This window comes from Streptomyces sp. MUSC 14 (assembly GCF_001866675.1).
Lineage (GTDB): Bacteria > Actinomycetota > Actinomycetes > Streptomycetales > Streptomycetaceae > Streptomyces.
Window position 1 is genome coordinate 278,148 of record NZ_MLYN01000007.1, and the last position, 114,285, is coordinate 392,432.

Genomic DNA, 114,285 nt, shown 5'->3' on the forward strand with positions numbered 1-114,285 from the left:
GAGGCGATCCAGACCCCGCTCACCGGTGTCCTGGACGGCATCGGCAAGGTGCTGCGCGCCTGCCCGCCCGACCTGGTGGCCGACCTCGCCGACCGCGGGATCACGATGGTCGGCGGCTCGGCACTGCTGCCGGGCTTCGACGAGATGCTGCGCGAGGCCACCGGGATGCCGGTGCACATCGCCGAGCGGCCCGACATCTGCGCGGCCCAGGGGCTCGGCGAGATGCTGGAAGGCCGGATCGAACCACTGGTCCTGAACCCGCTGGCCGCCTGAACCACACCACCACCCGAAGCAGCGGCACGCCCCGCCGTACGGCGCGGTCACCGGTCACCGGTCACGGGTCGTGAAGCGCCGATCGTCAAGCACGGGTCGTGAAGCACCGGTCGCCAGGCACGGATCGTCAAGCACGGGTCGTGAAGCACGGGTCATCAGGCGCCGGTCGTGAAGCGCCAGTCGTCAGGCACCGGTCACCGGGCACGGGTCGTGAAGCACCGGTCGCCAGGCACGGTCGTCAGGCACGGGTCGTGAAGCACCGGTCGCCAGGCACGGTCGTCAGGCACCGGTCATCAGACACGGGTCGTGAGGCACGGTCGCCAGGCACCGGTCGTCAAACGCCAGTCGTCAGGCACGGATCGTGAGGCACGGTCGTCAGACACCGGCCGTCAAGCACGGGTCGTCAAGCACCGGTCGTCAAGCGCCAGTCGTCAGACACCGGTCATCAGACACGGGTCGTCAGGCACGGTCGTCAGACAGGAGTCGTCAAACACCGACCGTCAAGCACGGGTCGTGAAGCACCGGTCGTCAGGCACGGGTCGTCAAGCACCGGTCGCCAGGCACGGATCGTGAGGCACGGGTCGTGAGGCAGGCCGTGAAGCACCGACCGTCACGCGCCGGTCCTCGGGCACAGGTCCTCGGGCACGCGTCGTCAGGCACAGGTCCCCGGTCCCCGGCCCTCGGCCACCGGCCGTCAAGCACGCCTCGTCAGGCACAGATCCTCGGCCACCGATCACCGATCACCGGTCCTGGCCAGCAGCAGCACCGCGAGCGCCCCGACCCCCGCCAGCAGGTACCCGGCCCCGGTGAGCCCGCCCAGTGTGCCCAGCACCGCGACGCCCAGGGCGGATCCGGCCTGCCGGATCCCGTTCAGCGCGCCCTGGCTCGTCGCCGCGTACTCCGGCGGCGCCGCGACGGCCACCGCGGCGGCGGCACCCGGGATGGACAGCGTGCCGGCCGCGGCGAGCGCCAGCTCGGCGGCGACGATCAGCGCCAGCGGCGGATGGTGCCCAGCCGCGCAGGCCAGCAGCGCGCCGGCGGCGACCGTGGCGGACATGCCGGTCAGCAGCACGGGACGGGGGCCGTAGCGGGCCACGAGCCGCCCGGTGAAGAACGGCATCACGCACACCGGGAACGCCATGGGCAGCGCGGCCAGTCCGGCCCGCAGCGGGGTCAGGTCGTAGGTGTGCTGGAGCCACACCGCGAGCAGGTACATCCCGCCGAAGTAGGCGAAGCACGACACCGCGGCGGCGACCATCGCGGCCCGCACCCGCGCCAGCGCGAGCAGCGCGGGCGGCAGCACCGGGACGGCGGCCCGGCGCTCCACGACGACGACGGCGCCGAAGCAGACGAGCGCGGCGGCGAGCGGCAGCAGGGCGCGCGGCGCGCCCCAGCCCTCGATCCCGGCCTCGACCAGCCCGAAGGTGAGCAGCCCGAGCCCGGCGGTGGACAGCAGCAGACCCGTCCGGTCCAGGGCGCGCGCGGCCCCGACCGGCGGCGCGGGCAGCCGGCGGGCGAGGAGCAGTGCGGCGAGGGCGAGGGGCGGGTTGACGAGGAACACCAGCCGCCAGCCGCCGAGTTCGACCAGGCCGCCGCCGAGCACGGGGCCGGCCGCGGCGCCGAGTCCGCTGAGCGCGGCCCAGGCGCCGATGGCGCGGGTGCGGCGGCCGGGGTCGGGATACAGGTGGATGAGCAGCGCCAGGGAGGCGGGCACCAGCCCGGCCCCCGCGGCCCCGAGCAGCGCGCGCCCGGCGATCAGGCTGCCCGCGCCGGGCGCGAGCGCGCACGTCACGGACAGTGCGGCGAACAGCCCGAGGGCCGCGGCGTAGACCCGCCGGGCGCCCCAGCGGTCGGCGAAGACCCCGCCGGCCAGCAGCAGCCCGGCGAAGACGACGGTGTAGGCGTCCACGGTCCACGGCAGTGCGGCGGCGCCCGGTCGCAGCGAGGTCTGGATGTCGGGTACGGCGACGTTGAGGATCGAGGTGTCCAGCAGGACGAGCAGGTTCCCGGTGGCGATCCCGGCGAAGGCGAGCCGGGCGGCGCGGCGGGGGGCGCGGCGGGGGGCGGTGGTGGCCGGTGCGGACGGTCCGGCTGATCTGGACATGGGTTCGGCTGTGGTCATGCGGGCAGCGTGTCCCCAGGCGGGCCGATCCTGTGACACCGCAAGTCCGATAGCCCCATCGGAAAGTCCGATGACAACACCCTGGGAGTGCGGGCCCGGCCACGACGGCGCCGCACGGCGCCCCACGGATACCCTTCCCCCGTGGACTCCCGCTACCTCCGCGCCTTCGTCGCCGTCGTCGAGCACGGCGGCATCTCCGCGGCCGCTCAGGCCCTGGGCTACGCCCAGTCGAGCGTGAGCGCCCAACTCAAGCGGCTGGAAGCCGACTTGGGGGTGAGCGTACTGGTGCGGGCGGGCACGGGCGCGGTGCTCACCGAGGCCGGCGGCCGGCTGCTGCCGTACGCGCGCGAGGCGCTGGAGCTGGAGGAGCGGATGCGCCGCGCGGCCCGCGGCGACCGGCCCCGGCTCCGGATCGGCACGCAGGAGTCGCTGGCCCACGCATGGCTGCCCGAGGTGCTGGCCGCGCTGGAGTACGGCGCGGGCGGCGCGGACACCGGCCCGGACGCGGGTGCGGACGTCGTGCTGACGGTGGCGTCACGCGGCACGCTGGAACGGGCCTTCGGCGCGGGCGAGTTGGACCTGGTCTTCGAGTACGACAACGGCGTCCGCTCGGTGCGCCCGCACGCGGTCGTGGGGCACGACCGCACGTTCCTGGTGGCGGCGCCGAGCCATCCGCTGGCCCGGCAGGAGACGGTGACGCCGGAGCAGCTGCTGCCCCACGAGTTCCTGGTGGCCGAACCCGGCTGCACCTCGGAGATGCTGGTGGACCGTGTCGGCGCCGACCTGCTGACGGGCGCCCAACAGACGCTGCTCCAGGGTTCGATGGCCGCTCTGCTGCGCCTTCTCGGCCATGGGCACGGCATCACCCTGCTGCCCGAGCTGACGGTCGCCCGGGAGCTGCGGGAGGGCGAACTGGTCGCGCTGGCGCTGACCGAGCCGCTGCGCCCGGTCAGCATCGTCGCCCAGTGGCACCCCCGGCTGGGCGCGGCCGAGCGCACCGTGCACACCCTGCTCGACCTGGCCCGCCGCGCGGACCCTCTGCCCGAGGTGACCCGGACGGCCCACGCGTCCTGAACCGCCGCCGGTCCGCCCGCCGTCAGTACGGCAGGATCCGCCCGGACGGGGTCCTGCGGTCGATCTCCTGCTCGCGGCGTGGGGCGGCAGGACGCCGGCTGACACGTACCCGGATACGACTGTCCATGACGCCTCCTCAGGTCCGTACGACTCGGCAGTGGATGCCGGTAGGAGGTGCGTGCCCATGACACCGGCGCTTCAAGCCTGAACCGGCCAACTCGTCGCCCGGCCTCGACCACTGCTCGGGTCTGACGGTCGTTCCCCGACGAAGTCGACTTCCGGAGTGAGCCGCACCCCCGTTCTGCGCAGGGCCTGTTCCTGGACGATGTCGATGGCCCGGGTGAATTCGGCTGCGCTCGCCCCTTCGTCGGCGACCAGGGTGTAGTGCAGCGACGAGATGCGTACGCCCTCGACGATCGGGGCGCCGAGTTCGAAGCCGGCCTGGCGGATGAGCCAGCTGGCGCTGACCCGGGTCGAGCCATCGGGGAACTCGTTGACCGGCGCGTTGCGGGCGCGCAGGCGCTCCGCCTGGACCGGGGTGATCTCGGGACTGAGGAACACACTGCCGACCGACCGCCGGTCGGTGTCACAGCAGCCCAGCACCATGCCCTTGCTCCTGCGGACGACGAGCACCGCCCCGGCGGCCTCGGACAGGGGGACCCGGCTGCCCACCGGGACATCGAGTTCCGTGGCGACCAGGCGATAGGTGACGGGGGCGCTCAACTCCGAGCGCCGCAGGCCGAAGACCAGCTTCAGCAGGGTCCAGCGACGGGAGCCCTTGAAGACGCTGGTGCGGTGGCCCAGCCCGCAGGCCGCCGCCTCCATGGTGACGCTGCGCCCCAACGCCCAGTCCCAGGCGGTCACTTCGACCAGGGTGTCGGAGATCTCCTGTCCGTAGGCGCCGACGTTCTGGACCGGCGTGGCGCCCGTCGTCCCGGGGATGCCCACGAGCATCTCCATACCGCTCAGGCCCTCGTCGATGGTGGTGGCGACGAGGTCGACGAGCGGATGACCGGCCTGGACCTCGATCAGCGTACGGCCGTCGGCGGTCTCTCCCGCCCACCGCACGCCCCGGGTGTTCATCCGCATCACGGCGGACGCGCAGCCCAGGTCGCTGACCAGGACATTGCTGCCGGCCCCCAGGCATACCGGTTCGTCGTCATAGGTGCCGGCGAGCTCGACGAAGGAGGGGAAGTCCGCCGCATCGTGCAGATCGACGAAGGCCGCTGCCGGGCCTCCGATGCCCAGTGTCGTCATCGGGGCGAGCGGTGCGCCGTGGGTGACTCGCATGTCCGTGGTGTTCTCCTTGGTGCCGGGGTACGACGGGCAACTCGTGGCCGGGTCCCGGCTCCCGGCCGACTCTGTCAGCTTGCCGACACCTGGGGACGGGCGCTCAGGAGATCGCCTGCCCGCTGCACGACGTCGCGTGCCGCCCGGTTGTCGTAGCGCTGGAACCTGTGCCGGAGGGCCGTCAGGCGAGTCCGGGCGCGCCCGGAGGTGGCCTGTCCGGCGAGGGACAGGGCGTCATGGGCGGCTTCCGCCGCGCCGTCCACGACGTGCCGGGACAGCCGGGCCTCGGCCAGTGAGGTGTGGTGCAGCAGCCGGTTCAGCGGCTGGCTCTCCCCGAGCAGTTCGATGCCGTGTGCCAGATGCTGCTCCGCCTGGTGGGGGCGGCCCAGTTCCAGCCAGGCCCGGCCGGCGTCGGCCACCATGACGGCCGGGGTCAGCCAGTAGGCCCAGGGGGCGTCGGCCGGCGGCTCACCGTGCCGGCTGAGCTCGGCCGCCGCGTCCATGGCCAGCCGGCAGCCGGTCTCGTCGCCGAGACTCGCATGGGCCCGTGCCTCACGGGTGGCCAGCAACGCCGCGCCGATGCCCATGTCCTCCACAGCCGAACCCTTGCGTGCGATGCGGATCAGACGCAGCGCCTCCTCGCCCCGGCCTTCCCATGTGGCGTGGTAGCTCATGCAGGAAATGATGTACGCGGCCAGGGCACGGTCGCCCGCAGTGTGCGTGGCGTGCAACGCGGTCACGAAACAGCTCCGGCTGCGCCTGGTCATCCCCAGGTCCGCGGCCAGCCATCCGGCGAGCTGGCCCAGCTCGGCGATGCCGCGGTGCAGCCGTACGCCGGTCTCCGCGTCGTAACAGCACTCCGTGGCCAGTCTTCTGGCCCATTGGAAGTCCTGGAGCGCCCACTCCAGCACCAGCGGAGTGCCGCGGAAGGCGTCGTCCAGCGCGCGCAGCTGACGGATCCTGGTGGTCAGCAGGTCGACGGCGACGGCGGGGAGTTCGTCGCCGTGAAGCCGCGAGGGCGCGTCTGCTTCGCCGGCCACCAGCCAGTCCACCGCGGCGGCGATCAGGTCGGGCCCGGGCTCCGCAGCGCCGCTCGTGCCCGGGGCCCGGAAGCCGGTGGCCTGCGCCGCCGGATCCTGGGCCGCCGTGAAGTGCTGAGGCCACAGCGCTTCGACGGTGATGGGTTCGCGGAGCCGATCGGACAGGATCTGCGCGACCAGGTAGGGGAGCCGGCGCCGGGGGCGTGCGCCCTTGAGCCAGTTGTAGGGGGCCTTGCTGCTGATGGTTCCGGTGCCGTACTTCTTGTTGATCTCGTTGGCCAGCTGCTCCGGCGACCACGCCAATCGCATCAGGCACGTAGCCAGCAGTGACTTCTCGTTCATCGGGGAACCTCGACCTCCCCTGCTAGCACTTCCCTGGCCGCATGGCACGAAATCTGTGACGGCGAACACATCTCTTGCGGAGTGTGTGCAGGTGCCCATCATGTGCGATGAAGCAGCCCGGCGTGGAGATGCGGGCCGTCCGGGGCCGTCGTACGCAGCACGTACCGGTAGAGGAGTACGCCCACGGCCAGCACCGCGACCGCGAACAGGAAGGGCGCATGGAACGTTCCGGTCGCCTGGGCCAGCCACCCGGTGAACATCACCCCGAAGCCGGTGGCCGCCGTGTTGGCGAAGTTCATCAGGCCGCTGACCGCCCCCACGGTGCCGGGTGCCGCCAGCAGGCCCGGCAGGCTCCACGCCACAGGGGCCGCGATGGCCAGCCCGGAGAGTGAGATCGACATCCAGCACACGGCCTCGGCCGCCGAATCGGCGGTCCCGGACGCCCCGATCGTGGCGCCGAGCGTCAGTCCCGCGGTCAGCACGTTCCTGCGGATCCGCATCGGGTCATGGCCCCGGCGCACCAGCCGGTCCACCAGCCAGCCGCCGACCGCGAGTTCGGCCACGGTCGCCACCGCCCAGGGGATCATCGAGTAGATGCCGGAGTTGAGCAGCCGGAGGCCGAACTCCCGCTGGAAGAACTCGGGCATCCAGGTGACCACCACGTTGATCGTGTAGCCGTAGCAGGCGAAGGCGAGGGCCACGACCCAGTTCCTTCCGGTGCACAGCACGGAGCGGAGCTGCCCGGCATGCCCCCGGTCGGTGTCCCGCGCCCCGCCGTCGAGGATGAACTCCCGTTCGCTGTCGCGCAGCAGGGGATGCTCGGACGGGTCCCGGTAGCCCCACCACCACAGAGCCGAGAACACCAGGCTGAGTGCCGCGCTGAACAGGAACCCGGCCCGCCAGCCCCACTCACTCATCACGAACGCCAGCACCGGGAACGCCACCATGTTGGCGAACTTGGTGGCGCCGTCGAACACCGCCGTCGCCATGCCGCGTTCGCCGAGCGGAAACCACGCGGCGGTCGCCTTGGACGCGGAGACCATGGCCGGCCCCTCGGCCACGCCCAGCAGCAGACGTGCCGCGACGAGAGGACCGAGTCCGCCGGCGACCGCGGTCAGCAGGCTGGCGACGGCCCACAGGGCGGACCCGATGCGGGTGAGCCAGGAGACGCCGAAGATGTCCACCAGGGCGCCGGCCGGCAGCTGGACCAGACAGTACGACCACGTGAACGCGGCGAGCACGACGCCGAGTCGACTCAGATCGAGGCCGAATTCATGAGCCAGGGGCGAACTGGCCACGGATAAGGCCGTCCGGTCGACGAAGTTGACGACTATTCCTCCGGCGAGCAGCCCGCCGATGGCCCAGCGGGTGCGTCCAGGGTGCTTCACAGAAGTGGGTCGCCTTTCACGAAAGGGGGGCCGCACGCGTGCGGTGCCGAACTGACCAGACTGACCAAGCTGACCCGCGTGATCACTTCATGCGGCATCACCGGTGTGGTGCAGTGAGATCCACCGTATGCCGCCTGCGGGGAGGAACCGCCCGTGCCCGACGTGTTCACCGGCGGTACAGCGCATCCCGACGACGGACAAGAGGCACCGCTGCGAAACGGAATGGGTGCCCGTGCGGTCACGTCCTGTCGTCGCGATCGTCGTCCACCGGCCCATGAGCCGGTACCCCTCACATCCCGTCCGCGCACTCGCGTGTCCGGGCGGGGCCTTCCATCGTTCCTTGTCATCGATGATGTGCACTTCTGGAGGCATTGATGTCCGAAATATCGGATCAAGGACAGGTGTCGAGCTTTGACATCGAGATAGATTCCCTGCTGCCGGCCGATTCGCCGCGCTTCACCCTCGACCACGCACATGTACGAGCACTGGCGGAAAGCGAGGCGGAGTTCCCGCCGATACTGGTGCACAGGGCGACATTACGTGTCATCGACGGCATGCACCGGTTGCGGGCCACGGCACTGCGCAACCGACGCACCATCAGCGCGCGCTGGTTCGAGGGGGACGAGCAGGCTGCCTTCCTGCGCGCCGTGGAGTGCAACATGCGCCACGGACTTCCGCTCTCGCGCGACGAACGGAAGCAGGCCGCGCTGCGGATCTTACGCACGCATCCCGACCGGTCCGACCGGAGCATCGCCGAGATGACCGGCTGGAACGCCACCGGAGTGGGGGCGTTGCGTCGCGACACAGCCGACCCGGGTGCACGGCCGGAGACACGCGTCGGCCGTGACGGCCGGGTCCGGCCGTCGAACACCGCCGAGGGACGCCGCATGGCCGCGGAGGTGATCAGCCGGAACCCGGAGGCCTCGCTGCGGGAGATTGCACGGCAGGCCGGGATCTCGGTGGGAACCGCACGGGATGTACGCCGGCGACTGGCCGAGGGCCAGGAGGCGATTCCGGCCGGCCGGTGCTCGGGCGGACCCGCAGGCACCACGCCGGCAAGCACGGACGAAGACCGTACGAGGCTGGGACGCGCACCCGATCTCGCCCATCGCATCACCCTCTTCGACGGTCTCCGCAACGATCCCTCACTGCGGCTCAACGAGAACGGAAGGCTCGTCCTGCACCGCCTGCGCACGCAACTGCGGACCACCGAAGAATGGAAGCGCCTCGCCCCCACCGTCCCCCTGCACGGGCGGAACGCCGTGGCGGACATCCTGTCCGCCTGTGCGAACGACCTCAGGGAAATGGCCCGGGAACTGCGTTGCACCGAGGATTCGCTGGCCGGCTAGCCCCGCCCGTACACGGTGTCGCGCCGGACCCGCCCCTGAGCGAAGGCGGAGACCCCGTAGGAGACGGCGGTGACGACGAGACGGCGGCCGACCCGCCACCTCCCCTCGAACGCGTGGAGCGGTCGCCCCTCGTCGTCGTGTCCGGTCCGCAGCAGGCGGGCACGGAACGTCTGCCGGTACGGCTCCAGAACCACCTCCGCCTCGCGGAAGTCCAGCCAGGTCCGGGTGAGGGGGAACCAGGTCTTGTACACGGATTCCTTGGCGCTGAAGAACAGCCGGTCCCAGTGCAGAGCGGGATGGGCCTGGCGCAACGCCTCCAGGTGGTCCCGCTCGCGCGGTGAGGCGATGCGGCCGAGAAGGCCCGGCGGCAGGGGCATATGGGGTTCAGCGTCGATGCCCAGAGCCGCGATGTCGATCCGCCGGGACACGACGGCGGCCCGATAGCCGTCGCAGTGGGTCATCGAGCCCACCACCCCCTCCGGCCACGTCGGCGCACCCCGCTTCCCCGGGATCATCGGTCCGGCCGGTCGGCCGAGGGCGGTGAGGGCGACGCGGGCACAGTGACGCACGGTGGCGAACTCCCTGCGTCTGCGCTCGATCGCGCCACTCAACGCGGCGGCCTCCTCCGGAAAGAGCCAGGCGTCGGGGACATCACCGAACGCCTCAGCGCTCAAGGCCGCCCGGGGCAGGAGCCCTGTCAGGAGGGTGGTGTTCATCGCTTCGCCTCCGACGGCTTCGCGCCCACGGGCTCGGCGAGCTGTGTGTGCTTCGGCCCCTCGGTCCACTCCTCGGCCCGCTCTCGCAGATCCGCGTCGATCATCCGGCTCGGATAGGACCGGCGCAACAGCGGTGCGGTCATGGCGGTGGTGACGAGGGCCATGACCACCATCAGTGAGTACAAGTCCGTGTCGAGCAGCCCCAGTTGCAGGCCGACACCGAGGATGATCAGTTCGGTGAGGCCGCGGGTGTTCATGAGGATGCTCAGCGTCACGGCTGATCGCTCGGCCTGACCGGCGACGCGTGCTCCCAGGTAGGCGCCCCCGAACTTGCCACCGACCGCCACGAGGAGGATCAGACCCAGTTCGCCGAGTCCGTCGCCCCCCACGGCGGTCAGGTCCACCTTCAGCCCTGCCACCGCGAAGTACGTCGGCAGCAGCATCCAGGTGATCGTCTCGAACCGGCCCTTGATCGCCACGCGCAGCCTTTCCGTTCCGTGGCGTGGCACGATCGCGCCGGCAAGGAACGCACCGAAGATGAAGTGCAGACCGAACCACTCGGTCAGCGCGCCGGAGACAAGCAGCAGTGCCGTCAGGACGCCGAGCGATCCGGCTCCGATCCCCTCCTCCCCAGCCCCACGTCCGAGGTCTTCCCGGCCTCGCACCGGAGCGGCCAAGAGCCGGCCGAGCAGCGGCCGTACCACCCCCACCATGGCCAGGGCATACGGCACGACCAGCAGAACCCGCCAGGAATTCTGGCTTCCGGTGAAGGTGAGTACGGCCGCGAGCAAGAGCCAGGCGATCACATCCCCGACGGCCGCGCTCGCCATCGCCAGCGCGCCGACCCGGGTGTGCTGGATGCCCCGGTCGGTGAGGATGCGGGCCAGCACCGGGAACGCCGTGATGGACATGGCCGCGCCGATGAACAGCAGGAAGCCGGGCCGGTGTCCGACCGCGTGGTCGTTCCACAGGTACAGCGCGAGCAGGACACCGAGTCCGAACGCGCAGACGATCGACCCGACGGCCACCCCGGCCGCGGCACGCCCGTTCCCGCGCAGCATCCGGTAGTCGAGTTCGAGGCCGACGAGGAACATGAAGAGCGCGACCCCGAGGTTGCCGAGCGTGGTGAGCATGGGCCGGACGTCCAGGGGTAAGAGCGTTTCCGACAGGGCGCCGTGAAACAGGGTCGGACCGAGCAGGATGCCGGCGAGGAACTCGCCGACGACCGCCGGCTGGCCGCACCGCCGCGCGAGACGCCCGAGCGCATGCGCAAGCACGAGTATCAAGGCCGAACCGACCATGATCATGGCTGTTTGGTGGGTGGTCATGAGCACTCCTCAAGGGGTGACTATTCGTTAGACACGGCGATCCGGGCGTTGCTATGTTGGGAAACATGTCCAGTCCTGAGGCGGAAAGAAGCCGGCCACCGGTGATCCGGTGGCTGATCGCGTAACTCTCTGACGCCCCTGCCTTCTTCGGCGTAGCAGCCGAGCAGCGCGTCGCGCATCCGCCACGGATCAACCGCATCGCGGGACAGCGCCCGGAGGTCTCTCCCGGCCGTCTCCCACGCAGCGCATGGCCCTTCTGCCCATGCGTTGCGTCCTCCTGATCTGCGATGTAGTTGGAGCTTCTTCATGCCTTTCGCCATCTACGTTCTAGGGCTGGCCGTCTTCGCCCAGGGAACGTCGGAATTCATGCTGTCCGGTCTGGTGCCGGACATCGCCGCCGATCTCGGTGTGTCCATTCCTGCCGTCGGCTCGCTCACCTCGGCCTTCGCCGTCGGCATGATCGTCGGCGCGCCACTGGTCGCGATGCTGAGCTTGCGCTGGCCGCGCCGCCGGGCACTGCTCGCCTTCCTCATCACCTTCCTTCTCGCGCACGTCGTCGGCGCCCTCACCGACAGCTTCGAGATCCTTCTCGTCACACGGGTGATTGCCGCGCTGGCCAACGCCGGCTTCCTCGCAGTCGGCCTCGCGACCGCGGCGAGCATGGCCGGTCCGCAGGCCAAAGGCCGGGCGACGTCGGTACTGCTGAGCGGCGTGACCCTCGCCTGCGTCGCCGGTGTGCCGCTCGGCGCCGTACTGAGTGAGTTCTGGGGCTGGCGCTCGGCGTTCTGGGGCGTCGCGCTCATCTCCGCGCCCGCCGTCTTCGCGATCCTGCGGTCCGTGCCGGCGACACCCGTCGACCCCGACGCTCCGAGCGTCCGCCACGAGTTGCGGGCGCTGCGCACGCCTCGGCTGGTTCTGACGCTGGTGCTCGGTGCGCTGGTCAACGGAGCGACGTTCTGCTCGTTCACGTACCTCACACCCGTCATCACGCATGTCACGGGTCTGAGCACCGGGTGGGTGCCCGCCACGCTGGCGCTGTTCGGCATCGGATCCTTCGTCGGGGTCAACGTGGGCGGCCGACTCGCGGACAGCCGGCCCGGCCAGGTGCTGGCGGTCGGTGGCGTGGCGCTGCTGGCGGGCTGGCTGGTGTTCGCCCTCACCGCCGGCAGCACGGCCGTGGCCCTGGTCCTCGTGTTCGTCCAGGGGGTGCTCTCGTTCGGGGTGGGCTCCACCCTGATCGCGCAGTCCCTCTACACGGCCTCGGACGCTCCCACACTGGCCGGCGGCTTCGCCACCGCCGCGATGAACGTAGGAGCGGCTGCCGGTCCGGCCCTGGGCGGTGTCGCCCTGAGCGCGGACTTCGGCTTCCGTGCGCCCCTGGTGGTGAGCGCCGCGCTCGTGGCCGCCGCGATGGTGCTCGGCGGCGTGGCCCGGGCGGTCGGCAGTGGCAGCGGCGCCACGAGCCGTCCGGCGGAGCGTCCGCTGGAGGCCCGTTCGTAACCGTGGTGCGTGGCTCCCGGTGGCCCGTCCTCCGCGCAGGGGGACGGGCCACCAGCCCTGACCGCGGACGGCGCTAAGCGCTCCGCTGGACGTGCCGCACTGTGCCGTCGGTCATCTGCGGGCCCGTCGTGGCTGGTCACGCCCACGCGGCGGAGCCGCATACCGATGGAGCCCCGCGCCCCTTCGGGGCGCCGCCGAACCGCACCGGACTTCGCCGGACCCGCTTAGAGCAGCGCGAGGAAATGGGAGACCATCTCCGCCGACTGCTCAGGGTTCAGACGCGGGTCGCAGGTGGACCGGTAGTCCGTGAACCGCGGCTCCTCCTCGCGCTCCGACACACACTCCGTGACCGGGTCCGGGGTCATCTCCAGGTGGAGGCCGGCAGGCCACTGCCCCTGTTCCTGCAGCACACGGGTGAATGAGGTGATCTCGGACCGCATCGGTTCCATCAACCTGGTCTTGTGCCCGGACAATCGCACACCGTTGCCGTGCATGGGGTCGCAGAGCCAGACGACCGGTGCGCCATGGCGGGCCACCGCGTCGACGACGCGTGGCAGGAGCCGGTCCACGTCCTTCGCACCGAAGCGGACGATGAAGGTCAGTCGCCCGGGTACGCGCTCCGGGTTCAGCGTCCGGCTCAGGGCTACGGCGTCCTCGGGCGACACCGTCGGCCCCAGCTTCACTCCGACGGGGTTGTGTACGGCCTGCGCGAGAGCGACGTGGGCGCCGTCGGGCCGGCGCGTCCGCTCGCCGATCCAGCCGAAGTGGGCGGATCCGCTGTACGCACCACGCGCGCCTTCCCGCACCAGGGGCCGTTCATAGGGCAGGAGCAGCAGTTCGTGCGAGGTGTACACCCGTTCCAGGATCGGCCGTCCCGACCAGGAGCGGCGGAGCTCGTCGAGGACGAGCCGCGAGCATTCGTATGCGGTGAGGAGCCGACGTGGTTCCGGGGTCCGCGCAACCGGGTCGAACTCTGGGTCGTTCACGGCATCGCCGCAGTAGCTGGGCATCTGACGGCCCGAGTCCTCCGCCTCGAACGGCGAGGACCGCGGTTTGCCGTACTGGCCGGCGATCCTGCTGACGGCCACGGTGGGCGAGCGGCTGCCCGCCCGCATGATCGCGGCGAGCCCCTGCAGGTTGTCCACCTTCTGCCGGACCAGTTCCGGTACGGCCTCGTGGAAGCGCTCGGCGCAGTCACCGCCCTGGATGAGGAGAGCCGAGCCGCGAGCGACCAGTTCCATCCCGCGCATCAGGTCGACGACCTCGTCCTCGCTGGTGAGTGCGGGCAGTGCGGCCAGCTCCCGTTCCACGTCGTCGAGGGCTGCCTCGTCCGGCCAGTACGGCTGCTGCGCCGCCGGCCGCCGGGCCAGGGAGGTGTGCGTCGTGGTCGCGTGCATCATGGTCTCCCTCATCGTCGGTCGCCGACTTCCCGGTCCATCACCGCATCCTCGACGCGGCACATCTCGGCGATGATCGCGTCGTAGAGGTTCACCAGGAACGTCTCGTCGAGGCCGTGGTCGACCGCGTAGCGCGCAGCCCGCTCTTTGACCAGGTGGACGCGGCCGGGCTGCATCATCGGCACGCCGTGCCGGGACTTGTACCGGGCGATGCGCACGCCGCAGCCGATGCGGCGGCGCAGGGTGTCCAGGAGCGTCCCGTCGAGGAGGTCGAGCTCCGCGCGCAGCCGGTGCAACTCGTCCTGCTCAGTCATCGGTCTGTCTCGCCTTCGTCGTTCGTGTGGTGGATGGTGCGGAACAGCTCATGGCATCGGTCCTGGTAGGGACCGAGCTCGGGGCTCATGAGCCGTCGGAGCTCCCCGAAGGCCGCGTCGAGACCCTCGACTCTCCGATGGCCACCGTCGCTGTCACCGAGGCCGTCACCGTCGGCGTCACCGATGAGTGAGTCGAAGGCGCGCAGTGCGTCGGCGAGCGCGCGGCGCGCGGTGGCTGCGTGGGGATTGGACCGCTGGATGTCCCCGTACACATCGGCGCTGCCGCCGAGCACCCGGGCCAGCAGGGTGAGCAGCGTGAGATGGGGTGGCGGTGCTGTCGCCGTCAGTGTGCGAACGTCCACTCCCAGACGGGCGAGGGCGAGGCCGAACGACACGATCACGGCGTGGGTCAAGGCCTGGGTGGTGGCGGCGGTCCGGTCGTGTTCCTCCGCCGTGAGCCGGACGGGCCGGCCGTTCCGACGTTCGATCAGCCGCAGGAGGGCGGTCACTCCGGGCCCGTCCCGGGTGATCACGGCGGCGACGGGCCGGCCGGCCATGCCGGCGGCCGGAGCGAACATGGGGTTGAGACCGACATGCTCGATGCCGGGAGCCCGGGTCGCGAGTTCCTCGGCCATGGCCGTCCTGACGGACAGCGTGTCCGCGAGCAGCGCGCCCGGTCGCATGAGCCGGGTCACCGGCGCGACGGCCTTGAGGGCCACCGCCTCGTGGACGGCGAGTACGACGAGGTCCGCGCCGGCGACGGCTGCGGACAGCTCCGGCCCGGGAGCGGTGATGTCGGCCACGAGGCAGGAGGTGCGTTCCTCGGGAGGCGGCGCGATGTCCACGACGAGCGTCTGGCTGCCCGCCTCCCGAAGCAGGTCGGCGAACATGCCGCCCACCGCTCCGCACCCGCCGACGACGATGCTGCGCCCGAAGCCGCTCATCACGCACCCCCTGGGGTGGTGCCGTCGAGGGCGGACAGCATGGCGCGCGCCTTCACCACGGTCTCGGTGAACTCCTCCTCCTGGTCGGAGAGGGCCACGATCGCCCCGCCGACGCCGAACTCCGCCCGGCCCCCGGCGAGCACGATGGTGCGGATGACGATGCTGAGGTCGGCGGCGCCGCTCAGGGAGAACCAGCCCAGTGCGCCGGAGTAGACGCCCCGGGGTCCTTCCTCCAGCCGGTCGATGATTTCCATGGTGCGTTTCTTGGGCGCACCGGTCATGGAGCCACCGGGGAAGGCCGCGCGTACGCAGGCGGCGGCGCTCGTACCGGGCCGCAGCCTGCCTCGGATCGTCGACACCAGCTGGTGCACGGGCGCGTAGGTCTCCACCTCGAAGAGACGGGGTACGTGGACCGAGCCGATCGCGCAGACGCTGTTGAGGTCGTTGCGCACCAGGTCGACGATCATCAGGTTCTCGGCCCGGTCCTTCTCCCGGCCGGCCAGGTCCGCCCGGAGCCGCTCGTCCTCCTCCGCCGTGCCGCCCCGGGGCCGGGTCCCCTTGATGGGCTTGGACTCGACACCGCCGTCCGCGCCGATCGTGAGGAACCGCTCGGGCGAGGCGCTGAGCACCGAGAGCTCCGGGAATTCGAGCAGAGCGCCGTAGGGGACCGGGCTGATCGCGCGCAGCGCGGAGTAGAGCGGCAGGGCCGTCGCCTCCGTCGGTGCCGTGACCATGTTGGTCAGGCAGATCTCGTACGATTCGCCGGTGCGTATTTCCTCGAGGCACTCGTCAATGCGCTTGAGGTACGCGTCCTTGTCGTGGCGGGCCTGCACGGCGGGCCCGAAGTCCGCCGGTGTCTCGGCGGTACCGAATGCCGGGGCGTGAGTGCGCTGTGCAGGGATGCGGTCGGCGAGTTCGGTGAGGCGGTCGGCCATGTCCCGCAGCCAGGCCCGCGCCCCGTTGTCCTCGCCCCGGCGGTCGAGGGCCAGGAGGTAGCAGCAGCCGTCCTGGTGGTCGAGCGCGATCAGCCGGTCGGTGAAGAGGAGTGCGGCGTCCGGGTGCGGGGATCGGTGGGTCGGTTCGCCGATGGTCTCCGCCTTCAGCTCGTAGCCGAGATAGCCGACGTAGCCGAGGTTGAATTCGAACGGCAGACCGGGCGGTGTGGGAATGCGCCGACGGTCGAGCTGCTCCTCCAGGTAGGTGAAGAAGGACTGCTGGGTCCGCGTCGTCCTGCCGTCGGAGTGACGCACCGACACCACACGGTCGGCGACCCGGTAGGTGACGTACTCGGCGAGCGGGCCGCGGTCGTCGCCGAGGAACGAGAAACGTGTGGCGCCCGGGAGGACGGCACTGCTGTCCAGCCAGAATGCGGTGCCGGTGGGGGAAAGGCAGGTCCGGCGAGCCTCCTCGGCGTCCGGCAGCACGTCGACGCGCCGCACGTGCACCTCGTAGGGGGCGGCCCGTTCGCTCCGCCGTGCGCGGTGGTGGGCGAGGGCCAGGTCGCGGAAGTTGGCCAGGATCTCCCGGCCGAAGTGGCTGCCGATCGACTCCGGATGGAACTGGACGCCCCAGAGGGGCTTCTCGCGGTGCCGCAGCCCCATGACGACACCGTCGTCGCTCCAGGCGAGGGGCTCCAACTCGTCGGGGAGGTCGTCGGCGGCCAGGGAGTGGTAGCGGACGGCGGCGAACGGGGAGGGCAGGCCTGTGAAGATGTCCTCGCCGGTGTGCCGTACCTCCGAGACGCGGCCGTGCATCGGCTCCGGTGCGAGCCCGACGGCTGCACCGAAGAGCTGGGCGATGCCCTGGTGGCCGAGGCAGACGCCGAGGACGGGCAGACCGCTGTCCGTGATCGCCTGTCGGCTGATCCCGAAGTCCCTGGGCCGGTCTGGGCTGCCGGGCCCCGGCGACACGACGATCGCGTCGAAGTCCTCGACGGACAGCCGCGACCAGTCGGCGTCGTTGGGCACGACGACGGGCGGCTGACCGGTCGCCTCGCCGATGTACTGGAACAGGTTGTAGGTGAATGAGTCGTAGTTGTCGATCAGGAGCGTGCGCATGGTGGGGCACCTTGTCTCGAGGGCTCATCGGGGAGCGCGTCGAAGGCCGGCTCACGGGTCGCGGGGCCGCGGCGGGGCAACACGCTCACAGGCGCAGCGTCCGCCGCAGGTGCAGCCGCTCGGCGGTCGCGCCCTTGTCCCGCACGTGCCGCACCAGAAGGTCGCTGTCCACGATGGCGGGATGGTTCTCGTCGTAGTCGATGGCCATCACGACGCCCATCCACGGTTCGAGCCCCATCGCGTAGACGTAGACCTCGTCGGGCCGCAGCGCATCGACGATCTCCTTCGCCTGGGGGAAGTTGGAACCGTTGAGCCGGCGGCTCTGGTCGGTGCGCCGGTCCAGCGGCTCGCCGTACAGCGGGCCGTAGATCCAGCTGGCCGCCGCGCCGATGCTTTCCATGCCGATGAAGACCGTGTCGACCCGGCCGATCAGCTCGGTCACCTTTGCGTACATCGTCGGCGAGATGTTCGTGGAGTCGGCGGCGAACAGTACCGAGTGCTCCCCGAACCGGATCAGCCAGCCTGTCTTGCTGCGGATGCGCAGGTCGCCGTGTTCCCCGAGGAAGGGCAGCGCGACGACTTCGGCGGAGCCGCAGCGCAGTGTCTCCAGGTCGTCGACCTCGACGACGTCGGTGAAGCCCAGCCGCCGCAGGATGCCGCCGAGTCCGGGGTCCACCAGGCTGGCGTTGGAGGACTTGGGGATCAGGACCCTGCCCACCCGGTGCCGGATGCGGAGCAGGGTCTCGAACAGCATGTGGTCCTGATGGTTGTGGGTGATGAGCAGATGGTCGATGCGCTCCGGCAGATCGGCGAAGGTGAACCGGTTCTCCGCCCCTCCGGGGTAGCCGCTGTAGCTCAGCACCGGGTCCACCAGGAAGGTCGTGCCTCGGTAGCGGGCGAACACGCAGGCGTGGCCCACGTATTCGAGCACGTCGTCGTCGCCCGGGGTCGCGGCCGGTTCCGGGCCGGGTGCCCGGACGGGTTCGAAGTACGAGGTGAACAGCGCGGCCCGCTCGCCGGTGAGCCCGAACCGTGCCGCAAGAGCAGCGAGTTCGGCCTCGGTGAGTCCGCCTCGGAAGACCGTGTCGAGCAGCGGGGAGTTCAGGGGAACGTCGACGAGCAGGTGCTCCGGGGTGTACTCCAGCACCGGTGTCGTGAGTGCGAACTCGCGGGCGTCCTGTTCGACCGGGCCGAACCGCACCTGCTGCCATGACTCGTCGTAGTACTCGGACGCGTACATCAGCGGTTCGATGAAGCGGTAGTCGGGTGTGCGGTTGTCCCTGCCGTAGAAGACCTCCACGCGTCCGGCGAGCGCCGGTGGCAGCACCTGGTAGACGGGGTCGAGGGACTCGCCCTGGTGGCGGGGGAGGATGTCCTCCTCCAACGTGCGTATCGCATCGAAGAGTTCTCCGAGCCGCTGCCGCCACGGAGCCGTGTCCCGGTACCAGGCCGCGATCGCATCGCGGTGCTCGTGCGCGTGGATCCAGGGGCCGCCGTGCATCCGGCGCTGCCGGACGGCCGCCGCGTGGACCTGCGGGTCCTTGAGGTAGCTCTCGACGATGGGGGTGAACCGGTTGCGTACGAAGCGGGCGAGGGTCTGCGGCGGCAGCAGGTACGACCAGCCGTACCAGCCGGCGATCACCGGCTCGACCGCGATGTTCTGACGTAACGAGTAGCGCATGCCGGCAACAGCTCCGTTCCTGTCAGCGCGGCGACGACGCGTGGGCGGCGCCGGTCGGGGCCTCGGTCCGGGGCGCCGTCGGCGGTGTGCCGAGCAGACGGCCGAGGATGTCGTGGTCGGCCTCACGGTGGGGTGTGCGCCACCCGGGGCCGCTCAGCGCGGCCTGCATGGCGGACAGGAGCGGCGGGTGGACCTCTCCGGCGTCCCGCACCCGCTCGAACCACTCGGCCGGCGCCAGGACATCGGACTCCGAGAGGCCGGCGTGGTGGAGGAGTTCGCCGAGCGCGTACGTGCGGTGGACGACGACCGCAGAGCCGGAACCGACGCCCTCGGTCGTGCCCGCGTCCGCGTCGAGGCCCCTGAGGAGGGTCTCGGTCAGGGGGGCGACGTCGCAGACGGGCACGTAGCCGTCCAGGCGGGGCATCGCGCGCAGCCGGCGCGCCGTCTCGATCAGGCCGGTGAACCAGTCGTCCTTGAGGTAGCCGTGGTCCTCGGGCCGGTGGCCGTACACCAGGCCGGGCCGGTAGTGGGAGACGACGCATCCCACCTCCGCGAGGGTGTTCACGTACTCCTCGCTGATCAGCTTCGACCGGGAATAGGGGTCGCCCACGGCCTCCAGCGCCGCCGCCGACAGGGGAGCGAAGCGTTCTCCGGCCGAGGCGGCCGAGAGGAAGACGAAGGAACGGGCGCCGAAGGCGGCTGCGGCACGGACGACCAGCGTCGTGTTGCGTACGCTGCCGTTCATGTGGCTGTCCAGCGGCAGCAGGTGGTTGACGTGGTAGCCGCAGTGCACCACACCGTCGAGGGCGGGGCCGCGCCTTCGGTCCACCCACTGTTCCAGTTCCTCGTATCCGATCGCCCGTATGCGGGTGTAGGCGGCGATGTCCCGCCCGAACCTCGTGCGGTGCTCGCTCAGCACCCGGTCGGGATCGCCGGTGCTGACGACGAGGACGGGGCGTCCGACGGACAACAGCCGGTCCAGGACATGCCCTCCGATGAAGCCGGAGGCGCCGGTGAGGAGCACGGCCGGGCCGCCGTCCTCGGCCCATGACGCCGTCTCCCGACGGAGGAGCGGCAACTCGGCCCGCAGCCCGGCCCGTTCGGTCTCCACCCGGCCCAGAAGCCCCTCGGCGGCGGACTCCCCCGGCGCAACGGCCTCTCCACGCAGGTGGCGCAGGAAGGCGGCCGGGGTGAAGTCGTAGTCCATCGCGGCGAACGCGGCCTCGACGGCTTCCTCACCGTACGTCTCGGAGAGTTTGACCTGGATCTGGATCATGGCCAGGGAGCTGCCGCCCGCATCGAAGATCGACGTGTCCGGGTCGAGCTCGCGGCCCAGAACGGCGGCTACGACGTCGAGTACGTGCCGCATCTCCGACGCGTCCGCGGCCAGGGCGTCGGACGGCGCTGCGAGCCGCTCCCGCAGGGCGTTCCGGTCCACCTTTCCGCCTGCGGTCAGCGGAAGCACGTCGGCCAACATGATCCGGTCAGGCGCTTCCCAGACGGGCACCAGGCTTCTGATCCGGCCCATCAGCGACTCCTCCGTGTCGTCGCTGTCGGCGGTCGTGGCCAACAGGATCGTGTCGTCCTGCCGTATGAGCGCCACATCGCGGTTCAGATGGTGGGAGAGAGTGGACTCGACGTGGGCGAGGTTGACACGGTGGCCCAGCCGCTTGATCTGCTCGTCGATTCGCCCGATATACGACAGCTCGCCGCCGTCGGTGAGGGTGACGACGTCGCCAGTGGCGTAGGCGGGGGTGCCGTCGACTGTTCCGAACGCCTTGTTCTCGTCCGGGTGCCCGCCGGCGTAGCCGAGTGCCACACCGTCACCGACGATGACGAGTTCGCCGGTTCCGGCCGTGGCGTGGTCGCCGGTGTCGGCATCGCGTACGAACGCCCGGAAGCCGTCGAGGGGGGTGCCTATGGACGGCGTGAACTCCGTCAGCTCGGCGAGGGAGAAGCAGACCGTGGCTTCCGTCGGGCCGTAGGCGTTGAATACGCGGCTGTACCGGGCCGCCTCGTGGAACTCGCTCTCGCCCAGGGCCTCGCCGCAGAACTCGACCTTGCGGATGCGGCGACGTGCCGCCTCGTCGAGCCGTGCGTAGACGGACGGCGAGAGCATGGCGAGGTCACAGCCATGGGCGGCCAGGTGCCGCGAGACCGACCCCAACCACGACGCCTGATCCCGCACGGGTACGACGAGGGTCGCGCCCGCGTACAGGGCCCCGAGGATCTCGCTGATGGAAGCGTCGAAGGAGAGCGAGGCGAAGTGCAGGACGTCGTCGTCCGGCGTGATGTCGAGGAGTCGCTGCAGGGAGCGGCACAGGTTGAGCAGGCCGCCGTGCCCGACGTCGACGAGTTTGGGATCACCGGTCGATCCGGAGGTGAAGATGGAGTACGCGACGCGGGAATGCTGCGGCGCCGCGGGCGCGGCTGCCGTGTTGTCCGCCGGCACCGGGTCGGTGGGCCAGCCCACGTCACCAGCGTGCAGGGCACGGACCCCCGCCTTCTCGGCCCGGACGAGCGTCTCGCGGTCGAAGCAGACGACGAGCCCCGCATCCGCCGCGCGGACGAACCCCTCGAACCGGTCGGCGGGCAGGCCGGGGTTCATGGGGGTGTGGACGGCGTGGCTGCGCATCGCCGCAAGGGCCCAGACGACAGCCTCCGCCGTGTGTTCCCCCGCTACCAGGACCCGGCGGCCGACGGCGCACTCGCGGTCGATCCGGCCGGCGAGCGCACTCGTGGTCCGGCCGAGTTCCTCGTATGTCCAGGTGCGCCCGGTTGTCCGTAGCGCGGTGCGCTCGTGATGGCGCCGGAAGAGGTCAGTCAGCAGGTCCGAGAGTTCCACCGCTTGCTCCAATTCGCTGCTTCAGCCGGTCGATGACGTCGGCCGCGGTCCGGGGGGAGAGGAATCCGCGCTTGTGCTGCATCCGCAAGAGCGGCGGGCCCGGCCACGACCGGTCGGCGAGGAATTTGAGATCCTCGAAGACGCGCGCGCTGCGCACGGGTATCCAGCGCCACAGGGTCGGCTCCGGGCGCATGAACGTGGTGTCGGAGACGACGACGCGGGGCATCCGGCCGCTCGTGAACGCCGTGGCGAAGGCGGTGAGGTCGGACATCGTGAACCGGCCGAGCGACTCGTGGAACCGCCGGGTCTCAGCGAAATACGCGGGGGTGTACTCCGCGGCCGACGCGCCCCGCACGACGAGCGGCTTGATCTCGACGAAGCAGCCGCCCTTCGTCGCGAACTCCCAGCGGGAGAAGGGGTACTGGAGTACCAGTCCGCCGCCGACGGAGGGGAGCAGGGCGGCGGTGACCGCGCTGAGCAGTTCGTCGAACGTGACGCCTTCGCGCAGCGGGAGCCATTGCTCCGCCGAGGCGGAGATCGTCGGGATGCCCTTGCGGCCCGGTACCGGCAGGTCGCCGAGGGCCTGGGTGACCTGCGTGGGATCAGCGGCGGGCAGGCGGGCGTACTGCTCGACGGTCGCCTCGTGGCGGCGGTAGCGGGCGCCGATCCGGGCCGACGAGACCTCGCCCCGCAGGTGGGCTCTGATGTGCCGGAGCAGGTCGACCACGTCGGGCAGGTCGACGATCAGATGGCTGAACTTGACGAAGACGACGTACTCACCGTTCACGTGGGGCCAGTACGCCAGGTGCACCGCTTCAGCGATCCGCAAGGGATGGGTGTTGTGGTAGTCGGTGACCAGCTCCGCCAACTCGTCGATGCCGCCGTCGACCGGTCCCGGCTGCGGGGCGAGGGTGACGACCACGTCCTCCTCCGCCACGTCGAGCAGGTGCGTGAGCGCCTGGGCGAGCCCGAGCCGACGGACGAAGTCCTGCCACGCGCCGGGGTCCTCGACCTGCCCGGCGTCGACGGTTCCGATGAACGCCGTGCAGGGGTTGACGTCGCAGTCCAGGCCGAGGTCGGCGAGGAAGCTGTAGATGTCGCGTACGGCGACGGCGGCGGGGCGCAGGCCAGCCCGGGGTGCCGTCTCGCGGGCGCTCGCGGTCATCGGGCCACCGTCGTGCCCCAGTCGAACTCGACCTGATCGAGGACGTCCATCTCCGTCAGAAGGCGGTGGATCCCCGAGTGGTCCTGCACGAGGTGGGTGCCGGTCTGGGCTTCGCGCACCTCGGCGGCGGCCTTCTCCCAGCCCTGGACACCCTCGAACGCGGCGATGGTCTCCCAGGTCGTGAAGTCGGGAGCCACGAACGCTTCGAGACCTGCGACGACCTTCTCCAGCAAGAACCGGCGGCGGTCAGCCGGCAGCGCCTCGTACACCTGCTTCATCATCTCGCCGGAGATCGAGGCGTGGCAGTATTCGTCGCGGTTGTGCAGTTTCACCGTGGTGGAATTGACGACCTGGATCTCTTTGTCGTCGGCCAGGAGATCCAGGAAGGCGTTGATCGAGATCTCGGCGACCGTCGCGAAACCGAGCGTGGTGAGGTTCCGTTCCCACTGCTCTTCGCACCGGTCCAGATGGGCCTTGTGAATCGCTGTGATGCGCGGGTCCGGCAGCACCCGGTCGGAGAAGTCTCCCCGGCGCATCCGCCGCGTCACCGCGCTGCCGTTGATGTGCATCAGCGTGTGGTACTGCTCGTCGACCATGGCCTGCGCGACGGCCAGCTCCAGCTGCTGGCCCCCGAGTCCGGGGTACGCGCCGCCGATGACCAGCTCGAAGGCCGGATTCGCGATCCGCTGCTCGACCAGCACCGTGGTCCGGTTGTAGGCGACCCAGCCCCAGCTCAGCAGCCGCGAGCGGGTCTCGTCGGAGAGGCGCTCCCAGATCGGATGGGACCGGAAGGGGATCATGTCCTCGCGGAAATCGGGGCGGTCGAGGTCGTAAAGGGCGTAGAGGTCGGGTTCCTCGCGCTTGACGGCCGCTCGCCGGTGCCAGTTTCCGACGAGCCGGTCGATGACCGCGTTCTCCGCGGGGTCGTTCGGATCGAACGCCGGTAATCCGGCGATCTGGACACGCCCGTCACTGTGCCCGTCATCGCTGTATTTCTCGTCCGTGTGGTCGCGCATAGCCCACCCCTTCCTTCTCTTCCCGCTGCGGGCGCTGCCCTTTCCGGGTCCGGCGGCTTCGAATTCTGTGGACATCGCCCGCCGCTCGCAAGGGTGTACAGATCGCCGCCCTGTGCAACTGAAGGAACGGGACAGTTGCACACCCGCCTGAGGTCACCGTCGGCCTGTACCGGATGAACGGCCTTGCGGGTGCCCGGAGCATGTGGAATAAACATCCAAGCGTCGGACCGGCTCACCTGCCGGCCGACGCGCCCCGATCTGTTCTGTCTGTTGTGCTGGACGGAGGCCCGATTATGACGGAGCGAATCCAGAACATCGTCGTGATGGCGCTCGACGAGATCAACCGGACGCGCGAGGAGAAGATTTCCACCGACCATGTGCTCGACTTATGCCTCTATGGTGACGCCGGCGTCTTCGAGTCGATGTACCTGGTGGCCTTTCTCTCGGCGGTCGAGGAGAGTCTCGAAGACGAATTCGGCGTGGAGGTGTCGCTCACCTCCGAGAAGGCCGTGTCCCGCCGGGTGAGTCCGTTCAGCAGCGTCCGCAGGCTGATCGGCTTCATCGAGGAGGAGCTAGAGCTCGTCGGTGCCCACGGTTAGCGCAGGTCACCCGTCTTATGATCCTCATGATCACTGGCACTCGGACCGGGATCGGCAAGGCCCTCGCGGAGCACTTCCTGGAGACCGGCCATGACGTCATCGGGTGCAGCAGGAGACCTGCGGGCATCGACCATCCGCGCTACCGGCACCATCAGGTGGATCTCGCGGACCTGGGCCAGACGAAAAAGATGTTCCGGAGCGTCCGGCAGGACTACGGAAAGCTCGACGCTTTGGTCAACAATGCCGGCACGTCGTCGATGAACCACTTCATGACAACGCCGGACGAGGTTTCCCGAAAGATCTTCGACATCAACTTCTTCGCCGTGCTGAACTGTTGCCGGGAAGCGGTCAAATTACTGCGCAAGACGACGGAGCCGAGTTCCGCGATCCTGAACGTCTCCACAGTCGCGGTGCCGTGGGCGCTCGAAGGACAACTTGCCTATTCAGCCAGCAAGGGCGCCGTCGAACAACTCGTCCGCGTGATGAGCAAGGAACTGGCCGCATTTGACATCAGGGTCAACGGAATCGGACTTCCGCCGGTTCACACCGTACTGACGAGAACCGTTCCCCGACCGAAGATCGACGAACTGATCACACGTCAGGCGATATCTCGCCAGTGCACGACGGCCGACATCATCGGTCCGGTCGAGTTCCTCATCGGCAGACAGTCGGGGTTCATCACGGGCGAGACGCTCTTCCTTGGGGGTGTGCACTGAATGCGCGACGAACTGGTGCGGAGGTTCGAGGACTTCGGCACACGGACGGCGCTCTTCGACCGGGGAACCGTCGTCACCTACGCGGACCTCCTGGGCCGTATCCGCGACACGCGGGAACAGCTGTCGCGCCATGGTGTGGCGCCGCGCGAAACCGTGATCGTGCACGGCGACTACTCGCTGGACTCGGTGGCGGCGCTGTTCGCGCTCTTCCTCGACAGGAACGTGGTCGTGCCAGTGGTGACCCTCACCGACAACACGCTCGACACTCTTGTCGAGCACTGCCGGCCGGGCCATCTGGTCAGGGCGACCGATGCGGGAATCGAGATCCAGGCTCTCGGGCGACAGGACGGAGATGCCGGGCCCGGCGCAGGCACGGACACCGGCACCACAGTCGTGCACGGCCGGCTCGGCAACGCGGACGCCGCCGGGCTCGTCCTGCTCAGCAGCGGCAGCACCGGTGCGCCGAAGGTCATCCTCCACAGTCTCGACGCCCTCGTCGGCGAGAAGCTGGAGAAGCGGCCCCGCCGTCGGCCGAACGCCCTCAACATCCTCATGGTGCTGATGTTCGATCACATCGGTGGCATCAACTCGCTGCTCAGCACTCTCCTTGTCGGCGGCACTGCGGTACTCCCCCGCAATCGCACCCCCGACGAGATCTGCGCGCTGATCGAACGCCACCGGATCCTCGTCCTGCCCACGAGCCCGACCTTCCTCAACCTGATCATGGTGGGCGACTATCACCGCACGTACGACCTCAGCAGTCTGCGCCTGATCACGTACGGCACCGAGCCGATGTCCGAGCAACTGCTGCAGCGGGTCAACAGAACCTTTTCGGGGGTGCGGCTGCTCCAGACCTTCGGGACGAGCGAGACCGGTATCGCCGGCACCACGAGCGAGTCGTCGAGCAGTACGTACTTCAGGATCGCCGACGGCAGCGTGGAGTACCGGGTCGTCGACGGTGAACTCCAGCTCAGAAGCCGGACCCAGTTCCTCGGCTATCTGAACTACGACGACGACTCGCTGACCGGGGACGGCTGGTTCAGGACCGGGGACCTGGTCGAGGAGGGCGCAGACGGATACCTCCGGATCAAGGGCCGCGCCAAGGAGGTCATCAACGTCGGCGGCGAGAAACTCCTCCCGCTCGAACTCGAGTCCGTCCTGCTGACCAGTCCCCTCGTCGAGGACTGCGTCGTGTACGGGAAGCCGAACGCCATCACCGGCCAGTCCGTGTGCGTGGACATCAAGCCGAGGGGCGAGCTCACCCGCGCGACCCTTCGCACGCACGTGGCGGAGTTCCTGGCCGACAAGGTCGAACCGTTCAAGATGCCCTCGAAGATCAACGTGGTCGAAACGATCGCGGTGTCGGATCGCCTGAAGAAGGTGCGGTCCCGGCCGGGCGGCGACACGGAGTGAGGATCCCCCTCCCTCGCGACCCCCGGTCTTCCTCCCTTCCGCGCTCCGTGACCGCACCGGCGCGGAGTCGCATCAGCCTGTTCCCGTCCCAAGGAGAATGTGATGGCACGATCGAAGGTGGCGATCATCGGCGGAGGGCCGGCCGGCAGTGTCGCGGGCCTCACCCTGCACAAACTCGGCCATGACGTCACGATCTACGAACGGTCCCGCTTCCCCCGCTACCGGATCGGCGAGTCCCTGCTCCCCGGGACGATGTCGATCCTCAACCGCCTCGGCCTCCAGGAGAGGATCGACGCGCAGAACTACGTGAAGAAGCCCTCGGCGACCTTTCTCTGGGGCCAGGACCAAGCCCCCTGGACCTTCTCGTTCGCGGCCCCCAAGGTCACGCCCTGGGTCTTCGACCACGCCGTCCAGGTGAAGCGCGAGGAGTTCGACGAGCTCCTGCTCGACGAGGCCCGCAGCCGCGGGATAGCCGTCCATCAGGAATCCCCCGTCACCGACGTGGACCTGTCTCACCCCGACCGCGTGGTCCTGACGGTCCGTCAGGACAATGGGGACGCGGTGACAGTCGAGAGTGACTTCGTCATCGACGCGGGTGGGTCTGGCGGCCCGCTCGCCCGCAAGCTGGGCGTGCGCCGATACGACGAGTTCTACCGGAACTTCGCGGTCTGGTCGTACTTCCGGCTGAAGGACCCCTTCCAGGGAGACCTGAAGGGCACCACGTACTCGATCACGTTCGAAGACGGCTGGGTCTGGATGATCCCGGTGAAGGACGACCTGTACAGCGTCGGACTGGTCGTGGACCGCTCCAAGGCCGCCGAGGTCCGGGAGCGGGGCGCCGACGAGTTCTACCGGACCACCCTCGCGAAGTGCGTCCAGGCGATGGACATCCTCGGCGGCGCGAAGCAGGTCGACGAGGTTCGTATCGTGCACGACTGGTCGTACGACACCGAGGTGTTCTCCGCCGACCGCTTCTTCCTCTGCGGTGACGCCGCCTGCTTCACCGATCCGCTGTTCTCACAGGGTGTGCACCTGGCCTCACAGTCGGCCGTGTCCGCTGCCGCAGCCATCGACCGCATCACCCAGCACGGGGACGAGCGGGACGCGGTGCACGCCTGGTACAACCGGACGTACCGCGATGCCTACGAGCAGTACCACCAGTTCCTCGCCTCCTTCTACACCTTCGCCTCCTTCACCGAGCCCGACTCCGAGTTCTGGAGGAAGCGGCGGATCACCGAGTCCGACGACGAACGGCTGAGCCGAAAGCAGTGGTTCGAGAACCTGGTGAGCAACGACACGGAGGCTCCCGGAGGGACCGTGGCATCGTTCCGCGACCGGGCGTCCACCATGATCTCCATCGGCCGGCACCAGCGTCCCGGGCTCAGCGACGAGTTCAGCGAGGCGGAACTCAATGCGGCGCGGGTGCGCTGGATCAGCGACCTCACCAAACGGCTGAACAGCATCAGCCGCTTCCGCTGGACCGGCGGCAAGGCGGTCCTCAAGCCGCACTACCGGGTCGAACCGATCGGCTTCCGGCTGGAGCAACGGGAGGTCCTGGCCAACGAGGACGGTCTCGACATGGCCCAGTACCCGATGGACGACGAGACCCGGCAGATCTTCCAGGATCTCGCCGAGGAGGAGTTCGGCTACAAAATGCTCGTCAAGCGCCTCGGCACCGTCGGCAGGCCGGAGATGAGCACCCAGATCGTCCTGCGGCTGATGGAGACGGGCCTCCTCACCGGCTACGACGAGAACGGCGACAAGGTCGTCGTACAGGGACGGCTCCACTTCGGCGGCGTCGGCGTCGAGTACGAGGTGTGACCGTCACCGCCGAACAGGTCCGGCCGGCCGCGTGACACAGCGACGACCGTCGCCGGGCCACCGTCCCGTCCGCCCCCCGGGGCGCGAACGGGACATGGCCCGGCGGCCTTCCCACTCACCTGCGCCCCGAGGGAGGCGGCCCGATGAGATACACAAAACTGCGGGACCTGGAAGTCTCCCGGATCGGTCTGGGGGCCATGGGCATGTCCTTCGGCTATACGGGCTCGGGAGCGGACGACGGGGAGTCCGTCCGTGCCATGCACCGGGCCTTCGAACTCGGTGCGACGTTCCTCGACACCGCCGAGATCTATGGGCCGTACACCAACGAACGGCTCGTCGGCCGGGCGATCAAGGGCCGCCGCGACCAGGTGGTGCTCGCCACGAAATTCGGACTCGTCTCCCACGCGGGCGGCGGTCCGGGGCAGTTGGACAGCAGCCCGGGGAACATCCGCACTGCCGTGGAGGGTTCGCTACGCCGGCTCGGGACCGACCACATCGATCTCTGCTACCAGCACCGCGTCGACCCGCACACCCCCATCGAGGACACCGTCGGTGCCCTCGCCACGCTTGTCGCCGAAGGCAAGATCCGCCACGTCGGCCTCTCCGAGGCAGGCCCCGCCACGATCCGCCGCGCCCATGCCGTCCACCCGATCACCGCGCTGCAGTCCGAGTACTCCGTGTGGACCCGTGACCCCGAGAAGGCTGTGCTGCCGGTCCTGCGAGAACTGGGCATCGGATTCGTGGCGTACGCGCCACTCGGCCATGGCTTCCTCACGGGCACCGTCCGCTCGACCGGGCACTTCGACGCCACCGACCTACGGGCGGACAATCCCCGCTTCGCCGGGGAGAACTTCCCGCGGAACCTGCACATTGCCGATGAGATCGAGGCCGTCGCCGCGGAGGCCGGCGCCACCCCGGCGCAGATCGCCCTCGCCTGGCTGCTCGCCCGGGGAGACGACGTCGTCCCCATCCCCGGCACCCGACGGGTCACCCGCGTCGAGGAGAACACTGCGGCCGCCGATGTCCGGCTGAACCCCGAGCAGTTCGCGCGGCTCGACGCCCTCCCGCCTGCTGCGGGAGAGCACCACACGGAGGAACAGATGCGGATGATGGACCGCGACTGACAGTTCACTCCGGGGTCGATGATGTGCGCCGGGTCTGGTGACGGTGAAGGCGCCGGCACCGACCACGGTGGCGTTCTTCCAGCGTGACGTGCGGGGCGGATCTTGATCTCGCCGGGCAGGGTCCTGGCGGTTGTGCCGGGGTGGACGGTGTGAAGTAGCCGCCCTGATAGAGGGTGACCTCGCCGTTGGCGCGACTCTTGCGCTCGCGTGCGCCGAGGGTCCAGGCGGTTCGGACGGGTCGGCGGGTGTGATCGCTGATGTCGAGCCGGGCGAGTGCGGCGGCGAGCTTCAGGCGAGCGGTCGAGAGCTCCCGTGGCTGTCCCGGCGCCCTTGGTAGCGTACTTGCGATGTACGCCACTGCGGCCCGCCAGGTCAGCTCTTGGCCGTCGTTGAAGTCGGCGGATCGGATGGTGCGGACGTCGAGTTGGCGGCCGAACGTGAAGACGTGGGTGGGGCCGTCGACCCGGACCTTGGCTGCGGCAGCGGTGATGGCGCCGGTGAGCAGTTCGGCGGTGACCCAGGCCGGGGGCGGGGTGTCTCCGCCGCCGGGGCCGTCGATGCGGATCACGGCGTGGAAGTGGACGGCACCGCGCTTTTGGTACTCGGCGACCTCGGCGAAGGACACGCGGGCGTCGTCGCGCAGACACCGTTGTGAGACCCCCCCGCACGCGGCGACCTCGCGGCGCGGGTGGAGGGAGAAGCGCCGCCGGACGAGGCCTGCGTGGGCGTTCCGGACGACGGGCGGTTGTGGACGGGGCCGAAGCCGGGCGCGGTGAAGGCGAACACGCGGGGGTGGGCGACGACGTGTTCGGGGGTGCCCTTGCCGTCCCGCAGTCCGGCGGTGATCAGGTCTCCGCCGAGCGCTGCCCGTTCGAGAGCCGCCGGCTCGCCCACATCACGGTGCAGGAGGGGTCACCGCCAAGGCGCTTGTCGGCCCTGATGTGAGCCATCCGAAAGAGCTTACGGCGGGTCGGTGCGGCGTCCGCGCGGCGAACGCCGCGACCTGGCCAACACTGTGGCAGTGTCCGCGCAGGTCACGACGTTTCTGCTGTGGTGGGGCGGGTGGGACTCGAACCTATTCCGGTGATGCTTCTCACCTGCGACGATGCCAGAGGAACGGACATAACCATCCCTTTCCATCTGACTGCATCCGCCTCGATCCCGCTCGATCGGACGCCGTGTGTCGGCCGACATACGGATTCCACCGCCCGTACGACGTGGCGCGATCCCGCGGGCCACCCACAGCGCCACTCAGCACCATGACATCATGCGTACGATGCTCGAACCCTCGAGGGGAAGCCGGCCCTTGCTGCCCATCAGTGGTGCTTCCAGGCAGAGACCACATCTCATGCCCTGGATTGTGCGGTCCCCTCGCCGTCTTCTACCGGATACGGCACAAACGTGCTGCTGTTCTGGTCGATGAGCAGCGAGCGGCCGAGCGGGGGCGCGGCCCGCTGGGAGCAGTCGAGGCGTTCGCAGACGTGGCAGCCCATGCCGATGGGGGTGGCGGCGGAGGCGTTGTCGAGGTCCAGGCCGTCGGAGTAGACGAGCCGGGAGGCGTGGCGGATCTCGCAGCCGAGGCCGATGGCGTAGGTCTTGCCGGGTTCGCCCCAGCCGCCGCGGTGCCGAGTGACGGCTCGGGCCGTCCACAAGTAGCGTTGGCTGTCGGGCATTTCGGCGATCTGGACGTGGATGCGTCCGGGGGCGGCGAATGCTTCGTAGATGTTCCACAGCGGGCAGGTGCCTCCGGCGCGGGAGAAGTGGAACCCGGTCGCGGACTGGCGCTTGGACATGTTGCCGGCTCGGTCGACCCGCACGAAGGAGAAGGGGACCCCGCGCAGCCGAGGGCGCTGGAGGGTGCTCAGGCGGTGGCAGACGGTCTCGTAGCCGAGCCCGTAACGGTCGGTCAGGCGCTCGATGTCGTATCGCGCCTCCTCAGCCGCCGCATGGAAGGCGCCGTACGGCAGGATCAAGGCGGACGCGAAGTAGTTGGCGATGCCGATCCGGGCCAGGGCATGGGCCGTAGAGCCGGGCGGGAAGTCCTCCGCTGCCAGCCGGTCGAGGTCCTCGCCGTGTTCCAGCAGGGCCAGTTGGGTTGCCATGCGGAAGGCTCGCTGGCCGGGGCGCAGTCGCGGGGACAGGTGGAGGGTGCGGCTTCTCCCGTCGTAGTGGTGCAGTCGGTCGCCGGGCTCGGCGGCCAGGTGGATGCCGTGCACGTCGGCAAGTCTCGCGGTGAGAGCACCTATGACCTCGCCCGGCCGTATACCGATCTCCTCGGCCAGTCGCTCGGCGGCGAGGTCGGTGTCGTGCAGGTAGTTCTGGCGGCGGTAGAAGAAGTCCCGGATCTCCTCGTGAGGTGAGGACACGCTCTCGCGGTCGCCGTCGCGACCGTCCGCCGCCCCGGCCAGGCGCTCCGACAGCTGCTGGTTGCGGCGGCCGAGGTCGATCAGGACCTGGGCGACCCCGGGCAGGCGGGACGCCAGGTCAGCCAGGTCGGAGGCGGAGACACGGGCTCCCGCGATGTCTCCGGCCAGCGCCTCGCGCAGGTCCGCCACCAGACGGGTCGCGTCCCGCTCGGAGAAGAAGCCCGGGTCGACCCCGAACGCCTCCGTCAGCCGTAGCAGCACGGGCACGGTGAGCGGACGGGAGTCGTGCTCCATCTGGTTCAGATAGCTCGGTGAGATGCCCAGCAGTCGGGCCAGGTCGGCCTGGCTCATCCGGCGGTCCTCCCGTAGCCGCCGAAGCCGCGCTCCCGCGTACGTCTTGCTCACCGGCCACTCCTCCGTCCCAGGGGCCCGACCCGGGCCAGCGTACGGGAATGTTCATCTCTCCCCGGCTTCGCAAGATTGGCAAAAGGCGCCGAGAAGATTTGCAGAACTTGGCAAGCAGCCACACTTGATGGCACTCCGTGCCAGTGCCAAAGTTCCAGTGCGGCCCGCCGGACCCGGCAGGCACCGCCCGGAACCGGGGCGCGATTCACTGCCCTGACGTCGGAGATCCCGGCAAGGACGGTGACTGCACCGGCAGCATTGCTCACCATCACCCGTCCAGAGTGACGGCGGGCCGCATCCCATCAATAGACACGCAGTGCCATCCAGCTTCGGAGCGGCTCGGAATTGGCAGATGCAACAGACCGAGGAGACGGTGACAGTCATGGCAGAGGCGAGGACGCAGGCGGCCGAGAAGCTCGCGCGGCGCTGGGCCACCGACCCGCGTTGGCAGGGCATCGAGCGCACCTACGGCGCCGAGGACGTGGTCCGGCTCTCGGGCAGCGTCCGTGAGGAGCACACCCTGGCCCGGCGTGGCGCCGAGCGGTTCTGGCGCCAACTGCACGCGCAGGACTACATCCACGCCCTCGGTGCGCTCACCGGCGGCCAGGCTGTCCAGCAGGTCAAAGCGGGTCTGCAAGCCATCTATCTGTCCGGCTGGCAGGTCGCTGCCGACGCCAACCAGGCCGGTCACACCTACCCCGACCAGAGCCTGTACCCCGCCAACTCCGTTCCCCAGGTGGTCCGTCGGATCAACAACGCGCTGCTGCGCGCCGACCAGATCGCCACCGCCGAGGACGCCGGGGACGCCACAGACTGGCTCGCGCCGATCGTCGCGGACGCGGAGGCCGGGTTCGGAGGTCCGCTAAACGCCTTCGAGCTGACCAAGGCGATGATCGCGGCCGGTGCGGCCGGTATCCACTACGAGGACCAGCTCGCCTCGGAGAAGAAGTGCGGCCACCTCGGGGGCAAGGTCCTGGTGCCGACCTCGCAGCACATCCGCACCCTGAACGCGGCACGCCTCGCGGCCGACATCGCCGACGTGCCCACGGTGATCATCGCCCGCACCGACGCGCTCGCCGCCAACCTGCTCACCACCGACGTGGACGAGCGCGACGCCGAGTTCGTCACCGGCGAGCGCACCACCGAGGGCTTCTACCGGGTCCGGGCCGGCATGGCCCCGGTGATCGCACGCGGCCTGGCTTACGCCCCATACGCCGACCTGATCTGGGTCGAGACGGGTACGCCCGACCTCGCCCAGGCCCGCGAGTTCGCCGAGGCCATCCACGCCCGCTACCCGGACCAGATGCTGGCCTACAACTGCTCGCCCTCCTTCAACTGGAAGGCGGCGCTGGACGACGACCAGATCGCCAAGTTCCAGCGGGAGCTGGGCGCGATGGGCTACAAGTTCCAGTTCATCACCCTGGCCGGGTTCCACTCCCTCAACCACGGCATGTTCGACCTCGCCCGCGGCTACGCCGAGCACGGCATGACCGCCTATGTCGACCTCCAGGAGCGGGAGTTCGCCGCGCAGGCGCACGGCTTCACCGCCGTGAAGCACCAGCGCGAGGTCGGCACCGGTTACTTCGACCTGGTCTCCACCGCCGTCAACCCCGCCTCCTCCACCACCGCCCTGGCCGGCTCCACGGAGGAGGAGCAGTTCCACTAGGCCGTGCCTGACCGGGCGCCACGCCCTGGCCGCCCTCTTGGCCGAGCGGAGGGCAGACGAACGTCCCCGTCCCCCTCCTCTCCCCTTCCCTCAGGAGAACCCGATGTCCACCATCGCCCCGCCGCACCATGTCCGTGTCCTCGCCGCCGAAGGTCACCGGCACGGAGAGATCGTCACCCCCGCCGCCCTGGAATTCGTGGGCCGACTGGCCGCCGCGTTCGGGGACCGCCGCCGGGAACTGCTGAAGGAACGCCGCAGGCAGGTACTGCGGCTGGCATCGGGCTCCCCGCTCGACTTCCCGATGGTCACCTGCGCCGTCCGGGCCGACCCGACCTGGCGCGTCGCACCGCCCGCGCCCGGGCTGACCGATCGCCGCGTCGAGATCACCGGCCCGCCCGACCGCCGTATGACCGTCAACGCACTGAACTCCGGCGCCAAGGTGTGGATGGCCGACTTCGAGGACGCCACCGCACCCACCTGGGACAACGTCATCGGCGGACAGCTCAGCCTGCTCGATGCCATCGAAAGGCGCATCGACTTCACCACCGGGCAGGGCAAGGAGTACCGGCTCGCGGAAGGGGACAAGCTCGCCACGATCATGGTCCGTCCGCGCGGCTGGCACCTGGACGAGGAACACCTGGAGTACGACGGCCGGCCCGTGCCCGCCGCACTGGTCGACTTCGGCCTGTACTTCTTCCACTGCGCCCAGCGGCAGATCGACGCCGGGTACGGCCCGTACTTCTACCTGCCCAAGCTGGAGAACCGGTACGAGGCCAGGCTCTGGAACGACATCTTCGTCCTCGCCCAGGACCTGCTCGGCATCCCCCGCGGCACCGTCCGCGCCACCGTTCTCATCGAGACGATCACCGCCGCGTTCGAGATGGAGGAGATTCTCTACGAACTGCGCGAGCACAGCGCGGGCTTGAACGCGGGTCGCTGGGACTACCTGTTCAGTGTCATCAAGACCTTCGGCCACCGCACCGACTTCCTGCTGCCGGACCGCGCGCAGGTCACGATGACCGCGCCTTTCATGCGCGCCTACACCGAACTCCTCGTCCGCACCTGCCACAAGCGGGGCGCCCACGCCATCGGCGGCATGGCCGCCCACGTCCCCGGCAAGGACCCCGCCGCCAACGAGGCCGCGCTCGCCAAAGTCCGGCTGGACAAGGAACGGGAGGCGGAGGACGGCTTCGACGGCTCCTGGGTCGCCCACCCCGCACTCGTGCCCGTCTGCCGCCAGGTGTTCGACGCCGTCCTCGGCGACCGGCCGCACCAGCAGGACCGCACCCGCGACGACGTGGACGTGACAGCGCGGCAGCTGCTGTCGGTGCGCCGCATCAGCGGGCCGCCGACTCCCGAGGGGGTCCGCACCAACATCGCCGTGGCACTGCGCTACTTCGCCGCCTGGCTGCGCGGACAGGGCGCGGTCGCCCTCTACGGCCTCATGGAGGACGCCGCCACCGCCGAGATCGCCCGCGTGCAGATCTGGCAGTGGCTGCGCCACCGGGTGATCGACCGGGAGAAGGTCCTCGCGCTGCTGGACGACGAAGTGGCGGCGTTGGGCGCCGAGTACCCGTGGGCACCGGTGGACGACATCCGCGCCCTCTTCGAACGGACGGCGATGTCCGGCGAGTTGCCGCTGTTCTTCACCCCGGACGCGTACACCCGCCACCTCGTGCGGCAGACGGGGGCCGAGATATGAGCGGGAACATCCGACGGGTCGGTGTGGTCGGCGGAGGGCAGATGGGCGCCGGGATCGCCGAGGTGTGTGCGCGAGCCGGCCTGGACACCGTGGTGTGCGAGGTGGACGCGCTCACTGCTCGCGCCGCGCAGCAGCGGGTGGCGGCGTCGCTCGAACGCGCGGTGCGGCGCGGGAAGCTGGCGGAGGCCGACGCCGGGGACGCGCTCGCCCGCCTGGTCTTCACCGGCAGTCTCGACGACCTGGCCGACCGGCAACTGGTCGTCGAGGCGGTCCTGGAGAACACCGATGCCAAGACCGAGGTGTTCGCGGCGCTCGACAAGATCGTCGAGGACCCGCAGGCCGTCCTGGCGACCAACACCTCCTCCCTTCCGATCATGCGTCTGGGCATGGCAACCGGCCGCGCGGACCGGGTCGTGGGGCTGCACTTCTTCAACCCCGTGCCCGTGCTACCCCTGGTGGAGGTGGTGACCTCCCTGCACACGTCACCGGAGACGGTCGCCGCGGTCGGGGACTTCGCGACGGGCACGCTCGGCAAGACGGTGATCCACTCCCGGGACCGGGCCGGCTTCGTCGTCAACGCCCTGCTCATCCCCTACCTGCTCTCCGCCGTGCGGATGGCGGAGTCCGGGTTCGCCACGGCCGCCGACATCGACGCGGGCATGGAGCTGGGCTGCGCCCACCCGATGGGTCCGCTGAGGCTCGCCGACCTGATCGGCCTCGACACCGTCGCCTCCATCGCGGAGTCCCTCTACGACGAGTTCCGCGAACCCCTCTACGCCCCGCCACCGCTCCTGGCGCGGATGGTGGAGGCGGGACTGCTGGGCCGCAAGACCGGTCGGGGGTTCCACACCTACGACCAGGACTGAGGGCCTGGTCCGACGCGGGCTGAGGGGCCCGCACCGCCGCAGGGGTGAGGGTCCCGCGCGGCGTGACAGGGAAAGGGGCGGGAAGCGCGAGTGCGGCGCTTCCCGCCCCTCGTTGTGCCTCATTCGACACGCTCTTCCTCACCTTCCGGATTCTGGACGGTGTTCTTCCTTTCGCGGCGCCACCCCGTAGGCTGACCGCAGCAGCTGGTTCGCCCCGTCCGCCAGGCGGGGTGTCGTAAGAGGGAACCCGGTGGGAATCCGGGACTGCCCCGCAGCGGTGAGCGGGAACGACCGCCGTCATACGCACTGGGTCCGACGTACCGGACCTGGGAAGCGACGGCCATTAGGTGTCCTCCGGCAAGGAGGGCGGGCCCGTAAGTCCGAAGACCTGCCAACTGCCCGCGTGCGGATCGTTCCGTGCGCGGACATCCCGGTGACCTCGAGGGCGGGTCGGCGTACACACCAGACGGAATCGACCGTGCCTTTGCCGCGCGGGGTCGTCGCCGTCCGGTGCGTCACCCCTTCGCGCTCTCGTCCCGTCCCCGGGATCTCAGGGATTCGTCTCGCGAAGGAGATCTCCGTGACAGCGAAGTCCGCAGCCGCGGCAGCACGGGCCACCGTGTACGGCTACCCCCGCCAGGGTCGGCACCGGGAACTGAAGAAGGCGATCGAGGGCTACTGGAAGGGCCGCGTCACCGCTGACGCCCTCCGGGACACCGCCGCCGAACTGCGTCGCACGAACTGGCTGCAGCTCGCCGACGCCGGCATCCACGAAGTGCCGACCGGCGACTTCTCGTACTACGACCACGTCCTCGACACGACCGTCATGGTGGGCGCGATCCCCGCACGCCACCGCGCAGCCGTCGAGGCCGACGCCCTGGACGGCTACTTCGCCATGGCACGGGGCACCCAGGACGTCGCCCCGCTGGAGATGACCAAGTGGTTCGACACCAACTACCACTACCTGGTCCCCGAACTGGGCCCCGACACCGTCTTCACGGCCGACTCCGCCAAGCAGGTCGCCGAGCTGAAGGAAGCCCTCGCCCAGGGCCTCACCGCCCGGCCCGTGCTGGTCGGACCCGTCACCTACCTCCTGCTCGCCAAGCCCGCCCCCGGTGTACCCGCCGACTTCGAGCCGCTGACTCTGCTGGACCGGCTGCTGCCCGTATACGCCGAGGTCCTCGCCGACCTGCGCGCGGCCGGCGCCGAGTGGGTCCAGCTCGACGAACCCGCCCTCGTGCAGGACCGCACCCCGGCCGAGCTGAACGCCGCCGCGCGCGCCTACCGCGACCTCGGCGCCCTCACCGACCGGCCCAAGCTGCTCGTCGCCTCCTACTTCGACCGGCTCGGCGACGCCCTGCCGGTCCTGGCCAAGGCCCCCGTGGACGGGCTGGCGCTGGACTTCACCGAGTCCGCGTCCGCCAACCTGGAGGCACTCGCCGCCGTCGGTGGACTGCCCGGCAAGCGCCTGGTAGCCGGTGTCGTCAACGGCCGCAACATCTGGATCAACGACCTGCAGAAGTCACTGTCCACCCTCGGCACCCTCCTCGGGCTCGCCGACCGCGTCGACGTCGCCGCCTCCTGCTCCCTGCTGCACGTCCCGCTCGACGCCGCCGCCGAGCGGGACATCGACCCGCAGATCCTGCGCTGGCTTGCCTTCGCCCAGCAGAAGACCGCCGAGATCGTCACCCTCGCCAAGGGCCTGGCCCAGGGCACCGACACCATCGCCGGCGAACTCGCCGCCAACCGGGCCGACCTCGCCGCCCGAGCGGGCTCGCCCATCACCCGTGACCCCGTCGTGCGAGCCCGCTCCCAGGCCGTGACGGACGCCGACGCGCGCCGCTCCCAGCCGTACGCCGAACGCGCAGCGGCCCAGCGCGCCCACCTCGGCCTGCCGCTGCTGCCGACCACGACCATCGGCTCGTTCCCGCAGACGACCGAACTGCGCACCGCCCGCGCCGACCTGCGCGCAGGCCGCATCGACACCGCCGGGTACGAGAAGCGCATCAAGGCGGAGATCCAGGAGGTCATCTCCTTCCAGGAGAAGGCCGGGCTGGATGTCCTCGTGCACGGCGAGGCCGAACGCAACGACATGGTGCAGTACTTCGCCGAACAGCTCACCGGCTACCTGGCCACGCAGCACGGCTGGGTCCAGTCGTACGGCACCCGCTACGTCCGGCCGCCGATCCTGGCCGGCGACATCTCCCGCCCCGAGCCGATGACCGTGCGCTGGACGTCGTACGCCCAGTCGCTGAGCGCCCGCCCGGTCAAGGGCATGCTCACCGGCCCGGTCACGATGCTCGCCTGGTCCTTCGTCCGCGACGACCAGCCCCTCGGCGACACCGCGCGGCAGGTCGCCCTGGCCCTGCGCGACGAGGTCGACGACCTGGAGGCGGCGGGCACGTCGGTGATCCAGGTGGACGAGCCCGCGCTGCGCGAGACCCTGCCGCTGCGTGCTGCCGACCGCCCTGGCTACCTGGCCTGGGCGACGGACGCCTTCCGGCTCACCACCAGCGGGGTGCGCCCGGACACTCAGGTCCACACCCACATGTGCTACGCCGAGTTCGGCGACATCGTCCAGGCCATCGACGACCTCGACGCCGACGTCATCAGCCTGGAGGCCGCCCGCTCCCACATGCAGGTCGCCCGGGAGCTGGCCGCCCACAGCTACCAGCGTGAGGCCGGACCCGGTGTCTACGACATCCACTCCCCCCGTGTGCCGAGCGCCGAGGAGGCGGCCGAACTGCTGCGCACCGGACTGAAGGCAATCCCCGCCGAACGCCTGTGGGTCAACCCCGACTGCGGCCTGAAGACCCGCGGCTGGCCCGAGACCCGGGCCTCATTGGAAAACCTGGTGGCCGCGGCCCGGACCGTCCGCGGCGAACTGCCCGTCACCTGACCCGACCGCAACACCCACCAGGGCCGGGGCGCGTCAAGCGTCCCGGCCTCTCGACTACCGCCGTAGCGCACCGGCGCCCGCGTAGCGCTACTCGGCCGTCGGAACGACCCGCTGGTCCGGTCCCGCGTAGGAGGCGAGGGGCCGGATCAGCGCGTTGTGGGCGAGCTGTTCGGTGATGTGGGCGGTCCAGCCGGTGATGCGGCTCATCACGAAGATCGGTGTGAAGGCGGGGGTGTCGAAGCCCATCAGGTGGTAAGCGAGGCCGGCTGGGTAGTCCAGGTTCGGGTGGATGCCCTTGCGTTGGAGCATGGCGCGCCGCAGGGCAGCATGGAGTGTGGCCAGGCGGGTCGCCTCGGGGTCGGCAGCCCGGGCCACCAGACGGTCCAGGGCGTCCTGCATGATCGGGACACGGGAGTCCCCGTGCTTGTAGACGCGGTGGCCGAAGCCCATGATCTTCCGTTTGTCGGCAAGGGCCTGGTCCAGCCACTCCTCCGCACGCCGCGGGTCGCCGATCTCCTCCAGCATGTGCATCACGGCCTCGTTGGCACCGCCGTGCAGCGGGCCCTTCAGGGCTCCGATGGCGGCGGTGACCGCACTGTAGAGGTCGGAGAGGGTGGAGGTGACGACCCGGGCGGTGAACGTCGAGGCGTTGAAGCTGTGTTCGGCGTACAGCGTGAGGGAGATCTCGAAGCAGCGGACCACGTGCGGTGCGGGCACCGCGCCGAAGCACATGTGGAAGAAGTTCTCCACGTATCCGAGGTCCGGGTTCGGCGGGATCGGCTCCAGCCCGCGCCGGCGGCGCATGTCGGCCGCGACCACCGTGGGCAGCTTGGCCAGCAGGGTCAGCGACTTGGTGCGATGGGAGGCGACCGAGCCGTCGTCCTCGGTGGGGTCCTCGGCGCCGAAGAAGCTGACGGCCGTGCGCAGGACGTCCATCGGGTGGCAGGTCTCGGGCAGCCGGGCGAGGAGTTCGGAGGCGGTGCGGTCCAGGGTGCGCAGGGCACGTTCGCGAGTCCGGAACTCCAGCAGCTGTGCGCGGTCGGGGAGTTCGGCGTGCCACAGCAGGTACGCCACCTCCTCGAAGGAATACCGTGCGGCGAGGTCCTGGACCGGGTAGCCGCGGTAGGTGAGGGAGTTGGTTTCCTCGATAACGGTGGAGATCTCGGTGGTGTCGACGACGACACCGGTGAGACCGCGGTGGATCTCGGGCACTGTGGTGGACATGTGTCTGCCTCCGGTGTGTCAAGCGCCGGGCGGGAGGGTGAAATCGAAGACGGCCGAGTCGAAGGCCGAGTACTCCTCGTAGCCGAGGAGTTCGTACAGCCGGGAGCGGGTCTGCATGCGGGGCAGCAGGGACTCCTGGGTGCCCTCGGCGGCCAGCGTGCGCAGGCCGTCCTCGACGGCTCCCATGGCGATGCGCAGCAGGGTGACCGGGTACAGCGCGATGTTGTACCCGAGGTTCTCCAAGGTGCGCGTGTCCAGGAGCCGGCTTTTGCCGAACTCAGTCATGTTGGCGAGCAGCGGGACGTCGACCGCCGAGCGGAACGCCTCGAACTCGGCCTCGTCGGAGAGGGCTTCAGGGAAGATCGCGTCGGCGCCGGCGTCGACGTACGCCCTGGCGCGTTCGAGTGCCGCATCCAGGCCCTCGACCGACCGGGCGTCGGTGCGGGCCATCAGCAGGAAGTCGGGGTCGCGGCGGGCGTCCACGGCGGCCCTGATCCGGCGGACCATCTCCTCCGTCGGCACGACCGACTTGCCATCGAGGTGGCCGCAGCGTTTGGGGTTGACCTGGTCCTCGAGATGCAGTCCGGCGAGCCCGGCGTCCTCCATCAGTTGCACGGTGCGGGCCGCGTTCATCGGCTCGCCGAAGCCGGTGTCGGCGTCGACGAGGACGGGCAGGTCGGTGACGCGGGTCGTCTGCTGGGCGCGGGCCGCGATCTCCGTGGACGTGGTCAGGCCGATGTCGGGCAGACCCAGATCCGCGGCGATCACCGCACCCGACAGGTAGACCGCGTCGAAGCCGGTGTCCTGGACGAGGCGGGCGGTGAGCGGGTTGATCGCGCCCGGGACGCGCAGCAGGCGGCCCGAGTCCAGTTGTTCGCGGAAGGTCCGGCGGCGCTCGGCGGGTGTGGTCCGTGTATGCAGCACCATCAGAACAGCCCCTTCGGCAGGCTCGCGTCGTACGCGGCGACGGCGTCGGTGTCGACGGCCGGGAACAGACCGTCCAGGCCGTCGGCGGTCAGCTCGGCGAGACGGGCAGCCGTGTCCAAGAACGCGTCCTGCGCGGACGCGGTGACGATGCCCTCGGCGAGCGTGCGGAACTTGCCGACGTATCCGGCGCGGTCGAAGGGGCGGGCACCGGCCGGGTGGGCGTCGGCGACGGCGAGTTCGTCCTCGATCACCGAACCGTCGTCCAGCGTGATCACGGCCCGGCCACCGAAGGCCCGCCGGTCCGGGTCCGGCTCGTGGTACCGGTGCGTCCATTCCGGGTCCTCGACCGTCGTGATCTTCCGCCACAGCTCGACGGTCTCCGGACGGCCGGCGCGCTCGGGGGCGTAGGAGCGCTCGTGGTGCCAGGTGCCGTCCTGAAGGGCGACGGCGAAGATGTACGGCACCGAGTGGTCGAGGGTCTCGCGGCTGGCGGTGGGGTCGTACTTCTGGGGGTCGTTCGCCCCGGAGCCGATGACGTGGTGGGTGTGGTGGCTGGTGTGCAGGACCACGGAGCGGATCTTCTCCAATGGGCCGGTCTTCTCACGCAAGCGCCGGGCCAGGTCGATGACCGCCTGGGCCTGGTACTCGGCGGAGTGCTCCTTCGTGTACGTGTCGAGGATCGCGCGTCGCGGCTCGTCCGGACCGGGGAGGAGCACGGTGTAGTCGGACTCCGGGCCGTCCAGCATCCAGGCCAGGAAGCCGTCCTCACCCTCGTAGACCGGCGAAGGGGAGGTCTCGCCGCGCATGGCCCGGTCGACGGCCTCGATGGCGGCCTTGCCGGCGAAGGCGGGCGCGTACGCCTTCCAGCTGGAGATCTCGCCCTTGCGGGACTGGCGGGTGGCGGTGGTGGTGTGCACGGCCTGCTGGACCGCCTGGTGGACCGTCTCCGTCGGCAGCCGCAGCAGCGCGCCCAGGCCGCAGGCGGTGGCCGCGCTCAAATGGGCCACGTGGTCGATGCGGTGCGCGTGCAGGCAGATTCCCTTCACCAGGGCCACGTGGATCTCGTATGCGGCGACGATGCCGCGCAACAGGTCGGCACCGGTACGGCCGGTGTGCTGGGCGACGGCCAACAGGGGCGGGATGTTGTCGCCCGGGTGGGAGTAGTCGGCAGCCAGGTAGGTGTCGTGGAAATCCAGCTCGCGCACGGCCGTGCCGTTGGCCCAGGCGGCCCACTCCGGGGAGACCCGGGCGCGGCTACCGAACACCGGGGCGCCAGGCGCGGATCCGCCGTGGGCGACAGCCTGCGCGCGGGCCACCGCGACCGGGCGGCGCAGCAGGGAGGCGACGGCGACCGAGGCGTTGTCGATCACCCGGTTGACGGCCATGGCAGCGCTGTCGGTCTCCAGTTCCTCGGTGGCGGTGGCCACGGCGGCGAGTTTCCAGGCGAGCTGGTCCTCGCGCGGGAGCCGGTCGGTGCTGGGGTGGACGCGGACATGGTGCTGGATCACAGGACTCCTCATGGGGATCGGCGGTCCGACAGGGGCTTGTGATCGAGGTTTCCCGCCGACGACCCCTCGCGCCACCGTTCCAATCTGCGGATTCCGTACATCGCCGTCCTGCGAATCTGCGAATTTTGCGAAATCTGCGGATGGTATGTTCACAATCCAGGCCGGAGATCCTGATGTTCCAGGTCACCGGCTCGGACAAGGAGGCGTACGCCATGTCCCGACGACCGGCCGACCGCAGGGTCTACGCCCATGCCAAGCTGCGCAGGCTGCGCCGCGAGCACGGCATGAACCAGGTCGACATGGCCCGCGCGCTCGGCATCTCCACCAGCTACGCCAACCAGATCGAGCAGAGCCAGCGCCCGCTGACGGCACCCGTGCTGCTGCGCATCGCCGAGGTCTTCGGGGTCGACGCCGACTTCTTCTCCGAGGCCGCCGAGGACCGCCTCGCCACCGATCTGCGGGCCGCCCTGGCCGACGAGGCTTGCGGGGTGCCGCTGCCCGCTCCCGAAGAGGTCGCGGAGGCCGCCCGCGACCATCCGGAGGTGGCCCACGCCCTGATCGCCCTGCACCGCCGCTATCGCGACACGGCAGAACAGGCGGCCGCCCTCGCCGCACCCCGCTCAGGGGGCACACCCTCCGGGGGCGGCTCCCACCTGCTCCCCGCCGAGCCGCACGACGAGGTGCGGGACTACTTCTACGCCCACCACAACCACTTCGACCCCCTGGACACCGAGGCCGAACGCATCGCGGCAGCCCTTCAGCTGCGACCGGGGCACGCCGCCGACCCGCTCACCGCACACCTCACCGAACGGCACGGAGTCCGGGTGGTTCAGGCCGCCGCCGGCCGCTCCGCCGACGCCCGGCGCTACGACCCGGACACCGGTCTACTCTTCCTCTCCCCCTGGCTCAGCGACGGCCAGCGCTCCTTCCAACTCGCCACACAGCTCGCACTGTTGGAACACGGTCCGCTGCTCGATCGACTGGTCGGCAGCGCGACGGAGCTGACCTCACCGGAGTCGTCCACGCTGGCCCGCATCGGACTCGCCAACTACTTCGCGGGCGCCCTGCTGATGCCGTACACCGCCTTCCATTCCATGGCCGAGGAAGTGCGGTACGACATCGAGCTGCTCTCGGCCCGCTTCGGTGTCGGCTTCGAGACGGTCTGCCACCGGCTGAGCACCCTGCAGCGCAGCGGCAGCCGCGGTGTGCCCTTCTCGTTCCTGCGCGTGGACCGGGCCGGCAACATCTCCAAGCGCCAGTCCGCCACGGACTTCCACTTCTCCCGCATGGGCGGCACGTGTCCGCTGTGGACGGTGTACGAGGCGTTCTCCGCGCCGGGCCGGATACTGACGCAGGTGGCGGAGATGCCGGACGGGAAGCGGTACTTCTGGGTCGCGCGGACGATCCTCCGCGGCGGATTCGGCCACCACGCTCCCCGCGCCGAGTTCGCCGTCGCGCTCGGCTGCGAACTACGCCACGCCCACCGCCTCGTCTACGCCGAGGGAATCGCCCTGGACGACCCACGCGCAGCGACCCCCATCGGCCTGGGCTGCCGGATCTGTGAGCGCCGCGACTGCGCCCAGCGGGCCCGGCCCCCCGCAGGCGGACGGCTGGCCATCGACCCGGACCGGCGCACGTACGTGCCGTATCCCGTGGAGAGCCAGACCTCATGACGACCCCAAGACACCGAAGACACGGACGGCAGGAGCAGCCACGTGACCAGCCGCGTCACCTTCCTCTCACCCGCCACGAGCCCCTCACTTCGGCAGGCGCGCTTCTACGACGGCGACTCGATCGACGACACCGGAGCGGCCCGCGCCCGCGAGGCCGCCGGGTCGCTGCCCGTGCCGGCACATGTGGTCATGTCCCCGAGCGTGCGCTGCCGGGAGACCGCGGAGGCACTCGGACTCGCCGGCATGGAGAAGCCCGAGCTGAATGGCCTGGACGTGGGCCGCTGGCGTGGCCGCACCCTCGACGAGGTGGCGGCCGCCGAGCCCGAGGCGGTCGGCTACTGGCTCGGCGACCCCGGCTGGGCCGCACACGGCGGGGAGTCGGTACGAGATGTGTGTGCACGCGTCGGGAACTGGCTGGACACCGCCCAGGACATGAACGGCCGTACGGTGGCCGTGGTCGAGCCGGAGGTCGTGCGGGCCGCAGTCGTCCATGTGCTGGATCTGCCCGCGACGGCATTCTGGCGGCTCGACGTACCACCGCTGACCGCCACGGAGTTGAGCGGACGGGCGGGGCGGTGGAACCTGAGGCTCGGACGGCCCCTGTCCCTTTCGGAGACCCCGACGGCGCAGTGAGAACTGCGCCACCTCGGCCATGCACGAGTCGTCCGTCGACCGGCCGTCCGGGTACCGCCGGAACAGAGTCGTCGGAACGGTCGCTGGAACACCGGGCTTGGCGGCGCCACTGGATGACGGAGGCACGAACGCTTCGAGGGCCGAGCCGTTCGGCGGCTCGGCCCTCGGGCGCGTCAGTCCATCAGTGCGTCATGCCGCGCCGACCGGCTCCGGCTGCTTGGGCGCGGGCTTCGCGGCGGCCCGCATCGCCGGGTCGAGCAGGCGCTCGGCCATGGGGGCGAAGACGAGACCCAAGGCCCCCCAGAGCAGGGCCTGGGCGGCGACGGAGTAGAAGCGGAAGGAGAACAGCACGTCCGCCGGGAAGCCCGGGAAGACGATCGTCCCCTTGGAGTTCTTCAGAGGCAGGGGCGTCTCGGTGGCGTGGTGCCCGTACTCCTGCACGTTGGCGGACAGCTCGCCCAGTTGCGGCAGTAGAGCCATCACGATGCCGATCGCCACGACGTAGCCACCGGCGGCAAGGAGCGTAGCGTTCCAGTTGCCGAAGCGCGCCTGGAGGCGCTTGCCCAGCCAGACGGCACCGACCAGGAAGAGTACCGAGCAGAGGACCATGGCCAGGTAGAGGTTGCCGCGGTCCTTGATCGTGTCCGGGTGGCCGATCGACGGCGGGTTGGCCGGGTACTTCAGGAACGGCACCAAGTACATGCCGAGGAAGCCGCCCAGAGCCACCAGCATCGCGAGGTTCCGGGGACGCAGCTTGCCGACCCGGCCGAGGCACACGGCGTAGGCGACGGCGAACAGGGCACCCATGGCGATGCCGAAGAAGACCATGCCCACGCCGATGCCGACGTTGGCCTGGATCGTCCGGCTGAAGATGTCCGGTCCCGCTGCCTCCGGCGTCAGTCCGGCGGCCTTGTCGAGGGCCGACTGTGCGGCGTCGCGCCCGCTCTCATAGTCGATGGCCTTGGCGATCTGGGGCTCGGCGAAAATCCGCGCGAAGACGAAGGCGAGCAGCCCGGCGACTGCGCCGGCGATGACGCCGCGCAGGATGAGTCTCTTTTCCATGTTCAGATGTCCGTGTCCGTGCCTGCTCCCGTCAGTGGCAGGGGAAGCCGAGGAAGTGGCGGGCGTCGTGCACGAACTCGTGGACGTGCATGTCCTTGCCGAAGACGGAGTAGGCGCCCTGGTCGACGCCGATGAAGTAGTAGATGGCCAGCGCGATCAGCGCGGTGCCGACCAGCCAGAACACAGCCTTCGTGGCCGGCAGGACGACCGGGGTGGGAAGCGCGGCGGGCGCGGACATGCTGCTCATGGGTGTGAGCCCTCCTTCAGGGGATCGTGCGTCCCTCAGTTCGATGGAGCGTCGCGACGGCCCAGGGTCTGACTTCAGATCCACCCGGGGGAGGATCTGTTCACAGTGGCGCGACCGTGCTGGAGTTTCACCAGCTTCCTTAGGCCATCATTACAACCGGAGCGTACGGACACTTGAGATGGTCCGTCAATCAGACAAGCGGCCGAGACCGTGTGGCTCTGGGCACCCTCCGCCCTGCGTAACCTCAGTCCCCCGTTTTGGGCAGGTCGAACCGCAACATCCGGCCCGCGACCTGTTGCCGGCACCGGCCATCCTGGGGTCCGCCGGGAGCGCCCAATCGGGTACGGCGCTCCATGATTTCCGTCGACCGCCGGGCAGCTCTATGAAGTAGATTGGTACTCTTATGTGCCGAGTTGGCGGAGTGACCGCTGAATCCGCTCTCCTGCGGCAGTCGTGCCCAGGCGCTCAGTTCCAGCCGCAACGTGAGTCCTTCAGGACAACACAGCCCCTCGCGGAATCATCGGGCCCCTTGTCACGTTCTCCGGAACACCGACGCGAATCGAATCACAGGCATGGCCCGCGAATCTGGCCGGCGAAACGCGAACCCTTAGGCGAGGAGCGGAGGAATCCAGTGGCCAGACGTCTCACACCGCGCCATATCACTCTCGGGGGCCGCGAGGCAGTCGCCCTCACTTTGGAGGAGTACGAACGGCTCGTCGCCAGCCGACGGCAGGTCGGCGGACAGAGCGCACGCGTCCGTGTGCTGGCCCAGGAGGCGAAACGAACCGAGCGGCTTCTCCAGGATCTGGAAACCCTGCTCGCAGCACCCGGAGACCGGTGCTGCGAGCAGCAACACACTGAGGCTACGGCCTGTTCGGCGCCCTGCCCCCGCGGTTCAGACACCGAGAGGGAGACCGGTACGGACTGCCTGCGCTGCGCGTTGGTGGCGCTATTGCGTCGCCACCGGAACCCGGAGTACTGAGCAATCACACGCTCGGCTTCCCGGCAAAAGAAGAGCTCAGCAGCTCCGGCAGAGCAACGGCGTCCATCGCGCACGTCGCATTCCCGCCCCTGCCCATTCACCGCGTGAGCGAGAGCTGTGCCGCCCGGCGGCGCCTTCCTCCGACGTCGCCGGGCGCACACGGTTCGCCGCCCTTTTGTCAGCGGTGCCGGAATTCCGGCGGTCGCTTGTCGATGAAGGCGCCCATGCCCTCCTTCTGGTCGGCCGTCGCGAACACCGCGTGGAAAAGGCGCCGTTCGAAGCGGACGCCTTCCGTGAGGGTGGTCTCGAAGGCCCGGCCGACCGCTTCCTTCGCCATCATCGCCACCGGCAGCGACATGTCCGCGACCGTCTCGGCGACGGCCAGGGCCTCGCCGAGCAGGTCGTCGGCGGGGACCACCCGGGACACCAGCCCGGCTCGCTCGGCCTCGGTCGCTTCCATGGTGCGTCCGGTCAGGCACAGTTCCATGGCCTTCGCCTTGCCGACCGCGCGAGTCAGGCGCTGCGAGCCGCCGATGCCCGGGATCACCCCGAGCTTGATCTCGGGCTGGCCGAAGACAGCCGTGTCAGCGGCGAGCAGGATGTCGCAGAGCATGGCCAGCTCACAGCCTCCACCGAGGGCGTACCCGGCGACAGCGGCCACCGTCGGCGTGCGCAGCTGTCCGAGCCGGTCCCAAGCGGCGAACCAGTCGGCGAGGTACATGTCCATGTAGTCCTGCGGCTGCATCTCCTTGATGTCGGCACCGGCCGCGAACGCCTTCGCGGACCCGGTGATCACGATGCAGCCGCAGTCAGGGTCCCGGTCGAGGGCCTCGGTGGCGGCCACGACCTCGTTCATGATCTGGAGATTCAACGCGTTGAGGGCCTTGGGACGGTTGAGGGTGAGCAGGGCGGTACGGCCCTTGCGCTCGACGAGGATCGTCTCGTACGCGATGTCCGGTTCCGTGGTGGTCACTGCCTGCTCTCCGCTCCGGTCCCTGATGGTGCGGACGATGCCGGAGAAGTCCTCCGTGGCACCGGCCTGCTCCGCGTACTCCACGTACAACTCGGCCGCCCGCACGCCCAGTTCTGCGTGCACACCCCCAGCCCGGACCGCGTTGGCAGCCAGTCCCAGGTCCTTCGCCATGAGAGAGGCTGCGAATCCCGGCCGGTAGTCCTTGTTGGCCGGGCTGGTCGGAACAGGCCCGGGGACGGGGCAGTTCACGCTGAGCGCCCAGCACTGCCCGGACGCTGTGGAGGCCACGTCGTAGAGCGCCTGGTGGGACAGCCCGAGGCTCTCGCCCAGGACGAACGCCTCACTCACGGCGATCATGGAAACGCCCAGGATCATGTTGTTGCAGATCTTGGCTGCCTGCCCCGCGCCCGCACCGCCGCAGTGGACGGCCTTCTTGCCCATGGCCTCCAGCAGGGGCCGCGCCTGCGTGAACTCCTCCTCTCCCCCGCCCGCCATGAAGGTCAGCGTGGCGGCCTCGGCGCCGACCACTCCGCCCGAGACGGGCGCGTCCAGCGCTCGCATTCCTGCGACGACAGCGCGTTCGTGGGCGGTGCGGGCGTCGGCGACGTCGATGGTGGAACAGTCGACGAAGAGCGTGCCGGGGCGGGCCGAGGAGAGGACGGTCTCGTACAGGTCCAGGACGTGGCGGCCGGCAGGGAGCATGGTGATGACCACCTCGGCGTCCGTCACCGCGTCGGCCGCTGATCCGGCTGCCTCGACACCGGCCCGTGCGGCGCCGTCCAGAGCGTCGGGCACCAGGTCGTGGCCGCGGACCCTGTGGCCCGCCTTGACCAGGTTGGCGGCCATAGGCGCGCCCATGTGCCCGAGTCCGATGAACGCGACGGTCTGGCTCACCAGGCCACCTCCGAGCCGGTTCCGGGCCCGGCGAGCCCGAGTTCACGCTCGCCGAGCGGGGCGAAGAAGCGGTCCACGCCGGTGTCGGTGACCTCGACCAGGGTCGCCGGGGACCAGTGCGGGTCTCGGTCCTTGTCGATGACCTGGGCGCGGATGCCCTCCACCAGGTCCGGGTGGAGCAGAGCGGCGCAGGAGACGCGGTACTCCTGGTCGAGGACCGCCTCCAGCGGGCCCAGGCGCCGGGCGCGGCGCAAGGCGGCCAGGGTGACCTTCAGAGCGGTCGGCGACTTGGTCAGCAGGGTCTGCGCCGCGTCCTTGGTCGCGGGAGTCCCATGGTCCAGCAGCCGGTTCACGATGTCCTCGACGGTGTCCGCCGAGTAGCAGCCGTCGATCCACTCTCGTCGTTCCGTCAACTCGCCCTGCGGGGAGGGCTGTACGTGACGCCGTAGCGCGTCCCGTACGGGTTTCTCGGCAAGGTCGTCCAGGAAGGCGCCCAGTCCGGTGCACGGCAGGTAATGGTCGGCGAGGCCGCACAGCAGGGCGTCGCCGGCGCCGATCTGTGCGCCGGTCAGGGCGAGGTGGGTGCCCAGTTCGCCCGGGGCGAGGGCGAGCAGGTAAGTGCCGCCGACGTCGGGGACGAAGCCGATGCCGGTCTCGGGCATGGCGATGCGCGACCGTTCGGTGACGATGCGGACGCTGCCGTGCGCGGATATGCCGACGCCGCCGCCCATGACGATGCCGTCCATGACGGCCACATAGGGCTTGGGGTAGCGGGCGATGCGGGCGTTGAGGCGGTACTCGTCGCGCCAGAACGCGGCGGAGGCGCTGCCGTCGCCGTCGCGGGCGTCGTCGTGGATGCTGCGGATGTCGCCGCCCGCACACAGGCCGCGCTCCCCGGCGCCGGTGACGACGACGGTCTGAACAGCCGGGTCGTGCTCCCACGCGGTCAGGGCCTCGTCGATGCGCCGGACCATCTCGTGGCTGAGTGCGTTGACGGCCCCCGGCCGGTTGAGCGTGATGTGGGCGGCCCGGCCTGCGGTGCGGAAGAGGACGGGTTCGTCGGTGGCGGTCATCCGAACGCCTCCGTCAGGCCGCGGGCCACGATGACACGCATGATCTCGTTGGTTCCTTCCAGGATCTGATGGACGCGCAGGTCGCGGACGATCTTCTCGATGCCGTACTCGCTGAGGTAGCCGTAGCCGCCGTACAGCTGGAGCGCCCGGTCGGCCACCGAGTACCCGGTGTCGGTGGCGAACCGCTTCGCCATCGCGCACAGGTACGGGGCCTGCGGGTCGCCCGCATCGAGTGCGCGGGCGGCCTGCTGGACCAGGGCTCGGGCGGCGGCGAGTTCCGTCGCCATGTCGGCGAGGCGGAAGCGCAGCGCCTGCGCGTCGAGCAGACGTGTGCCGAATGCCTCCCGGTCGGCAAGGTGGGCAAGACTTCGGTCGAGGGCACTGCGGGCGCCGCCTAGCGAGCAGGCGGCGATGCCGAGACGGCCGCCGTTCAGGCCGTTCATCGCGATCCGGAAGCCCTCGCCCTCGCGTCCGAGGAGCCGGTCGGCGGGCAGCCGTACGCCGTCCAGGACGACCTGGCGGGTCGGCTGGGCGTTCCAGCCCATCTTCCGTTCGTTCGGCCCGAAGGAGATGCCCGGGTCGTCCTTGTCGACCACGAACGCCGAGACACCGTCCGCGCCGTCGCCGCCGGTCCGGGCCATGACCACGTACAGCTGGGAGGCACCTGCCCCGGAGATGAACTGCTTCACACCGGTCAGTACGTAGTCGTCGCCGTCTCGGACGGCCCGGGTGGTCAGGGCCGCCGCGTCGGAGCCGGCACCCGGTTCTGTCAGGCAGTAGCTGGCCAGGTCCTCCATCGCGCACAGCCGGGGCAGCCACCGGTCGCGCTGGGCGCCGTCGCCGTAACGGTCGATCATCCAGGCGACCATGTTGTGGATGGAGAGGTAGCCGGCGATGGACGGGCAGCCCGAGGCCAGTGTCTCGAAGACGAGGATGCCGTCGGCACGGCTGAGGCCGGAGCCGCCGGACTCCTCCCGGACGTAGACGCCGCCGAGTCCGAGCCCGGCGGCCTTGCGCAGGACATCGACGGGGAAGTGCTTGTCGCGGTCCCAGTCCAGGGCGTGCGGGGCCAGGTGGTCCTGAGCAAAGTCGAGGGTGGTCTCGACGAGAGCCTGCTGGTCCTCGGTGAGCAGGGTGATGGTCATCGTCCGCTCACCCCATCGTCGGGATCGTGAAGCTCGCGCCCTCGCGCAGACCGGCGGGCCAGCGCGAAGTGACCGTCTTGGTACGGGTGTAGAAGCGGATCGCGTCCGGCCCGTGCTGGTTCAGGTCGCCGAAGCCGGAGCGCTTCCAGCCGCCGAAGGTGTGGTAGGCGACCGGCACCGGAATGGGCACGTTGACGCCGACCATGCCGGTGTCGACCCGTCGGGTGAAGTCGCGGGCCGTGTCGCCGTCACGGGTGAAGATCGCGACACCGTTGCCGAAAGCGTGCTCACTCGGCAGGCGCAGGGCCTCCTCGTAGTCGGCGGCGCGCACGACCGACAGCACGGGCCCGAAGATCTCCTCCTGGTAGATACGCATGGCGGGGGTGACCCGGTCGAAGAGCGAGGCCCCGGCGAAGAAGCCGTTCTCGTGGCCGGGGAGCACGAAGTCCCGTCCGTCCACGACCAGTTCGGCACCCTCCTCGACACCGAGGTCGACGTACGAACGCACCCGGTCCACCGCGTCCCGGCCCACCAGTGGGCCGAAGTCGACGTCGGGGTCGTCGCTGCGACCGATCCGCAGTGAGCCGATGCGCTCCTTCAGCCTGGCGACCAGTGCGTCGGCGGTGTCCTCACCCACGGGCACGGCCACGGAGATGGCCATGCAGCGCTCGCCCGCCGACCCGTAGCCGGCGCCGATCAGGGCGTCCACCGCCTGGTCGAGGTCGGCGTCCGGCATCACGATCATGTGGTTCTTGGCGCCGCCGAAGCACTGGGCGCGCTTGCCATGGGCGGCGGCCGCGGCATAGACGTGCGCGGCGACCGGCGTGGAGCCGACGAAGCCGAGGGCGGCGACGCGGGGGTCTTCGAGGAGGGTGTCGACCGATTCCCTCGCGCCGTTGACGACGTTGAGGACTCCGGCCGGCAGGCCCGCCTCCAGGAACAGCTCGGCGAGCCGGAGCGGCACGGACGGGTCGCGCTCGGACGGCTTGAGGAGGAAGGCGTTGCCGCAGGCCAGTGCCGGGGCCGCCTTCCACAGCGGGATCATCGCGGGGAAGTTGAACGGCGTGATCCCGGCGACCACACCGAGGGGCGCCCGCAGGGAGTGGACGTCGATGCCGGTACCCGCGTTGTCGGTGAACTCGCCCTTGAGCAGGTGCGGGATACCGGCGGCGAACTCCACGACCTCCAGGCCGCGTTGGATGTCGCCGTGTGCGTCGGCGATCGTCTTGCCGTGCTCGGAGGACAGCAGCCGGGCCAGCGCGCCCTTCTCCTGCTCGACAAGGTGCAGGAAGCGCAGCAGGACGCGGGCACGGCGCTGCGGGCTCCACGCGCCCCACTCGCGCTGCGCCTCGACGGCGACGCCGATCGCCGCCTCGGTCTCGGCCCGGTCCGCCAGGGGCACACGTGCCTGGACCTCGCCGGTATTGGGGTCGTACACATCGCCGTAGCGTCCCGAGGTTCCCGGGGTGTGCTTGCCGCCGACGAAGTGGGTCAACTCGCGTACGGCGCTGGGGTCGTGCGGACGGATCATGGGTGCCTGCTCTCGTCAGGTGGAGGTGATCCGGGATGGCGCGCCGGACCGGCACGCGTGGACGCGGTGGCGTACACGGGCATGCAGAAGCGACGCGAGAACGCGAATGGCGCGTGGTCAGGCGGTGACGACGGGAGTGCGGCGGGCCTGACGCCAACGACGGAGTCCGCCGGGACCGTGAATGCGCACCGGTGCCATGCGTGTCAGCTCCATCCTCGTGGACAACACGGAACATCCCACGGCCGGTATCCTGACTCCCGGATCAGCGCGCGCCGTCCGCCTTCCCGACATGCTGCTCGTCAGTGGCGTCCTGCTCGACGGCGTACTCCCCGGTCACAGTGGCGGGACCGTGCCGGAATCACACCGGCTTCCCTGCACCGCGGGCCTACCCCTCGAATATATAGTTGGACGTCCTAGTAAATCCACCCCGCAGTCGTATCTCCACTACCTCCCCAGGTCAGGAGGGGTCGGATTCGGCCGTTCTGGCGGCTGCGAAGCGCACGCGCGCCCGAAGCGGGCCTTGCGTGCGGCACGCCGGAAGGGCGTCAGTACGGCCGGGCCGCAGTGGCCTCCTGCAACTCGCGCATCGGGTCGGCAACCGAGGACCCCAGCACCTCCATCAGTTTCGGTGAGTGGTCGGACATCGATCACCGGCGGCCGGCTGTACCAGCTTCGGCACACCCCTTTGCCACATGAGCAAGAGGCATTCTCGATGTCCGAAGTGTCCCGCCCTCGCATTCCGGAGCGTACGCCGAGCAGGGCTCCTGCGGCGGGAGTCGCGCGACGTCACCGTTGCTCGTTCGGGCCAGCCACGAACCGCTTGCGCATGCCAGGCGCCCCGCGGGCGTGGCGCGCCAGGACCGAACCGTCGATGTGACTCATGCGCTCGCCAAGACCCGTTCCGCCTCGGCTCGCTCGCCCGGCCTGAGGACGTCGTAGCCGTACTGCTCGTGCATTCCACGGTGCGCGAAGTGCGGTAGGTCTGCTCCGGTGGCGGATTGCGGCAGGCAGCACGGCGCAAGGTGGCCAGTACGACCTGCCTTGTCGCACGAAGGCCGTCTCGGTGGCACGGGGGAGTCCACCGAGACGGCTCCGCCCAGAGTAGATCCCGTGAGTCCACCGGTCTACAACCTCACGTGCAGTGAACCTGGACAACTCACTTACGGCATCATCGGCCTCTTCGTGGTCGTCCGGGCCGCGGCCATCGGCCACTGGCGCCTGGCCAAGGTCGAGGAACGCTGGAGCGCCCGCACCGCCGATACCGGCTGAGGCCACAGCTGCCCGTTCCGACAGCAGGAAGGCTCCCGCGAGGAACTTCCTCCCGGGAGCCTTCCGTTGTGCCGCCTGCCCGTGAAGGGTGAGAAGACGATCACAAGGCAGGACGCTCAGGTGTTTCGCGGCGCCCTACGACGTCACGGCGCGAGCAGCAGGCTGTTGCCGCGCTCCTTGGCGGCGGCGTAGCGCTTGGCTACGTCCTGCCAGTTGACGACGGCCCACATCGCCTCGATGAAGTCGACCTTCTGGTTCTTGTACTGCAGGTAGAAGGCGTGTTCCCAGGCGTCGAAGACCAGGATCGGGGTCGAGCCCTGGCCGACGTTGCCCTGGTGGTCGTAGACCTGCTCGACGACCAGCCGGCCGCTCAGCGGCTCATAGGCGAGCACGCCCCAGCCCGAACCCTGCGTGGTGGCGGCGGCCTTGGTCAGCTGGGCCTTGAAGCCCGCGTAGGAGCCGAAGGACTCGGCGATGGCATCCGCCAGCTCGCCCACTCCGTCCTTCTCCAGCGGTTCGCCGCCGCCGTCACCGGTCATGTTGTGCCAGTAGATGCTGTGCAGGATGTGCCCGGAGAGGTGGAAGGCCAGGTTCTTCTCCAGGCCGTTGATGGAACCCCAGGACTCCTTGTCCCGGGCCTCCGCGAGCTGCTCCAGCGTGTCGTTGGCGCCCTTGACGTACGCCGCGTGGTGCTTGTCGTGGTGCAGCTCGATGATCTCGGGGCTGATGACCGGGGCGAGCGCCGAGTAGTCGTACGGAAGCTCCGGGAGCGTGTACACGGGCATGTCCAACGTCCTCCGCCTTCTCACTTGTTGCCAATAAGATGCAAGTGCACGCTAACAGCAAGAACTCAGCGTTGCCGATCAGGCGTTGGTCCTAGGACTCCTTCCGTGTCACCGTCGGCGTGGAAGCACCGGTCGGCCCTGGGGCACCACGAGAGGGCGGAGAAATGGGGAACCTTTCGTCGCCGCCGCGCGGAGATGTCCGCCCGACGGATCTCCGCGCTCTGCTGCGGCGAGGCGGCCTGCGCTGCACGGCGGCCCGGCTGCTCGTCCTGGCCGTGCTCGGGGCACCCGAGTGTCATCTGTCCGCCGCGGAGATCCGTGCCGAGCTGCCCCGCATCGGCTCAGCGGTCCACCACACCACGGTCTACCGCACGCTCGACGCCCTGACCGCGGTGGGCCTCGTCCATGTCGTCCACGGGCCCGGCCCGACGCGTTACGGCATCACCGGCGAGCCGCACCACCACGCGGTGTGCCAGGGCTGCGGAGGCGTCTCGGCCGTCGCGGCCGCACATCTGGCCGAGGCGGTGCGAAGGATCGAGGAGCTGACGGGTCTCCGCCCCGACTCGTCGGGGTCGCTGATGCTGTTCGGCCTGTGCGGCGATTGCGGCTGACCTGCCGTGTGGCGCCACACCCGGGCGGCGCCATGGGGATCACCGCTCACGGACACCTACTCGGCCGGCTGTTCCGCCGCCCCGCGCGCCATGCCTGCCTCCCACTTCTCCTCAATGCGGCCGACCTTCCACACCGCGAAGGCCACGGCCCAGGTGGCGAAGAACAGGCCGACGATGACATAGCCGACGAGGTTCAGGTCCAGGCCGGAGACCCAGTCCCAGAAGGGGCCGTGCAGTCCGGCCTGGTCCGCTACCAGACCCAGCAGCTCAACGGTGCCGATGATGAGCGCGACGGCCACCGACAGGCCGGTCATGGTGAGGTTGTAGTAGACCTTCCGCACCGGCTTGGAGAACGCCCACTCGTAGGCGAAGTTCATGAACGAGCCGTCGATGGTGTCGAGCAGGGACATGCCGGCCGCGAACAGGACCGGCAGGCACAGAATCGCGTACCAGGGCAGCCCGGAGGCGGCGCCGGAGCCGGCGAGGACGAGCAGGGCGACCTCGGTGGCGGTGTCGAAGCCGAGGCCGAAGAGGAGCCCCACCGGGTACATCTGCCATGGCCTGGTGATCGCCTTCATCACGCGGCCGAGTAGGCGGTTCATGAACCCGCGGCTGTTGAGCTGCTCCTCCAGGGCGGCCTCGTCGAAGTGGCCGGCTCGCATCTGCCGGAAGACCTTCCAGATGCCCGCCATGATCACCAGGTTGATGATCGCGATGAGGTAGAGGAACGTGCCTGAGACGGTCGTGCCGATCCAGCCGGTGATGTCGTGCAGCGAGGAGTTGTCGTTCTCGACGGGGCCTGCCAGTTCCTTGACGCCCAGGGAGAGCAGGAAGGCGAGAGCGAAAACGATCGTGGAGTGCCCCAGCGAGAACCAGAAGCCGACCGACAGCGGCCGCTTGCCCTCACCCATCAGCTTGCGGGTGGTGTTGTCGATCGCCGCGATGTGGTCGGCGTCGAAAGCGTGCCGCATGCCGAGGGTGTATGCGGTGACACCTATGCCTATGCCGAAGGTCTTCGTGCCCAGGCTGTAGTGCTCCGGCGCGACGATCGCCACCAGCGTGAACCAGCCGATCACGTGCAGCGCGAGGATGAACGCCGCCATCCCGCCGGCACTGGCCCACTCCTTGCGGGTCATCGACGTGCGGATGCGCTGCCACGAGAAACCTCGCCCGCCGTCCCGGGCAGTCGGGCTCGCGGGAGCGGAATCAGGTGCGGTGGTCATGGGGTCCCGGCCTCACTTCTCGGTGAGCGTCTGTTTTCAGCCGCGCCTTTCAGGTTTCTGCAATCACATTGCAACTACAACGAACATGCGGCAAAGACCACACCAAGTCGCATCGCCGCGCGGAGGGTGGCGCCACAACCGCCGACCTCCTTATTGCATACTCCTTGCAGTAACAAGTTTTGGGCAGGAAGGATCTGTATGAGCCCCACCCCGATCGTGCTGGGCATCGAGTCGTCCTGCGACGAGACCGGCGCCGGCCTGGTCCGGGACGGGCGGCTGCTCGGGCACGCGATCGCATCGAGCATGGACGAGCACGCCCGGTACGGCGGCGTCGTGCCCGAGATCGCCAGCCGCGCCCACCTGCACGCCCTGCGCCCGGTGATCCAGCAGGCCCTGGACCAGGCCGGGCTCACACTGTCCGCCGTCGGCGCGGTGGCCGTCACGACGGGGCCAGGATTATCCGCCGCGCTCCAGGTCGGGCTGGCCGGCGCGAAGGGGCTGGCGTACGCACTGGGCGTCCCGCTGTACGGCGTCCACCACCTCGCCGGCCACGTCGCCGCCGACACGCTCGAACACGGCCCGCTCCCTGACCCCTGCATGGTGCTGATCGTCTCCGGAGGCCATACCTCGCTCCTCCTCGTCCGAGATCTCGCCCGCGATTCGATCGCCCACCTGGGCGACACTCTCGACGACGCGGCGGGCGAGTGCTTCGACAAGGTCGCGCGGGTCTTCGGGCTGCCGTACCCCGGCGGACCCGCCGTCGACCGGGCAGCGCGCGCGGGGGATCCGCACGCTGTCCCCTTCCCCCGCCCGCTTCCCGGTTCGTACGACTTCTCCTTCTCAGGGCTGAAGACAGCGGCTGCGCGCTGGGCCGAGAGTCACACGGCCTCCGAACTGCCAGTCGCCGACGGGGCGGCGTCCCTCCAGGAGGCGGTCGCGGACGTGCTCACCCGCAAGGCGGTCGCAGCCTGCCTGGAGCACGGCGTGGGCACACTCGTCGTGGTCGGCGGGGTCGCCGCGAACTCCCGGGTGCGCGCGCTGGCAGAGAAGCGGTGCCGGGCCGCCGGACTCACCCTGCGCGTGCCACCCCTGCGGCTGTGCACCGACAACGGCGCGATGATCGCCGCAGTCGGCGACCTCCTCGTACGGGCCGGAGCCGAACCAGCCCCCCTGGACGTGTCCATCGACCCGTCGGCACCCCTGGAGTACGCGGCCCTGCACCCAAATGCCACGGCAAGGGTGGCCGCCTGATGACCTCGGACATCCGCGTCTTCCACGGCGAGGACCTGCTGTCCCACTCCGACGCCCTGCGCTCCGTCTACCTCGACGCCTTCTGCGCCCCTCCGTGGAACGAGGATGAGAAGCAGGCCACGGAATTCGTCGGCCGACTGGTGCAGGACGTCAAACGCCCCGGCTTCACAGCAGCGCTCGCCGTCACGGGGCTGGACGTCGTCGGCTTCACCATTGCCTGGAGCACGGCGTCCCCCTTTCCCGCCGACCGCTGCTATCCCCAAGCCGCCGCCGGCCTAGGCAAGGAACGCACCACGGAGTGGCTCTGTGGCGCCCGCGAGATAGACGAACTCGCCGTCCGCACCGCAGCCCGCGGCACCGGCCTCGCTGCCGAGTTACTGAAGACGGTCATCGCCGACGCGCCCGAGGGCCGTTCCTGGCTGCTCACCTCACTCCGGTCGCCCCGGGCCATGGACTTCTACCGCCGCCAGGGCTGGACCCAGGCCACCCACCCCTCCCCCGAGGGCAAGGGCATCGCCGTCTTCCTCGGTCCCCGACATCCGGCGCGCGCCCTCGCCGCCCCGCCTCTCGACCTTTGAATGCCTCCGCAGGGATGCGGCCCCGCACACTCCCCACTCGAAGCAAGAGGAGGAACCATCCCGTGACCGTTACGGCACATATCAACACCGAGCGCCCTGTGGCGACGCTCATCAACGTCTTCACCGTCTCCCCCGACTGTCAGTCCGAACTGATCGCTCTGCTCGCCCACGCAACCGAAGAGACGATGAAGCACCAACCCGGCTTCATCTGCGCCAACTTCCACGCCTCCCAGGACGGCGAACGCGTCATCAACTACGCCCAGTGGGAGAGCGAGGAGCACTACCGCGCGATGCTCGCCACCCCCGAGGCCCGGGTCCACATGGACGAGGCGGCCACCATCGCGAGCGACGTCCAGCCCCGCCTCTTCCGAGTGGCGTCGGCCCACCGCCCCTGAGCCGCGACACGGGCATCAACGTGCCACCCGTTCGGGCCGCCCCATAGCGGGTCCCCCGGCGGTGCCGCCCGCTGCGGACCCGAAGCGGATCAAGCCCATTCAGCACACGCACACCCCTGGCAGACACCGCATGTTCCAGGCCCCTGGCCGACTACCCACACGGCGAATCGCCATCGCGTAGTGGGCGCCGTCACGGAGCACGAGCCTCGTAACCCTCCTGGGGCGGCGGCCGTCAGGCCGCGACGGGGCCTTGCAACGGGACTGCGAGTGCTTTCAGTGCCTGTTCCAGGCCATGCAGATGGGCCAACGCCAGTTCGCCACCGGAACGCTGCGGTGTTGCAACCGCCGCATGACCCTCGCTCGGCGTGGCACCGGGTGTGATGAGTGTCCGCTGCTGCCTCCACCCGCCAGCACGCTGCCGCAAACCTCGCGTCGTGGGAAGCATCCGGATCCGCCGCGACCGATGCCAGGCCGCGCACCTCCCGGGCACACCGGTCCAGCAGCTCGATCACCTGACGGGCCCGCGCTTTACGCGCCCGCAGCGGAGTGAACGGGCGCACTAGGGGCGCCAGCGACGGCCTCACCCTGCCCAACAGCAGCTCCAGTTCAGCGACATGCCAGGCCAGATCCGCAGCCGGAGAGCTGGCCAAGCGGGCCGCAGCCTCAGACGTGCACGCGTGGACACAGTGCAGCGCTCGCTGGATCCACGCCGCCGGGGGCGACGGGGCCTTCACCTTGGGTGCGCCGTTCCGCAGAGGCGCATCCCCCACAGGCGCGGAGTCGACAACATCCTCAAGGTCATGGCCGCGGACCCCGCCCAGGGTGTGGGTCAGCTGCTCATCGTCAACCTCATCTTGATGTTCAGCATCCTGATGATGTGTGGATCGAGCTGCTGATCAGATCGCGTGATCTACCGAGATCTGTACGACGGCGCGCTCGGGGTCCGTGGCCGGCGTGCGGCCATACCGCTCTCCGTACCGAGTGACGGCGTCCTGGACTTCGGAAGCGTCTGTACGAACTTCAGCCGTACCTTCGAGCATCACCAACGACCGCCGTCGACCTGGCACACCGCAACTCGGGCAATACCATCGCTCGCCAGCATGCTGGCAGATTCCCTGCCTGATTTGCGGATGATAACTCGGGCGACTCCCGCAGCGGCGTCAATCGTTACTCCTGCAGGCAGGACATGCGGTCGATCATCAGGACACAACGCAGCCAAACTGCACATACGGTGTTCATTCCAGAACTCCACGTAGCCGTCAGATCGATTCGGAAGCGCGCCCGGCACGGGCGAAAGCCCAACCGCACCCATTGCCCAAATTGCTCCGAAGTGACTGCGACCACACACTCCCCAAATCGGGAAATTTGCCCGATTTATTAACTCATGCCGCAGTGGAACTATAACGGATCCACAACAGCGCCAGGCATGGTCTAGACCTCTCCGTGGCATCCAACTAAAGCACAAACCCGCAGATCAACGCTTTGTGCAAACTTCAATCGTGGCCGATTTGGAGCATTTTGACACCCCGATGTAGTACATGGACGACAAAAGTTGATCAAGTCTTTTCAGTCACCACCTGCCCGAAGCGTCACGTACCGTCCATGGGGTTCCCGGCAGCTCCCTTGAGGAAACCGTTCGTGCTCCGTTGCTCGTTCGCATCCGTGACATCGGCGTCACGGAGCGATCTGGAATAGGCCCGGACCTCCGCGAGAACAACACGGTGGTGTCGCAGTCATGCTTGTCTGCGGTCGCTTCCCACGCTGTGAACAGGACGTCATCACTTGGGCACTTGGCGCCCTGCTCGGGGGAGCCGTTGCCGGTTGAAAGGGTTTTACTCATGTGGTCGGGAAGAGGCGGTCGTGGCGCCGCTGAGCCCAGCCGTCGTAGGTTCGGACGCTGGCGCACGGCCGGGAATCGGACGGTGGAGCGAGACCTCCACCGCCGGCTTCGGGAAGAGCTGCGCAGCCTGAAGGTCACACCTCCTCTGGATGTAGAGGAACTGGCCAGGGCTCTCGGCGAGAGGCGCGGACGCCCCATCGTCCTCCGTCCTTTTCCGCTGGAGAAGCCCGGACCGACAGGCCTGTGGGTCGATATGACCGTGAGGGACGTGGTCCTCTACCAGGAGGAAACGACGAAGCTGCACCAGCGGCAGATCATCCTCCACGAGGTCCTCCACATCCTCGTCTCCGAGTGGGGGGAAGCCCCAGAGTCTCCGGACGCCGCTGTCGAGGACTGGGCAGCCCTGGTCCCCGTGCTCGATCCTGCGCTGATCCGGCGGGTTGCCCGTCGCTGTACGTACGAGGACCAGGAGGAGTGCTGGGTGGAGTTGGCGGCCACGGTCATCCTGGAGTGGTCCTCGGTGGTCGACGCGCTCCCGCCTCTGTCCGAGCACCCGGAAGTCCGTCGCGTACAGGCAGCTCTGGGCGACCGGCGAGGGTGGCTGTAGACCATGGGGATATACCTCTTGCTGATCTTCGTGGCTGCCACCGTGTGGAGGCTGTATCTGTGGTCGCGTGCCCCCCATGACGCTCCCACCCGATCAGTGGCTCTCACCCTCTTGAGTCTGGGGCTGTCGAACGCAGTGGCCATGCCGGGGGGCGAAAGCGGCCTGGAGACCATCGCTGGGCACGACATGCTGCGGCTGGTCCAGAACCTGCTGCTGTTGCTGGCCTGCTACTTCCTGATGTGTTTCTACCTGTACTCGACCGACGGGCAAGCCCGTCGTCGCGCCCGCGTTGAGGGCATCGTCGTGGCCCTAGCCACCGTAGCGATCGCTCTGGCCACCGTGACCGCACCACGGGGAGCGCTCAGCAAAGCGTCTAGCACGGTGGACATGACGATCCTCCAGGTTGCCGCCTTCTACCTCGTCGCCGGCCTGTACCTGATGTACGCGATCGGAGCGGCCGGATGGTGGTCCGCCCGCTATGCCCGTATGTCACGACGCCCTCACGCGACTGGGCTGTGGATGACCGCGATCGGTCTCGGCGCACTGGCGGTGGCCTGCGCCGTCCGCGCGGCCTTCGTCGCCGTCCGCTGGAGCGGCGGGTCCGTGCCACAGCAACTCACGACCTGGGCGGCAGCCTTGGTAGCCGTGTCGAGCGTGGTCTTCGTCCTGGGCATCACGTATTCAGGTGTCCGCGCGAGGATCACTGCCACGCGGCTGTGGCTGCGTCGGCGCCGGGATCACCGTCGGCTGGCTCCACTGTGGCAACTACTGATCTCGGTCTACCCGGAGAACGAGTTGAGGCCCGCGTCCCGTACGCCGTGGGATCGGTGGCGTGCTCGCGGTGTGCACCGTCGCTACCACCGGCGGATAGTGGAATGCCGGGATGGACTGGTCCATATCAGCCCGTACCTTGTGGGCGAGGAGGATGACACAGACCTGCTGCACCTGGAGCCGGCCCAGCTGGCCAGACAGCTTCGTCGTGCCTCGGCGGCGATCCGGCAGGGTGTGCCGGCTCCCGCAAGGGCGGTTCCTCTGGCAGTGCCGCAGGGAAACGAGAGGGAGTCGGATGTCGACCAGCTGATCGCGGTGGCGGAGGCGCTGCGGCTGACCGCGTGACCGTAGAAGAGCGAGGAAGACGAGACGAGATGCTGATCACTGCTGGACGGGTCCTGACCGGCTCCGGGACGTACGTGGAGGACGGCGCCGTCCGTATCGAAGGTGGCTCGATCACCGCCGTCGGCCCGCGCGCGCAGGTCGCTGACCACTCCGGCACGCAGGAGATGGACCTCGCGTTTCCGGATGCGACGCTGATGCCCGGGCTCATCGACTCCCACGTGCATCTCGTGTTCGACGGCAGCGCCGAAGTGTTGGCCGCCTTCTCCGAATCGAGCGACGAACAGCTGCTGCAAGACATGCGCCGACGCGCGGAGCAACTCCTGTCGAGCGGCGTAACAACAGTCCGTGACCTGGGGGACCGCAACGGTCTGACCTTCCGCTTGCAGGAGGAAATCAGCCGGGGTGCTGTTCCCGGCCCCCGCATCGTGGCTGCGGGCACGCCGCTGACCACGCCTGGAGGCCACTGCTATTTCCTGGGCGGCGAGGTCTCGGGCGAAGCTGCGGTCCGTGATCTCGTACAGCGCAACGTGGCGGCGGGCGCCAAGGCGATCAAGGTGATGGCGAGCGGCGGCGGTCTCACGAAGGACGGGCCGAAGAGCTGGCAGAGCCAGTTCTCCGCGGACGAGCTGCGGGCCCTGGTGGAAGAGGCCCATCAGGCCGGTGTGCCGGTGGCCGCGCACGCACACAGCGCGGACGGCATCTCGGCGGTCGTGGATGCCGGGGTGGACACCATTGAGCATTGCACGTGGATGACGGAGGACGGGTTCGGCCTGCGCCCGGACGTCCTGAAGAAGATCGTTGAGCAGGGCATTGCGGTCTGCCCGGCCGTCGGTCCGCACTGGCAGATGGCGGCCCGCGTCTTCGGCGAGGAACGGACGGCCACTCTGTTCGGACAGGTACGGCAGATGGCCGAGGCTGGCGTCCGGTTCATCGCTGGGACTGACGCCGGAGTGCAGCGGACTGGGTTCGACGGCTCGCTCGCGGGAGCACTCGGTTTCTACGCGCACGTGGGTATGCCGAACGCCAAGGTCATCGATATGGCGACGTCTGAAGCAGCGGCTGCTTTGGGGTTGGGCTCCACGACCGGCACGATCGCTCCCGGCTACCGCGCTGACCTGCTCCTGGTCGACGGTGATCCGCTCGCCGATCTCGCAGCGCTGAAGGAGGTCAGGGCCGTGTGGGCCTCTGGCCGTCGGCACGAGCCGAACGCGGCCGAATAGACGCCCGCGGCCGGCCGTCGGTCGATCGCAGCGCCTGTTCCTGGGGTAAACGCCCTCGGAACAGGCGCTATTCGTTTGCGTCGGGGTCCTCCTTGTCCAGCTCGGCTGCAAGGTCGTTCAGCATCGACAGAACGTTGGCCGGCAGGCCTTCGGGCTTGATCCCGCGGGCGCGGACGCGGCGGACCTTCCCCTGCTTGGCGGCCGACATGAGGCGCAGTCCTTCGTAGACCTGCCGTACGACAGCGTCGTCCGGCTCGAAGTACAGGGGGGACACCCCGAAGGTGTGCGCGAGACCTTGGCGGACGACGGGGGCGGCCTCTTCGCCCAGGCCTGTCCGAAGCCGCTCTACCTCCTCGGCGGTGATCACGTCCGCTCCCGCGTACGCGTTCACTGACGCAGCGATGTCCTCGTCTCCTGGCGCCGTCTGGCCGGGATACGAACGCTCCAGGACCAGGGTGATCTTCTCCGCCAGGGTGCTGGGTGGTTCGTCGGCAAGGAGGACTGCGGTGGACACGCCCTCTTCATCTTCACGGTGGGCTGGCCCGAAGGACCGTTCCTGTGCCAGCCTCAGCTCGTCCTCGGTCACCCCGTAGGCCCGGGCCAGGGCCGGGATGTACTTCTCCTTGAGGCGCCGCACCCCTTGCTCCGCCCCTGCCACAGGGCCGTCGCTCTTCGTCCCGATGACCTCGGCCATCTCGTACCGGTAGAGGCCGGCGTCGCAACGCAGGTCCCGAAGATCAGGCAGCCCGCCACGCGGGAACAGCTCGTCCAGGTCCTGCTTCAGGACCTGGGCCAGAGCGGACAGTTTCTCCTGGTCGGGCTCGGATGAGCCAAGCTCCCAGCCCGCCACCGTCGAGTCGCCGACGCCTACGCCCGCGGCTACGTCGGCCTGCGAGATCTCGGCGGCTCGCCGTACCGAGCGCACACGACCTCTATCGAAGCGGCGAGCAGGCATCAGACCTCGTTTTTGTGCGAACCGAAGAAACATCGAGCTGTTGACTTTTAGCGGGAATCGCGATAGCTTCAGCTTAGCGAAAAACGAGGGACTTCGCACCCCTCAGCCTTCGCTCGTCCAGCTGCCCCCAGCATGGGAGCTGCTGGACAGAGGGGACAGCCGCACGCGCCTCGCACACGGGTCCACCCCCTCAAAACGCCACTGGCGCCCGAGAGTTCGCACCTCCCAGACGCCAGACGGCAGCTCGCGGCCTTAGCCCCTTACCGGGGCGCCGGCCACTCGCACGGCCACTCCGTCGTCCTTCGCACGGCATAAACGGAGCGGCGTACCACATAGAGGAGTGTCGCATGTCCCTCACTGCGGACTGCAACCCGGAGCCGGACAAGGCTTCGCTGACCACTGAGCGGCTGGCCGCTCAGCTCGCGTCGATGCTGCCCGAAGCCGCCGTCGTCCAGGTGCGCCTTCAGGGCCCCCGTACGCTCTGGCCTCACCTGGGGCTGACCGCCATGAACGACCGCGGACACGCCCTTCGTATACCCCGGGCGAAGGCCTTGACCATCGCGCGGTGGATCATCCGCAGTTTTCCGCAGGCTGGCTGGGCAGCCTCGGGCGGCCATGTCTTCGACCTGCGGACGGGCCAGCTGCGCGGGCTGGAAGCGTGATGTCAACCGTGGCACCGGCGAACGTAGGCCCACTCACCTTCGGGCCTGCCGAAATGCAGGGGTTCGCCACCGTGATGAGCCTGCTGGCACAGGCGGGTGGCATCGATGCACTGGTGGGCAACCGGCCGTCAGAACCTCGCGATACGCGGCTCCACATCGGATACAGCGAAGCGGCCGAGCGGCTGAATATTCCGGAAAAGTGGCTGCGCGAGCGAATCTCCACGCTTCCCCACCGGAAGTTCGGAAAGTTCGTGCAATTCACCGAGGAAGACCTTCGCGCCATTTCGGATATGCACTTCGTGAGTCCAGGAACAGCGCAAAGGAAACGCATGTCGGCGTCGATGTCGCTTCAGCCCTCTACACGCTCACGCAAGCGCCCCTGATCCCCTTTTCCGCTCGGGCGCATAAAGGCGCTTGACTTCGTGAACATCGCGAGACACAAATGAGCAGCGACATATGCAGTCTCATCGAGGCTGCGTATAAGGGGGATTGGTCTCCCCTTATCGAAGAATCAAAGAAGGCCCCTGGAAAGCGCTGGGCGGAAGAAGCCAGGTGTTCTGGCCAAGACATCGATATCTTCGTCCCCCTTTGGGATGGCCCGCGTGAAGATCCCCAGATTGTGAAACACAAGCTGGGCAGCTCCCTTAATCGGCCGCGTAATCTCTGCGCATCGTGCCCGTCGGCTGTGGCTGCTCGTTGCCTGGTCGAATCGCTCAGAGATGACGATGAGTTCGGTATTCGAGCTGGTCTCCTGGCTTCAGAGCGGTTCACACTGCGCGTCGCGTGGCAGCAGCGCGTGAATGAAGAAGCCGTCCAAGGTGCGCTTCAGGGCAATACCACGGCGCTTAGCCGGGTCGAGCGGGAGACAGTGATCGCTCGATTCGCGGCTGACCCTTCACTCGAACCTGCCGCGGTGGCCCGAGGACTCGGCGTTACGCACAAATACCTACTGAAACTCGCGCGATGCCACCGGAAGAAGTCCAAATCCAGGCCGACCGTACCTGTTCACGGCACTGACGCAGCCTGACGCACCCCCACGAGCAAACGATCCTCCCGCAAGGAATTCCTTGCGATTCAGGGAGTTCCTCCATGTTTCAGAATGACCTTGCCTCTTCGCCGTGCGCAAATCTTGGTGACGCGATCCGCGAAATAGCCCCCACGGCAGCCCTTGTCCGCGTGTATTCGGAACGCTGCGCTGTTACCCAGCTATTCGAATCAGACTTCTACCGCATGCTCATCGACCGCCGAATCGAAAAAGAGGCGGCACGCCTGATCATGTGCCACTTCGGCGACGCTGCCGACTGGCGCCTTTCCCATGATTTCCATCTCCCCACCGGGGCTCTTTACCTAACTCCTGAGCCGTATCAGATCGGGTACATCCCTGAGGATGATCACTCTTTCGGTCTTGTCCGTTCTCGCCTCATAGCGATAGCTGACAGGAACTTCCGATGAGTGATATAGCGACGGAATTGGTCTGGTCGAAGTCCAAGTCGTGCAGAGGATCGCGTCTCGTCATGCTGGCCATCGCTCGTGAGGCCGACGACAAGGGAAAGGCCAAACTGACTCTGGAGGACATCTCCTGCCTCACGCAACTCACCGCGCGCTCGGTAACGAAGTGCTTGAGGGAGCTGGCGACGCTCGGTGAACTCAGCCGCGAGCGCGGAGGGGGCGCCTCGCACCCCAACAGCTACTCGATTCTCCTCTTCAACCAGGGGGCCGAGACCCCAACCGTTTCAGAGAAAGAACTTCCCACTCCATCTCCGGAACCATCAGATGAGGGAACAAGGTTCCAGGAAGTCTCTTCCCAGAACGCCCCTTCGACAGCTGCAAGTGGGAAGTCTCTGCACGGGAACTGGGAAGTTTCTTCCTCTCGCGCGCCTGGTGGTAATACTCCCGTAGGGAGTATTACCACCGCCAAAGAGCAAGCTAGCTCGCTTGGGTCAAGCCGAGAGAACCATGCAACCAATCAGGGTTCAGTCACGGTTCCTGATGGCGCCAAGAATCTGGTAACAGCCATAACCAGTGCCGGAATGCTCGTCGGCTGGCGTCTGACCGAATCGGAATGGGATCGGGTAACAGCTCTCGTGGCTCGTTGGGGACATGAACGGCTGGTCGAGATGATCGCGCGACGGTGGAACGCCGACCGACCGCCGCAGTCGGCCCGCTACCTGCTCCGCATCTGGGCTGACCTCCCGTCGCACACCCCTACGGCGGCATTCCAAGGCCCCCAAGACAACGTCGTCCCCCTGCGTCGGCCTCCCGGGGGCTGGACCCCATTTCAGAACACAGCTGAGCCCAGCGCTTACCAGAACGGATTTTGATCATGGCAGAGCCGGAATGCGTAGGCAGTGCCAGGTCAATGCGCCGCCTGGAACGAATACTCGCCGCGAAAGGAATCCAGGTGTCCGACAGCGCCGCTGACGACTCATCGGAGGAAAATCCGGGGGACCGCGGATGGCATCGCCGTGCCCGCGCTGAATACGCACTGAACCGGTGGCGGACCGCAACCCCTCCCCGGTTCAGCGGCGCTGAGGCGACGATCCGGGAAGTCACCGCATGGGCTGATCGCGCTCTCGCGGACAACTCCGCCGCTGGTGCTCTCCTCCTCACCGGCCTGACCGGGACGGGGAAGACGCACCAGGCGTACGGGGCCCTGCGCAGGATCGCGGCCGGCGGCCCCGACCGGTTCGAGCTGATCGCGGTCAACTCGGCGGACATGTACGGCACGCTGCGTCCCTCGCAGGTGATGGGTGCGGCGGAACGGGAGCTGCGGAAGCTGAGCGAGGTTCAGTACCTGCTGCTCGATGACCTCGGCACGGCGAAAACGTCGGAGTGGACCGAGGAGGTGACGTATCGGCTCATCAACTACAGGTACAACCACTGCTTGCCGACGATCATCACGTCCAATCTTCCGGCCCGCAATGACAACGGGCCGTCCCTGACCGACTTCGTCGGGGCCCGAGTGGCGAGCCGTCTGGCTGAGATGGTGACCAGCCTCGTGCCGATGATCGGCGCCGACCGGCGGCGCGGCGGGAGGGCGGCCTGATGCCCATCCGTCTTCGCGGTGCGTCCCGGGATACCGCGACCTTGCCCACAGCCTGTATATACGTCGGCCCACGCAGCCGGTTTGCGAATCCGTTCAGGGCTGGAGACCCCGCTCCTTCTCCCTTCGGCCCCCCGATGGACGCGGCAGAGACCGTGGATCTCTTCGCCGCCACGCTCCGCGGCCCCATAGGCCGCTTCTATGCCGCCCGGTTCGCCCGTGCCCTGCGCGGTCTCGACCTGATGTGCACCTGCCCTCTCGACGTGCCGTGCCACGCCGACATGCTCCTCCGCCTTGCCAACGAACCCGGCGACGGCTACACGATCAGCTCCCTGGAAGGCCCCTGATGAGTCACCCGATCATGTTCGCCGCGGCCCAGCACCTCGCGACCGCCGAGGAACGGCGCAAAGCCGAACGGGAGAACGCCTTCCGCACCTGGGGCCCGCGGTCCGTAACGGCGGCCGCGAAGTACGCCCGTCGCGTCCTGGGTGACACGGCGGTCACCCTCGACTGGGAAGTCCTGGGTCTCCTCTCCTTCGAAGAACACCTGCAAGCCTTCGCCTCGATCGACACCGTCGGGGGCCAGCACCTGGAGCTGCACTACAGCGATCAGGGAGGCACGGAACGCATCCTGCTGCGGGTGTCGTGCGTGAGCTGCCCGAGTCAGCATGTGCACGAGGTGACGTCCTTGGAACAGCTCGGACAGCTGCTTTCCCAGACCCCCGCATGGTCGTCCATCGACCCGCGCGACGGAGGGAACCTCTGATGTCACGGGCTCACATAGAGGCGACGGCCACTGAACCGCAGGGGGTCTACAGCCTTCGCGGTATGACGGCCTGGGACCGTTCCGCCATCATCCTGCTCGGCGCGGCTGGCTTCGCTTTCTCCTATGACGCACTGCGGCAGATCGCCATCGCGATCCACGCGCGGGAAAGCCTGAGCTACCTGTTTCCGGTGTTCATAGACGGGTTCATTGCGTACGGCGTCCGAGCGATCGTGCTCCTTCGCCACCAGCGCTTCGGCGCTCGGCTGTACGCCTGGTTCCTCTTCCTTGCGGCCACGGGGGCCAGTCTCGGCGCGAACGCCCTGCATGCCACCACGCTGAACGACGGTCCGCAGGCCGGACGGTCCGCGCTGCACCTGGCGGACAGCGTCGTCGGGGTGCTGTCGACGCTCGCTCCGCTCGCACTGGCGGGCTCCGTGCACCTCTACATCCTGATGGCGCGGACCGCCGAACTGTCGGTCCCAGACGGCGCGGACGACGGTCCCGGACCGGTCCGCCAAGAGGTTCCGTCGCTCGAAAGCGCTGCAATTCTGCCGGATTCTCGTCCGTTGGAGACACCCACGACAGCCGATTCAGGAAGCCTTGCCGCCGGTCCGTCCGCAGCAGACAGCTCCGCTGCAACCTACGTTGACCTGCGGAAACATGAGCCTGACCGAGACGGTGAGGCTCGTGCGGACGAACCCGGTACGGATTCATCTGCCGATGCGGACGGCACGGACGGCGACCCTTGCGACGTAGACGGACCGTCTGTCGGCCTCGCGGACCTCGGGATGGCGACGACGCTCACGGCGGAGGACAAGCCTTCGGTCCCGGCGGCGGTCCGCGCGTCTGCGGACGGTGAAAAGCCGTCCGTCCCGGACAGTGCGGAGCTTCCGCAGGACCGGGAGGCAGACGACGAGTGGTTGGCCGAGTTGCTGCCGATCGCACGGGCCGCTTCCCAGCAGGCCGGACGGATCAGTCGTGATGCCGTGGCCGGGGCCGTCCGCGCACACCAGCCGATCAGCAACGACCGGTTGGGCGTGCTGCTGGCCCGGCTGAAGGACGAGGAGGAAGAGGCGGCGAAGGCACCCGCCGCTGCCTCCAGCGCCCTCTGGTGATCTCATCTCCGAGTGCCCCTGTGGTCGCTGCGACTCGCACGGCAGCGACCACGGAAGGTTCGCTTGTTCAGGAAGGAATGGGTATGTGGCTTCGCCGACGAGATCGGGTGCAGGACGCAGTCCGGCTCGACGCCGTGCCAGCAGCGTCCGCGCTCGCGGCTCACCTCCACGGCGGTGGTGAACTGGTGCCGGTCCAGGTGGACGACCTTCCTCTTGCGGACGGGGAAGTCGCCTTCGCGGATGTGACGTGCTCGGTCGCGCGCTTCTACGGAAGCGAAGTCGTCTGTCCGCCGTCGACCGGGTACTTCGAGAACCACCCGACCTTCGGCCGGCGGTGGGTGGCCAACAACCGCCTGGACGCCCGGCGCCGCCAGGAGGCGGAAGATGCCGCCGCGCCACAGTGGCGTGATCACACCGCGGCCCGGGTGGTCCTCACCTCTACCGGACTACGGCTCAGGCCTCACCGGTCGCCAACCTGGCTGCCGTTCGACCATGCCCTTCTGACCGGAGTCACGGCGGGCCGGCCCGAGGTAGTGCTTTCGTACAGCGTGTGCGCGCCGGTGCTCCTCGCCGGCCCGGCTGCGCCGTGGCTCGGCGTAGCGATCGAGCACCTGCGCTGCCCGGCCATGTAGAGACCAAATCACCTGAAAGACCCCCTCGATTACAGAAGTCGGAACCTAATTCCTGGAATTAAGTTCCGACTTTTTTTCTGATTCGAGTTGTCTCCGAATCTCTGCAAGGATTCAGGCACGGCCAACGCTGCAAGGAATTTCCAGGCCGATGGAGACCCGTTTCCCGGTCTCTCGCTGATCATGCAAGGGGGGCGATGGCTTTGATATGAGTAACGGCCACCTAAAATCGACCGTTGCACACTATGGCACAGGTCGAGCGCTAAAACTGAATTCGATACCGGTGCGAAGCGCGATCGAATTCCCTCTCCATCCGAGAATCACGACGAGCAGGGGTCACAAGGCTCCGGTCTGATCCTCAGATTCTCCGGCGTCCGGCCGGTAGGACCCGCAGGTGGAGTCTTCCTCTTTCCTGCGAAGGGGTGGCGCAGGCCCCGACCCTCCATGGGGCCGCGCCACCCAATCTCTCGAAATCCCATGCACCGAGATTGTGGTTCCCGAATGCCTCGAACGTCCCGTTTCACTCCTATATATGCCGCAATAGGGATAGTCAGTTCTCTGTCTGCCCTGTTGACCGGCTGCTCCAGTTCGACCACCGGCCAGTCCAAGCCCACGACGGCACAGCCGCATTCCGTCTCGGCGGGCATCACCGACGCGGCCCCACCGAGCGCGGGAGGTCCCGCAGCACCGCCAAGCTCCGCCCTGCCGAAGGACGTTGAGAAGACGGCTCGGGCCTTCACCACGGCCTACGCCGAGCATGACGCACGCGACGGCAAGGACAGCTCGTATGCCGACGCCGGCGCGCGGGCGGCCAAGCTCGCCTCCGGGGAGCTGATAGGCATCCTGAGTCAGCAGCGGCCGGGCCAAGACGCCCCGTGGGCAGCACTTCGTGCCGAGAAGGCGCGTCAGACGGTGAAGATCGCCTCAGTCGTGGTCCCCGACGGCGCGCCCGGGGTCAGCGCGTCCTCGGCTCTCGTCCGAGTCGGCTACACCCTGACGACAGCCCCTAAGTCCGGGCAGGCCAGGCACAGCAGCGAACAGCTCGTCCTGCGTCTGGAGCACACCTCCGACGGCTGGCGCGTCACCGCCCTGCCCTGGGCGTGACGGGGTCGCCGTGAACAGAGCCATACAAGGCGGTCTGGCGCTCCTAGCGGCAATGATCGTTTCGGCTACCGCTCTGCTGACCACGTTCGGCGGGGCTGACAGTGCCTCTGCCCAGGAGACCGGCCCCGGAGGGGACATCCTGACGGACGCTCCCGTGCCGGGCTGGGTCCGCGAACTCATCATCAAACACGCAGGCGAGTGCCCGCAGGTCACGGCCTCCCTCCTGGCGGCTCAGCTCTACCAGGAGTCGAGCTTCAACCCGAAGGCGGAGTCCAAGGACAAGAACGGCAACCCGGTCGCGATGGGTATCGCGCAGTTCACCCCTGAGACCTGGGCCGCTCGCGGTGTCGACGGCGACGGCGACGGCGTCAAGGACGTCTTCAACCCCGCCGACGCTATCGCGGCGCAGGCGAAGTACGACTGCACGCTCGCCCAGGAGGTCAAGGGGGTGCCCGGGGATTCGACGGACAACATGCTCGCCGCGTACAACGCGGGCGGCGGCGCCGTGATCCATTTCGGCGGCATCCCGCCCTATCCCGAGACGCGTGACTACGTGCGGAACATCCGCCAGCTGGCGGCGAAGTGGGCCGCCGCAGTCCAGCCGAACGCTCCGGCCGGCAAAGGCGCCGCCCGGGCCATCGCGGCCGCGAAGACGGCCCTGGGGACCTGGTACCAGTGGGGCGGGAGTTGCACCTCGCCGTACACGGGCGCGGGCGGCTGCGACTGCTCGTCGCTCACCAAGATGGCCTGGGCTTCAGCGGGCGTGAACCTCCCGAGGGTCACCTACGACCAGGTCCACGCCGGGACAGCCGTCAACAGCGTGTCCCAACTCCGCCCGGGTGACCTGCTGTTCAGCGTCCCCGGCAGTGCCGGCCCCGAACACGTCGGCATGTACATCGGCGACGACCAGGTCATCGAGGCCCCGCACACGGGCGCCCAGGTGCGGATCAAACCGCTCAGTTTCTGGACGCCGCAGATCATCGCGATGCGGCACGTCGACTAATCGCCACAAAACATCTTATTTACCTCTTAAAGCATCAAGGGGCTGAACATGCACAACCTCCTGTCTGTCGCTGCTGATCCCTCCCTTCACACGACCCTCGCCTCCGGGGCCGACGTCGTGTCCGGTGTGAAGCCGGACTGGGGCCCCTTCGGGAAGCTGGGCGGCACGGCGAAGGTGATCCTCGGTGTCATCGCCGCCGTCGTTCTCGTCATCGGCGCCGGCGCTTTCCTCGCCGGAGTCGGCAAGTCCAAGGGGTGGTTCGGTGAGGGCCACTCCACCATGGACAGCTCGCGCGGCAAGGGCATGATGGTCGGCGGCCTGACCTGCGTCTTCCTCGTGGCTTCCTTCGGCACCATCTTCGCCATCACGTACGGCATGGGTGTGTGACCCATGACCTCCCGATCCCGACAGAGGAGCGACTCCTCCAGGAAGGCGGCCGGGGCGCGCAAGTCGTCGGCCAAGCTCTGGGGCGTCGCTGTCTGCGGCGCGGCGGTGGTCACCGCAGCAGGGGTGGTCGTCAGCGTCGCCACCGGTAATCCTCGCGCCTCCGCTCCCAGCTCAGCAGCCCCCGCCAACTCGGCACCGCAGGCGAGCGGTGAGGGCATACGTGAGCTGGACGGCGTCCCCGTGGGCTACCCGCACACACAGGAGGGCGCAAAGGCTGCGGCGGCCAACTACACCACGGTCAGCGGCAGTTCTGACTTCCTCACAAACAGAGCGGCTCGGCACCGTGCCGTGTCGGTCATGGCGGCCACGGGCACTGCCGGTACGGCGACGAAGAGGGCCGATTACGCCGCCCGTGCAGCAGTCAGCGCACTGCGGGGCGACAACTCCAGAGTCGCCGCAGGGAAGGCCATCGCGCGTACCGGTGTCCTCTCGGCTCACATCCTGGGCTTCGACGCTCACGGCGCAATGGTCCGGCTGTGGACGACGACGGTTCGCGGCAGCGCGTCCGGGCACGCGACGCCGACGGCGGACTTCCAGTCGGTGACGGTCACGCTCACCTGGGAGGCCAACGACTGGAAGTTGAAGGACAGTTCGAGCGCGACCGGCCTGGTCGCCCCGATCGATGAGCGGCAGGCGTCCAACGTTACGAGCGACTTCGCCGACTACGTACCGGCCGCTGCGGAAGACCCTGTCATGAGCGGTTCGGTCGGTCGGGACGGCTTCCCGGCACCGTACGGGCACACCGAGCACGGCGCCCGCGCCGCCGCTGCCAGCGCCACCATGCTCTACGGCGACCCGCGGTTCTTCACCGATGACGCCTGGCGCCACCGGATGCTGACGGCGACCGCGGCGCCGAGCGTACTGCCCTCGGTCACCTCGGACACCGACTCGACGGCCCGCCTGGTCGTGCAGAACCGCGGGGTTGGTGCCGACGGCACGACTGCCGACGGAAGCGAATTGATCACGCGGACGGCCGCGCTCGCCACCCGCCCGATCTCCTACTCCGGCCAAGCCGCGAGCATCGAGCTGTGGACCGCGTCGGTGGGTGGCGTTGCCGGGAAGGACGAGACGCAGCGCCCGCAGGTCGCCTTCCTCCGGATGACCGTTGACCTGGTCTGGCTGGACGGTACGTGGAAGACGACGGCCGTCACTCCGTCCGAACCGCTCGTGCCGTCGCCGCCGGCCATGCAGGAGGCAGACCCGGCCGACAACTTCGCGGACTTGGGGGGTGCCGGCAATGCGCCTGCGACTGCGTGACGACGCCCCCGGCCTGCTCACCATCGAGTGGGGCACCCCGAGCCGCTGGCGGCGCCGCCTCCAGACGGTGGCCATGGTCAACGTGGTCATCGGGTTCCTGTTCGTGCCTTCCGCGGTCGCCAACCCCTTCTGCTACATCCCGATGGTGTGTGAGGCGAAGGCAGCGATCGACTTCGTCAAGGACCCGTTGGGCTTCTTGTTGCAGAAGCTGACCGAGGCCAACATCTGGTTCCTGCGCAAGATGCTGGAACTGATCCAGAACACGACGAAGATCGACCTCACGAGCCCCGGCTTCCTGAAGCAGTACGCGATTATTTTCGCGGCCTCCAGCCTGCTCACCGTGGCCCTGTGGCTGATAGCTGTGGCCAAGCGGGCGGTCCGGGGAGTCTCCGTGACCACCGCGATCTCCGAGGCGATCGGCTTCCTGCTCCTCCAGTTCGTGGTCAACGCGATGACGCCGGGCGCAATCGCTCTGCTGCTGAAGGGCATTGACGAGGTCACGGCCGTCTTCGAGCCGTACGCGACGTCGAACTTCAAGCCGTTCCTGGAGAACATCCTCAAGGTGATGGCCGGGAACCCCACCGAGGGTGTGGGGCAGCTCCTGGTCGTCAACTTGATCATGATGGTCGGCGCGCTGCTGATGTGGGTCGAGCTGCTGATCCGCGGCGCGGCCGTCTACGTGGCAGTCGCGCTCGGTCCCGTCGTGAACGCCGGGCTCGTCGACCGCGACCTGTGGAACAAGAGCAAGAAGTGGTTCGGCGCCATTTTCGCGATCGGCCTGAGCAAGCCCATCCTCTTCGCCCTGCTCGGCCTCGGCGGCGCGATCCTCAGCGACACCTCGGGCAGCATGTCCGACGCGGTCTCCAAGACGCTGGTCGGCGCGCTGATCCTGCTGCTCGCCGTCTTCGCCAGCGCCACGCTCTACAAGTGGGTGCCCGCCTTCGGCGATGAGATGGCCCAGCTCCACCACGACCGTAAGACCGCACAGTCCTCCGGCCCGGCCGCCGCGATTGACGGTCCCGGCCAGCACGCCAACCGCGCGATCGGGGCCCGCGTGCAGGACTCCTTGGTCGGCGGCAGCGCCAAAACAGCGGGCAGCAAGACGGCAGGCGTCACAATGGGCGGCGGAACGGCTGCCGGGCCGGTCGCTGCCGCGGCGGCAGTGGCCAAGGCCGGCGGCGACATGGTGAAGAACAAGGCAACGAGTTCCCCCGGCGCGCAGGGCGTCGGTGCCGTCAACGACCGCGGCGCCGAGCAGCCCGAAGCCCAGCAGGGCAGCAACGACCAGGCCGGAACCTCCGGCGCACCGGCCGCAGCTCGCCCCGGGGGCGCAACCTCCGCCCCGGTCGTCAGCTCTGCCCCCGACTGGTCCTCGGCCGGAAGCCACGCAGCGTCCGGCCGTCCACCGGGAACCAGCGGAGCCCCGAGTACGGCACAGCCGCCCTCGCCGCCGGCTCCCCGCCCGGCGACCTCCTTCCCGACGCCGCCCGTCTCCCCCTCCCCTGCATCAGGAACCACCTCGGGCTCCCGGCCCTCGATCACGCCCCCGCCACCGCCACCGCGCCCGTCGGGCGGCCAGGCACCCGGACGTCCGAACCCCAGCAAGGATCAGTGACCCATGTCGACTCGTACGTATCAGTTCGGAAAGCACCGCCCTACGGGGCTGGTGGGCCGCCGCGACCTCGGCGAACAGGTCGTTCTCGGTGGCGGCGCGGTCACCGGCATCCTGTTCGGCTACCTCTTCAGCGGCGTGACGGCTATCGCCGCGAGCTGCCTCGTGCTGCCGATCGTGCTGGCCCTGGTCATCGTGTACGCCCCGTACCGGCCAAAGGGCACGTCCCAGCGGCGCACGCTGTACCGCTGGTGGCGGATCAACCGCTACCACCGCAAGGCGCTCCGCCGTACCGGCGGCGTATGGGTGTCCCCGGCCTTCGAGGCCGGCGTGGGCCGCGACGGCACCCCGCCGGACGCAGCCCTGACGGAGCCGGAGGGCCTCACGGGCATGACGTGGGTGCCGGTCACGGTCCGCGGGCAAAGGGCTGTCGTGGTCCTCCAGCCGGAGGCCGGGTGCGTCACGGCCACCCTGGAGATCGCCTCCCCCGGCCTCGGTGGCAAGGAAGTCGGGGAACAGGTCGTCGCCCTGGAGCGATGGGGCGAACTCCTCGACGCCTTCGGCAACGTCGAGGAACACCCGGTGAAGCGGATTCAGGTCCTCGCCCGGCAGATGAAGTCCGACCCCTACGCACACCAGCGGTTCATCGCGCAGCGCGACCAGTCAGCCGCGACAGCCGATGCTCCGCAGTGGCTGAAGGACTCGTACGACGTGCTGGCCAACGCGGTGTCGACCTCGGCGGAGGAGCACCGCTACTACATCACCATCCACGCGAAGTTCACCCGCGATCTGGCCGCCGAAGGCGCGGCCCGAGGCACCGGTGACGAAGGGGTCGCCGCCGCCATGGCCGCGTACCTGGAAGAGCTGTGGTCCCGCGCGGAGGATGCCGACCTCTCCGTGATCGCACCCCTGGACGAGGGCCGGATGACCGCGTTCATCCGCAACTCCTACGACCCGGACCACGCCATCTGGGACACCGCCCTCCCGCAGGCGCACGCCTTCCCCCGCAACGTCGACGTCCGCAACGGGACTCACGTCGCCACCCGCGCCGCAGGCTCCACCGACAGCTGGTACCACGCCACGGCCGCCGTCGTCGGATGGCCCACCACTCCCGTAGGCCCCGACTTCCTGTCACCCCTGCTGATCGGGATGCCCGACGTGATCCGCACCATCGCGATCACCCAGCAGCTCGAACCCAACGACAAGGCCGTGGAACGGATGCTCGCGGAGGACACGAACAACCAGGCCGAAATGGACCGCGACCGCAAGCGCGGCAAGAACATCGACCCTCGCGACCGGATCGCGGCGGACGCCACCGGATCACGGGGCATGGCCCTCGCGTCTTCCGGCGCGGCCGGTTCCGCCGTCGTCGGCTACATCACCGTCTCCTCACGCAGCGCCGAGGAACTGGAGCGCACGAAACGGACGACCGCTTCCCGTGCCCGCAACGCTCACCTCCGGATCGAATGGCTCGACCTCGAACACGCTCGCGCCTTCGCCACGACCCTCCCCCTCGCCGGAGGCATCAAGTGACTGACCTGCTCGACCTCGCTCCGCTGTCGCCGATGTACGAGACGGTGCGCCGCCCGCTGCACACGGAGACGACCACCAGCCAGGCCCTGTACCTGCCCATCGCGCCGCCGACTCTCGGCACCGAGGGCGCGATCATCGGCCGGGAGCTCTACAGCGGGAAGGCTTTCATCTACTGCCCCTTCAGCGCCTTCGGTGACGGCCTGCCCGGCGGCAACATGATCGTGATGGGCGACACCGGCCGGGGGAAGTCGGCCCTCACCAAGACGTACACCGCACGACAGATCCGCCTCGGCCGACAGGTGGTCGTGCTCGACACCAAAGAGCAGAAGGAGCGGGAGGAGGGCGAGTGGGCCGCTCTCGGCCGCTCGCTGACCGGCAAGGCCCCGGTGCGGTTCGCGCCGGGCGGCGGTCGCGGTGCCTCGTGCATCAACCCGATGGACCCCGCCATCGCAGGCAAGCGGCAGATCGAGCTGGTACGGACGATCGTCGAACTCGGCCTCGGCCGGTCCTTGGACGAGTTCGCCGGCTCCGCCCTGCGTATCGCGATCCGACGGGCCCACCAGCGGGCGGGCGACCTCGGCCGCACGCCGGTCCTCGCGGACGTCGCCGCAGCGCTGCGGTCGCCGGAGGAGTCCGACGCCACGGCCAAGCAGCGGACGCGGGACGAACTCCTCGGTGACGGTCTGGAGGCGTCCTACGTCCTGGACCGGCTCTGCGGGGGCGAGCAGGATGCGACCGGCGACCTCACCGGCATGCTCGACGGGCCGACCAGCCTCGGCGTGGACCTCGACGCCGACATGATCGTCTTCGACCTGACGAAGGTCCCGTCCGGCGGCGTCGCCATGACCATCCTCGTCGCCGTCATCAGCGTCTTTCTCGAAGAGGTGTGGCTGCGCCCCCTGTGCGAGTGCGGGACGGAACCAGGACAGCACGAACGCGTCGTGGTGGACGCCAACTCCGGGGCCTGGGAACTGGGGCCGAACCCGGAATCGAGCTGCCGCCGCTACACCCAGCGCAAGCGGATTCTCGTCTGCGAGGAGGCATGGCACATCCTCGGAACTCCCCAACTCGCCTCCCTGTTGGAGAAGTTCCTCAAATTCGCTCGCGGCTACGGCCTCTCCTGCATCTTCATCGTCCACCACCTCTCGGACATCGATGACAGCCCGGAGACCCAAGCGGCACTGAAGATGGCCGACACCATCGTCATCTACTCGCAGAAGAAGGCCGAGGCAGAAGCGACGGTGTCCCGGCTGGGCCTGCCGTCCTGGACGGCGGAACACATCACCCGCCTGCGCCGCGGAATCGCCCTGTGGAAGGTCGGTGAAGTCATCTATCCCGGCGTCCAACACCTCCTGGTCCAGGCCGAGCAGCATCTGTGCTTCTCCTCCGGCTCGATGACCGACCTGACCAGCACTTCCCCGGACACCGAATGAGCAGGCACCACCACCTCGCCGTCGCCGGCCCCTTCCACTCAGATTCGGAGCACGCCCCCTCCATGACCATCACGACCACGCTTCCGACCGACGAGCACGCGGTGCGGCAGGACATCGACCAGTTGCACGCCGATGCGCTCGATCTCGCCGACCGTACGAAGGCGCTGGCCATCGCGCTGGACCACGGCGACTACTCCGCCGCCGGGGGCCGCGTCCGCACAGCCGTCGCCCACATCTGGCGTGCTGCCGAGGACCTGCACAGCGCCTTCCACACGGCGCCGCCGCGCTGTGCGGGGCCTGATGCCTCACTCTCCCGGCTGTGCGGCCGGCGGATGCGGTACCTCGCGGCACGTGTCGCACGGAGGGCCGAGTAGTGGACGTCATGCCCGGCGGGATCTCCCTGGCCCTGTACGCCCTGACCGTCGTGTGCGCGGTGGCCCTGGTGACGCTCTGGGTTCTGGCGAACCGGGGCCGCCGCAACGCCGGATTCGCAAGCAAGGGCCAGCTGAAGCGCCAGATGTCGGCCAAGGCGGTCCTGCGAGCAACGGAGATCCGCCCCTCTCTCACCCGCGCTGACGACCAGCCCGCCCCTGCATCAGCGGTGAGCCTCGCGAAGGACCGCTCCGCCGGTCGTTGACCAGCCCCCTCCTCTCCCCACCTCGTTCCGGAGCACGCCATGCACCACCCCCTTGATCCTTACGACTTCGGCTACTCGCTGGGAACCTCGCAACGTCCGAAAGGCGTAGACCTGTGGTCCCGCGCCGACAAAGCGTGCCGGGTCATCGGCCCCATGGGCAGCGGAAAGACCCTGCGCTTCTTCGCTCCGACCATCCGCAACTGGGCCGGTCCGGTCCTGGCCACCTCGACCAAGCCCGACCTGGTCGAACTGACCCTCGACGCACGGCGGCGTGACGGCCGACCCGTCATGGGCTTCGACCCACAGGACATCGCGCCCTCCCTCCCTCGGTTCCGCTGGACGCCGATCACCGGCGCCTCCGAAACGGAGATCGCGATGATGCGCGCCAAGGCCTTCGTCGCCGGTTCACGAACACCCGGGTCCGCGGCACAGTCCAGCGAGGGCAGCGCCTTCTACAAGGGACAGGCATCCAAGATCCTCGCCGCCTTCTTCCACGCCGCCGCCCTCGACGGCGCCAACCTCGACTGGGTGCTGAAGTGGGCCCGCAAGCTCACCGACCCCGCCCCCCTTGGCATCCTCAACGCCCACCCCGGCGCAGGCCCCGGCTGGGCGGACATGCTCCGCACGGCCACCACTGGGGACAGCCGTACCGTCGGCAACACCGCCTCGACCCTCGACGCGGCCCTCGAACCCTTCATGCACCAGTCGGTGATCCGGGCCCTTCAGGGAGACGGAGCGGACGCCACGGACTTCCACGACTTCCTTGACGCAGGCGGCACCCTCTACCTGCTCGGCAAGGACTCGGAGGTGAACAGCGTCGCACCTCTGACCACGGCGATAGCCGAAGACCTGCTGGACCTCGCAGAAGCTCACGCCATCGCATCCCCAGCCGGGCGGCTCGACCCCGCCCTCCTCGCCGCCTTGGACGAGGCGCCGAACATCGCCCCGATCCCGAGCTTGCGCCAACGCGTCGCCGACGGCCGAGGACGAGGCATCACGGTCATCTACGGACTCCAGGCCTGGGCGTCCGCCCGCGCCCGCTTCGGCGAGGACACAGCGAAAGAGCTGGCCGCGTTCACCAACAACGTCGTGGTCTTCAGCGGAGACAAAGACCCGGCCTTCCTCAAGGACATGTCCGACCTGTGCGGTCAGGTCGAACGGGAGCGCAAAACAAAGACCACGACCGGGGGAGACCGCGGCGGCCATTCGACGGCCACGCACATGGCACTGGAACCGGTCCTGCGCGGGGACGAGATCAGGAGCCTGCCGGAAGGCCACGCCCTGGTGCTCGCGGACAACCTCCCGCCCGTCGTCACTCGTCTCGACGGCATGTGGACCTGGGAGTCCTGGTCCGAGATCGAAGGTCACGTCCGCGACCTGCGAGCGGCCAACGAAGCGGAGCGCGCACGGCAGGCCACAGCGAAGAAGAGCCAGGCCAAGGCTCACGCCGCCGCATGGGCTGGCCGCGAGGGGGCGGCTGCCGCATGACGAATCTCCTTGCCCGATTCGAGCCCTTCCCCGAGCCGCCCGCGTTGATCCTGGAGTACATCGCAGAGCGAAGTGCGGAGGAGTCCGTGGTCGACGGTCCTGCTCCGTGGGACCTGGGGGCTCTACCAGCTGAGTTGATCGCGCCGATGCCCGCGTGGCTCGACTCAGTGTGCCGCTGGCTCAACTGGGCGTATGCCTGGCAGCCACAGGACGTCATCCCACCGTGCTGGACGAAGCACGAGGGCCTTGGGTACGAGATCGCGGCCCTCGCCTTCGCACGAACCGATGCGTACGCGGACGCGGGCTCAACCGTGATCTGGCACGAGCAGTACGACCGGTTCCTCACACGGATGAACAAGGCCCTCGGCAAGGCCGGCGACGAATGCCGAGTGGGACGGCACGAAGACCGCCCGGCGCGCTTCCAGCTCGCAGCCTGGCCCTCACAAGCCGGTGGAGGCCACGAAGAAACCGAGCCTGCGGAACGAGCCGAGGAGATGGCGCAGTGATGACGAACCCCGACATGGTCTTCTCCGCGGACCCCCGGCATGGGTTGGTTGCGCGAAGCGGCTGGGAGAAAGAAGAAGCTCGAACGGTGCTCCGCGATCTCGGCTGGGAGTGGGCGGAGGAGCTGCACGCGCTCGTCCCGCCGGACGACGTGCCAGAGATCGACGCCGCAGTTCAGGCAGTGGCAGAACTGCACCTTCACGGTCACCTCACCGGTTACGCAGTGGGACCGTACGGCACAACGCGGCTTACTCTGACTCGCGCGGAGCAGGTATTCACGAAGCTCGTGACACGGGATGCCGCAGAGGTGCAGCCCCTGGAGACTGGTCAAGAAGTGCAGCAGACGGCCTCACGGCAGCGGCTGGGGTATGGCCGCAACGCAACCACCATGGAGACCTTCGCAGCCGAAACACCGGACAGTCCAGCGATCTGAGTGGGCGTTGTCGCTTCCGTGGCTTTAGGGCCAAGGAAGCGGTCCATTTACGATCAGCCCAAATCGCAATTCACAAGGGTGGCCCACCACCGGTGCTGTTGGAAGGGGCTGCGGGTGCGGCACCGGGCACCTGCGCCTGGTAAGCCGCGCTGAGCGCCGAACTCTGCGCCCTTGCGATCTGCCTAGCGCTGTCCGAGTCGACCCGCCGAAGTACGAAGAGCCCTGCGAGTGAGAGCACACTTGGGCCTGACAGCATGGCCGCCAGCCACGGGGAACCATTCACGCCTACGATGACTGCCGCAGTCAGCATGCCGACGGCCAGGACGAACCCAGCTATTAGGCCAACGAAGTAAAGCTGGTGCACACGGCGGTCTTTGGCTTCAAGCGACTTTAAGCGCGCTTCCTCCAGTCGCCACTCATGCTGCCGCGCGAGTTCGGGATCCAGCGCCTTCAATGCGACTTCAAGGTGTTCGGGTGGAAGTTGCGCCCACTGCAGCGCGATCTCCAGCCCGCTGGGCTGGCTCGTTGATGAGTCGCTGGTCATCGCTTGCTTCCGCCCCCATCACTCACCACAGGTTCGAACGTACCGAGCAGCCCCTCCGGAGGTGGCCCCAATGCTTGAAAGAGACGCTCGATTCCACCCGCCAACTCTCTTGCCGCAACTGCCATTTCAGGATGCGTCCCGATATCTAGCAAGTCCGGAGCGTGCGCCTGGACGCCACGATCGACGGTCTCACTGCGCAAACCCAACCTGCCGTCAACTACTGTGCGTACCAACAGATCGTCCGGGTCATGAATCCAAGCTCGGAATGTGGCATTTTTTACTTTGACTGACACCTCACGGAAGGAATCCGCCGAGATGCCCAAAAAACCGTGCTGCAAAACCGTTTGATAGACCGTCGAAGAAATGCATACAACAGTGGGGGCGGTTGTATTCCTGAGCATTCGGCGCAACAAGTCGTGATCCAGGAGGCGGAAGGCTTGGAACCTCCTCTGGTCCATGCCGCCTGATGCGGCGTCAACAACTTCCCCGTCATCGACTACGACTCGCAGACGCAGTTGAAGGCGCGGCGCCCGCCCACTGTTCCACTTCCCCACTTCCACGGGGAGTCGTTCCATTGTGGCGCGGAGGAGCACGGCCGGAGGCACCGACTGGTCGACCAAGACCATGACCGCATCACCACGGTCAATAATCTCATAGTCATCACGATCGGCACCCGCTGCCCTCAGCAGCGAAGCAGCGCAACTGTAGATGCCGCGACGTAATTCAGCGCGCTGGGAATCAGTTGATTCTCGCCCTTCGGCTTCCAGCAGAACAATCGAGCGCCGCACTGCCTGAGCGCCGGGAGGTCGAGCACCAAACTCCACACGACCCGCCTGAATGACGGGGCCGTGGAAAGTGCCCCCACTTAGTTCATTGGAAACGTCCCCAGCTTGCTGGCCGCGCTCCAAATCACCGAGGAGTTCCCTCAGGGAATGGGATGCCTCCGGATGTTTATCCAGGAGATCAAATAGCCGCAGACGCAAGAGCTGTAAAATATCTTGCTCAATATGTATGTCTCTGCCGTTAGGGGTCGCCCGTAAAGCGGCTAACAGCTCCATCAATTCGACCTTCACCTGAACGGCGGCATCAGAGCCTAGACGGGCATGGAGTTGCACAAAGCGATCACGTGCCTGCTTCCACGCCCCGGTAGTCATGGCCGCCACCAACGCGGAGGCTACCGCCGAGACCAGCGCTACTTCCTCCACAGCCCAATCCCACCCCCTACGACAACACGGTCAGCTCCAGCGTAGACAGCGCACCTCCCCCTGCGTAAGACCAACGAGGCTTCCCGCCCCACCACCCACTCTCGGTCGGCGAGCGCCAGGGCCTCGCTCTGCGCTACGGAGCAGACCTCCCGGATGACGAGTCCGGGGTCCTCCCAGACGGGACTGCTCGTGCCGTGCGCTACCGCTGCGAACGCGGCATCGGGAAGATTGCCCACCATCTGAACGGCCTTGCGTACGTGGATGGCCCTCAGGAGTCTGCCACCGTCAGCTGAAGTAGAGCGTCCCGTCCTCCGGCGGGGCGCCTCCCTTGCATCAGCGCCGTTCATGAGCTCAGCGTGTGCTGCCGGCTCATGCGAGAACACCCAACGCCACCATGACTAACACGAGTACGGTCATCGTTGCCCCCACCGAGGCGCCGCCTCGCATGATGCAGGCGGGCACTTTGGCGCCGTCGAGGTGGGCCAACATACCGGCCACCATCCCAACAATTACCGCCGTGAGCAGCGCCACGCCAACGACCAGGACCCTCACACTGAACGAGAACCCCACCACGAACCTCCCTGACTGCACTGGGACTTGGAGACGACCACAGCGTCATTCAGAGCGCCCTCGCTGGTCTACGATTTTGGACTAGCTCGGAGATCTCTGGACTACTCGGGAGTTGGGGGGACTACCGTGGGGCGACGGCCGAAGCCACTCGATCCGAACCAGCCGCTTCACGCCTTCGCCATCCAGCTCCGGCTCCTGCGGGACCGCGCAGGCGCGGCCAGCTCCGAGAAGGAGACATGCGAGCGAGCGGAGATCGGCCGATCGACGTACTACTCGTACCTGAATGGCGAGAACCTCCCGAGCCGGGAGAACCTCGAACGCGTGATCAAGGCATGGGGCGGCGATGTAGCGGCATGGCTTGAGCTCCGACGACAGGCGGAGGAAGCGATGGTGCACCCGCCTGCACGAGAGGACGCTGTGCTCCCTCATGTTGACTGGAGCGGTTCGGAACCCCTATTCACCCCGCTCAACGAGAACGAACTACTGGCGGCGGAAGAGAAGTACGCCAGCGCTGTAGGAAGCTTCTACGGATTCCTCGGCGCCCTCCGTGAGCGGGTGGGGTCTCCTGCGTTCGAGGCAATTAGCGCGACGGCAAACGGGGTGAGCGTTGCTGCGGTCCGCCTTGTCTTCGACGGCGCCGACTTCCTACCAGCGCGCGTAACCCTTAAGGTCGTAGACGCAATAAAGGCATGCGCAATAAACCCTGACTAAGGCTTGTCCCGTAATCCGTGCCCGTACCGGCCAATGGAAGGTCAGGCGTGCTCATGGCTCAGGGGGCGGCGCCCTCTGGGACTACGAGCACGGGGGGTGTAGCGTCCTGGGGGCTGGTGATCAAGCCGTTCGGGGAGAGGCCGTGACGTTAGCGGGGCGGGTGCGGGCGATCTGGAGTGAGACCCCGCAGGGGTTGCGTGCCGGGTGCGCCCTGCTGTGGGGAACCGGTGTGCTGCTGCTGGGGCTGGGCTGGTGGGGCGACCGCACGGATTTCTGGGCCGACAAGGCGTTCCTCACCAATGTCTTCTCCTCCGTGACGGCTGCGGCATTCGGTGTGCCACTGGCCCTGGTCGTGCTCAACCAGGTCGGAATGGCTCAGGCCGAAGCAGTGGAGGCCCGCGCTGGCCGTCGCCTGGCCATCAGAGTGATTGGTGAGTTTGCTGAGTCCGTCCCACGGCTCGTCCCTGGACCCGCGAACCGCCTCGAGGATGCGGCGGACGGGCTTCTCGCCCTAGAGCGTGCCGCTCAACGTGCACTCAAGGACTGGGAGTCCAGTCAGGACGACGACGCTCTCGCCGAGCTGCGCCAACTGCTAGTGGACGGATTGGTCGAGCGAACCCTGGAGGATTTCCGTTCTGCCGTGCGGCCGGGCAGGCAGGCCGTGCCGGCGGTGGCGGAAGTGGCGGCGCACTGGTCGTTCTTGAACACGACCGTGCGCAGCAGGCTGCTGGAGACGGGAGGCGCCTGGCTCGACGCACATCTGGCTGTCCAGATCGACGAGTACGTGTCCCGGCTGACGACGGATCCGTATATGGATGGCTGGCTGCGGGACCTCGACATCGCGCTTCGACGGTTGACCAACGGCGCGGATGGGTTTGCCGCACTGCGCGAGCTGTGGCGGCAGCTGGAAACCGGATGGGAGGTGGCCGAGGCTCTAGCCGGGCTCGGCCCGCTGAGCCGGGACGCGTGTGCGGCCCTCGCTTCAGCCGAGGCTGGCCCCGGCTGAAGCGGTATCGCCCGGTGCCGTGAGGGTAGCAGGGGACGGCGGGTGGAACGATCTTGTGGTGGCTGGTGTGATCACGGCATCGGAGCCGTCTTGGATAGTCTCGTTCAGCGGGTTGAGCCCGCGTAGCTTCCGCAAGCTGATCACTGCGCTACGACAAGACGGCGTGGAACCGGTGCGCCGAGGTCGGCCCTGGAGTCTGTCGCTGGAGGACCGCGTGCTGCTGGTCACCGCGTATTGGCGTACAAACCTGACGCTTCGCCAGTTGGCCCCGCTGTTCGGGGTCTCGAAGTCTGTGGCCAACCGCATCATCAATCATCTGGCGCCGGCACTCGCGCTCCGGCCTCGCAAGCAGTTCCGCAATGACACCGTGCTCATCGTGGACGGCACCCTCGTACCCACCCGCGACCATACGATCGCCGAGCAGTCGAAGAACTACAGGTACTCCACCAACCACCAGGTCGTCATCGACGCCGACACCCGGCTCGTCGTCGCCGTCGGCCGGCCACTGCCCGGCAACCGCAACGACTGCAAGGCGTGGGAGCTGTCCGGCGCGAAGGACGCCGTCGGCCGCACCACCGTCATCGCCGACGGCGGCTACCGCGGCACCGGCCTGGTCATCCCGCACCGCCGCCGGCCCGGCCAGGCCGACCTCCCCGAATGGAAAGAGGAACACAACGCCTCACACCGCAGGGTCCGCGCCCGCGTCGAGCACGCCTTCGCCCGCATGAAGAACTGGAAGATCCTCCGCGACTGCCGGCTCAAGGGCGACGGCGTCCACCACGCCATGCTCGGCATCGCCCGCCTGCACAACCTCACCCTCGCCGGATGACAGCGAAACCAGCTGGTCGACCCATGCCGTAGATCATTTACGGGACAACCCTTACCCTGACGTATCCGAACTCCACGCCTACGCCCTTCTGACAGCAAAGGAGTTGGCTCAAGCCCGCCAAGGGCTACACGACGTGAAGGGCGAGGTACAAGAGCCGTCACGGGCCGCAACGAGTTGGGCCCTCACCCCTCCAGGGCCGCGGGAGGTTCTTGAGGTTCTTGAAGGAGAGGGAGGCGCCGCGCGAGCAGCGTCCTACTTCCGGCAAGCCCTCTCCTCCCTTCACATCGTCGTTGGGTCTCCGAAGGATCACGAGATCAGCGACATGGCCTCTCAGGAGGCCGACATGCACATAGGGATGAGTGCGGTACGTGCAGTATTCGATAACACACCACTCGTGCCTCCCACCATTAGGAACATCACGGTGAACGCTCTCAGGGGATGCGCAGGTAACCCCGATGACGCCACGGTGGTCGACCTGCACGCTAAAGCGCTCCGCTGGTCGGAAGCCATGACGCCCACGGCTGACCGCGCTGACAATGGCGCTGCTCGGTGGGACAGTTAGGCCGCCGCGGGCAGAGTCTCAAGGCGCTCACGGACCGCCGGAACCCGACCGGTGCGAACCGAGCTGCTCGGAGAACCCCTTCAGCCGGTCCAGCACCCCGACCAAGAGTTCCAAGCTCGCGATCTGCACGAACTCCTCGGCATGCCTACTGGCGAGGCATCCGTCAACATCACCAGCAGCCGCCTCAGACGCCTCACCCTCCAAGGCTTCCTCACCCAACCCGGACGAGGCCGCTACAAGAAACCGGGGATCGGCTCACCCCACGGCTTCCCATCGCCAAGGCCGTGGCCCGTGCAGGCCACGAACGCACTCGATGCGATAACGGGCCTGCCCAAGGGCGCTGTCATTGTGGTCCGCGGTCTGAAGGGCGAACGTCACGAGGCGCAATTCTCGGATGCTGCGGAGTGTCGCGTACCCCGCCCACTCCCTGACGTCGTGGCCGTACTGCTCACAGTAAGCCGCGTACTCGGCTGCGGACAGTGTGCCGAAGGAGTCGAAGGCGACCGCGGTGGAGGTCAGGTCCCACTCGGGCGGTCCGATTGACGTCCGCTCGAAATCCAAGAGCACCGCCCCTTCTGCGGTCACAGCGCAGTTGCCGCCCCAGGCGTCGCCGTGGATCACGCAGTGGGGAAGCCCTTCTGGAAGGTTGGCCCACTGTTGTTTGAGTTCGTCGAGCCGATCGAGGAGCCACTTCCGGTCATCATCGTTCGCTGAGCGCGCGGCAGCGAGGCGTTCGGCAATCCGAACGAACGGCTGCAGCTGGCCAATGGGGAAAGTCGGCTTGGGCAATCGATGCATCTGGCGAAGAAGCAGCGCAAGGTCAGCTTCGGTGCCGTGCCGGTGCGGAGGCAGGAGCTCCCAGAAGGTGGCGGCTCGGCCGGCAGCACGGACAGGTTGATCCCGCTGTATCGGGCGCACAGCCGGGACGTTGTTCTCAGCCAGCCAGCGCGCCACGGCCACTTCTCGGGCTGCCGCTTCGTCCTGCCCCGCTCGTGCGATGCGCACGACGACTCCGGTTGGCAATCGCCACAGGTCGTTCTCGGCCAGCCGAATGGGTTCAGCTCCCTCGGCCGACAGCCCGGCAGCGGCTGTCACTTCCCGAAGGACGCCAAAGGACTCCTCGGTGCGCGTCGTGGTCATGCAAGGACCGTAGTGGTGATCCGGCTCCTCAGCTCCGCTACCTCCGGCTTCCGGGCATAGCGCGCGGACGCCTTAGACAGGTCCTGCATGTCCGTTGCGGCTCGTTTAGAACGGAGCCTCCCTACTTCGTCCAGGGCGCGGTTAGCGATGACCACCGCTTGTTGTGGGTCCCCGGTGGCCATGGTCAGCGTCGCTAGCTTGGCGCCCGACAGGGCACGCGAGCGTACGTAGTCGTCCGTGTGGCCTTCGATCGCGGTCTTCAGACGAGAAACGGCCAAGGAGGGGGACTGCCCTGGCATGAGCGCGATGTCGAACGCGGCATGTCCGCTATCCCCATGGTGCTGGGCCTCGTCGTAGTAGGCCATCCACGGGGCGTCCTCCCCGTCGCGAGCGCGGTCGAAGACCTCATCCGACTGCCTGATGGCAGCCAACGCCTCCTTCGGCCTCTGCATCTTCGCCCAGGCTCGGGCCCTGGCGTTGTGAAGCGTCGCCTGTTCCCGATGTGTAAGACGGTCCGCTCGCACAAGGCCGTTCTCAGCGTGAGTCAGGCCCTCATCGGGCCTTCCGCACCAGATCTCGTGTCGGGCTCTCCAGTTGAGGACCGCGGCCCGGAGGTGCCAATTGTTCGCCCGCTCTGCGCACCAGGTGCCGAACCGCAACAGCTCGGTGGCGTCATGGTGCTCGTACGCATCGAATGCGCTCGCTCCCATCACCATGGAAAGGCGCCCGACGGCGGTATATAGGTCTGACTCCAACTGCGGGGGGTACTTCGTGGCGAGGAGCCCCCTGGCCCAGATGAACAGCCCGGCAGAGGAACTGCGGGCGATTCCCCCACCGCCGTAGAGGTTGTCCCATCCGGCAAGGGTGACGGCGGCAGTCGTGACTTGCTCGATGTCTTCGGGGCGAACCATCTTGGGGAGCGCGGTTGGTCCCGATCCAGGGAGTAGGTCGATGAACGCTCCGGGGGCGAGGGCGGCTATGCCGCCGAGGGTGAAGAAGGCTCGACGCTCCACTGGTGACAGACTCCGTTCCGAAAACACGGGCGGGCTTAGTCCAAGCATGCCCGTGGTCGGTGTCCCGATGCCGTCAAGAGTCGGTCCGCCAGGGGTCTTGTCCGCATCAGCGGACCGCTTGTCCGCTTCCTCTTCGACGAGGCGCCAGAGCCGTCGCAATGCTCCTCCGGCCTGCACAGCATCGTCCAGCTGGCTGGCCAGATTGGCGTTGCAGGGGCGCTCGTCCTTCTCGATGCGCTCGATCGATGTGGCGCTGAGGTGCACCTTTGCGCCTAATTCGCGGCTCGACATGCCCCGCGCTTCCCTCCAGTTGCGGAGTTCCTTGCCCCACCAGGCGCGCATCGACTTCGTCTCATCCAGGGGCTTGGGCTTCTGCGGCATGACTTCCCCTTCGGCACCCTGATGCGGACAACACTCGCGTCCTCCGATTGTCCGCATCGAGAATCTGCTGCACAGACTTTTCCCGAGACTGGTCCGCCCGACCCCACCGGTTGTCCACGTGTTCGCGGGGGAGCTGACTGAACGGTCTCTCGGGACATGACACGACGGCCCGGCATCCATGAGGGGGCCGGGCCGTGCAACATGATCGCGACGTCAGTCGCGTGTGGGTGCGTTCGGAGAGCGGATGCTCTCTGTGAAGCTGGCCCACGCGGCGTGCGAGAAAGCTGTGTGTGGGCCGTCAGGCCTCTTGGAGTCTCGGACCCACGGTCCCTTGGGCATCTTGGCTACCTCTACGCACTCGTTGTCGGGAGTGCCGCTGTAACTGCTCTTGAACCACAGTGGTTTCTGGGGCTGTTCGGCCACGGATGATTTCCTCGCTACTTCTGATCTTGCAGGTGCCTCTTTCGGGCCTCGGCGATCAACTCCGCCGAGGAATCAGGGTCCAGCGCTTCATCGCGCAGGAAGGCGCGAGCGTGCCCGTACGCCTCGCGTGCGTCCTCTTCCTCCAGGAACAAGGAACCCACCGCGTTCTCCACGAAGATGACGTCCAGTGATGGGTCTGGGCCGCCGTACACGATGAAGCTCGTCAGCGCCGCGCTGTAGGCGCCGGCGGCGAACGGCAGCACCTGAATGGTGACGTTCTCCTCCTGCCGACGGTCCAGCAGCAGATCAAGCTGCTCTGCCATGACGTCAGGACCGCCGACCTTGCGCCGAAGCACGCTCTCGTCCAGAACAACGTGGTACTCCGGAGGAGACTCGCGTTGAAGGATCTGCTGCCGCTGCATCCTCATATCCAGGAACTCGGTCACCCTCTCAGGCTCCAGGGTGTTCCCCGGCGTCGCCTTGATCGCTGTGGCGTATCGCCTGGTCTGCAAGAGCCCTGGAACGACTCCCATAGAGAGGTGCCAGATGGACTGCGCCTCATTCTCAAGCGGGAGCAGCATCCGCATCGGGTCCGAGAGCTTCCCGGCGTACGGAACCCACCACCCCTCCGTGACCTTGCTGTTCTTCGCCAGGCCGATCAGCTCAGCCGTCTCCTCGGCGGAAGCTCCGTAGACCTCGCAGAGCTGCTTGACCTGGTTCCAGCGAACGTTGCCTTTGGCCTGCTCGTAGCGGCTGACGGTGGCCTTCGACATACCGGCCTGGTGCCCAGCAGCTTCGGCCGACAGCCCGCAGCCCCGTCTGAGCGCGAGAAGGCGAAAGCCCAGCTGACGCCGCCGCGCTGTCGGCCCTGCCTCGACCTCGTCAGTCCGCTCGGCCGATCTCGACTCGTTCGTCATGCTGGCGCTCCCCTTGGACGAGTGCGGCCAGTGTCCTTGCTGGCGCTTCGCGACCGCAAGGGACGTTACACGGCGGAACAACTTCCGGGTTACGCACTGACGGGGCCCCGAAAGGTCCATGCGGACACTTCCGTTGTGAGCGTTACATGGGGAGCGATCCGGCGGCCATACTCCAACTCGTTCGCCACCGAGAGCAGTTGAACGAGAGCGCTTCGTGTGCCGGCCGCGGTCCCCCATCGTCCCGCGGCGGCGATTCCCGCGGCGCTGCTACGTCTCAACTGCCCTCGCAGACGTCAGTAACCCGCGCAAGTGCCCCCCTCGCGTACGCCACCTGGGAGACTGCCGATGACCCCCGCCGCAACCGCCGTCACGGTCGCTTCAGACCTGATGCAGCAGACCAGCCGCGGCTTCGCGGTGGCCTTCACGCCGGACAAGGCGCGAGTCGGCCGCATGCGCCGAATCACGGCAGCGCACCTTCGCCTGTGGCACGTATCCGAGCCGACTGCGGAGAGCGTAGTGCTCGCCGTCTCCGAACTCGTCACCAACGCGATCCGGCACGGCCGAGGGGACGTCGGACTCAAGATTCTCTACGCCGACAACGATGTGCGGGTCGAGGTCACAGACGGCAACCCGAAGCCGGCGACGCTCACCAACGCTCAGTCCGACGACACGTCCGGCCGCGGACTGTTCCTCGTCGCCGTACTGGCGCGCGACTGGGGCGTGAGCGACGACGGCGAGATGACCTGGTGCGTCTTCAACGCTCCTGCGGGGAGGTCGTAATGGTCGCCGTGGATACGGCCACCGCCGCCCAGCTGCTGAGCCGGCCGGTCGCCTCCGGAGACGAGACGATGCGCAGGCTCTCCCACGTTCTGTCCCTCTCACTCGCGGCCGAAGGCATCAGTGACGACCTGATCGACGCCTTAGAGGACATCCTCGGCGACAGGCCCGACCCCACGCTTGCCGACGGCAGCGGCAAGCTCGACGGCCTTCTACTCCGCCTCGGTCTGCCCCTCCCTCGGCGGCAGCAGCACCGGGCCGCGCCGCAGATCAGCAAGGAGGAGGCTGCACGGATCATCGCGCGGTTCAGCCGAGCGACGCACCAGCTCATGCAGGTCGTCCCACATCGCGTCGCGATCTACCCCACCGACGAGCTGCGTCGCCTGCTCGCGCTCCGCGACGAACGGCCGACCGAAGATGAGGCGCTGTCGCACCTGCGCCGGTACGCGCTCGCGATCGTGTGCATCCTCGACCTGATGGGGGACGACGAATGATGCGCGCTCCTTCCCCGCACGTCGGGCCTGCCCTGCGAAGTGGCTCCCCACGGCAGCAGACCCGACCTCACGCCCGGCGCTGGGAGCCCACGGCTCCGTACGTCCCCCACGGGGAGTCGACATGCCCCAGCGCCGGGCACCGCCTCCGCCCTGTCGTCTCCACGCTGCTCACCGCGCTCGCCCTCGTCACCCCGCGGTGGTCGCGGAGCCGTCGGCGGCCAGCACCCGTCATACACCGGCTCGCGGCTGAGGAGGAGCTGCGGTTCGCCCTGCTCTGCCATCAGATCGTCCAAGCCCGTCAAGGAGTAGAGCAGTGACCACGCCCGTCATTCCCGACAAAGCCGAGATCCTGGCGCTCGTGGAGATGGCACTCGTCTGGGACCTCAAGGGCTCCCACCTCCCGTCCGTCGAAGTCGCGCTGGACATGGTCGAGCAGTTCACCGTGTTCGGTCGGGCTGTCGCCGACGACCTGCGCACCGGGTGCCTGAGCATCCCGGCCGACTCGGAGGCAGGGATTGAGATCAGCGCGCAAGCAACCCTCGGCGAAGCCACCCGACGGCTGTACCTATCGCCCCCACGCGCCACCCAAGAGGTGGCGTCGCACCGCGCGCAGAACATCGCCCGGCTCGTCCGTCGCCTCCTCGAAGCCACCGAGGCAGTGCGCCAGGAGCTGGAGCGTGCCGCTCGCCAAACCCCGCAACACGCCATCACGAAAGGCATCTGATGAAGACCTCGCACGCCGTGCTCGTCGCCTCCGCTGTGGGGACCGCCGGTCTGTGGCTCGCCGAACGCCGGCATCGGCAGCGGCTCGTGCTGCACGCGGCAGAGTTGCATCAGGGGCTTCTCGCCGACATCACTTCGGACCCCGAGCACCTGGAGATCTGGACGACCAACGGCCTGTCCGGAGAAGAGAACGTCCGCCTGGTGCACTGCAACCGGCTGGTCAGCTTCCTGTCAGCGAAGCACCGCGTGGGCCTGCTCGACAAAGCGGCGCTGCGGGTACAGGCCCGCGCGCTGATGGAGCGCGCCCCCTACCGGGTGTACTGGGCCCGATTCGGCGCCTTCCGCGAGGAGGAGGCGATGGACCGCATCGACCACGCGTTCAACTCGATCCTCGACGACGAGTACGCCGCCGCAGCCGACGACACGGCGCCCGTCGCCGCCTAGGACTGGGGTCTCCTCCCGGTCATGAGGCCCGCTGCCCCCGTGCGCGGTGGACCCGAGACCACGCCCCCAGTGGAGGAGGCGGCGCCGAGACCCGCGTCCCGGCCGCGCTCTGTGGGGGAGTAAGCGGCCGGCTCATCAAACTGCCCGCCGGCCATCGGTGCGTGACGGGCCCGACCGCGGGCGGGCGTTTGACCCGGTGAACGGGCCTGACACAAGGATCGGCACCGGACGAAGAGCGCGGGGAGAGGCCCCTCCTCTTGGTCTCTCCCCACGCTCGACAGCCTGAACGAGAGGAAGAACCACAGTGACGATCTTCGGCACTGTAATTCAGCCGAACTCCGAGCACTGCCACTCACGACGGCGCGTAGTCGCCTCACTGATGTGGCGTCCTGGCTAGCGTCTTCGCCGACCACGAAGCCGAGTTGGGCCGCCGCAAGCACCAGCCCTCCCAACAGAAGTAGGTAATCGGATGACTGCTATTGATGACTCGACTGTTCGTGATCCCGATGCGCTCCGTGCGGACATGGTCCGCGCGCTGCGCGACGAGAACGGGGTCAAGACCGAGCCCGTCGCCGCCGCCTTCGCTGCTGTGCCCCGCCACAAGTTCGCGCCGGACGCATCCGCGGAACTGGCGTACAGCCTGCACCGCACCGTGCCGGTCAAGAAGGACGAGCACGGCATGGACATCAGCGTCATGTCCGCGGCCCATCTCCAGGCCGTCATGCTGGAGCAGGCAGAAGTCGAGCCCGGTATGAAGGTCCTGGAGATCGGGTCCGGCGGGGTCAACGCCGCCTATCTTCAGGAACTGGTGGGCAGTGAAGGCGAAGTCACGACCGTCGACATCGACCGAGACGTCATCGACCGAGCCCGCCAGTGCCTCGACGACGCCGGGTACGCCCAGGTGAAGACGGTCCTCGACGACGGTGAGCACGGCGTACCCGACGGCGCTCCGTATGACCGGATCATCGTGACCGCGGCGGCGTGGGACATCCCTCCGTCGTGGATCAGCGGACTCGCGGAGAAGGGCCGGCTCGTTGTCCCGCTGACAGTGTGCGGCACGACTCGCAGCATCGCCTTCGACCGCGATGGAGCCGGTCTGATCAGCCGCTCCTACGGCTTGGCGCACTTCGTGCCCATGCAGGGCGAGGGCGCTGCCGACGAGCGCAAGGTGATGCTGCGGGAAGGCATCGCTCTGCAGACCGACGACGTACGGGTTCCCCTGGAGGCTCAGGCCCTCAACGCGGCCCTCGGCATGCCCCGGTTGGAGCACTGGTCTGGTGCTGCGTACGACCTGCCCGACGAGCTGGATCTGTTCCTCACGCTCAAGCTGCCGAGCCCGGCCCGTCTTCATGCCTCGCAGGACGTCGTCGCCAGCGGGCTCGTGGAAGCGTCTGCTCTCAAGGGGGTGCCTGCCCTGGTGAGCGAGGACAGCATCGCCTACCGCACACGCCGGGAGAACGCCGACACCGGCGGCTTCGAGAGCGGCGTGATCGCCCACGGCCCACAGGCCGAGGCACTAGCCGACCAGTACGCGGACCTGCTCCGCCGCTGGGCGCGGAACCACCGTCGGCGGGGAGCCGCGACGTTCCGCTACCTGCCGGGCCCCGCCCCCACCCCATTGCCCGAGGACGCCGTTCTGCGCCGCCACGGCATCGTCACGGCGACCTGGGCCTAAAACTCCGGGGCCCTCGGGCTCCGGGACCGTGCACCATCCGTCAACTGCCTGTAGGAGGCATACATGACCGTACAGATGGAGCGCCCGCTGGCGCCCGTGCAGCCGGACGCCGCCCTGACGCCGTCCGGAGAGCCGGCGGACTGGGACCTCGACATCACCATCGTCGAAGGTGGCCCCGCCGCGGATCAGCTGATCCGCCTGACGAGCGACGGCTGCAACTCCACGTGCGCCACGGCGTGCGTGAGCTGCCCGTAGCGGGACCGACCGCATAGTTCGCGGTGTCCGGTCGCGCCCAGCACAGGGCGCGGCCGGGCACCGCACGGCCGCAGGAGAGGCACATGTACCGCCATGCCGATGCAGCGCTGATCCGAGGCGCTGCGAGCCACCCTGACCAGCAGATCGACTGGCCCGACCTCGTGAGCGCCGCTGCGAACGCAGCATCGTGGCGAACGTGGCTAGAGAAGATCTGGTCCAGCGCCGAGTTCGCCGCTGCCGTCATGGCCGCCAGTCCCGACCTTACGGAGCAAGTCGAGCAGGTCTGCACCGGCCGCTCGCTGCCGGATGCCACCGTGCGCCGTACCGTGCTCGCCGTTCTGCGCTACCTGCTGCGCGCCCGTACGCGCGCCACGCCGTTCGGTCTGTTCGCCGGGGTTGCAGCTGCGCGAATAGGTGGCACGCCCGTGGTGCGCGTCGGCCGCGCACACCGTCCCGCGGCCAGAGCAGACGCCGCGCACGCCACGATCCTTGCCGACCGCTTCGAGCAGCACCCCGCACTACAACCGCGTCTGATGTTGCTCACCTCCAGCCTCACCGTCGAACTCGACGATCACGTGGTGATCGAGTATCGGCCTAGCGGGAAGCGCGATGTCGGCCCTGAGCACGTACGGATACGCATGACGGCGCCCGTGCGCGGAGCCCTGAACGGGGCACGGAACCCGATCCCGTGGAGTGATCTCGCGGCGAAGCTCGCCGTCGACTTCCCCGACGCCCCGCCTGCAGCGATAGACAAGCTCCTCGGGGGCCTGGTCCAGCAACGGATCCTGCTCACCAGTCTGCGGCCCGCGATGACGACGCCCGACCCGCTCACCGGCCTCGACGACCACGCACACCACCTGTCTACTGCCGAGAGGATCGAGCTGGGCGAAGCTCGCCGGCCCGTGATCGACCTTCGTCTGGACTGGGACCTGACCATCCCGGACGTGGTAGCCCACGAGGCGGCCACGGCAGCGAAGGCCCTCACCCGGCTCGCGCCGCGCTCTGCGCTGACCGGCTGGACCGAATGGCACGCCGGGTTCCTCGACCGGTATGGGCCGCGCACGGTTGTCCCCGTCCTGGACGCCATTGACGCGCTGGGATACCCGCCCGGCTACCTCGGCGCCACCACCGCGTCGGCGCTCTCCCCGCTGCCCGCTCGGGACAGCCGCCTCATCAAGCTCGCCCACGTCGCCGCCGTCCAAGGCCGTACTGAGGTCGTGCTCGAAGACGCCGCGCTGGAAAACCTGGCCAGCACCGACCCCGGCCATCCGGTCCAGCCCAGCACCGAGGTGACCGTACGCATCGAGGCCGTTGACACCGCCGCGCTCCAGCGAGGGGAGTTCACCCTGCATGTCGTCGGCGTGGCGCGTTCGGCCGGGGCCACCACCGGCCGCTTTCTCGACCTGCTGTCCGATGATGACCGGCGCCGCATGACCGACGTGTACGCCGGGCTTCCCGGAGTGCACCACGACGCGCTCGTGGCCCAGATCAGTGCTACCCCTCTATCCGTCCGTGCGGAAAACGTCGCACGCGCCCCGCAGGCGACCGATCTGGTCATCTCGCTGGGCGAATATCGGAGCCCGGATACCCGCTTGATTCCGGTGACGGACCTGGCCGTCACCGCCGACGCCGAACAGCTCCACCTCGTCTCGCTCTCCCGCCGCCGCCCGGTGCACACGCTGTTGCTCAACGCCGTGGACCTCGGACTGCATTCACATCCGCTCACGCGGTTTCTGGCCGAGGCACCGGTCGCGCTCGCCGTGCCCTGCACCGGGTTCCTGTGGGGCACGGCTGCCTCGAACCTTCCGTTCCTGCCCGCGTTGCGCTACGGCCGCACGATCCTGTCGCCGGCTCGCTGGCTCCTCGACCGTGACGACCTGCCCCGCGCATCGGCACCGTGGCCGGAGTGGGACGAAGTCCTGACCCGGTGGTGCAGCGACATGCACCTTCCCCAGCACGTGTACCTGAGCGAGGCCGACCAGCGCATTGCTCTGGACCTGACCGAGCCCTCCCACCGGGCCCTGCTCCGCTCCCACCTCGACCGCGACGGCAGGGCGACCTTGCACCCTGCCCCAGGGCCCAAGGCGCTGGGGTGGATCGACGGCCGTGCCCACGAAGCCGTGATTCCCCTGATCACAGAGCAGAACCGCGTACCCGTGCGTGCGACAACACCCCACGTCGTGGCCCGCGAACACGGGCACCTACCCGGCAGCGGAAACCGCCTCTATCTCCAGCTCCACGGACACCGAGACCGGCAAAACTCCATCCTGACCCGGCACCTGCCGCCCCTGCTCAGCGACCTGGGTGACGACTCCCGCTGCTGGTTCGTCCGCTACCCCGACCCCGACGATCACCTTCGCCTTCGCCTGACCTGCGCATCGCGAACCCTCGGTGCGGCCTTCGAGCGCATCGGCGAGTGGACCGAGCAGCTTCGCCGCCGTGGACTGATCGCCCACGCCAGCTTGGAGACCTACCATCCGGAGACCGCGCGGTTCGGCGGCCCCGCGGCGATCGATGCGGCCGAGGCGTACTTCGCCGCCGACTCCGCCGCCGCGCTGGCCCAACTCGCCGCCGCCGGGCCGAAGAACGCGCCGGACGCCCGTGCAGTGACCGCTGCCAGCATGGTGGACATCGCCGCCGGCCTGCTGGGCAACCGCACCGCGGCGATGCACTGGCTCATCGAGCGCACCCGAACCAACTCGACCGCCCCTCCCCGCGCGGTCTACCGACAGGCCGTCGACCTGGTGCACACGCACCCCGCCGGTTTGGACCAACTAACCGTCACGGCATGGGCCGCACGACGGATAGCTCTGGCCGACTATGCCCGTGCGCTCGTGGAGGCGGACGCGAATCCCGGCGATCTACTGCCCGATCTTCTGCACCTTCACCACGTACGGATGCAAGGCCCCGGTCTGCCAGAGGAGCGCGCACACCTGCACCTGGCCAGGGCCGCAGCTCTGAGCTGGACGGCACGAGCAAGGAGAACACCGTGACCACGACAGCCCCTGCTCCCGCCGTGCTGTCGGCCGCCGACAAGGTGGCCGATGCCCTGGCCGACCCGGCCACCGCGTGGCCGCACGGTCGGCCCGCCGGTGGCCGGGCCTGGCCCCAGTCGCTCGCAGGAGGCGCTTCAGGCATCGCGCTTCTGCACATCGAGCGGGCTCGTGCCGGCCGCGGTTCCTGGGAGATCGCGCACGCATGGCTGGCTGCGGCTGTGGACGGCGACATCAGCGCTGCGGCCAACGCGAACCTGTACTTCGGTGCTCCCGCCCTCGCGTTCATCACGCATCGCGCGGCGAGCGCGTCAACCCGATACTTGCGGCTCCTGGAGCGCCTGGACGCGGCCACCCTCGCTGTCACCAAAACCCGGCTCGCCACCGCCCACCAACGCATCGACCGTGCCGAACGCCCGCCGATGGAAGAGTTCGACCTGATTCAGGGTCTCTCCGGCCTCGGCGCCTATCACCTCAGCCGCCACCCTCACCACGAGATCACCCGCGACCTACTGGCCTACCTCGCGCGGCTAACCGAACCCCTGCCCGGCCTGGCCGGACTGCCGCCCTGGTGGATGGACGTCGCCCCCACCGGGGCGCCCCACCCTGACTACCCCGGCGGACACGGCAACTTCGGACTTGCCCACGGCATCGGCGCTGCTTTGTCCGTACTTTCGCAGGCCCTGATCTACGGGGTGACCCTGCCCGGCCTGGCTGACGCCATCGGACGGATCTGTGCCTGGACCGACCGCTGGCGACAGGGCAACGACACCCATCCCTGGTGGCCCGGCCAGATCACTGCTCAGCAGGCGGCCGACCAACACGTTCACGCCGAACTCCGCCCCCGGCCTTCCTGGTGCTACGGAGCCAGCGGCACCGCCCGTGCCCAGCAGCTGGCTGGTCTCGCCCTCGGAGACGCGACCCGTGTGCGGCTGGCAGAGAACGCGATCCTCGACGCCCTGCGCGACCCGCACCAGCAGGCCAAGCTCCCCGAGATCGGGCTGTGCCACGGCATGGCCGGACTCCTGCACGCGGCGTGGCGCATGGCAGCCGAGACCGACAACCCCGAGATCGCCGCAGAGCTACCGCACCTCGCCGAGCGGCTGATCGCGACACTCGAACAAGACGATCACGACCCGGAACTCCTCGACGGAGCCGCTGGCGCGGCACTCGCCCTGCACACCCTCGGTACGAACCACGCGCCTGCTCCCCACTGGGACACCTTCCTCGCCTTGGCTTGAACACCACGGAGGACCACTTCATGACCCAACCCGCCTGGCGTCAGGTCAACGTGGCATTCCCGGACTGGGAGCACGCCGAGACCACCGCCGTTGCCGAACTCGCACCACTCCTTCGCACTGCAGAGGCCGTCGGCGCCATCACCACGTGGTTCATCATCCGAAAGGTTCCCTGCTGGCGCATCCGCTACATACCTGTCGCCGGCGCAGAGAACCCCATAGACCAGCGTCTCGATGAGCTGGTCTCAGCCGGACAGCTCACGGGGTGGACGGAGATCATCTACGAGCCCGAGGTGCACGCCTTCGGCGGCGCTCAGTCCATGGACGCAGCACACCGCTTCTTCCACCGCGACAGCCGCAATCTCCTGGACTACCTCCGCGGTGACGCCGCCCGGCACAGACGCGAGACCTCCCTGATGCTGTTCAGCCTCATGATGCGCGCCGCCGGGCTGGATTGGTACGAGCAGGGCGACGTCTGGGCACGCGTCGCCGCCCACCGCGCGCTGCCACCGGGCTCCGAGCAGAACAGCAACGACCAGTTGCACACCGCCGTGCGCCGTTTGCTCTCCGTGGACCCCAAGTACGCGGGGCAGCCCGGCGGTCCTTTGGCAGCGGCCACCGGATGGGTCTCGGCCTACAACGATGCGGGAAGCGACCTGGCCCGCCTCAACGACAACGGCCAACTCCACCGCGGGCTACGAGATGTCCTTGCCCACCATGTGATTTTCGCCTGGAACCGACTCGGCCTTCCCTACGGCACACAGGCCACCCTCACGGCAGCGGCGAAGACCGTCGTCTTCGGCCCAGACCCGGCCACAGAGAGGAGTAATGCGGACCGTGTGGAAACTCCATAACAGCGTCGCCCAGCGGTTCCCGCTCGTCGCTCGTCCCCGCCCCGCCTGCCTCCCCCTGCCCCAGCGAGTCCAGGCACTGGCCGAACTCGCGGACACGGCTCAGAAGCAGAACAACCCAAGCGTGGCCTCCACGGTCTTCAACCAGGCCGCGCTGATCGCCTCGGACATCGGACTTCCCGATCTCGCCCGCACCATGTGCACACAACACGCTGCCGCCTACCTATGCGCCACGCCGTTGTCCCCCAAGGCGGCCGTGCGCGCGCTCGAACCGGCAGTCAACCTGGTACGCCTCCAGCTCCGTGCCGGGCATCCAGACACGGGGCGTCAACTCCTCCTGACCCTGTTCCACGGCATCACCCACGACAAGCCCACGCAGGTCGAGAGCATTGCCATCCCTGCGAACCTCGTGGCCACGGAAGCCGACCGCAAGAAGGTGCGCACCTGGTTATGGGCGGTCCTCCTCGCCGACGGAACACGCGCGCTCACGAGCGCCGGCCACTGGAACGATGCCCTCAATCACATTCAGCACCACCGTGGCCTCGCCCAACGAATGCTTGACGGCCGCCAAGTCGCCGTCCTCGCTGCTCTCGCAACCGGTGACGCCACCCACGCCGATCACCTGCTGATGGGGACAAAGCCGGGAGAGCCGGAGGAAGCCATGGTTGCGGGCTGCCTGACGGTTCTGTGTCACCGCGTCGCCGGGCGACCGTGGCAGCACTCCCTTCAGGACCTGGTCACCACGTATCTCGACTACCCAGCCTTGGAGGGCCTGGCAGCATTCCGCGCCCGGCTCGGCCTTGTCGTACTGGACCTGATCGACTCACCTGAAGATCCGGCCGCCCAGCACGTGGTCGCTGACCTGCACCGCCGAGCGCTTGAGTCGAATGATGGATACGCCGCCCGTGACGCGCTCTCGCACTCACTGTCCAAAGAGCTGGCGACCGATGCGGAGGCGAAGGGCTGCCTGCGCCTGCTGAGCGCCTGTGCCCTGCAATCTGGCGTCCTCCCTCCGGAAGTCCGGGCCCAGATCGACGGTGCCTTGCGGACCAGTCGACTCGTCATCCGGGAAAGTCTCGCCAGTCCGTCTTCTACATCGTTGGCGTGTCCGGAGCGCCATCCGGAGACTGATCAGGATGCGAGAACTCCGCCGTAGTGCGGCTGGCGTACGGAGATTCCGGCTTCGCGACGTACCGCGTCGGGGACTCTTCAACATCGGACTGCTGACGCCCGTGCTGAACCCGCCGTGCCATCTCATCTTTGAGACCAGATGCTCGGTGTTCAGCACCGCGAGCGGTATTCCGCGCCCTGACTGCATCCCCACGGAGGTGCTTGGCGCCCTGGTTGTCCTTCTCCTGGGCTCGTCGCCGCAGGCTGATCTTGTCCTGCTCGGACATGTTCGCCTCGATGAGCACGGCGTCGAACTCATCGGCGGGACCTGCGGACTCGGACGCCTCGCGGAGCCGCCCGGTCAACTGCTCCAACTCACGCACGGCCTCCTCGTACCCGTGAAACAGTTCGCCACGGTCGGCTTCGACTGTGCTCCGGTCGTCCCCGCGCAACACTGGTCGCCCGAATCGACCGGTGGCATTCAGCTGCTGTTGGAGCCTTTCAAGACGTTCCTCGACGCCACGTAGATCAGCGGTCCGTTCGGCGACAACCCCCCTCAGCGCTTGAACTTCACCGATCGCGGCAGCGCGGTGGGCAATGTCCTGCTGGCGACGGTCGAGCGCGAGCACGTTCGGGCCGGTTCCAGCGGCGGCTTGCTGTTCGGCGCGTTCGGCTGCCGCCTCCGCCTTCTCTGCCGCCGTCCTAGTGGCACGCGCGGCCGTGGCAGCCTTGCGTGCAGCGTCGCGCAGGGCCGCGTTGCTGAGATGTGCGTACGGACGGTCAGCCGTCGGCGCGATGTCCGGTGCTGAGGCCGGCGCCGTGGGCCGCTCCGTGGTACTCGGGCTATGCGTTTCTTCGGGCTCCGGCGCGTCCTCGGGGCCGTCTGTATCGTGCGTGTCACCGGTTCCAGGAGCGCGCGGGGTCGGCAGATCGGCTACCGCCTGCCGAACGTGGGCGGGGACCGCGTTCTTCGGGAGTTCGGTGAGGATCATGCGCTCCTCGGTGCCGCTCTCGATCTCTCGGATGAGACCCGCGACAGCGCGGTCAAGCTGTTCCTGCTCGGTGAGCGCGTCGCCTCCGCGGGCACGGTCGGCGTCGGTTTCGTAGACGGACAGCGGCAGGAAGAGGTGTGACTCCTTCTTGTCGCGGCTCATCATCGTGTAGAGCGCATTCGCCTGCGCGCCCGGACCGTAGACCAGGGCCTCTTGGACGCTCAGGCCCTGGGACTTGTGGCCGGTGATCGCGTACCCGAGGCTGAGGCCGCCCTGCGCGATGTAGTCGGCGTCGACCCATTCGGCGACGTCTCGATGGCCGTCGGCGGTCTTCTCCCGCCACTCGACCAGGACCCGGCGCTCCTCATCGACGGCACGCACGATCCCCCGGTACCCGTTCAGCACGTCCTCGTGCTCACCACGGCTTCGCTTACCCCGGTAGTCGTTGGCCCGAAGGAGGACCTGGTCCCCGACGGACAGCGTCAGTTCCCCACCGCCGGGGAGGGCGTAGACGTGTTCCTGCCCCGTGAGGTCGCCGCCCGCCTTCCGCAGGGCGCGGGCCCCAACGTTCAGTTCCTCCACGACCTCGTTGGTGGCAGCCAGCATGAGGAGCTGCTGCACGGCGGTGTGGTCGTCGGTGTGCGCGGCGCGCTTGTCGGCCCAGACGGTGAGCATCGCAGCGAGAGTGGCGTCCTTGTCCGCGAGGGCGTGCACGCGGCCCGTCCCGGCGAAGGTACGGAGGGCTTCCACCCGCTTGTCGTCGCGCCATAGCTCCAGTGCCCGGCGCTCGACCAAGTCCTTCTGTCGGAAGTTTTCGTTGAGGCTGAGCCCGCCGACGATGTGGTGCACGGCAGCGAAGGACCCGCCGATGCCGGGCGAGTGGAGCTGCTTGGGGTCGCCGATGCCGACGACCTTCGTTCCGGTCTCCGCGGCGTGGGTGAGGAGTTCGGCGATGTCACGGTCATCGCACATGGCGGCCTCGTCGATGACCAACACGTCAACACCGGTGAGGCCGGAGCCGCCGTTGCGGATGCCGGTGAGCCAGGATGCGAGGGTGCGGGACTCGATGCCCGCCTCGGCCTTCAGGTTCGCGGCGGCGACGGCGGCCGTGCTCGCGCCGGCGATGACCAGGCCGTGGGACTCCCATGCCGTACGCGCGGTGTTCATGATCGTGGTCTTGCCTGATCCGGCGATGCCCACCACGGCATCGATTCCGTGCCCGGCCGTGAGCAGCCGTTCGAGGACGGCACGCTGTTCGTCGGAGAACGCAAAGCTGCCGCCGTGCTGGGCCTCGACGGTGGACAGGGTCATGTCGGCCGTGTCGCGGCTGACGATGGCGGCCTGCTCGTTGAGACGGTTCGTGGTCTCGGAGACGATCAGTGCTTCTGCGGCCACGACGTCCGCCGTCGTGTACCGGTCGGCGTGCGTGAAGTGCTGGGCGCCCTTCGGGTTCAGTTGGACCGCGTATCCGGCGTGCCGGAGGACGGAGTTGGTGAGCTGTTCGGCTTCGTCAGCGTTCGCGACTCCGTACGGGAGAGCGTCCAGTACGGCGGCGATCGCGGCGGCGTGGGTGAACTCCTTGGAGTGGCTGGTCAAGCCGGTCTTCGGGTCGAAGACCTGGGCGCACAGTTCGTCCAGACCGGGGTTCTGGTCCGCTCGGTCCTGCCCCACCGCGCTGGCTGCGATGGCTTCTGGATCGTCACCGGCAGCGCGACCTTCGGCCTGCCAGTAGGCGCGCAGCACGTCGTCCTCGACACCAGCGGCTTCGCCGTTCTTCGCAGCCTTAGACGCGGTAGAAGCGGCGGTGCGCTCACGGGTCGTGGCGCTGTCGTAGTCGATGCCCAGCTTCGTCAACAGGTCCCGGACCTGGCCGTCGCGCTTACTGAACAGGCGGATCGTGGACTCGGGAATCGCCGCGATCTCCCACGCGCCGGTCCGCTCCTCGCGGCGGAAGCTGATGCCGAACTGGTCTGTCAGCTCCCTGCGGATGCGGGCGTTCATGAGTGACTGGGTCGCGCGGGCGTGCCGGTGGAGGTCGCGGCCCCCGCTGGCCATCGTGGACCACTTGCCGTCAGCGCCCTTGACCATGTTGGCCAGAGTGAAGTGCAGGTGGAAGTGGGGATCGCCGTACGGGGCACCGTCCACGGGGCGGGCGGCGCGGTGCACCATCATCCAGCCGGAGAACCCGCTCGTCTCCACGGTCTCCGCTTCGTCGCCGTCGCCGTGGTGGCCGCGCATGGCGTACGCGGTCCACCGTTCCAGGGCGCCGATGGACTCGCGGCCAGCGGAGGTGTAGATGCCCTCGACCTGGGCGGCAATCTCCTTGGGCGCGTAAGCGAGGAACGCCGATTTCGACTTCGAGAGGTCCAAGGTGGTGTCGGCGCCGAAGTTGCCAACCTGCACACGGCCTTCGAGGAGGGCGGCCTTGATCTCCTCGGCGTCCCACACATCCTCGGGCATGAGCCCTGCCGCCTTGACCATGGCGACGGCTTCGCGGACATCCATCGGCAGGTCCCGAAGACGGCGTTCCCCCTCGCCCGCGGTCTGCACGTACCGGCGCTTCATGGACGCGGCGGCGAACAGGTCGGCGGGCTCCTGCCCGGTTTCGGTGGCACGGGCCTCGACGGCACGCAGGAGTGCGCGGGCATCAAGGTGGCCGCCCGCCTCGGCGGCCATGGCCTTCTCCAATGTGACTTCGCCATACAGGTCGACGGCGTCGATGCCGACGGCGTCGGCGAGTTTGAGAAGGGTGGAGGCGGGGATGCGGTGCGATTCACCGAACCGCTTGAGCTGGCTCTCCATCCTGCGGAAGGCGTCCTGCTTGCGCTTGGAGTCCAGCAGGGTCACAGGGTTCACGCTGCGTTCGGCGGCGGCGCGGCGGATGGCGCGGGCCAGTGGGGCGGCGGGGAGCTTTGCGGCCGGTGCGATGGCGAGCTTGGGTTCCACGAGGGTCTGCCCGGTCCGAGGGTCCTCACCGTGCATGAGGCGGCGGGCAGCCTGGAAGTGCTCGGGGGCGAGGATGCTGCCGGGGGTGATGTCGAACTCGGTGAGGCCGTTGCCGATCCACACCAGGGGGCGTTCGCTGGCGTCCAGGTGGTAGTCCACCTGTCCGTCGGCGGCCCGTGGAGGAATGGCCTGTTCGCCGTAGAGGTCGCGGACTTCGAGCCCGGCCGCGGCAGCGACTTCGACGGCGTCGAACCCGGTGAACCGCGCCGTGCCCTTGCTGCGGATCAGTCCGCGGGCGCGGAAGAAGGCACGCTTGGCCTCGCGGGAGCCGAGCAGGGACGCGACGGGAGCGCCCGCTGCTGCGGCCTTGGCCTCAATGGCGGCGACGAGGGGGGCCGCGTCGACCGTGGTGGACTTCCCGCAGCCGTGACCGCCGGTAAGGCGGTACTCAACCTGCTCGTCGGACGGGCCGATCATGGTCACCCATCCCATCGGCCCGCTCACCCCCCGCTCTCAACTGGCCAGATTCAGTCATCTTGGCCGATTGTATCGTCACGAAGTGACGATACCTTGGTCCTTCATTTTGAGGATCGGTCAGAGCCGAGAGGCTCTCTGCTCTGAGAATTGGGCGGGATACGGCTTCGGTTTTCGCTGTTACCGAGCAGCTCGCGCTCGGATTGTCAGTAGCGCCTGCTTTCCTCGACGGCAGTGGCGCTGAGGAAAGCAAGCGCCAACCGACGCAAGGAGATCCTCCGTGACACCTGAGTCCGTATCCCCCCGGGCCGCGGCTCGCCCGGCCCACTGGCGGCTGTGGGCTGGGGCGACCGGCGTCGGTGTGGCCGTTGCCCTCGCGGTTGCGGCGCTCAGCAGTGCCTCGTTGGCACTGTTCCGCGGCTCGGCCTTGTTCTCGGCACTCCTGCTGCTCGGTTCGTATTGGGTCGTGAAGCCGTGGTTCGTGGACCGCTCCGAAACCTGGCATCGAGTGATCACGTTCGTGCCGATGGCCGGGTATGTGGTCGCTCTTGGCCTGGTCGTGGTGGCGGCGGCTAGTTTCCTGCCCGACCAGCCCGCTGAAGCCGGCCTGGCCCTGGTGATGATCTGGTGCTTCCACGTAGGCGGAGGCGTGCGGGAGCCGACCTCATTTGCCTACGAGCGTCTACGGGGGCGCCTCACGTGGGCAGCAGCCCTTCAGGTGTCCGCGATGTGCTGTGGAACCGTGGGCGCCGTCTGCTGGATCCGTGAGCTGCCGATCCCTGGACGTTACGCCCCTGGCGTCTTCACCACGTGTCTCAGCGTGGTGATCGGTCTGGTGGTCGCGTCGTTGAAGGTCTTCGCACGCGTGCGGAAGCTCGCAACGGAAGTGGATGCGCGTGCGCAGAAGATGGAGCGCTGCTTGGACAGGCTGTCCCGCGGCCCGATGGCTGATCGAAGGCAGCTCCGGGACGCCGCCGAGGATGCCTGGGACGAGCTGAACAGAACGCTCCGCAACAGGGTCGAGACTGGATTCCACCTGTGCGGGACCTTCATCATCCCCTCCGAAACACGGAGGTCGTTGGAGGCGTTGGTGATGAAGGCGATCAGCAACCCCGGTGCACCACCGCACCGGGATGCCGTCGCGCAGTTGAACATGCTGCGCACTGCGTGCTCGGCCAAGATCGACACCGTGGCGTGAAGGATCGTGAAGACAGCGCCTCCGCGGGCTCCTAACCGCATCTCATCGGCAGAACTTCGCCAGATAGCCCGCCTGTGGCGGTTCGGCCGTGCCACGATAGACGGGCTCAAGCAAGACGAGCACGAGGCCGACGGCAGGGCGGGAATCCTGTCTTAAGGTCTTCGTTCTAGCGGGGTCGACGTGCCGGGAGAACGAAACACACTCGAAGCCCTCAACGCTGCGAGATTCAGCTCTGGTCAGCTTGGAGGTAGCCGGTAGTTGCGGGTCGGCTCCGTGCGGATCTGAAACGTCGGCGGGTCCTCAGCTCATGGCCACTGTTGTTAGGTGGTCGGGCTGGGGCTGCCTTGCGTCAGGCTCGACCACCGCGAGTTGGATTGGGTCCAGACCCGCATGGTGCCGAACTTCAAAACCCGGCTGATGCTTGTCGTCATCGCCGCGCTCTTCTCCCTCGTGGTCGCTCTTACGACGGCGTTCCTTTTGTATGCCGTCAAGGGGAGCTTCTTGTCAGCGTTAACCGTGGGAGGAGGCACGTTCATCGCCACGATGACTCTGCTCCTCGGCGCACTGTCTCTGCTCCTCTCATAGGTCTCGCACCGTCGGACCCCTGATGCGCGAGTGGGGCGGGCTGACAGCCCGCCCCACTCGGTTCCTTGGCTCGAAGGCCAGCACATGGCGTGCACAGTCAGCTGGCTAGGAAAGGCCAGTCACCAAACGGGATCGGCGACTTTCTTCCCGCTTCACGGACCGCTTCGTCGGTTCCGCACGGGGTGCAGATCAGGGCAGCGCGCTCGGTCGTCAGCCGGGAACGCGCGGGCCGTTCGCCGAGCGGGCCGCCGCAGCGCGGACAGCGGGTGTCGGGCACGGGTCACTCCTCGGGGTGCTCGCGAGCGGAGTTGAGGATGAGGTTCCAGGTCGGGCGGGAGTAGGTCTTCTCCGTCTGCCCCTGGAGCTGCGGGATCAGTTCGGCGTTCTTCGCCCCGGGGTTCGCCGCGATGGCCTGCCGTGCGAGGGTCAGCCGCTCGTCTCCTTGGTACGGGTAGGCCAGTCCGCGGCGGCCGGTGGGCCGTCCGCCGGCGTGCCCGCGGCCCTTGCGGTCCGCGAGGTACTGCCACAGCCTCCAGCGCTTCCACTTCGGACGCCGCCGGGTCGGTAGCTCGTCCCAGTCGTCGGGCGCGGGCCACCCCTCGGGCGGGTTCTTGACGTAGTGGGAGACGGTGGTGGAATCGGCGAACCCGCAGACCTTCGCAGCTTCGGCGGGGCCGACCATCTCTTCGGGGTCGCCGTCGAGCTTCGGCGGGTTGGTGGTGCTCGCGGCGGCGCGCTGCCGCTGAAGCTCGTGGTGCCACGTCGCCCATACGTCGCCGTCCCAGTGCATGACGCCGTCGATGGTGTCCGCGACGGGCGGGTGACCGTTGTTCTCCCGGTCGGTCCAGAGGTTCTGAAGCGTCGGCTCACTGATGCCGTGGACCTTGCGCAGGTCCGCGCGTGAGTAGAGCGTGCGGCCGGTCTTGCGGGACACGGTCGCCTCCTGTTCTTGGTCGGGGTCGTGACCGCTCGGCACGGTCACTGGATGTCGTCCGGGTCCGGGGCCGGCGCCCACGTACGGCTGCCCGCCGGTTCGAGCCGGGTGAGGGTGGCTATGTCGGCCAGGGGGACGGCGGCGGCCCAGTCGGCGCGGCCTGGGTGGTCGACGGGGAGGTTGAGCACGAGATGCCGGCCGGTCGGGGGGAAGTCCTCGACGATGACGAAGCTGTCGCCGGGGTCGGCGCCGATGCTGTTACCCCTCGTGAGCTGGGCGATGTCGCCGGGCTGGGGACAGTCGGGGTGTCGGTCGCATAGCATGGTGGGGTTCTTTCTGGTGAGAGAACATCGACGGCCAGCGCCTTGTTGCCCTTGTGCGCTGGCCGTCATTTGTTGTCTGGGGTGCGTCGCGCCCGTGGGGCGCACGGCCGGTCGGAGGTTGCCCGCTCCGCTGACGGCGGAGTAATTAAACCACCTTTGGGTTGAGCGGGGCGGGTCTCTGATCCGGAGGACGGCGGTCATCAGAAGAGGGCCCCTTGATCTGTGGGGCGTCGGCCCCGGTCGATGGGTGGCCGGGTGACGCGGAGTTCGTAGCGGGGGCGTCCCGTGTACGGCGGGGCGTGAGCTTCGCGGCGGTAGCGGCGCCAGGTCACGACGGGGGCGCCCTGGTCGATCCAGCCCGCCGGGTACTGGGAGGTGAGCTGAGCCCAGCGGCTCCGGCTCCGCGGGACGGCCCACCGGTCCTCGACCGTGGTGATCGGCGGCAGCGCCCGCCAGCCGGGGAAACAGTGGTCGTGCGCGTCCTCTACCGCCTCGTTGTCACCGTCCCCGAACCCGTCGCCGGAGTGCACGGGGCCTTCCCACTCGCACGCGAGACACCCGCCCCGGAACTCCTGCTCGTCCCCCAGGCGGCCGGTCGGCCAGCTGCGGGAGAGCAGGGTCGGGGCGTGGTGTTCGGGCGGGTCCAGCTCATGGCCGAGGTCGCTGTACGCGCCGCCTGGGTGTCCGAGCTGAATGTGCCACGCCTGCCCGGCGCTCCCGGGTGACTGGCGCGTCCGCGCGTTGCGCACCCGCCAGTAGTACGTCTGCCGTGCCCGTGCTCCGGTCGGCTCGGCGACGGTCGCGGTCATGATGGCCCACCCCCGGCGGCGGCGAGCACTTCGCGCAGAGGATCAGCGAGTACGGCCTGTTCGTCCGGGGCGTCGAGGAACCGGGACCCGTACGCGCGGCGCACGGCCCGGCGGGCGTCCTGGTGACGGTCGAGCTCCGGGTAGTACGGCGATCGGTCGAGCACGTCATAGCCGTGCTGGGTGAGCACGTCGGCGATGAGCGACCGGACCCGTACCGGGTCGAGGGCGGTGAGGTCGGTTTCCCCCGGGGCCGCGAGGAGTACGCGGATCAGCTCGGCCGCGGTGAGCCGGGGTTGAAGGGGGACGCCGACTCGGTGGACGCCGTCCCGGCTGGGGGTGGCGGCTCCTCGGCGGCTCGGCGTCCTGGTGGTGCTGCGGGCTTCTGTCGTCTCGTCCATCGTGCTGGCCTTCGATGACTCGGGATGCTGGCGGGCGTCGGGGGTCAGAACAGGGCGTGTTCGGCGCGGGCGGCGGCGGTGCGGAACGCGTGGGCGGCGTCGGCGGCGGTGCGGCCGGGCTCGGCGCTCCACCGGTCGATGGCCTCGCGGTGCAGGGCTTTGGCGGCGGCGGGGTCGTCGGCGTCGACGGGGTGACCGGTGAGGGTTTCCGCGAGGATGCCGAACGCCTGGTCGCGGGCGCGGTCGATGCGGTCCCAGTCGTAGGTCCGGCCGGCGGCTCCCCGCCCGTGGCCGGCTGCGACTTGGAGGGCGCCGCGCGGCCAGCACGGCAACGTGGCCGTACGGCCGGGACCGGCGAACAGACGGGGGCCCTGGTGGATGCCGACGTGTTCGATGTGAAGCGCGGCCCATCGCAGGATCGCGGCGGGGGTGTCCGCGATGACGATGCTTTCGGGGGTGTGGCGGGTCGGCACGGTGCTGTCCTTCGGGGAAGCGGGGGCGGCGGCGCGCTGCCGCCGCCCCCCCGGTGGGGCTGCTAGTGGTAGGCGGTGATCAACCGGCGGACCTTGTCCTCTCCGATACACCCGCCCTTGTGACGGCGCGCGCTCGGCGGCTCTCCGTTGCGACCGCGCAGGTGGCTCCAGAACTTCGGGCCTTCCCACGGGCACAATTCGCAGCTGAGGAACCAGTGGTTATCGCTGCCGGGGAACCCGGTGAGGACTGCCCGCCAGTGGTGGGCCGCGAGTCCGGCGAACGCGATCTGGGCGCCCTCGATGTTGCGATCGTTGACCGGCATCCGCGGGTGCAGGAGAGGCACCGGCCCGCACAACGGCGTGGGGGCCTCGGCGAGCACCTGGTCCAGGGGGATGGCGCCGATCCGACCGGCGGCGTACTGCTCCGCGAGATGGGCGGCGGCCATGCCGGCGCCGGGTGTCCCCTTCGGCGGGCGGCGGAGGTTGTGTTCGCCCGCGGTGGTGAGGACGAACCAGTCCCGGTGCCACCTGTAGGCGCGGCCGATGACCTGGTCATTGCCGATGATCACGGGGTATCGGCACTGGGTGTCGGGGGCGCCGACGCGAAACGTCGGGATAGTGGTGCCTTCGGTCGCGGGGACGATGAGCCTGCCCGCTTCGGTGTCGGTGACGGTCGCGGGTCGTTCGAGGAGTTGCGTGGTCATGGTGGTGCCCTGTTCTGGTGAGAGAGGGCCCGCCCCGGGGCGCTCGGCCGCCGGGGCGGGCGGGGGCGTGGTTACGCGGCCTCGGCCGAGGCCTGAGGGGCGGCGGTCCATTCACGGCGCGGGGTGACGCCCAGGTCCGAAAGGACCGGGTCGAGACTCCCGTTGTCGGGCACCCATTCCCAGTCGGCACCTTCAACGCCGGGCCGATCGGTCCAGGTGAGCATGTAGGAGCGGCCGGAGGTGCGGGGGTCGCCGCACACGGCCTGTGCCTCGCGACGTGTCATCGCCCACAAGGCGCGCTTGCGGGAGCGGCGGGTGTTCTTCGAGGCGATGAGCACCAGCGCCACGTCCTCCTGCCGGTCGGCCCTGGCGGCGGGGGCCGACGCGGGGGTCGGCTTCCCTTCGGGGGCGTGGTGGCAGTGAGCGCAGCGGTGTTCTTCCGCGTGCCACTGGCTGGAGTGGCACATGGGGCACGTCTCGGCCGTCGGTTCCGGCTCCTCGACCGGCGGGGCCTGCTCGGCCTGCTCCTGGTGTTCGGCGGCCGCCGGGGCGGGCCCGGCCTTGAAGTTCTGCGGCTTGGCGTACCCGCACACGGTGCACATGCCGCGCGCCGTGCTGAACCGCGTCTCGCCCCTCGCCACGCGCTTGCAGTGCGGGCACACGGTCCGCTCTGCCTCGGGCTCGGGCTCCGTCGCTTCAAGGCGCGCGATGTCGGCGCCGCTGGCCCATCCGCGTACCGCGTCATACGGAAGGGTCTGGGTGTCGCAGGTGCACCGCTTCCCGCCCTTACACGGCGAGGGGTGCCCGTAGTACACCGTTCCGGCTGTGCACTCGCGGTCTCTGGACCGCATCACCGCCATACCGGTACGGGTCAGCAGATGTGGCACGGTCACGCTCTTCTTGTTCACCCGCAGCACCTCGCGCCAGGTGCCGCCCGCGTTCACGAAATCGCCCTTCGTGAAGTCGTCGGGCCCCCACACCTTGAAGCCCCGGGCTTCAGCCTCAGCGATCACCGCTTCCTCAAACGCGATCTTCTCCAGGACCACGTCCCGCTCAGTGGCCAGGGTTTCCAGACCCTCCGGCGTGGTCGAGCGGGTGAAGCCGCATGCGGACTCTCCGCGCTGCCATTTCTCGATGTCGCGGAGCTCCTTGCGCAGCTTCTCCAGGCGCCGCAAGGTCCGGTTGGGGTCGCGGCGGAACGCCTCGAAGTGCTCGGCCGCCGCCGCACGGTCAGCCCAGTAGGAAGCCTTCCGGCTTTCCTCGATACCGCGCCGCATGTGGTTGTCCAGGCGTTCGATGTCGCGGCGGTGCCTGCGCTCCGAGTGGTGACCGACCTTGATCGGCTCGCCGGTCATGTATTCCGAGATTGCGTCAACGGACCGGTGCGCGGCCTCGGCCCGGGAGGCGGCGTTCCCGGCGTAGCCGTCGAAGCGCTCGGCGCGGGCCTCGGCGCGCTCGATCCGCTCAGCCTCCGCTTCGGCGTAGCTGCGCCGCTCGTGGTCGTCGATGTCGACGACGACTGTGTACCCGGCCTTTTCGAGGTAGCCGCGCAGCTTGTTGACCGTCCACCGGTCGGCCGCGTGATCCCGGGAGTGGCGCAGGTACCAGCACTGAAGGTCATGCCCCCAGCGGAAGGCCAGGCCGCCCCGGCGCCCGTACTCCTTGCGCTTGAGGATCTTCCCGGCCTCGTCGTCCTTCTCGGTCCCCTCGACCAGGGTTCCTTCTCGGCGGGTGTGGGTGATCTTGATAGTCACTGAACTGGTCTTTTCTGGTGAGAGTTTG

104 protein-coding genes, 2 pseudogenes and 3 riboswitches (1 of these 109 cut by a window edge) are annotated in these 114,285 nt (G+C 68.6%); of the genes and pseudogenes, 60 read left to right on the forward strand and 46 right to left on the reverse strand.

Going from position 1 to position 114,285, the window contains the following annotated elements; all coding sequences use genetic code 11:
• Positions 1–273, forward strand: the 3' end of a protein-coding gene (locus BIV25_RS02590; protein WP_071370430.1) for a rod shape-determining protein. 765 nt of this gene lie to the left of the window's left edge; only the last 273 of its 1,038 coding nucleotides appear in the window; its start codon lies beyond the left edge, outside the window; the stop codon is at positions 271–273.
• A 733-nt stretch (positions 274–1,006) separates the two neighbouring features.
• Here the strand turns inward: BIV25_RS02590 and BIV25_RS02595 are convergent.
• On the reverse strand, positions 1,007–2,395 hold the full coding sequence (locus BIV25_RS02595) for an MFS transporter (RefSeq protein ID WP_256255532.1): 1,389 nt from the start codon (positions 2,393–2,395) through the stop codon (positions 1,007–1,009).
• A gap of 141 nt (positions 2,396–2,536) precedes the next feature.
• Between BIV25_RS02595 and BIV25_RS02600 the strand changes: the two genes are divergently transcribed.
• The gene (locus BIV25_RS02600; RefSeq protein ID WP_071370431.1) at positions 2,537–3,469 is read left to right on the forward strand and encodes a LysR family transcriptional regulator; all 933 of its coding nucleotides are present in this window, start codon (positions 2,537–2,539) and stop codon (positions 3,467–3,469) included.
• Between the two features lie 198 nt (positions 3,470–3,667).
• Here BIV25_RS02600 and BIV25_RS02605 read toward each other — a convergent pair whose 3' ends face one another.
• The 3 genes from BIV25_RS02605 to BIV25_RS02615 all read right to left on the reverse strand — a co-directional run bounded on the left by BIV25_RS02605 (position 3,668) and on the right by BIV25_RS02615 (position 7,529).
• Positions 3,668–4,837 (reverse strand): UDP-N-acetylmuramate dehydrogenase, encoded by a 1,170-nt coding sequence (locus BIV25_RS02605; protein ID WP_256255557.1) that lies wholly within the window; start codon positions 4,835–4,837, stop codon positions 3,668–3,670.
• Positions 4,834–6,141 (reverse strand): hypothetical protein, encoded by a 1,308-nt coding sequence (locus BIV25_RS02610; RefSeq protein WP_071370433.1) that lies wholly within the window; start codon positions 6,139–6,141, stop codon positions 4,834–4,836. The genes BIV25_RS02605 and BIV25_RS02610 overlap by 4 nt, the downstream gene beginning before the upstream one ends.
• Before the next feature lie 98 nt (positions 6,142–6,239).
• Positions 6,240–7,529 (reverse strand): MFS transporter, encoded by a 1,290-nt coding sequence (locus BIV25_RS02615; protein ID WP_071370434.1) that lies wholly within the window; start codon positions 7,527–7,529, stop codon positions 6,240–6,242.
• Between the two features lie 401 nt (positions 7,530–7,930).
• Here BIV25_RS02615 and BIV25_RS02620 point away from each other — a divergent pair, with 401 nt between their 5' ends.
• A complete protein-coding gene (locus tag BIV25_RS02620) occupies positions 7,931–8,878 on the forward strand; it encodes a ParB/RepB/Spo0J family partition protein (RefSeq protein ID WP_256255533.1) in 948 nt (315 codons plus the stop codon).
• Here the strand turns inward: BIV25_RS02620 and BIV25_RS02625 are convergent.
• A complete protein-coding gene (locus tag BIV25_RS02625; RefSeq protein ID WP_071370436.1) occupies positions 8,875–9,594 on the reverse strand; it encodes a 4'-phosphopantetheinyl transferase in 720 nt (239 codons plus the stop codon). The two genes, BIV25_RS02620 and BIV25_RS02625, sit on opposite strands and share 4 nt — an antisense overlap.
• On the reverse strand, positions 9,591–10,922 hold the full coding sequence (locus tag BIV25_RS02630; RefSeq protein ID WP_071370437.1) for a cation:proton antiporter: 1,332 nt from the start codon (positions 10,920–10,922) through the stop codon (positions 9,591–9,593). Before BIV25_RS02630 ends, BIV25_RS02625 begins: the two co-directional genes overlap by 4 nt.
• A 306-nt stretch (positions 10,923–11,228) precedes the next feature.
• On the opposite strand from BIV25_RS02630, the gene BIV25_RS02635 reads away from it, so the two are divergent.
• Positions 11,229–12,422, forward strand: coding sequence for a Cmx/CmrA family chloramphenicol efflux MFS transporter (locus BIV25_RS02635; protein ID WP_071370438.1), 1,194 nt, complete (start codon positions 11,229–11,231; stop codon positions 12,420–12,422).
• Positions 12,423–12,646: 224 nt separating this feature from the next.
• Here the strand turns inward: BIV25_RS02635 and BIV25_RS02640 are convergent, their stop codons facing one another.
• From BIV25_RS02640 to BIV25_RS02675, 8 genes are all read right to left on the reverse strand, one after another.
• The gene (locus BIV25_RS02640) at positions 12,647–13,822 is read right to left on the reverse strand and encodes a 3-deoxy-7-phosphoheptulonate synthase (RefSeq protein WP_256255534.1); all 1,176 of its coding nucleotides are present in this window, start codon (positions 13,820–13,822) and stop codon (positions 12,647–12,649) included.
• 8 nt (positions 13,823–13,830) lie between these two features.
• Complete coding sequence (gene cmlD / locus BIV25_RS02645; protein ID WP_071370439.1) at positions 13,831–14,133, reverse strand: 4-amino-4-deoxychorismate mutase CmlD; 303 nt, start codon at positions 14,131–14,133, stop codon at positions 13,831–13,833.
• On the reverse strand, positions 14,130–15,077 hold the full coding sequence (locus tag BIV25_RS02650; protein WP_071370440.1) for a prephenate dehydrogenase dimerization domain-containing protein: 948 nt from the start codon (positions 15,075–15,077) through the stop codon (positions 14,130–14,132). The genes cmlD and BIV25_RS02650 overlap by 4 nt, the downstream gene beginning before the upstream one ends.
• Complete coding sequence (gene pabB, locus BIV25_RS02655; RefSeq protein ID WP_071370441.1) at positions 15,077–17,134, reverse strand: aminodeoxychorismate synthase component I; 2,058 nt, start codon at positions 17,132–17,134, stop codon at positions 15,077–15,079. The genes BIV25_RS02650 and pabB overlap by 1 nt, the downstream gene beginning before the upstream one ends.
• Before the next feature lie 85 nt (positions 17,135–17,219).
• A complete protein-coding gene (locus BIV25_RS02660; protein WP_071370442.1) occupies positions 17,220–18,815 on the reverse strand; it encodes an MBL fold metallo-hydrolase in 1,596 nt (531 codons plus the stop codon).
• A 22-nt stretch (positions 18,816–18,837) separates the two neighbouring features.
• Positions 18,838–21,660, reverse strand: coding sequence for an AMP-binding protein (locus BIV25_RS02665; protein ID WP_071370443.1), 2,823 nt, complete (start codon positions 21,658–21,660; stop codon positions 18,838–18,840).
• On the reverse strand, positions 21,635–22,825 hold the full coding sequence (locus tag BIV25_RS02670; protein WP_071370444.1) for a hypothetical protein: 1,191 nt from the start codon (positions 22,823–22,825) through the stop codon (positions 21,635–21,637). Before BIV25_RS02670 ends, BIV25_RS02665 begins: the two co-directional genes overlap by 26 nt.
• The gene (locus BIV25_RS02675; RefSeq protein ID WP_071370445.1) at positions 22,822–23,841 is read right to left on the reverse strand and encodes a diiron oxygenase; all 1,020 of its coding nucleotides are present in this window, start codon (positions 23,839–23,841) and stop codon (positions 22,822–22,824) included. The genes BIV25_RS02670 and BIV25_RS02675 overlap by 4 nt, the downstream gene beginning before the upstream one ends.
• A gap of 293 nt (positions 23,842–24,134) precedes the next feature.
• On the opposite strand from BIV25_RS02675, the gene BIV25_RS02680 reads away from it, so the two are divergent.
• The 5 genes from BIV25_RS02680 to BIV25_RS02700 all read left to right on the forward strand — a co-directional run bounded on the left by BIV25_RS02680 (position 24,135) and on the right by BIV25_RS02700 (position 29,514).
• On the forward strand, positions 24,135–24,440 hold the full coding sequence (locus BIV25_RS02680; RefSeq protein WP_071370446.1) for a hypothetical protein: 306 nt from the start codon (positions 24,135–24,137) through the stop codon (positions 24,438–24,440).
• Between the two features lie 26 nt (positions 24,441–24,466).
• Complete coding sequence (locus BIV25_RS02685; protein ID WP_256255535.1) at positions 24,467–25,156, forward strand: SDR family NAD(P)-dependent oxidoreductase; 690 nt, start codon at positions 24,467–24,469, stop codon at positions 25,154–25,156.
• On the forward strand, positions 25,157–26,569 hold the full coding sequence (locus tag BIV25_RS02690) for a class I adenylate-forming enzyme family protein (protein ID WP_071370448.1): 1,413 nt from the start codon (positions 25,157–25,159) through the stop codon (positions 26,567–26,569).
• A gap of 102 nt (positions 26,570–26,671) precedes the next feature.
• A complete protein-coding gene (gene cmlS, locus BIV25_RS02695) occupies positions 26,672–28,390 on the forward strand; it encodes a chloramphenicol-biosynthetic FADH2-dependent halogenase CmlS (RefSeq protein WP_071370449.1) in 1,719 nt (572 codons plus the stop codon).
• A 143-nt stretch (positions 28,391–28,533) separates the two neighbouring features.
• A complete protein-coding gene (locus tag BIV25_RS02700) occupies positions 28,534–29,514 on the forward strand; it encodes an aldo/keto reductase (RefSeq protein ID WP_071370450.1) in 981 nt (326 codons plus the stop codon).
• Between the two features lie 4 nt (positions 29,515–29,518).
• Here the strand turns inward: BIV25_RS02700 and BIV25_RS46300 are convergent, their stop codons facing one another.
• The 3 genes from BIV25_RS46300 to BIV25_RS02715 all read right to left on the reverse strand — a co-directional run bounded on the left by BIV25_RS46300 (position 29,519) and on the right by BIV25_RS02715 (position 32,285).
• Positions 29,519–30,157 carry a replication initiator gene (locus tag BIV25_RS46300; protein WP_371272982.1) on the reverse strand — a complete coding sequence of 213 codons (639 nt, stop codon included), beginning with the start codon at positions 30,155–30,157 and terminating at the stop codon, positions 29,519–29,521.
• On the reverse strand, positions 30,079–30,408 hold the full coding sequence (locus BIV25_RS54190) for a replication initiator (RefSeq protein ID WP_371272979.1): 330 nt from the start codon (positions 30,406–30,408) through the stop codon (positions 30,079–30,081). The genes BIV25_RS46300 and BIV25_RS54190 overlap by 79 nt, the downstream gene beginning before the upstream one ends.
• A 452-nt stretch (positions 30,409–30,860) precedes the next feature.
• Complete coding sequence (locus BIV25_RS02715; RefSeq protein ID WP_071370452.1) at positions 30,861–32,285, reverse strand: short-chain fatty acyl-CoA regulator family protein; 1,425 nt, start codon at positions 32,283–32,285, stop codon at positions 30,861–30,863.
• A gap of 382 nt (positions 32,286–32,667) precedes the next feature.
• Here BIV25_RS02715 and aceA point away from each other — a divergent pair, with 382 nt between their 5' ends.
• From aceA to metE, 4 genes are all read left to right on the forward strand, one after another.
• Complete coding sequence (gene aceA, locus BIV25_RS02720) at positions 32,668–33,951, forward strand: isocitrate lyase (RefSeq protein ID WP_071370629.1); 1,284 nt, start codon at positions 32,668–32,670, stop codon at positions 33,949–33,951.
• A gap of 103 nt (positions 33,952–34,054) precedes the next feature.
• Positions 34,055–35,653, forward strand: coding sequence for a malate synthase A (gene aceB, locus BIV25_RS02725; RefSeq protein ID WP_071370453.1), 1,599 nt, complete (start codon positions 34,055–34,057; stop codon positions 35,651–35,653).
• On the forward strand, positions 35,650–36,519 hold the full coding sequence (locus tag BIV25_RS02730) for a 3-hydroxybutyryl-CoA dehydrogenase (protein WP_071370454.1): 870 nt from the start codon (positions 35,650–35,652) through the stop codon (positions 36,517–36,519). Before aceB ends, BIV25_RS02730 begins: the two co-directional genes overlap by 4 nt.
• 188 nt (positions 36,520–36,707) lie before the next feature.
• Positions 36,708–36,930, forward strand: a riboswitch (cobalamin riboswitch).
• Between the two features lie 169 nt (positions 36,931–37,099).
• Entirely contained in the window at positions 37,100–39,418 is a 2,319-nt protein-coding gene (gene metE, locus BIV25_RS02735; RefSeq protein ID WP_071370455.1) for a 5-methyltetrahydropteroyltriglutamate--homocysteine S-methyltransferase, read from the forward strand.
• An 87-nt stretch (positions 39,419–39,505) separates the two neighbouring features.
• On the opposite strand, the gene BIV25_RS02740 is transcribed toward metE, so the two are convergent.
• Genes BIV25_RS02740 through BIV25_RS02750 form a run of 3 tightly spaced genes read right to left on the reverse strand, consistent with a single transcriptional unit; the run spans position 39,506 to position 43,077 of the window.
• The gene (locus tag BIV25_RS02740; protein ID WP_071370456.1) at positions 39,506–40,642 is read right to left on the reverse strand and encodes a bifunctional 2-methylcitrate synthase/citrate synthase; all 1,137 of its coding nucleotides are present in this window, start codon (positions 40,640–40,642) and stop codon (positions 39,506–39,508) included.
• Positions 40,643–40,660: 18 nt separating this feature from the next.
• Positions 40,661–41,566, reverse strand: a complete 906-nt coding sequence (prpB, locus tag BIV25_RS02745) for a methylisocitrate lyase (RefSeq protein WP_071370630.1) — start codon at positions 41,564–41,566, stop codon at positions 40,661–40,663.
• A gap of 2 nt (positions 41,567–41,568) precedes the next feature.
• Positions 41,569–43,077, reverse strand: a complete 1,509-nt coding sequence (locus BIV25_RS02750) for an MmgE/PrpD family protein (RefSeq protein ID WP_071370457.1) — start codon at positions 43,075–43,077, stop codon at positions 41,569–41,571.
• Between the two features lie 212 nt (positions 43,078–43,289).
• Here BIV25_RS02750 and BIV25_RS02755 point away from each other — a divergent pair, with 212 nt between their 5' ends.
• The gene (locus BIV25_RS02755; RefSeq protein ID WP_071370631.1) at positions 43,290–44,750 is read left to right on the forward strand and encodes a short-chain fatty acyl-CoA regulator family protein; all 1,461 of its coding nucleotides are present in this window, start codon (positions 43,290–43,292) and stop codon (positions 44,748–44,750) included.
• Positions 44,751–44,792: 42 nt separating this feature from the next.
• Positions 44,793–45,383, forward strand: a complete 591-nt coding sequence (locus tag BIV25_RS02760; protein WP_071370458.1) for a histidine phosphatase family protein — start codon at positions 44,793–44,795, stop codon at positions 45,381–45,383.
• A gap of 189 nt (positions 45,384–45,572) precedes the next feature.
• Here the strand turns inward: BIV25_RS02760 and BIV25_RS02765 are convergent, their stop codons facing one another.
• The 7 genes and pseudogenes from BIV25_RS02765 to BIV25_RS02800 all read right to left on the reverse strand — a co-directional run bounded on the left by BIV25_RS02765 (position 45,573) and on the right by BIV25_RS02800 (position 53,290).
• Positions 45,573–46,445 (reverse strand): CbtA family protein, encoded by an 873-nt coding sequence (locus BIV25_RS02765; RefSeq protein ID WP_071370459.1) that lies wholly within the window; start codon positions 46,443–46,445, stop codon positions 45,573–45,575.
• A 31-nt stretch (positions 46,446–46,476) separates the two neighbouring features.
• Positions 46,477–46,692 (reverse strand): CbtB-domain containing protein, encoded by a 216-nt coding sequence (locus BIV25_RS02770; protein WP_177235135.1) that lies wholly within the window; start codon positions 46,690–46,692, stop codon positions 46,477–46,479.
• 45 nt (positions 46,693–46,737) lie between these two features.
• Positions 46,738–46,885: riboswitch (cobalamin riboswitch) on the reverse strand.
• Between the two features lie 967 nt (positions 46,886–47,852).
• Positions 47,853–48,647, reverse strand: coding sequence for an enoyl-CoA hydratase (locus BIV25_RS02780; RefSeq protein ID WP_071370633.1), 795 nt, complete (start codon positions 48,645–48,647; stop codon positions 47,853–47,855).
• Between the two features lie 33 nt (positions 48,648–48,680).
• Positions 48,681–49,541 (reverse strand): annotated as a pseudogene (gene mmsB / locus BIV25_RS02785) (3-hydroxyisobutyrate dehydrogenase); the annotation flags it as partial.
• Positions 49,538–50,614, reverse strand: a complete 1,077-nt coding sequence (locus BIV25_RS02790; protein WP_071370461.1) for an enoyl-CoA hydratase/isomerase family protein — start codon at positions 50,612–50,614, stop codon at positions 49,538–49,540. The gene BIV25_RS02790 and the pseudogene mmsB, both read right to left, overlap by 4 nt.
• The gene (locus BIV25_RS02795; protein WP_071370462.1) at positions 50,611–51,759 is read right to left on the reverse strand and encodes an acyl-CoA dehydrogenase family protein; all 1,149 of its coding nucleotides are present in this window, start codon (positions 51,757–51,759) and stop codon (positions 50,611–50,613) included. The genes BIV25_RS02790 and BIV25_RS02795 overlap by 4 nt, the downstream gene beginning before the upstream one ends.
• A 7-nt stretch (positions 51,760–51,766) precedes the next feature.
• Positions 51,767–53,290, reverse strand: a complete 1,524-nt coding sequence (locus BIV25_RS02800; RefSeq protein WP_071370463.1) for a CoA-acylating methylmalonate-semialdehyde dehydrogenase — start codon at positions 53,288–53,290, stop codon at positions 51,767–51,769.
• A gap of 222 nt (positions 53,291–53,512) precedes the next feature.
• Positions 53,513–53,694, reverse strand: a riboswitch (cobalamin riboswitch).
• Between the two features lie 706 nt (positions 53,695–54,400).
• On the opposite strand from BIV25_RS02800, the gene BIV25_RS50750 reads away from it, so the two are divergent.
• Positions 54,401–54,559 carry a hypothetical protein gene (locus tag BIV25_RS50750; protein WP_177235118.1) on the forward strand — a complete coding sequence of 53 codons (159 nt, stop codon included), beginning with the start codon at positions 54,401–54,403 and terminating at the stop codon, positions 54,557–54,559.
• 143 nt (positions 54,560–54,702) lie between these two features.
• Here the strand turns inward: BIV25_RS50750 and BIV25_RS02805 are convergent, their stop codons facing one another.
• Complete coding sequence (locus tag BIV25_RS02805) at positions 54,703–55,344, reverse strand: superoxide dismutase (protein ID WP_071370464.1); 642 nt, start codon at positions 55,342–55,344, stop codon at positions 54,703–54,705.
• A gap of 164 nt (positions 55,345–55,508) precedes the next feature.
• On the opposite strand from BIV25_RS02805, the gene BIV25_RS02810 reads away from it, so the two are divergent.
• Positions 55,509–55,955 (forward strand): Fur family transcriptional regulator, encoded by a 447-nt coding sequence (locus BIV25_RS02810; RefSeq protein ID WP_071370465.1) that lies wholly within the window; start codon positions 55,509–55,511, stop codon positions 55,953–55,955.
• 56 nt (positions 55,956–56,011) lie between these two features.
• Here BIV25_RS02810 and BIV25_RS02815 read toward each other — a convergent pair whose 3' ends face one another.
• Positions 56,012–57,178, reverse strand: coding sequence for a HoxN/HupN/NixA family nickel/cobalt transporter (locus BIV25_RS02815; RefSeq protein ID WP_177235136.1), 1,167 nt, complete (start codon positions 57,176–57,178; stop codon positions 56,012–56,014).
• A 198-nt stretch (positions 57,179–57,376) separates the two neighbouring features.
• Between BIV25_RS02815 and tsaD the strand changes: the two genes are divergently transcribed.
• The 3 genes from tsaD to BIV25_RS02830 all read left to right on the forward strand — a co-directional run bounded on the left by tsaD (position 57,377) and on the right by BIV25_RS02830 (position 59,402).
• On the forward strand, positions 57,377–58,429 hold the full coding sequence (tsaD, locus tag BIV25_RS02820; RefSeq protein WP_071370467.1) for a tRNA (adenosine(37)-N6)-threonylcarbamoyltransferase complex transferase subunit TsaD: 1,053 nt from the start codon (positions 57,377–57,379) through the stop codon (positions 58,427–58,429).
• Positions 58,429–59,007 carry a GNAT family N-acetyltransferase gene (locus BIV25_RS02825; RefSeq protein WP_071370468.1) on the forward strand — a complete coding sequence of 193 codons (579 nt, stop codon included), beginning with the start codon at positions 58,429–58,431 and terminating at the stop codon, positions 59,005–59,007. The genes tsaD and BIV25_RS02825 overlap by 1 nt, the downstream gene beginning before the upstream one ends.
• A 62-nt stretch (positions 59,008–59,069) precedes the next feature.
• Positions 59,070–59,402 carry an antibiotic biosynthesis monooxygenase gene (locus tag BIV25_RS02830; RefSeq protein WP_071370469.1) on the forward strand — a complete coding sequence of 111 codons (333 nt, stop codon included), beginning with the start codon at positions 59,070–59,072 and terminating at the stop codon, positions 59,400–59,402.
• Positions 59,403–59,634: 232 nt separating this feature from the next.
• On the opposite strand, the pseudogene BIV25_RS52340 reads toward BIV25_RS02830, so the two are convergent.
• Positions 59,635–60,112, reverse strand: a pseudogene (locus tag BIV25_RS52340) (FUSC family protein); the annotation flags it as partial.
• A gap of 1,212 nt (positions 60,113–61,324) precedes the next feature.
• On the opposite strand from BIV25_RS52340, the gene BIV25_RS02835 reads away from it, so the two are divergent.
• The 3 genes from BIV25_RS02835 to BIV25_RS02845 are packed head-to-tail and all read left to right on the forward strand — an operon-like array spanning position 61,325 to position 64,185.
• A complete protein-coding gene (locus BIV25_RS02835; RefSeq protein ID WP_071370470.1) occupies positions 61,325–61,849 on the forward strand; it encodes a hypothetical protein in 525 nt (174 codons plus the stop codon).
• An 18-nt stretch (positions 61,850–61,867) separates the two neighbouring features.
• Positions 61,868–62,965: an MAB_1171c family putative transporter gene (locus tag BIV25_RS02840; protein ID WP_256255538.1), complete on the forward strand. Its 1,098-nt coding sequence runs from the start codon at positions 61,868–61,870 to the stop codon at positions 62,963–62,965.
• A 29-nt stretch (positions 62,966–62,994) separates the two neighbouring features.
• Complete coding sequence (locus BIV25_RS02845; protein ID WP_071370472.1) at positions 62,995–64,185, forward strand: amidohydrolase family protein; 1,191 nt, start codon at positions 62,995–62,997, stop codon at positions 64,183–64,185.
• Positions 64,186–64,252: 67 nt separating this feature from the next.
• On the opposite strand, the gene BIV25_RS02850 is transcribed toward BIV25_RS02845, so the two are convergent.
• Positions 64,253–65,110, reverse strand: a complete 858-nt coding sequence (locus BIV25_RS02850) for a helix-turn-helix transcriptional regulator (protein WP_256255539.1) — start codon at positions 65,108–65,110, stop codon at positions 64,253–64,255.
• Positions 65,111–65,487: 377 nt separating this feature from the next.
• Here BIV25_RS02850 and BIV25_RS02855 point away from each other — a divergent pair, with 377 nt between their 5' ends.
• The 22 genes from BIV25_RS02855 (at position 65,488) to BIV25_RS02940 (ending at position 82,806) form a co-directional block, all read left to right on the forward strand.
• Positions 65,488–65,802 (forward strand): transcriptional regulator, encoded by a 315-nt coding sequence (locus tag BIV25_RS02855; RefSeq protein ID WP_071370474.1) that lies wholly within the window; start codon positions 65,488–65,490, stop codon positions 65,800–65,802.
• The gene (locus tag BIV25_RS46320; protein WP_079176391.1) at positions 65,802–66,185 is read left to right on the forward strand and encodes a helix-turn-helix domain-containing protein; all 384 of its coding nucleotides are present in this window, start codon (positions 65,802–65,804) and stop codon (positions 66,183–66,185) included. The genes BIV25_RS02855 and BIV25_RS46320 overlap by 1 nt, the downstream gene beginning before the upstream one ends.
• A gap of 59 nt (positions 66,186–66,244) precedes the next feature.
• Positions 66,245–66,829, forward strand: coding sequence for a WhiB family transcriptional regulator (locus tag BIV25_RS54195; RefSeq protein WP_079176392.1), 585 nt, complete (start codon positions 66,245–66,247; stop codon positions 66,827–66,829).
• Between the two features lie 62 nt (positions 66,830–66,891).
• Complete coding sequence (locus BIV25_RS50230; RefSeq protein WP_143076570.1) at positions 66,892–67,254, forward strand: hypothetical protein; 363 nt, start codon at positions 66,892–66,894, stop codon at positions 67,252–67,254.
• 62 nt (positions 67,255–67,316) lie between these two features.
• Complete coding sequence (locus BIV25_RS50755; RefSeq protein WP_177235137.1) at positions 67,317–68,123, forward strand: hypothetical protein; 807 nt, start codon at positions 67,317–67,319, stop codon at positions 68,121–68,123.
• Between the two features lie 2 nt (positions 68,124–68,125).
• Complete coding sequence (locus BIV25_RS02860; RefSeq protein ID WP_079176393.1) at positions 68,126–68,848, forward strand: ATP-binding protein; 723 nt, start codon at positions 68,126–68,128, stop codon at positions 68,846–68,848.
• Complete coding sequence (locus BIV25_RS02865; RefSeq protein WP_107485871.1) at positions 68,848–69,192, forward strand: DUF4326 domain-containing protein; 345 nt, start codon at positions 68,848–68,850, stop codon at positions 69,190–69,192. The genes BIV25_RS02860 and BIV25_RS02865 overlap by 1 nt, the downstream gene beginning before the upstream one ends.
• Positions 69,192–69,611, forward strand: a complete 420-nt coding sequence (locus BIV25_RS02870) for a DUF6195 family protein (protein WP_071370477.1) — start codon at positions 69,192–69,194, stop codon at positions 69,609–69,611. The genes BIV25_RS02865 and BIV25_RS02870 overlap by 1 nt, the downstream gene beginning before the upstream one ends.
• Before the next feature lie 62 nt (positions 69,612–69,673).
• The gene (locus BIV25_RS02875) at positions 69,674–70,726 is read left to right on the forward strand and encodes a DUF2637 domain-containing protein (protein WP_071370634.1); all 1,053 of its coding nucleotides are present in this window, start codon (positions 69,674–69,676) and stop codon (positions 70,724–70,726) included.
• Between the two features lie 107 nt (positions 70,727–70,833).
• Positions 70,834–71,358, forward strand: a complete 525-nt coding sequence (locus tag BIV25_RS02880) for a hypothetical protein (RefSeq protein WP_256255542.1) — start codon at positions 70,834–70,836, stop codon at positions 71,356–71,358.
• A 567-nt stretch (positions 71,359–71,925) separates the two neighbouring features.
• Entirely contained in the window at positions 71,926–72,459 is a 534-nt protein-coding gene (locus tag BIV25_RS02885) for a hypothetical protein (protein ID WP_256255543.1), read from the forward strand.
• 52 nt (positions 72,460–72,511) lie between these two features.
• Positions 72,512–73,462, forward strand: a complete 951-nt coding sequence (locus tag BIV25_RS02890; protein WP_256255544.1) for a bifunctional lytic transglycosylase/C40 family peptidase — start codon at positions 72,512–72,514, stop codon at positions 73,460–73,462.
• Positions 73,463–73,510: 48 nt separating this feature from the next.
• Entirely contained in the window at positions 73,511–73,849 is a 339-nt protein-coding gene (locus BIV25_RS02895; protein ID WP_079176395.1) for a hypothetical protein, read from the forward strand.
• Between the two features lie 3 nt (positions 73,850–73,852).
• On the forward strand, positions 73,853–75,166 hold the full coding sequence (locus BIV25_RS02900; protein ID WP_256255545.1) for a hypothetical protein: 1,314 nt from the start codon (positions 73,853–73,855) through the stop codon (positions 75,164–75,166).
• Positions 75,147–76,781: a hypothetical protein gene (locus BIV25_RS02905; protein WP_256255546.1), complete on the forward strand. Its 1,635-nt coding sequence runs from the start codon at positions 75,147–75,149 to the stop codon at positions 76,779–76,781. Before BIV25_RS02900 ends, BIV25_RS02905 begins: the two co-directional genes overlap by 20 nt.
• 3 nt (positions 76,782–76,784) lie before the next feature.
• The gene (locus BIV25_RS02910) at positions 76,785–78,311 is read left to right on the forward strand and encodes an SCO6880 family protein (protein ID WP_071370481.1); all 1,527 of its coding nucleotides are present in this window, start codon (positions 76,785–76,787) and stop codon (positions 78,309–78,311) included.
• Positions 78,308–79,744, forward strand: coding sequence for an ATP/GTP-binding protein (locus tag BIV25_RS02915; protein WP_071370482.1), 1,437 nt, complete (start codon positions 78,308–78,310; stop codon positions 79,742–79,744). The genes BIV25_RS02910 and BIV25_RS02915 overlap by 4 nt, the downstream gene beginning before the upstream one ends.
• A 62-nt stretch (positions 79,745–79,806) precedes the next feature.
• Positions 79,807–80,118 carry a DUF6238 family protein gene (locus tag BIV25_RS02920; RefSeq protein WP_256255547.1) on the forward strand — a complete coding sequence of 104 codons (312 nt, stop codon included), beginning with the start codon at positions 79,807–79,809 and terminating at the stop codon, positions 80,116–80,118.
• Complete coding sequence (locus tag BIV25_RS02925) at positions 80,118–80,381, forward strand: hypothetical protein (protein ID WP_071370484.1); 264 nt, start codon at positions 80,118–80,120, stop codon at positions 80,379–80,381. Before BIV25_RS02920 ends, BIV25_RS02925 begins: the two co-directional genes overlap by 1 nt.
• Positions 80,382–80,420: 39 nt before the next feature.
• On the forward strand, positions 80,421–81,869 hold the full coding sequence (locus BIV25_RS02930) for a type IV secretory system conjugative DNA transfer family protein (protein WP_071370485.1): 1,449 nt from the start codon (positions 80,421–80,423) through the stop codon (positions 81,867–81,869).
• Positions 81,866–82,375, forward strand: a complete 510-nt coding sequence (locus BIV25_RS02935; protein ID WP_071370638.1) for a hypothetical protein — start codon at positions 81,866–81,868, stop codon at positions 82,373–82,375. Before BIV25_RS02930 ends, BIV25_RS02935 begins: the two co-directional genes overlap by 4 nt.
• Positions 82,375–82,806, forward strand: coding sequence for a hypothetical protein (locus BIV25_RS02940; RefSeq protein ID WP_256255548.1), 432 nt, complete (start codon positions 82,375–82,377; stop codon positions 82,804–82,806). Before BIV25_RS02935 ends, BIV25_RS02940 begins: the two co-directional genes overlap by 1 nt.
• 70 nt (positions 82,807–82,876) lie before the next feature.
• On the opposite strand, the gene BIV25_RS50235 is transcribed toward BIV25_RS02940, so the two are convergent.
• The 3 genes from BIV25_RS50235 to BIV25_RS02945 form a co-directional block, all read right to left on the reverse strand.
• Positions 82,877–83,350 (reverse strand): hypothetical protein, encoded by a 474-nt coding sequence (locus BIV25_RS50235; protein ID WP_143076571.1) that lies wholly within the window; start codon positions 83,348–83,350, stop codon positions 82,877–82,879.
• Positions 83,347–84,555 (reverse strand): hypothetical protein, encoded by a 1,209-nt coding sequence (locus tag BIV25_RS50240; RefSeq protein WP_143076572.1) that lies wholly within the window; start codon positions 84,553–84,555, stop codon positions 83,347–83,349. Before BIV25_RS50240 ends, BIV25_RS50235 begins: the two co-directional genes overlap by 4 nt.
• Before the next feature lie 369 nt (positions 84,556–84,924).
• Entirely contained in the window at positions 84,925–85,125 is a 201-nt protein-coding gene (locus BIV25_RS02945; protein ID WP_079176411.1) for a hypothetical protein, read from the reverse strand.
• Positions 85,126–85,251: 126 nt separating this feature from the next.
• On the opposite strand from BIV25_RS02945, the gene BIV25_RS49075 reads away from it, so the two are divergent.
• The 3 genes from BIV25_RS49075 to BIV25_RS02955 all read left to right on the forward strand — a co-directional run bounded on the left by BIV25_RS49075 (position 85,252) and on the right by BIV25_RS02955 (position 87,671).
• Complete coding sequence (locus BIV25_RS49075; RefSeq protein WP_177235138.1) at positions 85,252–85,836, forward strand: helix-turn-helix domain-containing protein; 585 nt, start codon at positions 85,252–85,254, stop codon at positions 85,834–85,836.
• A gap of 229 nt (positions 85,837–86,065) precedes the next feature.
• On the forward strand, positions 86,066–86,842 hold the full coding sequence (locus BIV25_RS49080) for a hypothetical protein (protein WP_143076573.1): 777 nt from the start codon (positions 86,066–86,068) through the stop codon (positions 86,840–86,842).
• 58 nt (positions 86,843–86,900) lie between these two features.
• Positions 86,901–87,671 (forward strand): IS5/IS1182 family transposase, encoded by a 771-nt coding sequence (locus tag BIV25_RS02955; RefSeq protein WP_071370639.1) that lies wholly within the window; start codon positions 86,901–86,903, stop codon positions 87,669–87,671.
• Positions 87,672–88,488: 817 nt separating this feature from the next.
• Here BIV25_RS02955 and BIV25_RS02960 read toward each other — a convergent pair.
• The 4 genes from BIV25_RS02960 to BIV25_RS02970 form a co-directional block, all read right to left on the reverse strand.
• On the reverse strand, positions 88,489–89,373 hold the full coding sequence (locus BIV25_RS02960) for a phosphotransferase family protein (protein WP_071370488.1): 885 nt from the start codon (positions 89,371–89,373) through the stop codon (positions 88,489–88,491).
• Complete coding sequence (locus tag BIV25_RS02965; protein ID WP_071370489.1) at positions 89,370–90,767, reverse strand: helix-turn-helix transcriptional regulator; 1,398 nt, start codon at positions 90,765–90,767, stop codon at positions 89,370–89,372. Before BIV25_RS02965 ends, BIV25_RS02960 begins: the two co-directional genes overlap by 4 nt.
• A gap of 213 nt (positions 90,768–90,980) precedes the next feature.
• A complete protein-coding gene (locus BIV25_RS46345) occupies positions 90,981–91,190 on the reverse strand; it encodes a DUF397 domain-containing protein (RefSeq protein WP_079176399.1) in 210 nt (69 codons plus the stop codon).
• Positions 91,191–91,204: 14 nt separating this feature from the next.
• On the reverse strand, positions 91,205–92,107 hold the full coding sequence (locus BIV25_RS02970) for a helix-turn-helix transcriptional regulator (RefSeq protein WP_071370490.1): 903 nt from the start codon (positions 92,105–92,107) through the stop codon (positions 91,205–91,207).
• A gap of 345 nt (positions 92,108–92,452) precedes the next feature.
• Between BIV25_RS02970 and BIV25_RS02975 the strand changes: the two genes are divergently transcribed.
• The 10 genes from BIV25_RS02975 to BIV25_RS03020 all read left to right on the forward strand — a co-directional run bounded on the left by BIV25_RS02975 (position 92,453) and on the right by BIV25_RS03020 (position 102,713).
• Positions 92,453–92,887: an ATP-binding protein gene (locus BIV25_RS02975; RefSeq protein WP_071370491.1), complete on the forward strand. Its 435-nt coding sequence runs from the start codon at positions 92,453–92,455 to the stop codon at positions 92,885–92,887.
• Complete coding sequence (locus BIV25_RS02980) at positions 92,887–93,378, forward strand: hypothetical protein (RefSeq protein WP_071370492.1); 492 nt, start codon at positions 92,887–92,889, stop codon at positions 93,376–93,378. Before BIV25_RS02975 ends, BIV25_RS02980 begins: the two co-directional genes overlap by 1 nt.
• A 313-nt stretch (positions 93,379–93,691) precedes the next feature.
• Entirely contained in the window at positions 93,692–94,102 is a 411-nt protein-coding gene (locus BIV25_RS02985) for a hypothetical protein (protein ID WP_256255549.1), read from the forward strand.
• On the forward strand, positions 94,102–94,545 hold the full coding sequence (locus BIV25_RS02990; protein ID WP_071370493.1) for a DUF6082 family protein: 444 nt from the start codon (positions 94,102–94,104) through the stop codon (positions 94,543–94,545). Before BIV25_RS02985 ends, BIV25_RS02990 begins: the two co-directional genes overlap by 1 nt.
• Before the next feature lie 469 nt (positions 94,546–95,014).
• Positions 95,015–96,220 carry a methyltransferase, FxLD system gene (gene fxlM / locus BIV25_RS02995; protein WP_071370494.1) on the forward strand — a complete coding sequence of 402 codons (1,206 nt, stop codon included), beginning with the start codon at positions 95,015–95,017 and terminating at the stop codon, positions 96,218–96,220.
• 63 nt (positions 96,221–96,283) lie between these two features.
• Positions 96,284–96,475 carry an FxLD family lanthipeptide gene (locus tag BIV25_RS03000; RefSeq protein WP_071370495.1) on the forward strand — a complete coding sequence of 64 codons (192 nt, stop codon included), beginning with the start codon at positions 96,284–96,286 and terminating at the stop codon, positions 96,473–96,475.
• Between the two features lie 83 nt (positions 96,476–96,558).
• Positions 96,559–99,468 carry a lantibiotic dehydratase gene (locus BIV25_RS03005; RefSeq protein WP_071370496.1) on the forward strand — a complete coding sequence of 970 codons (2,910 nt, stop codon included), beginning with the start codon at positions 96,559–96,561 and terminating at the stop codon, positions 99,466–99,468.
• Positions 99,465–100,709 (forward strand): lanthionine synthetase C family protein, encoded by a 1,245-nt coding sequence (locus tag BIV25_RS03010; protein WP_071370497.1) that lies wholly within the window; start codon positions 99,465–99,467, stop codon positions 100,707–100,709. The genes BIV25_RS03005 and BIV25_RS03010 overlap by 4 nt, the downstream gene beginning before the upstream one ends.
• 20 nt (positions 100,710–100,729) lie before the next feature.
• A complete protein-coding gene (locus BIV25_RS03015; protein ID WP_071370641.1) occupies positions 100,730–101,560 on the forward strand; it encodes a thiopeptide-type bacteriocin biosynthesis protein in 831 nt (276 codons plus the stop codon).
• Complete coding sequence (locus BIV25_RS03020; RefSeq protein ID WP_071370498.1) at positions 101,535–102,713, forward strand: hypothetical protein; 1,179 nt, start codon at positions 101,535–101,537, stop codon at positions 102,711–102,713. Before BIV25_RS03015 ends, BIV25_RS03020 begins: the two co-directional genes overlap by 26 nt.
• On the opposite strand, the gene mobF is transcribed toward BIV25_RS03020, so the two are convergent.
• Positions 102,649–107,097, reverse strand: coding sequence for a MobF family relaxase (mobF, locus tag BIV25_RS03025; protein WP_256255550.1), 4,449 nt, complete (start codon positions 107,095–107,097; stop codon positions 102,649–102,651). The two genes, BIV25_RS03020 and mobF, sit on opposite strands and share 65 nt — an antisense overlap.
• 343 nt (positions 107,098–107,440) lie before the next feature.
• On the opposite strand from mobF, the gene BIV25_RS03030 reads away from it, so the two are divergent.
• Both BIV25_RS03030 and BIV25_RS03035 read left to right on the forward strand, forming a co-directional pair.
• Positions 107,441–108,277, forward strand: a complete 837-nt coding sequence (locus BIV25_RS03030; protein WP_143076574.1) for a hypothetical protein — start codon at positions 107,441–107,443, stop codon at positions 108,275–108,277.
• Between the two features lie 324 nt (positions 108,278–108,601).
• Positions 108,602–108,862: a hypothetical protein gene (locus tag BIV25_RS03035; RefSeq protein WP_071370500.1), complete on the forward strand. Its 261-nt coding sequence runs from the start codon at positions 108,602–108,604 to the stop codon at positions 108,860–108,862.
• Positions 108,863–109,142: 280 nt separating this feature from the next.
• Here BIV25_RS03035 and BIV25_RS03040 read toward each other — a convergent pair whose 3' ends face one another.
• The 7 genes from BIV25_RS03040 to BIV25_RS03070 form a co-directional block, all read right to left on the reverse strand.
• The gene (locus BIV25_RS03040; protein WP_236573862.1) at positions 109,143–109,796 is read right to left on the reverse strand and encodes a hypothetical protein; all 654 of its coding nucleotides are present in this window, start codon (positions 109,794–109,796) and stop codon (positions 109,143–109,145) included.
• A gap of 44 nt (positions 109,797–109,840) precedes the next feature.
• Complete coding sequence (locus BIV25_RS03045) at positions 109,841–110,119, reverse strand: DUF6211 family protein (RefSeq protein WP_071370502.1); 279 nt, start codon at positions 110,117–110,119, stop codon at positions 109,841–109,843.
• Positions 110,120–110,319: 200 nt separating this feature from the next.
• Positions 110,320–110,928 carry a DUF6349 family protein gene (locus BIV25_RS03050; protein ID WP_071370503.1) on the reverse strand — a complete coding sequence of 203 codons (609 nt, stop codon included), beginning with the start codon at positions 110,926–110,928 and terminating at the stop codon, positions 110,320–110,322.
• Positions 110,925–111,326 carry a DUF6181 family protein gene (locus BIV25_RS03055; protein WP_071370504.1) on the reverse strand — a complete coding sequence of 134 codons (402 nt, stop codon included), beginning with the start codon at positions 111,324–111,326 and terminating at the stop codon, positions 110,925–110,927. The genes BIV25_RS03050 and BIV25_RS03055 overlap by 4 nt, the downstream gene beginning before the upstream one ends.
• 44 nt (positions 111,327–111,370) lie before the next feature.
• Entirely contained in the window at positions 111,371–111,799 is a 429-nt protein-coding gene (locus tag BIV25_RS03060) for a DUF6197 family protein (protein ID WP_071370505.1), read from the reverse strand.
• Between the two features lie 62 nt (positions 111,800–111,861).
• The gene (locus tag BIV25_RS03065; RefSeq protein WP_071370506.1) at positions 111,862–112,503 is read right to left on the reverse strand and encodes a hypothetical protein; all 642 of its coding nucleotides are present in this window, start codon (positions 112,501–112,503) and stop codon (positions 111,862–111,864) included.
• 71 nt (positions 112,504–112,574) lie between these two features.
• On the reverse strand, positions 112,575–114,257 hold the full coding sequence (locus BIV25_RS03070; protein ID WP_071370507.1) for a DUF3560 domain-containing protein: 1,683 nt from the start codon (positions 114,255–114,257) through the stop codon (positions 112,575–112,577).
• Positions 114,258–114,285 lie beyond the last annotated feature (28 nt).

Coding starts and splice junctions, on each gene's coding strand:
- BIV25_RS02930 (WP_071370485.1), top strand. CDS start 80,421: ATGCACCACCCCCTTGATCCTTACGACTTCGGCTACTCGCTGGGAACC.
- BIV25_RS03000 (WP_071370495.1), top strand. CDS start 96,284: ATGACCGTACAGATGGAGCGCCCGCTGGCGCCCGTGCAGCCGGACGCC.
- BIV25_RS02595 (WP_256255532.1), bottom strand. CDS start 2,395: ATGACCACAGCCGAACCCATGTCCAGATCAGCCGGACCGTCCGCACCG.
- BIV25_RS02650 (WP_071370440.1), bottom strand. CDS start 15,077: ATGAGCGGCTTCGGGCGCAGCATCGTCGTCGGCGGGTGCGGAGCGGTG.
- BIV25_RS02825 (WP_071370468.1), top strand. CDS start 58,429: ATGACCTCGGACATCCGCGTCTTCCACGGCGAGGACCTGCTGTCCCAC.
- BIV25_RS02755 (WP_071370631.1), top strand. CDS start 43,290: ATGTCCCGACGACCGGCCGACCGCAGGGTCTACGCCCATGCCAAGCTG.
- BIV25_RS02895 (WP_079176395.1), top strand. CDS start 73,511: ATGCACAACCTCCTGTCTGTCGCTGCTGATCCCTCCCTTCACACGACC.
- BIV25_RS02805 (WP_071370464.1), bottom strand. CDS start 55,344: ATGCCCGTGTACACGCTCCCGGAGCTTCCGTACGACTACTCGGCGCTC.
- BIV25_RS02795 (WP_071370462.1), bottom strand. CDS start 51,759: ATGACCATCACCCTGCTCACCGAGGACCAGCAGGCTCTCGTCGAGACC.
- BIV25_RS03015 (WP_071370641.1), top strand. CDS start 100,730: ATGACCCAACCCGCCTGGCGTCAGGTCAACGTGGCATTCCCGGACTGG.
- BIV25_RS02740 (WP_071370456.1), bottom strand. CDS start 40,642: ATGTCCACCACAGTGCCCGAGATCCACCGCGGTCTCACCGGTGTCGTC.
- BIV25_RS02870 (WP_071370477.1), top strand. CDS start 69,192: ATGAGTCACCCGATCATGTTCGCCGCGGCCCAGCACCTCGCGACCGCC.
- BIV25_RS02625 (WP_071370436.1), bottom strand. CDS start 9,594: ATGAACACCACCCTCCTGACAGGGCTCCTGCCCCGGGCGGCCTTGAGC.
- BIV25_RS03050 (WP_071370503.1), bottom strand. CDS start 110,928: ATGACCGCGACCGTCGCCGAGCCGACCGGAGCACGGGCACGGCAGACG.
- BIV25_RS50235 (WP_143076571.1), bottom strand. CDS start 83,350: ATGACCAGCGACTCATCAACGAGCCAGCCCAGCGGGCTGGAGATCGCG.
- tsaD (WP_071370467.1), top strand. CDS start 57,377: ATGAGCCCCACCCCGATCGTGCTGGGCATCGAGTCGTCCTGCGACGAG.
- BIV25_RS03065 (WP_071370506.1), bottom strand. CDS start 112,503: ATGACCACGCAACTCCTCGAACGACCCGCGACCGTCACCGACACCGAA.
- BIV25_RS02900 (WP_256255545.1), top strand. CDS start 73,853: ATGACCTCCCGATCCCGACAGAGGAGCGACTCCTCCAGGAAGGCGGCC.
- BIV25_RS02690 (WP_071370448.1), top strand. CDS start 25,157: ATGCGCGACGAACTGGTGCGGAGGTTCGAGGACTTCGGCACACGGACG.
- fxlM (WP_071370494.1), top strand. CDS start 95,015: ATGACTGCTATTGATGACTCGACTGTTCGTGATCCCGATGCGCTCCGT.
- cmlS (WP_071370449.1), top strand. CDS start 26,672: ATGGCACGATCGAAGGTGGCGATCATCGGCGGAGGGCCGGCCGGCAGT.
- BIV25_RS03005 (WP_071370496.1), top strand. CDS start 96,559: ATGTACCGCCATGCCGATGCAGCGCTGATCCGAGGCGCTGCGAGCCAC.
- BIV25_RS02980 (WP_071370492.1), top strand. CDS start 92,887: ATGGTCGCCGTGGATACGGCCACCGCCGCCCAGCTGCTGAGCCGGCCG.
- BIV25_RS02790 (WP_071370461.1), bottom strand. CDS start 50,614: ATGACCGCCACCGACGAACCCGTCCTCTTCCGCACCGCAGGCCGGGCC.
- BIV25_RS54195 (WP_079176392.1), top strand. CDS start 66,245: ATGAGCAGCGACATATGCAGTCTCATCGAGGCTGCGTATAAGGGGGAT.
- BIV25_RS02770 (WP_177235135.1), bottom strand. CDS start 46,692: ATGAGCAGCATGTCCGCGCCCGCCGCGCTTCCCACCCCGGTCGTCCTG.
- BIV25_RS02640 (WP_256255534.1), bottom strand. CDS start 13,822: ATGATGCACGCGACCACGACGCACACCTCCCTGGCCCGGCGGCCGGCG.
- BIV25_RS02910 (WP_071370481.1), top strand. CDS start 76,785: ATGTCGACTCGTACGTATCAGTTCGGAAAGCACCGCCCTACGGGGCTG.
- aceB (WP_071370453.1), top strand. CDS start 34,055: ATGTCCACCATCGCCCCGCCGCACCATGTCCGTGTCCTCGCCGCCGAA.
- BIV25_RS02940 (WP_256255548.1), top strand. CDS start 82,375: ATGACGAACCCCGACATGGTCTTCTCCGCGGACCCCCGGCATGGGTTG.
- BIV25_RS02765 (WP_071370459.1), bottom strand. CDS start 46,445: ATGGAAAAGAGACTCATCCTGCGCGGCGTCATCGCCGGCGCAGTCGCC.
- BIV25_RS02730 (WP_071370454.1), top strand. CDS start 35,650: ATGAGCGGGAACATCCGACGGGTCGGTGTGGTCGGCGGAGGGCAGATG.
- cmlD (WP_071370439.1), bottom strand. CDS start 14,133: ATGACTGAGCAGGACGAGTTGCACCGGCTGCGCGCGGAGCTCGACCTC.
- BIV25_RS50755 (WP_177235137.1), top strand. CDS start 67,317: ATGCTGGCCATCGCTCGTGAGGCCGACGACAAGGGAAAGGCCAAACTG.
- BIV25_RS02970 (WP_071370490.1), bottom strand. CDS start 92,107: ATGACGAACGAGTCGAGATCGGCCGAGCGGACTGACGAGGTCGAGGCA.
- aceA (WP_071370629.1), top strand. CDS start 32,668: ATGGCAGAGGCGAGGACGCAGGCGGCCGAGAAGCTCGCGCGGCGCTGG.
- BIV25_RS02890 (WP_256255544.1), top strand. CDS start 72,512: ATGATCGTTTCGGCTACCGCTCTGCTGACCACGTTCGGCGGGGCTGAC.
- BIV25_RS02635 (WP_071370438.1), top strand. CDS start 11,229: ATGCCTTTCGCCATCTACGTTCTAGGGCTGGCCGTCTTCGCCCAGGGA.
- pabB (WP_071370441.1), bottom strand. CDS start 17,134: ATGCGCACGCTCCTGATCGACAACTACGACTCATTCACCTACAACCTG.
- BIV25_RS02845 (WP_071370472.1), top strand. CDS start 62,995: ATGCTGATCACTGCTGGACGGGTCCTGACCGGCTCCGGGACGTACGTG.
- BIV25_RS02680 (WP_071370446.1), top strand. CDS start 24,135: ATGACGGAGCGAATCCAGAACATCGTCGTGATGGCGCTCGACGAGATC.
- BIV25_RS02855 (WP_071370474.1), top strand. CDS start 65,488: ATGTCCCTCACTGCGGACTGCAACCCGGAGCCGGACAAGGCTTCGCTG.
- BIV25_RS02670 (WP_071370444.1), bottom strand. CDS start 22,825: ATGACCGCGAGCGCCCGCGAGACGGCACCCCGGGCTGGCCTGCGCCCC.
- BIV25_RS02920 (WP_256255547.1), top strand. CDS start 79,807: ATGACCATCACGACCACGCTTCCGACCGACGAGCACGCGGTGCGGCAG.
- BIV25_RS03055 (WP_071370504.1), bottom strand. CDS start 111,326: ATGGACGAGACGACAGAAGCCCGCAGCACCACCAGGACGCCGAGCCGC.
- BIV25_RS02860 (WP_079176393.1), top strand. CDS start 68,126: ATGGCAGAGCCGGAATGCGTAGGCAGTGCCAGGTCAATGCGCCGCCTG.
- BIV25_RS02875 (WP_071370634.1), top strand. CDS start 69,674: ATGACGGCCTGGGACCGTTCCGCCATCATCCTGCTCGGCGCGGCTGGC.
- BIV25_RS02815 (WP_177235136.1), bottom strand. CDS start 57,178: ATGACCACCGCACCTGATTCCGCTCCCGCGAGCCCGACTGCCCGGGAC.
- BIV25_RS02800 (WP_071370463.1), bottom strand. CDS start 53,290: ATGATCCGTCCGCACGACCCCAGCGCCGTACGCGAGTTGACCCACTTC.
- BIV25_RS02935 (WP_071370638.1), top strand. CDS start 81,866: ATGACGAATCTCCTTGCCCGATTCGAGCCCTTCCCCGAGCCGCCCGCG.
- BIV25_RS02960 (WP_071370488.1), bottom strand. CDS start 89,373: ATGACCACGACGCGCACCGAGGAGTCCTTTGGCGTCCTTCGGGAAGTG.
- BIV25_RS02810 (WP_071370465.1), top strand. CDS start 55,509: ATGGGGAACCTTTCGTCGCCGCCGCGCGGAGATGTCCGCCCGACGGAT.
- BIV25_RS02700 (WP_071370450.1), top strand. CDS start 28,534: ATGAGATACACAAAACTGCGGGACCTGGAAGTCTCCCGGATCGGTCTG.
- BIV25_RS02975 (WP_071370491.1), top strand. CDS start 92,453: ATGACCCCCGCCGCAACCGCCGTCACGGTCGCTTCAGACCTGATGCAG.
- BIV25_RS03020 (WP_071370498.1), top strand. CDS start 101,535: ATGCGGACCGTGTGGAAACTCCATAACAGCGTCGCCCAGCGGTTCCCG.
- BIV25_RS02675 (WP_071370445.1), bottom strand. CDS start 23,841: ATGCGCGACCACACGGACGAGAAATACAGCGATGACGGGCACAGTGAC.
- BIV25_RS02865 (WP_107485871.1), top strand. CDS start 68,848: ATGCCCATCCGTCTTCGCGGTGCGTCCCGGGATACCGCGACCTTGCCC.
- BIV25_RS02660 (WP_071370442.1), bottom strand. CDS start 18,815: ATGCGCTACTCGTTACGTCAGAACATCGCGGTCGAGCCGGTGATCGCC.
- BIV25_RS02905 (WP_256255546.1), top strand. CDS start 75,147: ATGCGCCTGCGACTGCGTGACGACGCCCCCGGCCTGCTCACCATCGAG.
- BIV25_RS02990 (WP_071370493.1), top strand. CDS start 94,102: ATGAAGACCTCGCACGCCGTGCTCGTCGCCTCCGCTGTGGGGACCGCC.
- BIV25_RS46320 (WP_079176391.1), top strand. CDS start 65,802: ATGTCAACCGTGGCACCGGCGAACGTAGGCCCACTCACCTTCGGGCCT.
- mobF (WP_256255550.1), bottom strand. CDS start 107,097: ATGGGATGGGTGACCATGATCGGCCCGTCCGACGAGCAGGTTGAGTAC.
- BIV25_RS02630 (WP_071370437.1), bottom strand. CDS start 10,922: ATGACCACCCACCAAACAGCCATGATCATGGTCGGTTCGGCCTTGATA.
- BIV25_RS02965 (WP_071370489.1), bottom strand. CDS start 90,767: ATGCCGCAGAAGCCCAAGCCCCTGGATGAGACGAAGTCGATGCGCGCC.
- BIV25_RS03045 (WP_071370502.1), bottom strand. CDS start 110,119: ATGCTATGCGACCGACACCCCGACTGTCCCCAGCCCGGCGACATCGCC.
- BIV25_RS02685 (WP_256255535.1), top strand. CDS start 24,467: ATGATCACTGGCACTCGGACCGGGATCGGCAAGGCCCTCGCGGAGCAC.
- BIV25_RS02610 (WP_071370433.1), bottom strand. CDS start 6,141: ATGAACGAGAAGTCACTGCTGGCTACGTGCCTGATGCGATTGGCGTGG.
- BIV25_RS50230 (WP_143076570.1), top strand. CDS start 66,892: ATGTTTCAGAATGACCTTGCCTCTTCGCCGTGCGCAAATCTTGGTGAC.